Source organism: Metabacillus indicus LMG 22858, from assembly GCF_000708755.2.
GTDB lineage: Bacteria > Bacillota > Bacilli > Bacillales > Bacillaceae > Bacillus_P > Bacillus_P indicus.
Window position 1 is genome coordinate 519,043 of record NZ_JGVU02000006.1, and the last position, 85,607, is coordinate 604,649.

Sequence of the window (85,607 nt, forward strand, 5' to 3'; positions counted from 1 at the left end):
GAACTGCGGACCGCTCGCAAGAATGGCAAGCTGGCCTGCCTGATACATATCAATCGCTTTTCCATGGCCTTCTGTCAGCACTTCACGCGGGATTAAGTCCGCTTTGTACAAATCAACATAGTATTGGAATGCTGCTTTTCCATCAGGTGTATTGAATGCAGCCTTTGTCATCTCTTCATTTGTCAGGTCGACGCCCTTCATCACCATCGTTTCAAGAAGGTGGCTTCCGTCAAACGGAGGGAAGAATGCATATTTACCCGTCTTTTCTTTAATCGTTTTAGACACTTCTGCAAGCTCTTCGAACGTTGCAGGCGGCTTATTCGGATCAAGCCCTGCCTCTTCAAAAATCTTCGTATTGTACATCGTTACCTGTGAAGAAAGGTACCACGGAATGCCGAACGTTTTTCCGTCAAACGTGTTGGACTTCCATACACCTTCAAAATACTGGCTCTTCACATCATCCGCGACCGCCTCATCCATATCGACGAGCGCGTCAAGCTCAGCAAGCTTTGCCGCGAACTGCGGGTTCAGGTTTGCCACATCAGGAGCCGTTTTAGAGGCTACAGATGCAAGAATCTTTTTCTCCATGTCTCCCCACGGAACATCCACCCACTTGACCTTAATGTTTTCATTCTCTTTTTCAAAATCAGCAATGACGCCGTTAATATAGTCATCAAATGTCGGAGACAGCTGCATCGTCCAGAATTCAATCTCAATAGGTCCATCTGATTTTTTATCATCTGAGCTTGTTTTCTCTGTGCCGCCGCTGCAGGCTGCTGCAAACATCAGCATAAATACGGTCAATCCAAGAATAAGTAAACGCAAGCTTTTCTTCACCTTTTCATCCCCCTTGATTGGCAAAAAATAATAACGCTTCTTCTAAGTGATCCTTCCAGAAAGTCCATACGTGATCTTCGTCTTTTTCTATGTACGACAACTGAGCCTCTTTTTCAGTCCATGCCTTTCGCATAAGGCGATTGCGCGTCAGAATCCATAAGCGCTGATGGCTGATCGGAGAGACAAAGTCATCCTCCTTCAAACCAACAAGCTGATGAACATGGAGATTGCTCTGCTTGCCAAGCGCGTGTACCTCCTCCAAATGAACAGGAGAAAATGCGGCAGACTGCAGCAGCAAATGCGTCCAGATCTTAGAATCCCTAAGGAAAATGGAAACACTGACCGCTCCACCAAGAGAATCACCAAGCATCCCATGCTTCACCGCACGCTTACCGCTAAGCACTTGCTCAGCAACAAACGGCATCAGCTCCTCCAGAAAAAACGACACATATTGTTCGTGTGTCTCTCCATTCGGATGATAGCAAGCGTACCTCTGCATGGAATCACCCGGCGGAACAAGCACAATCAGCAGCGGCTTCCCCATGAGCCCGCCAAGCTTCTGCTCGAGCTCCCCAATCTCCAGATAATCCAGCCCATCCTGCACATACAGAACGTAAACGCTCTCATTTCGCTCAAAGGCCTGATTCGCAAGCAAATAAAACGGCAGCTCCCTTTGCAGACATCGACTGAAAAAATCAATTTCTCGAAGTTTAAAAGACACATCGAACTTCCTCTCACCCCTGAATCATAGACAACCGCCTATTGATAAGAAGTATAACACCAATTCTGAATTGTGTGAATATTTTCTTCAAAAATTTTTTAGTTGGTGGAGAATTGCTCCAGAAAAGATTCTGCCGCGCTCCGGTAAAAAGGGGTCAGTCCCGCTTCGCATTAACGTGTTAATGCAACGCGGGACTGACCCCCTTTTTATTAAAACCCTTCACCGCCCGGGACTTCTTCAGCTCCTTCTGATTCAGAATCTGCCGGCTCAGCAGGTTCCGGATTTTCTTCGGAAGGTTCTTCTTCAAAAGGTACTTCTTCTACCGGCGGCTCTTCATAGTATCCATCCGGATATTCGGGATCTTCTTCTATATATTCGTCTTCGGCTGCAGGCATGTCTTCAGCCGGTTCATCCCACATATCTTCACTGTATTCATCTGCGGGGACATCTTCATATTCTTCAATGTACTCATCATCCGAATAATCCTCATCATAGTATGGATCTTCAGGTGTTTCGGATTCATATTCATCGTAGTATTCATCTTCAGGAGTTCCGGAATCCTCAAACTCCTCGCTGTATTCTCCGCCATCAAAATAGTACTCGTTATCATATAGATCCTGATAAAAATACAGTCCGTCCACTGTATAGAACAGCGCGGCAACTTCCTCTGCCGTCATCGGCTGATTGACCCAGTCTGTGATTTGGTTCATTACTTTATAGATTGGAATACTGAAGCCGATATTGACCTCCTGGTTATCGCGTGCAGAGTTAATCGCGATGGCCTTTTCAGTATTTTTATCAAGGAGAGGCCCTCCGCTGCTGCCTGGAGCAATAGGAGCTGAAATCTGATAAATCCCCTCGTATTCATGAGGAGGAATGTAGAATGTCCGGCCCACCCCGCTGATATTACCCAGGGTCGCGGTGTTTTCATAGCCTTTTGGACTTCCAAGCGCAATCACTTCGTCCCCTAACTTAGAAGGTTCTCCAAGCTCCAGTTCCAGCGGCTCCTGACCGGAAAGCCCAGCCACTCTAATTACCGCAATATCCACTTCATTGCTGTAGCCAATGACCGAACCCGTCAGTTCCTCCCCCTGGCTGCTTCGGACTGTGACATCCAGACTGCCTTCAACAACATGCGCATTTGTCAAAATGTCACCTGATCCATTAATCAAAAAGCCGGATCCCTGGCTGTAATCACTGAAAATCGTGAACACCTTTGGCTGTGCATCCTGGATGATCTCCGATACTTCTTTCGGGGCTTTTTCCACTTCCGCTGCTGCCGGCACCGCCTCCGGTTTCTTAACCGGATCCTTTTTCACTTGGGATTCAGGCGGCTGCTCCCTGATCGTTTTTTCTGCCGCCGCCATTTTCTCCACCGGCTTTTGTTCCGTTAATTCCAGCCCTAAATATCCGATGACCCCAACACAAATGAGCAGCATCGTGATGGTTAAAGCCCACAATCCCCTGCCTGCCTTCTGCTTCCTTTTGTTTCCGCATCCTGTACAATACGCAGACCGCTCAGATACCGGACTGCCACATTTCGGACAATACAATACGCCACCCCCGAAAAAGGACTATTTTACTAGTTTTATTGTATAAGAGCATCGTTTATTTTACAACTTTTACCTTTACACAGTATGCGTTTATAATGAACAATGACAGATTCAACGAATCTGTGGTTTGACCAAAAGATTGACATGCATACTAATATCAGTAATATCCTATTCACCCTTTTTTCTTAACCAGCTCCAGGACACGTTTATTAAATTCATCACCAGTCATTTCGTTCCTGATAACCTTCTCCACCAATTCTTTTTGTTCGGCAGTAACGTTATTCCCTTCGAGCTCGATGCTGGTCTTTGCCTGTTCCAATGCTTTCTTTATAAACATATACCGGTTACACATCCTTTACTTATCCATCTATTTATTATATAAAATTTGTTAAAAAGGTGGGGTCTAAATGATTAACAGTAAGATAATGATAAGCATTTTTCTTTCGGTGTTCATGATCAGCGGGTGCAGCAAGGAGGGTGGAATGGAAAAGAAAGAGATTGAAAAAATGGCATCCAATGTAGCAATAGAATTTATGCTGATCAAAGAGGATATCGACCTTGTCGTTACAGATGTCCAAATAACGAACGATGATGTTGGAGTGGCTTTTGTAAACGGTTATGAAAAAAAGGACAAAACAAAAGAGTATTCAGTGATGGTCGATTATCTAAACGATTTTGAAGTTGATGGAGTTGGTTCTTCACAATAAAACAATGCGTCTTCACTTTATTTGCGAAGTGAAGTATGTCGAATTAAAGTTAATAACATATCACCTCTAAAAAGCATCACAAAAAAGAGCCAGCCTCACATTCTTTAGTGCAGTGAGGGACTGACCCTGATATTCCTTATATTCTCACTTCAAAATCATTATCAGTACTGGATGGAGTAGCCTCTTCTGTGTTTAAGCCACCTGTCCTTTAACCCCCGTTCAAATTATTCCACTTCACCCCATCAGGATTGGACCTTATGTATCCGCCGCCTGATTCGCCTGTCAGATTGACGGCGGTATTGCCGTCACCATCTCTAAAGTAGCCTTCCACGTAGGTTCCATCCTGTCTGAAGTACCCCTTTACCAGATGAGGCTCTACGGTATGGAAGTGAAAAGGATCGTAAGACATTTTAAAAGCCTGTTTTAGTGGATCTTCGTGCTGAAAGAAATCCTGAATGTTAACTAGATCTGAAACAGTGTGTCCAACAAAAGCAGGTCCTTCACTCCCTACCAGCAAAGAAGTGTTTTGAGAGTGTGAAAAATCAGCATCAAACAGGTCGGATAGAGGTGCCGGATCACCGGTTAGAAATTCGTTCATGGTATCCTCCTACGGTTTCTTTTGAGTTAGTCAGCATTTTAGAAAGATCATCGATTGCCTGAATCTCAGCATCTGTATGTTCTTTACTTTGCGTGCGGTCGTTCAGTTTCTTTTCCATCATGTACGTCATGGCATAGATTTCTTTCTGAAAAGCAACAAGGGACTGGGCCACGCATTGATCAATGGCTTCCACAACTTTTTCGGAAAGGTATGTGTATAAGTCCTGTACAAGAGCAGAGAGGTAGGCATCCATCTGCAGCTTCAGTTCGGGTTTCAGCTGCTGAAGTTTATTATCGTTAAGAGTCTTCTGCAGAAACGGAAGCCCGGCCATTCCGATCACGGGAATGAGAAAACCTCCTCCAAGAGCAAGTGCAAAGGCACTGGCTCCGCCAATCATCAGTCCTGCTTTTACATTTGCATTTCCGGCCTCAGGCACAGTCAGGTCATTCATTTGGCGGTATGTAAAGCGGCTGGCCTGATAGGATTCAATTTTGACAGACTTTGAAAAGGAACGGCTCAATCCTGCTGCCACTTCAGCTTCAAGCTTATGAAGAAGGTGGTGGATGTATTCCCCGTATTCTTCAAGCCACCTGTTCACTTGTGATTTGATATGAATCAAGAGCTGCGAATGGACAAAAGTATGAAGGTCTCCCCCTTGAAAATAATGAATACGGTCCTCCGCATCTTCTTTTAGACGGGTCTCGAAATAGGCAAGCGATTTTCGGATGAGAAAGAGAATTTCTCCCTCCCGCTCGTGAATGTATGACGTCAGGTGCGAATCCCTGTTCTCAGCCTGATTCAGCCACTGCTGTACAGCGAAAAGCTGTTCCTGAGCCTCATCCGCTGTTTTGGACGCGATTTCCCGTTCCATATCCAGCCTGTTCTGAAGAACGTTCAGTTCAAATTCAAAACGGGCCTTGTATCTGAGATTCTTTTCCTCTTCCCTGCCAGGAGACGCAAGAATGGCATGTATCGTCTCATCCACTTCTTTCATGCCGGAAGATTCATATAGCTCCTCATCCTGGCGGAGCTTTGCATCTAGACCCTCCAGAGAAGAGATAGGAATAATGACCGGAGAGTCATCGCCTGTGACCGATGTCAGCCTTCTGGAAAGGTAGGTCATGGTTTCTTCCAGCTCTTCTTCCTCCAGGCGGTCAATAAAGTTGGCAAGATAGACCACTTTTCCACTGCCGTACTTCATCACATGCTCTTTTATAAAAATCTGCTCCGTCTTCTTTAACGGATCGGTTGCAGAAAACATAAAAAAGATAATATCCGCCTTGGGAATAAACTGGTGCGTAATTTCAGCCCGGTGTTCATTCAGGTCATTCACACCGGGAGTATCAATCAGCACCACCCTGTTTTTAAGGATGTTTACCGGGATTTCTGCCTTAAGATAGCTAATATCATCTTCATGAGAATGAGATCCTGCAGAAAATGGCTGCAGCGCTGAAACGTCCAGAGTACCTGTTTCTGTCTCTCCGTTTCTTTTCACAACATGGAGCTTCCGGTCTTCTCCCCACATTAAAACATGCAGGGCCGCAGTTGTAGGGGTCACGTCGACCGGAAGCAAATTTTCACCGAGCAAAGCGTTAATAAACGTGGATTTCCCGTTCTTAAACTCTCCTACAACTACAATTGAATTATATGCTTCCAGAATATCTTTTCTTAATGTTTGAAGACCCGTCAAAGCATGCTTCCAGCGGTCTTCACCCGGATTAAAAGCATCAAGTATGTTCTGGATTTCCTGAAGAATCTTTTCCTTGGCCGTCATCTGAGAGCACCAGCCTTTTCTTTTGATGAGAAGCCTTCTCTATGATGCTGCAGATCAGTCATTATGGACTGCAGCCTTGTTTCCATCTCATTTATCTTCTGTAACCGCTCCAGAATGTCGTCTTCCTTCATATCCGAATTTTTAATCACCGTTTCAAGATGAGCCTGTTTTTTGGCAATCTCAGAAGCGATGGTCTGCTTATAAGTTTTGATGACGGCTGAAGCAGTATCTTTCCACTCCGCCTTGCATCTTGCCGTTTTTTCAGCCTGACTCACCGTGAACCGCTGATCAATCTGCCGTTTCAATTTTCCTTTTCGATCATCAAAGGCTCCAAACAGCCAGGCAACCCCGGCAGCCAGACCTGTAGCAATAAGACCAACTCCCGCAAGAATCGATCCTGCAAGGCTTTTACTGGTAAAAACAGCATCTCCCAATTCCTCCGCCGCCTCTGCCAAAAATCCTGAAAACGACTGCTGAAGGAAAAATCCTTCACTTTGTTCTTCCACCTGTATGAGGTCAGTGAATCCTTTGTTCATATCCATCCACTCTTTTTCAAGCTCAAGGCTGATGATAGCTGAAGCAGAAGCTATGGCTTCTTTCATTCTCTTTTGTCTGCCAAGGTGGATGGCTTTTTCCATTGGGGCAATGGTTCCTTCAATAAGTCCTGACAGCTGAGACACAGACAAGTGGCTATTTTCATCAAACGTGTGATGCGCAGTACGTGACAGACTTTTTAACTGGCCTCGGTACCAGTCCATCAACCCTGCTTCCTGTTTTTGAAGCTCAATCTCAAGCTTTGCCAAAGCACCTTTTGTTTTTTTGCCAAGTGACTGAATTTGCAGCTCAAGCTGATGCCCGCGTTCTTTCAGTTCATCAATATTCTGGTAAAAACTTATCTTGTCCACCTGCAGCTTTGCAAGCTGCTCTTTAATGATGCGTTCTGCCCTTGCAACCGGCTTCGAAAGCTTCACCGCACCCCGTTCATATTGAAGAAAATATGATAAATGAGTCTCGAAATCCGGTACACCAGTCTCTTCAAGAGGCCAGACCCTGACCGGTCTTCCTCTTGCAGTCAGTACTTCTCCGCCTGCCTGCCTTCTTGCATTTAAAGCCTGTTTGGCAGCAATCAGATGGATTTTCGGATGACCAAGAACTTCTCTCAAATGCTCTTGTGCGTACTTTACAACTTTCAAGCGGTCTTCCTCGGTCCGCAGCTCGTCTTTAAAATTTATCACGATAAAGACTTTTTGAATGTCACTCGCGAGCAGTCGGTCCTTTAAAAAACTCATCTCAGAAGAGGAAAGAATTTTCGTTGCAGACAGGATAAAAACAGCCGCATCCGACTGCGGAATAATCCGGTTTGTTACTTCCTCCCGTGCCGCATCAAGATCATTTGTCCCCGGCGTATCAATGATCTCCACACCATCTTTGCAAAAAGGGACCGGGTAGCCGATCTCCGCGTAGGCAATAGCCTGAATTTGCTCCGCCTGTTCTTTAAATTCCTTTTCTGACCTTTCATCCCCAAAGATAGGTTCCAAAGGGGCTGTGAGCTGTTTAAACCGTTCTTCTGATATGGTTTCCGTTTTCTTTTTCCCGTGGTAGTTCAGCTTAATCTCAGGTTCTTCACTGTAAGCGACCTTATTTAAAATCGCAGTTGTCGGCTTAACACTTGACGGAAGAATGATTTTCCCAAGAAGCGCATTGATAAACGTCGACTTCCCTCTCGAGAATTCACCTACTACGACAATCTGGAACTTATCGTCTGCTGTCTGGCGTGCAAGTTCATCTATTTTAAGAGATAAACCCTGCTGCCGGTCTTCCATAAGGACTCTTTTTAACTCTATAAGAGTTGCAAGAACATCTTTTTTCATTTTGGTGTAGTGGCTGATTTCAAACATGATTTACATCTCTCCATCTTCTATCACTTCGTCCTGGATTACTTCAGATGATAGAATATCATACAGAAGAATTTCCCTGTCCGGTGTCACTTTCATCAAATAGGATGATTCAAACTCAACGAAGCGGACAATTCCGTCGATTTGTATGTAGTTCAGCTGCCTTGTTACATCTACTCTGTAAAAATCTTGATCTACCGGAGTGACAGTATGAGGAACATAGGTGACAAGCTCCATCGTTTCTACACTCTCTTTCAGCGTCTGCATCCTTGTTTCTGCCTCTGTCACGGCTTCCCCTTCCTCGTCATACAGCGGACGGACATAAGAAAAGTCATTCACGTTATATGCATCAATGTAGGATTTCTGAAATTTGGTTATGGCCGACTTCACATTCTCCGGATTAACGAGAAGGTTATACGCTGCTTCTTTCGTGACAGTATGAGTGGTGTCCGTTTGCGAGGCATGATCAATTCGCAGGTCTAATGGACTGCCTGAGAACCCCACAGTGTACTCGCGTTCGTCTGTCACACTGATTTCTTCTTCATTCTGAGAATTCACAAGAATAAACTCTTCAGATGTGTTCACTTTGAACTGATTATCCGTTACTTTTTCAAAACTCACGATGTCTGCTGTTACGAACGAAAGAATATATCCGTCAAGCCCGTCAGCAAAAGAATGGCTGGCTATGGAGGCATCCATGCTCAAGTACTTAGAAGTGGAATCAGCATTTGTGTTGTATTCCATTTCCGCATCTTCCAAGTAGTTGCTGAAAAACGACTTTAATTCAGATTGTGTGACATTAATCAATGACTCTTCCTCTGTGTCCACAATCTCATACGAGAAAGAAACAATGGAAAGTTGTCCGTAATCATCCAGGTTCATGCTGTATGTGGCTTCTGTTTCATAAACCGTTTTCGTGTAAGCATTGCTGAATGTTTGATTCTCCTGAATGACTGCCACAAGAGCGCCAGGGTCTGACCTGTCTACAGAAAGCAGTTCGTAATCAAGGCCTTCGAGACTTTTTTCATCATCTGAAATATATTCCAAGTACGAATCCAAAGCGGTCTCAGTGCCGAAGTGCTCAGAATCAAGTCCGGAGGATCCGTTGGAGAGAACCGTTTCGTTAAGACTTCCGATAAATTCTGCAATTTGCCAGTCTTCTATTTGCTGCAGTTCTGAAACTTCTTCTTCCACTGGCTCTTCAGCAGCAAGCATCTCTTCTGTCTCTATTTCTTCTTCAAAATCATCCACACTATATTCCTCATAAACTTCGGCTTTCTCTTGTCCATATGCATCCATTACGGCCCCTGTAATAGGAATGAGAAGCAGAGCCCCAACAATAAGCATTTCTTTACGGGAACGGCGGTGCGCTTTATATTCCTTTGCAATGTCAAAAGAAAGATTTTCCGGTTCAGGGCTTTTGCCGAATATAGGATCGCCCAGTAATCCAAAGGGGGTCAACCTTTTCTCTGCCAAGGCCATGTTTGAATCAGCATTTATTGTTTTTGCATAGGCATAGGCTTGTTCAAAGTGTTCGAAATGAAAGGAAGTGCCGCTTAAAAGATGTTCATCCCGCTTTAAAACAAACCAGCCGGCATCTTCTCCAATTTCATATGCAATATCCAGAACCTCTTTGAGGAAATCAGTTACAATACATAGCTGATACACGTGTTCGTAACGTATGTCTTTTGTAACAGCTTTCATTTTGAGATAGAGCTGATTTCTTTTTTCCAGATAACGATTAATCTGCTCAGCCTGATCAGCCCTGAGAGTCCGTACACGATGCTGGAGCGACTGCAGAAAAGACGAGTTCTCCTGCTTTAAGTCAGCCCTGCCCTTCTCAACCTTCAGCTTCATCTGCAAAAGATCAGCTGCCTTCTGTTCGTAGTCCTGCGTTTTCTCCTGCAGGATAGCCATCTTTTTCCCTTTAAAGAACCTGGACTGCTTAACGAGGTTCCAGTGATTTGTTAATTCTGCTTTCATGCCGGAAACATCCTCGTATACACGGTTATACTGTTCTGCAGCCTCCCTTTGGGAAATAATAGCCGACTTTAATGATTCCCAGTTTCCCATCACATGCTTTATGACAGAGTCTGATCCTTTCATCTCCCGATATACAGATGCAAAACGCTCCATCTCTCTATCCATCTGGTCAATCCGGACGATCTTTTCTTTTTTGTCAAAAAGACCGTTTGCCGCTGACAATTGCTCTATCCAGATGGAGAGATTGGCTTGCTCTTTATCGAGCTTTCTTAAATCATTTGCACTCTTTATTATTTCAATTACAGACCGCTCAAGGCCGGCAGACTGATATTTTTTCAGTTTCGCCGTGAGATCTTTAGCCATTTCGTCAAATGCTTCGGTAATCTGGCTCAGAAGCTTGGCTTTCTTTACATCTTCTTTCCCTTTCAGCTGACTGAGGACAGATTGCAACTCGCCCCAATTACTAAGCTCAAGCAGATCCGGGTCTCCGTTCACCTGACCTTCAAGCGCTTCCAATGCGGATATACCGATTACTCGATTAAGTACTCCCTGCAGCCGTCTCGTTTTTAAGTACTCAAGATATTGATCAAGATCGTCTTGTTCTTCATCTAGCTGATCAATACCGTTTACAACTCCAACAGGTTTAATGCCTATAGAAATCAGCTGCTGAATTGATTCCATTTCACTCGACAGTCCTACATTCTTGTACCAAAATACCCAAAAAGCCTCTTCAGCCATATCCATGAACATCTCTGTTGCAGCCGTGTGGTGGTCGTGTCCGGAGTTCAGCCCCGGAGAATCAACTAAACTCATCTTTTTTAACATAGGATGGTTCAATTTCAGTTCCAGATAGTGCAGGGACTCCCTGAGCTTCCGCTGCTCCTTTTTCTCAGAAGACAGCTCCTCAAGCTGGGAAGACTGCATCACCTTCTTTGAGCCGTCTTTAAAATGTCCGACCAGTTCCTTCCGTTTTCCATACCTCAGCTTTGTTACAACCGCTGTCGCCGGTATAACGTCCGAAGTCAATATCTTTTCCCCCAGCAATGCATTAATAAAGGTGGACTTGCCTGCATTAAACTCCCCGAAGATCATGACAACCGGGGGCTCCTGCAAGTTATCCATAATTCTCTCTATTTTTACCGTAGTCTTATGTAAATCTTCTCTACCCTCTAGTAATTTATGCAGTTTATTCAGTGATGCAAGAACAGGTTTCTTCCAATCTTCATATGTCATCATTTAGTAAACCTTCCTGGTATTGTAATAGTTCTATTTTAATCAATTTGTTAGGAATAAGGAACTATTAAAAATAAAAAATAGTCGCGTAGATACATAGACCTAATACTCCATTACTCATTAGGAGGAAACTAGTAGTAAGCCTAACAGTTTAACATAATGAACACTAGATTCGTTTAAAAATGTTAGTAATATTAACCTAATGTAAAGATAATATAAAATGTTTAGTTTTATTCAAAAAAATAGTTGACGAGTTAAATATTACCAATATATGATTAAACTGGTAAATAAAGCTTAGTAGAACAGGAGGCGTAAACACCTAAAATATTTATTCGCAGAGCTCATATTCCTATTTCTTGTGATTAATCAAAATGAGGGAGGAAAAGTTTATGAAATTGACGAAAAAGTTGAATGGATTTATATTAGCAGCCGCAGTTGGCGTGTTTTCATTAGGGGGAGTTAACGCAAACGAGGTGGAGGCCTCAGAGCTTCCAATCGCGTTTCAGATTCAAGCTAAGTTAATCCAGTTCATAAAGTTGGATCCGGAATTGGATATGCTGCAACTAAAAAACGATACGATTGAGTACCTTAGAGACAACCGCATTGCTTATAGTGATGAAGTATTATTAAATCAGTTAAATGCTAGTTATGAAGAATATAGATTAGCACTTGAAGAGGCAGATGAAGGTTACGCTGCATCTGGAGGAGCACCGAAAGTATGGGTAACACTTCCTCCGGCTCATGCAGGGAAGATATTCCATTCAAAGAGTTCAACAGTAGGTGTTCAGCACGGACACGTTGGAATCTATGGAACTGAAAATAGTTTGACCCAGGCGAATCCCGGAAGAGGAGTTACATGGGATCACGCGAAGTCAACAAAGGTTCAAAAGGGCTCTGTCATCTTAGGTGTTAATGTGGGGAAAGCAACAGCTGACACAGCAGTTGCCAGATCAAAAGAGTTTTGGGGGCAAGGCTATAATTACAATTTTATATCTAACAAATCAACAAAAGTAAAAGCAGCAAACTGCTCTCAGCTGGTTTGGGCTGCATACAAGCATGCCGGAGTTGATCTTGATGCAAATGGCGGATCTGGGGTTTATCCAAATGATATTTTAAAAGATAACAACACATGGGTGTATCAGACCGTTAATTAAATGAATAAATCAATATTCACACTTATAATGTTTTCTTTACTACTATCTGCTTGTTCAAAAGCAGTCAGCTCAGAGCATACCGATACAAGTTTCTTTTTCAACATCGGCAGAAATCCGTCTACCATTCCACAAATTGCTGGAATGACAAGTGCTATGGACAAAGGAAACGTTTTTCTGCAAAAAGAGAATGGCGAAGTTACTGTCTTTCCTACCACTAACACTACTTGGGAACATCCTATTCATTATAAGAAAGATCTTTTTATTAATGAAAAAGAAGGTGCAAAAAGAATTGGGGACGACAGCGTTGTAAAATCAGCTAATCCAGCTGCCTACTACAATGCTTATCCCATCTACGGAAAGATGGCAGATGATGACTTTTTCTCCTTTTTTAATGAGGGATTTGTTGAAGACAAGAAGACAAATACGAGCATTTATTCAACAAGATTCCGAATTTTGGATGTGAAAAATAAGACTCTTGCAGAAGACAATATTTTATATAATATTTTTCTTCTAGCCGGAGATGTAACTGAGAACGGAATTTATGTGGCGGGAATAGACAGAACCGAGGAAACACAAAAGATCCTATTAGCCAGAGCAGATCTAAAGGAGAAAAAATTTATACCATTAATGGAATCAGATAATCCGGATTTCGTTAATTCCGATGTGTCTTTCTTAAGAGTTTACGATGAAAAAATCTTTCTGCTGAACCCAAACGGCACATTGCTTGAATACTCGCTGAATGGAAAACTCAATCGGGAAACCAAATTAAAGGGTGACTATACGAGCAGCTATTCATTCAACAGTCCCTATCTGGAAACAGAAACAGATTTCTTATTTATCGGTCTTACCGGTGACAGTTTGCTGGTGAATAAAAAAACCGGAGCCGTAACGGAGAAGAAAATCCCTGATCTGAAAACAGATTACAGCAAAAGTTTTCATTCGATATGTATGGAAGGAACGTTTTTATACATAATGAACGAAGAGAAAACCCACATCAGCCAATATGACATGTCTAAAGATTTCAAGAAAACCAAACAAACGTTTAAAATCGATAAAGAAATACAGGAGCATCTGCAAAACAGTGAACTTGACCTTTATAGTTTTGGCGTTATGGATTAAAAGAAAATATGAAAAGCCCGCAGCTTTATATAAACAGCTGCGGGCTTTTCAACTTCTATCTATAATCACTTACTATTCGTCTAAATTACTTAAACCCGAACCTCATCCTTCACAGCATACCCATCCGGATTCTTCTCCTGCCATCTCCATGAATCGAGGCACATCTCGTCCAGATTTTTTTCGGCTTTCCATCCAAGCTCTTTCTCGGCTTTTGTTGGATCAGCGAAGCATTCGGCGATGTCCCCTGGTCTGCGGGAGACAATGGAATAAGGGATTTTTTGGCCGGATGCTTTTTCAAAGGCGGTTACAAGCTCAAGTACGCTGTATCCTTTGCCAGTGCCGAGGTTATAAGCTTCCACACCTGTAGCTGACTGTATCTTTTCAAGTGCTTTGATATGCCCTTTTGCAAGGTCGACGACGTGAATGTAGTCTCTCACACCGGTGCCGTCCGTTGTAGGATAGTCATTGCCGAAAACCTTCAGCTCAGGCAGTTTTCCTGTGGCAACCTGCGTAATGTACGGCATCAGGTTATTCGGAATACCCTTCGGATCTTCACCGATCAGACCGCTTTTGTCCGCTCCAATTGGATTAAAGTAACGAAGGCAGGCAATGCTCCACTCGTTATTGGACACATATAGATCTCCCAGGATCTCTTCAATCATCAGCTTTGTGCGGCCGTATGGATTTGTGGCGGATAAAGGAAATCCTTCTGAAATCGGAACTTCTTCAGGAACACCGTAAACCGTTGCAGATGAACTGAAGACAAGATTATGGACACCGTGTTTTTGCATGATTTCTGTCAGAATCAGTGTTCCAGTAATGTTGTTATAGTAATAATATATAGGCTTTTCGACCGATTCCCCAACAGCTTTTAAGCCCGCAAAATGCACTACGGCTTCAATATCATTTTCTTCAAAAACGTTATCTACGCCTTCTCTGTCTAGCAAGTCAATGTCATAGACTTTAAATGTTTTGCCCGTTAGCTCTTTCACACGGTTTAACGATTCCATACTGCTGTTTGAAAAATTGTCCAAAATAATAATTTCATAGTTTGCATTAAGCAATTCAATACATGTATGGCTGCCGATATATCCGGCTCCGCCTGTTACTAGAATAGACATTAAATCATAACATCCTTTCGAAACATTCATTTTAAAAAGCAAATTCATATGAATAATAGATATAGCTCTATAAGTTTTTAAATCCAGATAAGAAAACAGTTACAAGATTTCTTAATTAATTTACCATATTCCTGCTAATATGACAAAATGCTTTAAGATTTTGTCGAACAGTTTTTGCTGGAAAGCCAGGTTGGGTGAATTTGAAAGATTCAATATATTTCCTATTAAGCTAGTAAATCATGCCTATTTTCCTGCTATAATGGTAGAGTATTCCATAATAGGAGGAAATTCATGAAACGATTAAAAACTGGATCATGTGCGATCATTTTAGGCTTGTCATTATCCATGTTCACCCACTCAACGGAAGCTGCAGGAAGTTACCCATGTTCTGTTGATCATAAAAATTTACTGGAAGTAAACGAGTTACTGACGGAAAAGGCGAAAAAATACGATATTCCCCCTGAAGTTGTGAAAGCCATCGCACTTAGAGAAAACAAAGACTGGGATCAGTCCTATACCCATGATGATAATAACGACGGAAAGCCAGATGGTTTAGGGCTCATGCAGGTAACCGATAACACGGTTAACGGGAGGACGCTGGACCGGAATCTTCTCCAAACCAATGTCTGCTACAACGTCGATGCAGGTCTGCAAATTCTGGAGAGCAAATGGCTTCAAAGCAGCTTACCTCAAATCAACACGATGGACAGAGATATTATTGAGAACTGGTACTTTGCTGTTATGGCGTACAACGGTGTAGTTTCAAAAAACAGCCCGATAGATAAAAGTGGTGCTATCAATAAAGCAGCTTATCAATATATCGTATTTGATTATATAAAAGAATTCAGTTACAACAGAGAAAAATCACTCAGCGAGCTTTCATTCAAACCCGAGTATTTCGATTACGGGGCTCATACGGGTGAAATTATCAAATTCAAGAAGCTGCAATACACCGACTACAGCAAACCTTTCACTCATTCCGGCTTGAATTTGACGCAAGATTCTCTTGCCGTTCTTTTGAAAGAAGCAAATTTTTATTCCGGAGCGGCAGGAGAGTTTTCTACTAAGATTGCTGCAAACACGCTTGTCGAAATCACAGATGGGACACATTATGTAAACGAGAAAGACTTCGGTCCTAAAAGACACTGGGTCCGCTTTAAAGTAAAGGTCCTCGATGGTCCGTTAAAAGGAAAAACCGGCTTCATCGGTTCCCCTTACCTTAAACCAATTACAGATAAACTGGCTGGAGAAACCCGCTCTTTGACTGCTGTTGCCATCTCTCAGGACGGCTGGAGGGAAGGTGCGGACACTGTCATTTTGGCTAGAGGTGATCAATTTCCAGATGCATTAGCAGGTGTGCCGTTATCCGGCAAGTATGATGCACCCATTTTATTAACATCCGCCACAAAAACAGAGCTAAATCCAGATACGAAAGCCGAAATCAAAAGATTGGGCGCAAAAAAAGTCATCATCCTGGGAAGCAACAGTGCTGTCCCAGCTCAAGCAGAGGATGAACTGAAAGACCTAGGCCTGAAAACAACAAGGATAGAAGGAAAGGACCGATACCAAACAGCAGCAAACATAGCTGACTATTTAGCTTCTGACAAGAAAACAGCGATTCTGACTACGGGAAAAGAATTCGCAGATGCATTAGCTGCAGCTCCTTACGCATCTAAGCAAGGAATACCAATCTATCTTACGAATCCCACGGAAATCTCTGCTTTAACATTAAGTCATCTTAATAAAATGGAAAAGGTCATTATCCTGGGAAGTGATGATGCTGTTGCTGACAAAATTGAGAGCTCCATTAAAGCGGATACCGTACGCATAAAAGGGGAAACCCGCTATGAAACGGCAGAACAATTTATAAAAACCTTTAACATGGGTCACCACGACGTATTTGTAGCAACAGGAAAAGACTTTCCTGACGCATTAGCAGGTGCTGCGCTTGCAGGGAAGCGAGACAGCGTTATTCTATTTACTAAAAAAGATGAGATTCCAGTTGCAACGGAGAGATTGATTCGGAACAGAGGATTCTCGCATTTTACATTTTTAGGCGATGAAGGAGTATTGAATACCGCAGAAGAAGTTGCGGGGATTGCTAAGTAAAGAGGAAAGATTCGGGCACGACCATATTTGAAGAGATAACAGCCGGTGAGTTTTTTACCGGCTTTTTTTTATAAGGAAAATAAAAATACATAGTGGTAAGAAGAATTAATGAGTTTATTTCTTCCTTGTCCTTAAAGGCTATTTAACTTAAAAAGAAGCACGAGAACCGTCCCGGTGCTTCCAATGCTTGCACTAAGAAACCTTTTTTGTATATCTACATTTCGGAAAAGTACTACACCCATAAAAAGCCCCGTACTTCCCTTTCTTCATAGACAACTCACCACCACATTTTGGACAGAGATTGTGTTGACTGACTTCTTTTTCTTTTCGCACCTTTTCTTTACGGTTACTTTTTATATCTGCTACATGCTTTTTCTTAACCTGCTTCTTCTGTCTATTATCTGTAATGATTAGACCTTCAAGAGCTCTATTGATTTCTTTTAACTCAGAAGAATTGACCCTTTGAACATTCCACTCCTTGATAACTTTTATTAATTGCGGAAATTGGATAACCCTAGCTGATGTAAAATCTTCTTTAAATTTTAAAGTAGAGGATTGAGAGAAGGCAATAATAGAATATATAAACTCAAAGTCTTCTTTAGCTATGTATTTTTTGATTGCTTGTACATGACCATAATTTTGCCAGATTGGATTGAACAATTTTTCTTTTCGTTTATAGATTGTCTGTGTCCAATATCTCTGATTTTCTTTACCAAATATCCATCCTTGATAATGCTTCGTTTCAATTACAAAGATTCCGTATGGTGAAGTAACTATATGGTCCACCTGAGTAGTTCCACCTTCCCCGTTAGGGACATAAAGATCATGGTAAATTTTATAATTCGTGCCTAGTTTACTTAATGTTTTATTAACATACCATTCACCTAAGGCACCTTTAATTACTGGATACCGAAGTTTCAACATAACAATTCCAGCTACAAGTAAGAGAGCAAATACAGCGGGTTCTAAGAAAAAGACTATAGGTAAGAGAATGATGATGGCTAGTATTATAGTTATCTCTTTTTTCATGCTAAACACTCCTTCCTGATTTTTATTTTTGACCATTCACCTTCATAATTTTACCATTAAGTTTAGTAGGTTTTGTATTTAAGCAATTAATTTTGTAGAAATGTTTCCATAGAAAAGAGCCCACCACCATCGAGGTAACGGTGCACACGCTAGAATAAACTTAACAGTTTTTGCTTAATTTGATTTTACACTGTTTTTTTACATCCTATTAACATAAAAATAAGCACGAGAACCGTCTCGGTGCTTCCCTCCCCTCTTCCTTTCAAAACAAAAAAAATGACCCACCTCCTTGAATTGAGATGAGCCTAATTAGTCGTTTTTCTTCTATTATTCAATTTACGATAAACAATTTTTGGGAGCATTAGAACCGTCCCGGTGCTTCCGAATCCTCTAAACGAGGCTATTAGTATTTCTACCTGAGCATAAAGAAGGTGCAATCTGTTTGGCGGATTGTGTTAATCCTCTAAACGAGGCTATTAGTATTTCTACTAAAAAACCTCGTGTGACAATGGTACTGGATAGAGTGGATGTGTTAATCCTCTAAACGAGGCTATTAGTATTTCTACTGCACCCCTATCTTACCCCTTGTGCCACAAGGGTTTCAAGACCTATTTTTGCACACCTATTTAATCAGAGAAAGTCAAACAGTGACGAAATTAAATTCCGAATATTCACAACTTTAATTTACCCCAATATCCTTCACATTACTTACATTATCATTTTTTCGACCTTATGCACGGTCCCCCCTTTTTTCGGATCAATTTAGACCGTGCAAGTTTTGCAGCTGCTTCATCTTCTCTAGGTCGGTAGTTAAATTCTGTACCTACAACTATTTTATTTGATTAGTAACTTTCAGAAGCTCATAAATCCTCAATGAATCATTGAGTGTTACCCACTTTCTTGGCACCAAAATTTATTTATGAACAGCTTTCTTAATTAAGTATGCCTCAAACACGCTTCTCACACAAATACTAAGTGCATCAGATTTTAGACAATAAATTAGTCAAATTTGGGACAAATAACACCGTCGATCTCCGGACAGTTTAGACTTGTATTAACAGTAATCCTTCTAGAAAATTTCCTTTTTAACAAGTCCATCAGATGTAAAAAGAAGCATGAGAACCGTCCCGGCGCTTCCTGTAACTATTTCCCTTTAATTAATCATTAAATAGCGGGCCAAGCATATATTGGTTAGTGAAAATTTCCTAATAAGAAGGAGGTAATTTGAATTTGGAAAATTTCTATCGCTTTAGAAACATGAGTTTTGACAAACAATTATTTGCAGTAATTTTAGGGTTATTCATCATAGTTGTATTACTCTCACAACAGTTTTCTTCCTTAAACGTACTATCTGAACCATTTTTAATCATACTTGGTTGTCTATTCGTTTGGATAAATGTTAGTCATGAGAACTCAATCAGAAGGTTAATCGGTATATGCATAATTACTTTTTTAGTATCATTAACTTTATTAAAATGGGTTCCTTTTTCACATGCTATAGCTGAATTTATTATTTATCCTATGGGAGCTTTGTTTCTCTTGGAATTTACACGTGTTGCAAAAAAGGATAAAAAGGCCTCATTCCTGTGGCTACTAATCGTTCCCTTGATTCTCGGATCAGCTGCTGAGCAATTTCTGAGTAATACAGAGTGGTGGATTCCATTTCTCTCATTTCCTATCGCCTGGCTATATATGGCTCTTTACGCTAATGCCACGACTTTTAAAAGTACAATGAAATACGTAGGAGCATTTTTGACTGTATTACTTGTGGGTATATATATATCAGTCGATATATTAGCTTTAGATTTTGTTACTCAAATGTTTGAAAATGAGGAGATTACACAAGTATTTGCACATAAAGATACTGTACCTTTTGTCCATTTAGCTGTTACAGCCTTCTTCATTCCATTTCTAGTCACTTGCTTAATATGTTACCTGATTGCAAATAATCGAGAGAAGAAATTAATTGATGCCTAGGAAAATTTATGAATTTCCTAATTGAAAACTCCCACATTAAGCAGCGGGACGCTTCTCCCGCTCCCTTCCCCCTAAAGCCTTAAACACCAAATTAGGCGAAATCCCCAATATCCTTGCAGCCTGTCTCTGGGACAACCCGCTGATTGTTTTAACTTTTCGCAGAATTTCATTTCTTTGTTCTCTTTGCAGACTTTTCACATGCGGGATCTCCATGTTCCCGAGACATTTTATGATTTCCGCTCTTGCCTCGTCATCCGGCAGCCTTTTTCTGCTGGCGTCTTCATCTTCCAGGCACTGATCGTTATTTTTCTGTTCGTTGAATTCTTTAAATCGTATCCGGGCTGTAGACAGATCTTTAGAAAACATGTTTAGTACGAAGTAAGAATCAAGGAGCTCCTACGGGTATGCAGGCAAGCCATCATAGCCGGAACAGCTGCTCCATTTCCACTCTGAGGGGAAACGGACTATTCCTGCCTTAACAGGGTTTTGGTGGATGTATCTTGTGGCAGTAAGGAGGTAGTGACTGTTTTCAATGTTTTCGCTCTTAAAACGGTCCTGGAAGAGGTGCCCGCTCGTTCTGTATTTCCAGTTGTAGTATTTAGCGTAGCTGATGCCTAAACGTTTCATCACGAGCGAAACGCTTTCACTTCCTTCTTGGAGAATAATTCCTTTTTGTTGCTTAGTTGTTTTAAAATAGAAATGTAGGGAGTGTGACCAAATGAATCTTATTATTATCAATACTAACAAATCTACGAATAAGCGCTATGAATTGGAAATGCTAGAAGAACAAAAGTGTTCAGCTTATCGCGCCACTAAAAATGAAATCACGCAAATACGAAAAGGAGATATCGTCCTATTGTATAGTAATGATCGAGGGATCATTGCAAGTGGAAAGGCCGATGGAAACTTAAAGATGAAGCCGGACAACGGAGAAGAGAACGCTGAGTACTATATGGGACTAAATGAATTTTATGAGTACATTAGCGATATTTCTTATGGAAAAATCCTTTCTATTATTAAGAAAGCGGATCCCTCCTTTGCCAGACCATTTAACCAAACGTTATTAAAATTCCCATTGCCAAACTCCGCAGAAATTTGGCATGAAGTGAACAAGTATGTTTAGAAATACATAAAGGCAGGAGGAATTCCTGCCTTTCTTCAATGCATTACTTAATCTAATAAAAAAGCGAGCTCTTTTAATTCCCCCAGAACCATCACCCGGATATAAATCCGCCGATTTTATGTCTACTAGCGGAAGATCAACTGCTACAGATCTCTTTATTCCCAGGAAGCAGCGGGTGCAGCAAGGAGGGGGGATTGGAAAAGAAAGAGATTGAAAACTGGCATCCAATTTGGCAAAGAATATATTCTGTTCGAAGAGGATATCAACCTAGTCGTTACGGACGTCCAAATAACTAACGATGATGTTGGTGTGGCTTTTGTAAACGGGTATGAAAAAAATGATAAAACAGAAGAGTATTCTGTCATGATTAATTATCACAATGACTTTGAAGTTGAGGGTTATGGAAATGCAAAAGGAAACTAACCCTCCCAAAACAGGCTGAGCCTGTTTTTTTCTTGCTGAAAACAGAATTCTCCTTTAATTCGTCGAGAAGTTTATGAATATCAGAAAAGCGAAACTTTCATTATCTCCTTTATAACCATTTTATTGAATGTTAACGGAACATGAAAATCTTCCAAACGCATCAAAAAAAGCGCCCCAAAAGTTCAGTTTACTTTTGGAGCGCCTTTATCATTTATCACTGATAATTAATCGTTTTGCTCTTCACTGTGCTTTGCTTTACCTTCCGTTATCGGAGATGGCATATTATTACCATCTGCTGACCCTTGAACACCGTTGTTTACAGCCCCATTTCCATTAGACGTATCTACATTTACACCATCCCATTGAGTTACAAAAGGTTGCTTCTCCTTCAACTTTGAGCAGTAAACTCGTCAATTTTTTTAGGACGGATTTCACCGGTAAATTTCGGACAGTTTAGACTGGTATTAACAGATAATGCAAAAAGAAACACGAGAACCGTCCCGGCGCTTCCCAATCCTCTAAGCGAGGTTTTAATATTTCTACGAGGAAGCAAAAGAGATTCAAGCTGTACAAAACGTACATGTGTTAATCCTCTATGCGAGGCTATTAGTATTTCTACAACCACAACGCGTTCCACATTGTGCAAGAACTCGGTATGTGTTAATCCTCTAAACGAGGCTATTAGTGTTTCTACGGTATACCGGAGCTGCTTAGCAAGGTTAACTTTAAATTGTGTTAATCCTCTACACGAGGCTATTAGTATTTCTACTGCACCCCTATCTTACCCCTTGTGCCACAAGGGTTTCAAGACCTATTTTTACACGCCTATTTAATCAGAGAAGGTCAAATACCGACAAAATTTAATTCTGAATATTCACAACTTTGTTTTACTTCAATATACTTCTTATTACTTTCAATATCTTTTTTCAGCCTCATACACGCTCCCCCCCTTTTTTCAGACCGATTTGGACCGTGCAAGGTTTGCAGCTGCTTTAGAAACTTTTTGAAAGCTCATAAATCCTCAATGAATCATTGAGTGCTACACACTCCTTGGCACCAGAGATCGTTTCTTGAACATCTTCCTTAAATAAGTATCCCTCAAACACGCTTCTCACACAAACACCACGCATTTCAGATTTCAGACAGTAAACTCGTCAAATTTAGGACGAATAACACCGTCAATCTCCGGACAGTTTAGACTTGTATTCACAGTAATCCTTCTAAAGAATTTCCTCTTTAACAAGTCCATCAGATGTAAAAAGAAGCATGAGAACCGTCCCGGTGCTTCCCAAAGAATATGCTGTTCGAAGAGGATATCAACCTAGTCGTTACGGACGTCCAAATAACTAACGATGATGTTGGTGTGGCTTTTGTAAACGGATATGAAAAAAATGATAAAACAGAAGAGTATTCTGTGATGATCAATTATCTCAATGACTTTGAAGTTGAGGGTTATGGAGATGCAAAAGAAAACTAACCCTCCCAAAACAGGCTGAGCCTGTTTTTTTTCTTGCTGAAACCATAATTCTCCTTTAATTCGTCGTCGAGAAGTTTATGAATTATCATGAAAACGAAACTTTCATTATCTCCTTTATAACGATTTTATTGAATGTTAACGAAACATGAAAATCTTCCAAACGCATCAAAAAAAGCGCCCCAAAAGTTCAGTTTACTTTTGCAGCGCCTTTATCATTTATCACTGATAATTAATTGTTTCCTCTTCCCTGCGCTTTAACGTCCGCTGACCCTTCAACATCGTAGTTAACTGCCCCATTTCCATTAGACGTATCTACATTTACACCGTCCCATTGAGTTACAAAAGGCTGCTTCTCCTTCAACTTTGAGCAGTAAATTCGTCAATTTCCGGACAGATTATACCGTCAATTTCCGGATAGTTTAGACTGGTATTAACAGATATAATGCAAAAAGAAGCACGAGAACCGTCCAGGTGCTTCCGGTGAAGCAAAAGAAGCAATTAAATCTGCCACCATTTGTTAATCCTCTAAACGAGGCTATTGGTATTTCAACTACTAAAAAGGCGGGATTTAAGATGGAGGAAAAAAATGTGTTAATCCTCTAAACGAGGCTATTAGTATTTCTACTGCAACCCTATCTTACCCCTTGTGCCACAAGGGTTTCAAGACCTAATTTTGCACACCTATTTAATCAGAGAAGGTCAACCACCGAAAGAATTTAATTCTGGATATTCACAACTTTAATTTACCCGATATCCTTGACATTACTTACATTATCTTTTTTTCGGCCTTATGCACGGTCCCCCTTTTTTCGGATCAATTTAGACCGTGCAAGGTTTGCAGCTGCTTTAGGAACTTTTAGAAAGCTCATAAATCCTCAATGAGTAATTGAGTGCCACCCACTCCTTGGCACCAGAGATCGTTTCTTGAACATCACCCTATATTAAGTATGTCTAAACACGCTTCTCACACAAACACCACGCATTTCAGATTTCAGACAGTAAACTCGTCAAATTAGGGACAAATAACACTTATCTCCGGACAGTTTAGAGTTGTATTCACAGTAATCCTTCTAAAGAATTTCCTCTTTAACAAGTCCATCAGATGTAAAAAGAAGCATGAGAACCATCCCGATGCTTCAAGAGTGCGCCAATGCTGGTCAAACCAAACAGCCGGCATTAAGCCAGCTGCATTTTAAGATATTGGAAATTTCAGACCGCTAAAATCAGGGGAAAATAGACCGCTGTTGACAAATCATATTTTGAGATTCCGGGAAGCATTAGAACCGTCCCGGCGCTTCCAAAGAGTGCGCCAATGCTGGTCAAACAAAAAAGCCGGCTAAGCCAGCTGCATTTTAAGATATTGGAAATTTCAAACCATTAAAATCAAGGGAAAATAGACCAGGTTGACAAATCATGGAAAATATGTTAATCCTCTAAACGAGGCTATTGGTATTTCTACTTAGGGAGGTAACTGAGCAGGATATCAGTGATATGATGGTGTGTTAATCCTCTAAACGAGGCTATTGGTATTTCTACATTGTTCGATCGCACAGAAAAACCTGAAAAGTGGATGTGTTAATCCTCTAAACGAGGCTATTGGTATTTCTACTGCACCCCTATCTTACCCCTTGTGCCACAAGGGTTTCAAGACCTATTTTTGCACACCTATTTAATCAGAGAAGGTCAAACACTGACGAAATTAAATTCTTAATATTCACAACTTTAATTTACCCCAATATCCTTCACATTACTTACATTATCATTTTTTCAGCCTTATACACGGTCCCCCCTTTTTTCAGACCGATTTGGACCGCGCAAGGTTTGCAGCTGCTTTAGGAACTTTTAAAAAGCTCATAAATCCTCGATGAATCATTGAGTGCTACCCACTCCTTGGCACCAAAGATTATTCTTAAACATCATCCTTAATTAAGTATGTCTCAAACACGCTTCTCACACAAACACCACGCACTTCAGATTTCAGACAGTAAACTCGTCAAATTAGAGACAAATAACACCGTCGATCTCCGGACAGTTTAGACTTGTTCACAGTAATCCTTCTAGAGAATTTCCACTTTAAAAAGTCCATCAATGTAAAAAGAAGCATGAGAACCATCCCGATGCTTCAATAGTGCGCCAATGCTGGTCAAACCAAAAACGCCGGCATTAAGCCAGCTGCATTTTAAGATATTGGAAATTTCAGACCGCTAAAATCAGGGGAAAATAGACCGCTGTTTACAAATCATATTTTGAGATTCTGGGAAGCATTAGAACCTCCCCAGCGCTTCCGGTGCTTCAAGCCAGCTGCATTTAAAGCAATATGCTTCCTTAATCCTCTAAGCGAGATTTTTGGTATTTCTACAAGGAAGTTGATTAAGATGACAAGTTTTGATTCTGTGAAGTGTTAATCCTCTAAGCGAGGCTATTAGTATTTCTACATTGTATCTGTTAGGAATTATGGCAGGTACTACAAAAAGTGTTAATCCTCTAAACGAGGCTATTAGTATTTCTACCCTTCTGATTCCGAGGATATGCTTACAAAGTATAAAAGTGTTAATCCTCTAAGCGAGGCTATTAGTATTTCTACTGCACCCCTATCTTACCCCTTGTGCCACAAGGGTTTCAAGACCTATTTTTGCACGCCTATTTAATCAGAGAAGGTCAAACACTGACGGAATTTAATTCTGAATATTCACAACTTTAATTTACTTCAATATACTTCTTATTACTTTCAATATCTTTTTCTCAGCCTCATACACGGTCCCCCCTTTTTCAGACCAATTTGGACCGTGCAAGGTTTGCAGCTGCTTTAGGAATTTTTTGAAAGCTCATAAATCCTCAATGAATCATTGAATGCTACACACTCCTTGGCACCAGAGATTGTTTCTTGAACATCTTCCTTAATTAAGTATCCCTCAAACACGCTTCTACACAAACACCACCCACTTCAGATTTCAGACAGTGTTTGAAGAAGCACGAGAACCCTCCCGGTGCTTCCACGTCAGCTCTTCCGATACTTATCGTCAATGATCTTATACCTTTCATGGATAATCTTATCCCACTCAGTTTTCTTATAGTTAAGCCCTTTGAGTCTTTCGTTGATCCAAGCAGGATTATATTCCCTGAAATATAATGATTTAGCCCATTCCTTCATGTGCTTATGCTCTGGATGCTTCACATTTCCATAAGCTTCAAGAAATTCATAGAACCCATGCATCCCGCCTACATCTTCAGGGGGTGCTGTCTCTTCTCCATCTAGAAGTGTCGGAAAACCAAAATAGTAATCATCGACAATTTGCTCAAGCTTTACAATGAAATGCCAATCATCACCAAAATCATAGGCATATCGAATTTCCCTATACTTCTCCAGGTAATCATCGATTTTCAAACCAGTAGGTTTACGTACTTCAATCTTCAATCTTTCCTGATAGTTCTTTTCAAATTCCAGCATTTCAAGCTGTACCGATTTTAATCGTTCTTCATACATGGCTTTATTTTTCTTATAATGCTGATGCTCAAGGTAAGCTTCTTCATTATCTGTGACAATTTTATTATCCTCAGCCAGGTCAAATTCAAAGAGGTGATAACCTTCATTAGGGTAGCCACTCTGAAAATTGGTCACGTTCTGGATGATATCATGAAGCCTTTTATATGTCGCTCCTGCTGGCATGATGACTTTTCTCCATATTAAGGGATTGGACTCTTCTAATTCTATTCGGACAATGTATGATTTCAATTTGAATCAATCTCCTTTTATTAAAAGCAAAAGCGCTGGACGGTTCTGCTGCTTCTTCATTAGAAATATAGTAGCACGGATACTGTCCCGATGCTTCCTCATTTTAATATGAAAGTCTTTGCTTCTATAGTTCGCAAATTCTGCTCAAACCAAAAAGCCGGCATTAAGCCAGCTGCATTTTAAGATATAGGAAATTTCAGACCGCTAAAATCAAGGGAAAATAGGCCGCTGTTGACAAATCATGTTTTGTAATTTTGGGAAGCATCAAGACTGCCACGCGCTTCCCTTTTAATCCTCTATGCGAGGCTATTTTTTTTCGAGGCTATTGGTATTTCTACTAAAAACAACCAAGGAAATTCTAGTAACTAAATATGTGTTAATCCTCTAAACGAGGCTATTAGTATTTCTACTAAAACAAACCAAGAATAGGAGCGATCTTATGAATATTGTGTTAATCCTCTAAACGAGGCTATTAGTATTTCTACCGAAGCTCAACTGGAAGCCATCCAAAACTCGACATTTTGTGTTAATCCTCTAAACGAGGCTATTAGTATTTCTACACCTGCTTTACACAGCGATGCTATGGAATTCTCAATTGTGTTAATCCTCTAAACGAGGCTATTAGTATTTCTACTTTAATTGAGGCGTGATAAACGAAAAAATATATAAAGTGTTAATCCTCTAAACGAGGCTATTAGTATTTCTACTGCACTCCTATCTTACCCCTTATGCCACAAGGGTTTCAAAACCTATTTTTCCACGCCTATTTATTCAGAGAAGGTCAAACACTGAGTAAATTTGGTTCGGAATATTCACAACTTCATTTTACTTCAATATTCTCTTTAAAACTTACGTTATCATTTTTTCAGCCTTATGCACGGTCCCCCTTTTTCTTAGACCGATTTGGACCGTGCAAGGTTTGCAGCTGCTTTATATAATTACATCTTCTGTAGGTTGGCAGTTAAATACTGTACCGACAACTATTTTATTTGAGTGCTACCCACTCCTTGTCACCAGAAGTCATTTCTAGAACTTCTTTCTTAATTAAGTATCCCAAAGAGAACCCGGTCTTTTACACATGCTAAAACTTAGGCCCTTTCGATAGTTCTGCATTGAGTCTGTTGCGTATTTCTTTTTCGGCTTGTCCGATTTCCCGATAAGCAGACTCCAAGTGTAATACTTTCATTGAATATTGATAGTTATAGTCCTCTAATTCAGACAAGAACGCTTCTCTGCCCTCTCCTGACTTCCAGGAATAGACTTCCTCCAAAAGATTCTTGATGATTGACTGTTCTGCTTTTACGCTGTCCAAGAACGAGTTAAAGGACGACTTAAGTTCAATTAGATCACGATGTTCTTTTAATAGATTTTCAGCTGAGCTATTTATCATGTAATTTATCCGCCTCTACATATGCAATTGCAGATGTTTTCAAGTTATGCTTAATCTCTAAGGTTTTTTGGGAAAACCATACATTGAACTGCTGAGAAGCATTGATAACTTCTTCAACCACGTATTCGGTTTTCTTTATGTTATCCAACATATTAGCCGTTCTTTTCATATCCTGGCATAAGTCATCAACACGATTGATGTATGCATCCAATCGTTCCGAAGCATCTTCAAGGTCCCTAGGAGTTATCTCTATACTTGCAATTGAATCAGAATAAAATCTTGGAGATTTCCAGCTTGTTTCACCACTTACTACATTGGTAATAGTGGAATTGTTTATATTTCCGTATTCATCGAACGTGTAATGATCAAGTGCATGATAATTTTTTCCGGATATGGATTCTAAAAAGCGGGAAAAAGGATTTATCTCTGCATTTTCATATTCAAAAAGGGTGCCAATATAATACGTGGAACCAATATGTCTCTCATATTCTTTGAATGCGCCGGCACTAATTGAGTCCCTCGGGTTCACGTAATTTACGATTTGTTTATCGAATTTCCCTTTTTCAACCTCTTTTTGCAGTTCTTTTGATAGTAATCCAACTACACTGGGTGAATTAAACGTTACAGCTGATACATTACATACTGCAGCTGCATACGACGCAAGCGCACCTCCCAATGAATGTCCGGTTAATGAGATATTGGCATTTGGGTACTTCTCTTTTACAGCATTTACAAGGTTCTCCGCCTGTATGAATTGATTTTTTTTCTGAAAGTTAACATTCACTTTACTTCCCGCTGTATGAATATCTAGTCCAAACTTGTTGACTTTATCTTTAGCAACAACAAATTGAACATCTACGACAATATCTTTGAAGCCATCTCCAAACAGTTGATCCCCTTCTGTCCCGCGAAAGGAAATGACGATATCTTCATTGTTTTTATACACAACAGCATTAAAACCTGTATCTTCATCGTTAAGCAAAAACTCTTCTTCACCAGTTCTTGTCCAAGTCTGCTTACTGTCTTGAAACTTAATATTAAAATTTGGAAGCAGCTTGTCATTATATGCGTAGCGGCTCAAGCGATGGTACAGCTGATCGCGCACAGGGCTTAGAGCAGACATCTTTCTAATCACACCTCTATTTAACAGAATATGTTATAATTTCATTATATAAAATTTGCTATTAGGTTGGGGCTCAAATGATTAAAAAAAAGATTTTTATAAGCTTTTTGTTTATGGTGACTATTATCAGCGGCTGCGGCAAGGAGGGTGGAATGGAAAAGAAAGAGATCAAAAAAATGGCATCCAATGTGGCTAAAGAATATATGCTGGTCGAAGAGGATATCGACCTAGTCGTAACGGATGTCCAAATAACAAACGATGATGTTGGTGTGGCTTTTGTAAACGGGTATGAAAAAAATGATAAAACAGAAGAATATTCTGTGATGATTAATTATCTCAATGACTTTGAAGTTGAGGGTTATGGAGATGCAAAGGAAAACTAATCCTTCTTTATTTCATCTGGTTGTTTTGGAAGGTGCGTTTTGGTAGAGGTGATACAGGCGCCCTTTACTGCTCCATTTCATAAACAAAAAAATCACTGCCAAAGAGACAGTGATTTTTTGTTGTTTCATTTAAACTGCTCAGCAACCATCCCTGCCCCAACAACTCCAGCCTTCTGATCAAGCACAGCCAGCTTTATGTTTAAATGCGGTCTCAAACTCGGATAAAGCAGAGGCAGAACTTTTTCTTTTAACGGCTCCAACATCAGATCCTTTGATTTCATAACCCCTCCACCGAGGACGATTACTTCCGGATTAAGAGTATGGACAATATTGGCTATCCCCATTGCCAAATAGGTCAGAACCTCATCAATAATTGCTCCCGCTTCAGGATTGCCTTCTTTTGCGAGCCGGAAGACTTCTTTCGCTCCATGTCCCGGTCCAAAGACGGCTTCTGCTTTCTTTCCAATGGCTGTTCCACTTGCCAGAGCTTCCAATGCTCCCTTGTTTAGACCGGGTGCGCCGGCTGCTTGAGGGTCAATGATCATGTTGCCAATTTCCCCGCAGTTTCCCTGGGCACCGGAGATGACGCGACCGCCATACACGTACCCGCCGCCAACCCCTGTTGAAACGGTGATATAAAACACACTTTCTGCGTCTTTCCCCGCTCCAATCCGGGCTTCAGCAAGCGCTGCTGCATTGGCATCATTTTCAAGATAGACGGGCAGCTGCACTTCTGATTGGATCATATTTGTCAGCTCAATATTCTGCCAGCCTGGGAGATTGGGAGGTTCAATGATAACTCCCCTTTTTGCATCAAGCGGTCCGGGGGCACCGATTCCGACTGCTTTTACCGTATGCTTATCCTTTAACTCTTTTATCATACTGATCATATTTTCAATCGCATGCTGAGGTCCTTTTTCTGCCTTAGTGGGACAGCCTAGCTCTTCTAAAATAGCTCCCGCATCATTTACGACAGCTGCCCGTATATTTGTACCGCCTAAATCAACGCCAATATTCAATTCTCCCACCATCCCATCGTGTTTCTAATTTCATAATAGATGCTGAAATTTACTTTCTCAAGGTATTTTCAGCAAGACGAATTGAGAAAACGCACCTGCCAAGCAGCTGCGTTTTCTCAATTATTATCAACACTTTAACATGGCGCGGGACTGACCCCACTTCCATTAAAGCATCACCGTACAGCGGGACTGACCCCTCACACATGCGAAACAATCAAACTACATTCCCCTTCAATCACAAATTCCTTCACCCCCGCTGGAAGAATAAAATGATACCCCTTACGCAAAGGAGAGGAATCTTCTCCGTGGTGCAGTGTTCCTTCTCCATCAATCACACTGCACATCTGAAACGGGTGCTTTTGTGTGAAACTTGCTTTCCCTTGAATATCCCACTTATACACCGTGAAATACTTTTCTTTTACAAACGTAGTAATGGTCACGCCATCACGCTCTTCTACTTTCTGTTCGGCGAGTCCGTCCACGTGCGGGACCGTGCTCACCTCAATCGCCTTCTCCAAGTGCAGCTCCCGCTTCTCACCCTTGTCATCTGTCCGGTCATAGTCATAGACACGATATGTTGTATCAGAACTTTGCTGCGTTTCAAGCACAAGAGTACCTTCACAAAGCGCGTGAATGGTTCCACTTGGCACGTAGAAGAAGTCGCCAGGTTTTATCTTCACTCGGCGCAGCAGGGAATCCCACTCTCCGTTTTCCGCCATCTTTACAAGCTCTTCCTTTGAAGAAGCCGTGTGGCCATAAATCATGTCGGCTCCGTCTTTGCAGTCGATAATGTACCAGCATTCCGTTTTGCCGAGCTCACCGTTTTCGTTAGCGTGAGCATATTCGTCGTCGGGGTGAACCTGAACGGAGAGGTCGCTTTTGGCGTCGAGGATTTTAGTCAGCAAAGGAAACTTGCTTCCTTTTGCTCCCCCGAATAAGTCCCGGTGACCGTCCCACAGGTCGCCGAGTGTTTTTCCGGCATGTTCGCCGCCGGCAACGGTGCTTTGTCCGTTTGGATGGCCTGAGATTGCCCAGCATTCGCCGACGGTTTCTGATGCGATTTCGTAGTTAAATTGATCCCGTAAAGCCGTTCCGCCCCAGATGCGATCCTGGAAGTGCGGCTTTAAAAAAAGCGGTGAGTGACTCATTGACAGTACATCCCCTTATGAAGTCTGTGAATCTATGAGATTCGTTTTTTACCTGTTACGGATTCAAGCACCTCATCCAACTGCAATTCTGCGCATGCCATGGAAGTGTCCGCTACTCCGTAGTACATTTTGATTGTGTTTCCTTCTACAATTGCGCCGCAGGAAAATACCACATTCCCGAAAAAGCCTTCGACTTCATAGTCTGCTTCCGGTTCGAGAATCGGAAGCTCAGACCGGCCAATCACTTTAGACGGATCTTCCAAATCCAGCAAGGCCGCCCCCATGCAGTACCGGTCTTCTTTTGAAGCGCCATGATAAAGGATGAGCCAGCCCTCATCCGTCTTGATTGGAACCGCGCCGCCCCCAATCCGTCCGTTGTCCCACTTGCCTTCCCGCAGCCCGAACAGGTGCTGATGGTTTCCCCAGTAAAGCAGGTTATCCGACTCAGCCAGCCAGATTTCAGGTGATCCTGTCGCTTTTGGAACCGGCCGGTGTAGCGCATAATACTTCCCTCCGATTTTCTCTGGGAAGATGGCGACATCCTTGTTTTCCGGCGCAAAAATCATTCCATGCCTTGTAATAGATACAAAGTCTTCCGTTGATACCATGGATTCGCCTGCCCCAAGCGGAGAAACAGCTGTGAAATAAATATAGTATCTGCCGTCTAAATAAGTAATGCGCGCGTCCTCAAGTCCGAACGCTTCCAGCTTATCGCCAGGATACACAAACGCTCCTTCATCAACCGTAAAATGGCGGCCGTCTTTGCTGCGGGCAATCCTCAAATAAGACAAGGAGGTTAAGTAAACCCACTGGGCATCCCCTTTTAAGCGAATCACTCTTGAGTCTGAAAAATCATACGCAGGGTCACTCAAGGAAAACTCAAGAATATCAAGACTCCCGGTTTCATGATTATAAACAGGCGCTTTTACGCAATCGGCATCAGCGCTGATTGGCCGTTCCGCCACACGCAGAAGCATAATCGTTTCACCACGGTACGTCGTGACCCCTGCATTAAATGCGCCAATTACTTCAAACCCCTCGTGATACGGTTTCACATCTTCGGGCGCAATAAGGGGGTTTTGTTCATAGCGGTATACATTCATTTCTTTCTCTCCTGTCTGAATTCGTTATGCTTCATATGGTAAGAATGGATCGTCGATCGTAATTTTCTGCGCTTCAGCGTCACTGATTCCTGCATAAAGCTCCGCCGTGCCGTCTTCATTCCTGACAAGCCCTCCGCTGAATACTACATCTGCGAGGTCTGGCCGTTTTGCTTCGCCTGGGAGGAAATTATCTCTTACTGCAATCAGCTGAATGTCTGTGAACTCTTCTGTTTCAGGATCCAGCACAAACGTCATCGGATAATAATGACGATTCCCTTCTTCATCAAAGCTTGCAATATGGCCTAGCACCCCTAGCAACCCGTTGGATAGGAGGTGAACTTCGTTCGCGCCTCCCCATTCGTCATCTATGAATTGCCCGGAGAGAAGCGGCACATCATCAATCAGCCCCACTGTCAATTCTTCTAATCTATCAATCTTCGCAAAGCCGATCTTTCCGCGTCCTCCCTTCTCTCCCTGAGGACGGGTAAAGACTCCGATTCTATGATCTTTCAGTTCCACAAGGCGCAAGTCCTTCATGCCGTCGGGACCAACCGCAAATTTTTCAAGAGAGGAAATCGTTCTCCCTTTATAAAACACCGTTCTCCATCCCAGTGCATCTTTAATCTCAGGATGCGGAAAGATTTCTACTCCTCCAAGAACCAGGTTCCCTCCTATTCTTGTAAAAAAAGGAGCCTGAAGCTCATACACAGGCGAACCAGGACGCATCACCCATTCACCGCCTCGATTAACAAAAAAGTACACGTGCGAATGCTCGCTGTCCCTGCTTTCTACTCTGCCGGCAATTACAAGTTCTCCGTCATCTTCAAAAGGAGCGGTAATATTGTAAACGTCCTTGCTGCCTGTTCCAGCAAAATGAAGCTTTTCAGCGTGATATGCCTGTTTCCCCACTTGATAGTCCGAAAGAAGATCCCTGCATCTTTTCACTTGCCCTGTTTCTAAATGGTCACTCATTTTCAAAACCTCCACTTCCTGTAACGTTACAAAAACACCCTGTAACATTTCGTTAAGTTATTCCAAATATACAAGACACACAGCATTTTTACAAGCGCTTTCAATTCAGAAAATTCTAATTGACACAACTAAATAAACATGAAATAATCATGACAAATATAATTTGTAACGTTATATTTTATTTTTGTCACTTCAAATGACAGCGCTATCAATAAAAGGGGGATGAGGAAAAATGAAAAAGGGGTTATTTAAGAAGCTTACAGCCGTATCAGCTGCCGCTGCTCTATCAATCGGCTTGATCGGGTGCTCAAGTGAAGCAGGAACAGAAAAAACAGAAGACGGTAAAGTAGAGCTTAAGGTGGGGACCTGGGCAGGAGCTGCTGAGCTTCAGGAGTTTCAGGAGGTCGTTGACAAGGTCAACAAAGAATCTGACAGCTATAAACTGTCTATCCAGAGCATTCCCGCAGATTACTATAAAAAGATTCAAACGATGGCTTCGGCCAAACAGGCACCAGACTTGTTCTGGCTCTCTCAGGAATACATTCCGATGTACGCTGATTTAGGGGTCATCGCACCAATCGACGAAGCAGCAAAAGACGTAGATTTCGATGATTATTATGAAGGAGCCTTAAACATCGGAAAGTTTGATGACAAACTGTTCGGACTTCCTTGGATCAACCAGCCGGTTATGCTCTACTACAACAAAAAGATGTTTGAGGAAAACGGCGTCGCTCTTCCTGATGGAAGCTGGACGTGGGAAGACTTCGACAAAGCCGCTTCTGCCCTCACAAAGGATACAAACGGTGACGGCAAAGCTGATCAGTTTGGAACGGTCATCGACGGCTGGCCGAATGTGGCAAACTGGATCTGGTCATACGGCGGAGAAATCATCACAGCCGATGGAGAAGTGAAGATTGATTCTCCTGAATCCATCGAGGGCATCAAGATGATGGATCAGTTGATCAATGAAAGCAAGGTTACACCGAACAAAACACAGGCACAGAATACCGGCGGCCCTGAAATGTTCAAAACAGGAAAAGTCGCAATGTTCTTCGGCGGAGCTGGAGATGACCTTGAAAAGCAGGTTGGCGACCAGTTTGAAATCGGCATGACGCAAATGCCGGTCGGAACAGAAGAAGTTACGTCAAGCTGGATTGCACACACGGTGATGTCCAGTGCAACAAAGGACAAGGAGGCAGCGGCAGACGCACTCATTGACTTGACAAACGCTGTTCACGATTGGAAGATCCTCCCTCCAGTTAAATCAAAAATTGACAAGGTCGCGGAAATACGTCCTGAAAAAGAATATGCCCTGGAAGAAATGAAAAAGGGCTCTGAAATCTCAAGAGGCTTCAACAACCAGCCAAAGCAGAACGAAATCGACAATGCCATCTGGCTGCAGCTTTACGAACCGATTCTATTAAACAAAAAAGACCCTGAACAGGCAGCGAAGGATGCTGCTGAAGAAATCAGAAAGATCGTCGGACAATAAATTGGAAAGCCCTCAGGCGAACGTCCTGAGGGCTGACTTCTAAAGAGGTTGATACGATGAAACAACGACTTGGCAAATACGAAGGCTACCTGTTTATCTCCCCGTGGATACTGGGATTTTTCATCTTTACCGTTTTCCCGATCGGATTCGCTTTTTATATTGGCTTTACAGACTGGAATTCATTCACAGCGCCGACCTTCATCGGCTTTGACAACTATATTGCATTATTCAACGATCCAAGCTTCCTTAACTCATTGAAAGTAACGGCCGTTTTCGCTGCATTTGCCATCCCGCTTGGGATTATTTCTTCCCTTACGATTGCAGCTGTCGTCAATATAAAAGTAAAGGGCATCTACATTTTCAGAACCGCTCTGTACATGCCGGCCATCGTCTCTGGTGTTTCCATCGCCCTCCTTTGGCGCTGGATTCTTGATCCCGAGTACGGCTTAATTAATTTATTGTTATCTTATATCGGCATTTCCGGCCCGAACTGGCTCGGAGATCCAAGCTGGGTGCTTCCTTCCTACATTATGATGGCCATCTGGGGCGCAGGCGGCGGCATGCTGACGTATCTGGCCGGACTTCAGGACATCCCTGCAAGTCTCTATGAATCTGCCGACATCGACGGGGCCAACTGGATGCATAAATTCAGGCATATCACAATCCCGATGCTGAGCCCTGTCATCTTCTACAACCTGGTCATGGGCATCATCGGTTCCTTTAAAAAATTCAATGACGCCTACATTATCGGTGGCGCAGGCAACCAGGGTCAATTTTTCATGGTGTACCTGTACGAAAATGCGTTCAGCTACTACAAAATGGGCTATGCAACCGCTATGGCCTGGATGCTGTTCCTTATTATCCTGGTCCTGACGCTGCTCGTGTTCAGATCCTCATCTGTATGGGTGTTCTATCAGGGAGAAGGCCAGGACGCAGCAAAAAAGAAAAAGCGCAAACTCTTCAAAACGAAGCCAAAGCAATTGGACGCTTAAAAGCGCGGGCATTCCGCTGCCTGTCAGCCGGATTGGCTCCAGCCAGAACGCTTGCGCCTGTATAAGCCGCAACGATAAAGAAAGATGCAGGTGAAACAGATGAGCTTAACGATTCCTCAACGAAAACGAATACAGAATACCTTTGTTTATACCTTTTTAATCCTGACTTCCATCGCTACGATCCTCCCGCTGTTCTGGATGATTTCGACCTCGCTGAAATCAGGGGACGTTGTCTTCCAGATTCCGCCGCAGTGGTTTCCGGAAACGCTGCAGTGGGAGAATTACAAACGCGCGGTCACGGATATTCCGTTCTTCCTCTACTTGAAAAATACGGTTGTCATTACAGGCTTCCGAATGTTTGCCGAGGTCTTTGTCTCTGCCTTTGTGGCCTACGGCTTTGCCAGATTCAACTTTCCGGGCAAAAACATCTGGTTTTTCATCCTGCTGTCAACGATTATGCTGCCGGGTGAAATCACGATGATTCCGGTCTTTATCATGTTCAGCAAAATCGGCTGGATTGACACCTTCTATCCATTGATTGTTCCCGCGTTCTTTGGAGGCCAGGCAGTATTCATCTTCCTGCTGAGGCAGTTCTTCGCCTCGATCCCGAAAGAGCTGGAAGAATCAGCGTTAATTGACGGTGCGAGCCGCTTCCAGATTTTCTACCGGATTTTCCTGCCGCTTTCTAAGCCGGCGCTGATTACGATTGCCCTATTCTCTTTCCAGGGTTCGTGGAACGACCTGCTAGGGCCGCTTATGTATTTGAACAGCTCAGACAAATTCACCCTTCAGCTCGGACTTGCGATGTTTAACGGCATGACCAAAGTCGAATGGGGACCGCTGATGGCCGCATCTCTACTTGTCTTGATTCCGACCATCGCCATCTTTTTCTCCCTGCAGAAATACTTTGTTGAAGGCATTACCGTTACAGGTATAAAAGGATAAGGAGTTTTGCCATATGATTAAGCAGCTGAACCAACAGACACTCTCAGTGAAAATCCTCCAGTACGGCTACTGGTTTCTCGTCAGCAACCTCTTTTTTTCAATCGGTTTGCTACCGGCATCTGCCGTGATGATGATAGAATGGAACGAGAAAAACCTTCTCTTATGGGTCATGCTCTATGTCAGTCTTCTCCCTGCCGGACCGGCGGCCGCTGCCCTCTTCGGCACAATGGGGAAGCTCATGCGCGAAGGAAGCATCTCTGTCGGACCGGATTACATGAGAGCTTTAAAAGAAAACGGAAAGCACGCTATGATTCTATGGGGCGTTCAGCTGCTGATCAGCCTGATTTTGCTTGCAGATATCACATTAGTAGAAGGAATGAATGAAATCTTTCGTTCGGCCCTATATGTTCTATTGATCTTAAATGTGATCATTACCTTTTATCTTTATCCACTGCTGTCACGCTTCGACATCAGCAAGATGGAAGCTGTGCGGATTGCTGTCGGCCTTACTTTTCTAAGAATAAAAAACACTCTCTTAATTATGAGTGCCCTTGCAGCTTGGGGCATCTGTGTCTACTTTTTTCAGCTTTACGCAATCACCCTGCTGCTCAGCCCGCTCTTTTACGCCATCATGACTATTCATAAAGGACTATTTGCAAAAATCGAAGAAAATACAGAAACTCAACAAAAAATACAGGTGGTCAAATGAAGAAAATTACCATGCAGGACATTGCAGATAAACTGAACATATCCAAAAATACCGTGTCCCAGGCGCTCACCGGAAAACCCGGAGTGAGCGAAGAGACAAGGATGCTTGTCCAAAAAACAGCAGACGCACTCGGCTACTCGTATCCAAGCACCAGAAAGAACAACAGCAACGGACAAACAGGAACCATCGCTCTCATTGCCTCAATCAGAGCATTCTCCTTTAAAAGCTTCTTCGGAGAAATTTACCTGAGCATCGAAAAAGAGCTCAAATCGAGAGGCATGAACCTGCTCATTCACTCGATCGACGAAGAAGCCGCAGAAACCCTCAGGCTTCCGTCCATCATCGAAGAAAAATCCGTCGACGGCGTCCTGATCCTGTCCCATCTCACAACCGACTATATCAACAAGGTGCTGGAAACCGGCTTGCCAACTGTCATGATTGACCATCACGACCCGCTCAACCAAGCAGACGCCATCCTCACCAATAACCGCTTCGGCGGCTACGAAATGGTCCGGCACCTCATTGAACAGGGCCACAAGAGAATTGGCTTCATGGGAAACATCGATTACTCCCCGAGCTACCAGGAACGCTGGGAAGGCTACCAGCTCGCCCTAAGACGCCACGGACTCGAACAAAACAAACACTGGATGAACCTGCAGGCAGAAGAAAGCGAAGAAGACATCACCACCTTCCTCTCAAACCTGGAGGACGGGCACAAACCAACCGCCTGGTTCTGCGTCAACGATGGACTGGGCTTCCTGACCATAACAACCCTGCAGCGGCTTGGATACTCAGTACCTCTTGACGCAGCCGTAGCAAGCTTTGACAACGGTCAGCTATCACAGATTGCAAACCCAAAAATCTCAACAATGGATATCGATTTAAATCTATTCGGAAGAAAAGCTGTCGAACAGCTGTTTTGGAGAATGGAGAATAAAGAGGAACCGTTTCAGGAGACATTGCTGCCAGCTAGACTGATTGTACGAGGGTCAAGTGAACCCAATATATAGAGAAATTACAATTCAGATTCACTGAATTATATCTAATTATAGATAAGCAAGCAGGAAAAGTTTGTTTTTCCTGCTTGCTTCTTCTTTACATATTTATGTCGACTTAGAGTCCAAGAAAGAAAATATCAGAACTCTATTTATTACTCAATGATTTCAGCTTCTATATAAGGCAAGGTAATTTGGTGACCTGCTTGAGATTCATATGTATGTGATCCTAAAATCGTCCCATACACCGTAATAACATCTTCTTCTACAAATTCAGTTGTACCTTCATAGGTGATGTAAATAACATCATTAATATCATAACCATAAGAATCTTTTGTTACAGCTAGTCTAATGATTGAAGACGTTTCATCCTCCATTATTTGCACTATCTCACCCTGATATTTTATAAATTCCCCGCTTAGTTTCTCAGGATTTTTTTCCAACTCTGCAAAACGAATTTCTTTGGCATTTTCTTTTTTTGCTAATAATTCTTGTTTCTCCCTTTCTTCTTCTTTAGCATAATATTCTTCTAAGTATTTGTCAGACTCTTCAATAGTATAAGCATCTACTATTTCAAGACTGTCTAATACTCCAAAATGTATAACATAATGTTCATCGTAGTCCGTCACTTCACCATCGACAAGTGTACTAACATCAGAATATTCACCGTATTCTTGATAAAAATGAGTGTTATATTCATCTTCATTTACATACATCATCGCGTCGATTTGATAATCGCTATTTGCTACTAGCTCACCTTCATCGTCTCCAAAAACAGCAGTGAATTTACCATCTTGAATAATTGGATTATCTACATAATCTTTTGTTTCATCTGTGTTCATAATCGCAAACCTAACCTTAGTATCGTCAGGCAGATTTGTCTCACCACTAACGGTAAGTGTGTCAGATTCCTTATCATATGTATAATTATCCATTTTGATAATTAATTTATCTCTCTCATCTTGCACTTCAGAGCTTTCAGAAGCATCTCCTGTTGGCATTTCTAAGCAAATAACTAACACTATAATTGGTAAAATTGAAAATAATAGAAACTTTTTTCCTTTTCCGTTTCTCATTATAAAGCTAATAATTGAAACAACTACTAAAATAATAAATGCAAGTATACTGCCAAGGCCAATATACATAATTAAATCTTCCACGATGCTATCTCCTCATAATGTATCTTGATGATTAGGTCAAATCAATAAATAGAATCAAATAACTACTTTTTCAGTCTATTTTCCCCAACATAATGTCCACAATGTACAAGGGTAATAGTAAATAATGTAACAGTCTCTCACACGTGAGAAACAATCAAACTGCAATTTCCATCAATCTCAAACTCATCCACCCCTGCAGGAAGAATAAAATGAGCGCCTTTTGAAAGAGTGTGTGTTTCGCCCTGATGAACAAGTTTACCCTCTCCATCAATAACACTGCAGATCAGGAAAGGCTGTTCCTTCGAAAAAGATGCCTGTCCGTTCACTTCCCATTTGTAGACGGTAAAGTACTCTTCTTCTACAAAGGTCGTAATCGTCACATTATTCAATTGAGCAACCGCCGGCAGTGCTTCACGGTCCACATGGGGAACCGTACTTACCTCAATCGCCTTCTCCAAATGCAGCTCCCGCTTTTCGCCCTTGTCGTCTGTCCGGTCATAATCATAGACACGGTATGTGGTATCTGAGCTTTGCTGCGTTTCAAGCACAAGTGTGCCTTCACACAGCGCGTGGATCGTTCCGCTCGGCACATAGAAGAAGTCGCCAGGCTTAATCTTTACACGGCGGAGCAGAGAGTTCCACTCACCATTTTCCACCATCTTTACAAGCTCTTCCTTAGAAGTAGCCGTGTGACCGTAGATCATGTCGGCTCCCTCTTTGCAGTCGATGATGTACCAGCATTCGGTTTTGCCGAGCTCGCCGTTTTCGTTCGCGTGAGCATATTCATCGTCAGGGTGAACCTGAACGGAGAGGTCGTTATTAGCGTCTAGAATTTTAGTCAGCAAAGGAAATTTGCTTCCCTCTACGCCCCCAAAAATCTCACGGTTCTCGTCCCACAGCTGACCAAGCGTTTTGCCTGCATGCTCGCCAGATGCGATTATGCTCTGTCCGTTCGGATGAGCCGAGATTGCCCAGCATTCACCTGTCAAATCAGACGAAATTTCATAGTTGAATTGATCTCGCAAGGAGGTCCCGCCCCAGATGCGCTCCTGGAAGACGGGGGTTAAAAACAGGGGTGACTTTGTCACATTCGTTCCTTCTTTCTTTCCTTCTTTTTTAAAGTATTCTATACGGAAGCAGCAACGATGCTGTGCACTCTTTCCATAAGAGCATCCTGGATTGCTTTTAGTGACTCTTGGCTCTTCTCAAGTGAATCGCCCTTTACTCCAAAGTAGAATTTAGCCTTAGGCTCTGTACCGGAAGGACGCAGAGTAAACCAAGATTCATCCTCAAGGTAATACTTCAATACATCGGATTTCGGAAGATTGATTGTTTCCTTGATTCCGCTGACAGTATTAAGCTTTTCACTAGATTCATAATCCTCTATAACCGTCACCTGTAATCCCGCCAGTTGCACAGGAGCATTCTCCCGGAAGGAAGTCATAATGGATTGGATTTGCTCAGCGCCATCTTTCCCTTTCAAAGTCAGTGACTGAAGAGATTCCTGATAGAAGCCGTACTCTGCAAAAATCTCAAGCAAGCCTTCGTACATGGACATGCCCTTCGCTTTATAGTAGGCAGCAACTTCTGCTGCGAACAAAGCTGATTGAACGGCATCTTTATCACGGACAAAATCGCCAATTAAATAGCCGTAGCTTTCTTCATAGCCAAACTGATACACATACTCTCCAGACTTTTCGAATTCATTAATCTTCTCACCAATGAACTTAAAGCCTGTCAATGTATCAATCGTTGGAATGCCAAAGCTTTCAGCAATGGCCCGCCCGATTTCAGACGTAACAATTGTCTTCACAACGACACCGTTAGCAGGAAGCAAGCCCTTCGCTTTTTTCTGTGAAAGAAGATAATGGAGCATCAGCGCACCCATCTGGTTTCCTGTAAGAACGACATACTCTCCATCACTGTTTTTGACGGCAACACCAAGACGGTCGGCATCCGGATCTGTTCCCATAAGAATATCAGCATCCAGTTCTTTTCCGTACTGAATTGCCAGTTCAAACGCTTCATGCTCTTCCGGATTAGGTGACGTGACCGTTGAAAAGTCCGGATCAGGAAGCTCCTGCTCCTTCACAACAGTCACATGCTCAAAACCGAATGACTCCAGCCCTCTTCTCACAAGCTTGTTCGCTGTTCCGTGCAAAGGAGTAAATACAATCTTCAAGTCGCTTCCGGCCGTTTCGTTCAGCTGAATCGTTTTCAGCTGCTGAAGGTAGGCAGCATCTACCTTATCTCCGATGTAAACCAGCAATCCCTTATCAAGGAGCGTTTGCTCATCTGAAACAGGAATCAGAAGCTCATTTTCTATCGCATCTATGTACGCGCTAATCTGATCAACCGCTACTGGAGGAAGCTGCCCTCCATCCTCGCCGTAAACCTTGAATCCATTGTATTCAGGAGGATTGTGGCTTGCTGTAATGACAATTCCTGCAAAAGCATTCAGATAGCGAACAGCAAATGACAGTTCCGGAGTAGGACGCAGCTCATCAAAAACATACGTCGTGATACCGTGATGGCCGAGCGTTTTAGCAACTTCCAGCGCAAACTCTGGAGACTTGTGACGAGAGTCATATGCAACGACAACGCCTCTTGTTTTTGCAAGCTCACCTTGATCCTCAATGTACTTTGCGAGACCTTCGGTTGCTTTGCGAATGGTAAACGTGTTTAACCGATTCGTACCCGGTCCAAGCTCTCCGCGGATGCCGCCAGTTCCGAATTCTGCATTTTTATAAAAGGAATCTTCTGCTCGTTTAGGATCATGCTGGATTTGAAGGAGCGACGTTTTCAAGTCTTCCTCCAATTCATCAAAAGCCAGCCATTTTTCTAGTTGTTCGTTCCAGTTCATTGGTTTTTTGCCTCACATTTATCAATTTTGGACACAAGTAAATAAGGCTGCATCTTAAGGATGCAGCCTCTTCGAATTAACCAAAAGGAATATTTTTAATAGTAAATAAATTATTCTATTCCAAGAATGTCCACTACCGCTTCACTCAAAAGGTGAACTTCATTTTGCTTATTCTTATTCCGTTTATCAATGTAATCTTCTATCCTTAAATCAGCTAAATCTTCCCAAGTAATCAATGAGCACAAACGGTGATCCTGTAAATACGTAATCGTATTTTGATCTTCATCCATGCCCGGACGGTTAATGATAGCCAGGGAAGTACCATTCCCCACAACCTCACTGATTGTTCCCCAGCCCGCTTTTGAAATCACTAAGTCAGCCGCTGCCACATAGTTTTGAACCTCTGTATAGGATGAAGGGATTTTATGTACATTCGGATGGTCAATCTTCATATTGCTCGATACAACAAATATACAATTCTTTCGATTCCAAAAGGGCAGTTTCGTGATATCACCCAAATCAATCTTCATGCCAATCGGCAGAAAAACAAGGTGCTTGTCCCCTTGGGGATCTAGAGATTCACGTATCTTTCTTACTTCTGCCTTATTTACTCTCCTGCTAAAAAAGCCAAATGACTGATTGTCTATAGTGCCCCACTGAGGCTCCACACTTCCTGCCAATGAGAAAAAATAATCCATCTTATCATAACTGCCAGCAAAAGCCGCCAACAGTTCCTGATTGATGACATTCTTATAAGCCGTATGCCAGGTGAAATTGGATATCCCCAGTGACGGTACCTGCAAGCTTTCAGCCACTTCAAAAGCAAGCGGTGAAATATCAGAAATAATTAGGTCAACGTCATAGTCTTGTAAAAACGCGTCTTCTGCAGATACGACGTCCGGAAGAGTTTTTAAATAATGTCTACATGCTTCATTAAGAGCAGTTGCATCAATATCTAGTGACTGTTCCTTCAGGACATAGCCGACATCCGTCGAAACACGGTGATAAACAATCTTTTCTCCGTGCTCTTGCAGAGAATCCATTATAAATTCCATGGCAAAGGAGTTACAGATCACAACTCTTACATCACTATGATTCATCATCTCCCGAATCAAAGCTATGGAACGGGTGGCATGTCCATAGCCATATTCAGAGATATAGTAAGCAATGGTCTTCATGGTTTAGACAATAACCTGAGCCTGTGAGCTGTAGTAATGAAGAAGAATTTCTTCCCAATCTGCGTACAACCGGATAAAGTCTGTATCGACCACTTCTTTTCCTGTCTGCACTTCAATGAACTCAAGCTCTTTAATGGCACGAATCGCATGCTTTTTCCCAACAGGAATATGAATGATGTCACCTGCTTTAACACGGCGGATGCTGTCGTTTAGGACAAGTTCACCCTCACCGCGAACAATCGTCCAAACTTCGTTTCTAAGGTTGTGATAATGATAAGTAGAATTCTTGCCGGCATTGATGCAAATGCGTTTCGTCACCATTTCTTCGTTTTCATATTTTGCATAATCCAGAACCTTCGACCAGCCCCAAATTCGTTCTTCGTACATAGGAGGGTTGTTAAAACCGCCAATCAGATCTTTGATTTTCGGACTTGATGCCTTATCTGCAACCAGAATTCCGTCCGGACTGGCAGCCACCACAATATCAGATAATCCAACCACCGTAACTGGAATTTCCAGTTCATTAACTAGATGCGTGTTCTCTGAATCAGTTGAAATAATCCCTTTTCCAATTTGAGCAGTAGCCATTTCCTCCGTGAGGGTATTCCAGGTACCAAGATCCTTCCAGTACCCTTCATATGGAACAGCAACAATGTGCTTGGCCTTCTCTACAACCTCATAATCGAAGCTGATCTTCGGAAGATCGCTGTAGTGCGCAGAAAGAACATCATAAGTAATCGGCAGCTGTTTCGCCTCAAGAATATCAATCAGATAGCGCAGTTTAAATGCGAATACTCCACAGTTCCAGAGAGCCTGTTGCTCAATCAACGTAACAGCCTTTTCCTCACTCGGCTTTTCCGTAAAACGCTCAACATGATAGAAACCGTCCTCTTCTCTTTCAGGCACAATGTAACCATATTTAGAAGAAGGGTACGTAGGTTTTACTCCCATTAAAGCTATATCAGCATTAGAGCTTTGCAATACGCTATCCAGTACCTTCACTCGTTCAAAGAAGTTGTCATGCACATACGGATCGACTGGCAGCACAATCACCGTTTCATCCAAATTCGTATGCTTTTCAGAAAATAAAAAAGAACCGGCAAGAGCAATCGCAGGGAAAGTGTCTCTTCGTTCCGGTTCAATAATTAACGGTACATCCGTACCTAATTGAGTATAAATCATTTCAGTCTGTGTTTTTGACGTTGCGATCACAGCAGAATCAGACAACCCAACGGTCTCCAACTGATTCCATACACGCTGCACCATGGACTGGCGCGTGCCTTCCTGGTCCTCCAACACTTTTAAAAACTGTTTGGAGCGTGTGTCATTTGACAGGGGCCAGAGGCGTTTGCCTGAGCCGCCTGAGAGTAGTACTAGTTTCATCTACTTCACTCCCTCTATAAGTATTGATATATCAACGGTTTGAGCCGTAGGTGGGGTCTCTAAAAAAATTTTCGACATCTTTACTAATATAATTTTTAGTATATGTGATTCAATAACAGGTAGTGGGTACACTTGGCGGTCACTCCTGGATACTTATGATCGTAGTGATCATGAGATATGTGATGCACATTGGATCTCTGAGTAGCTTATGATGACATACCCTCCCATGTCTTTGTGAATCTAAGTGCCTACATTTCATCGACAGTCTAGTCATAAGCAGAGGCTGGCTAAGCTCCCAAAGGGACTCGTAGTCGAATGGTAAGGATAGTCCGGCTTCTCCGTGTCTTCCTGCTTCCCGCAAAACGGGTAATTATTCTGTGTTCTTACCCGTGAAGTACGGAAGCTGTGTAACGTTGAATATCGGGATTTAATTTCAGTCTATTTAAAGTTGCATATCTCATTTGAAGTATCTGTTTTGGGGCTTAAAAGCATTTCACTTATATAAAAGGAGAATTAATACACTCTTATGAATAGATAGGCTTTCCCAAATACAATATTAACAATTACAAAGTTTTGGTTTCGACTCTTTTTTTCGAACCTTTTCCTTCAAATTTATTTAAGACCCACTCTTTAGAGATAATAAATTGTTTGTTCTTCCTATACATGATGTAAAATATAATGTTTGGCAATATACAACATAATAATACTTTAACTAATAGAGTACCGACTAATAGACTTTTTACTTCACTATCTGGCAAAAAGCTAGATACTATATAAGTTAATAAACCGGCTATAATAACAACAACTGTATAATATAAGTCATCTAATATTATATCTTTCACATTTTCATTTACAAAATACTTCTTATAGAGTATATACGTATTAGATACATAGTTAACAAACACAACAGAGATAATGGTAGCAATGATGACTCCAAATACTCCCCAAAGATAGCCTAATGCTATATTAAGGATCAGATTTACCAATGCTTCTATTAAATAAGTATATCTACAATTCCACCAAATCCCTGTGCCCGCGATATATGCACCAGTAGTATCCGTCATTTTCATAGTCAAAAAATAGAATGCAAACAAAAACACAATATATGTAGGGAGCATTAAGTTTGATCCAACCCATATTTTCATAAATGTTTGCATCAAAACTAATAAACTGATTGAACACCAGCCTGCAATCCACATATACATAAAATTAATCATCCTGAAGTTAGAATAGTTTTTCTTTACAGATTCCTTCACGATTGAGTTGCCGATACCACCTTGCATAGAAGAAAAAATTAAAGATAGAATCGCCGTTAAAGCGTTAAGAATGTAGAAATAATTATTATATATGCCGACTATGGTTAATCCTAAAAAAGAGGAGATAATTATACTATCAAATGCATTTCTGGACGAAAAAGCCAATCTTTGTGAAAGAAGACCTACTACTTGTTTTTTAATTGCAGCTACTTCCGAGTTATCTATTTTCCCTTTACACTGATATTCAGGGAATAATTTACTAACAAATATTGAAGTAACTATATTATTTATTGCGCTGAATAATGGAATACATGCGACAAACAAATAGAAATTTTTAAATGAGCACAAGAATATTATTTGCAAACCATACATTGCAAGATTCGTCACAATTGATACTTTATGTAAAATATCATTTCTCTGATAAGCGGCCAGTAGACAGATCTTATATGAAAACAGCCAATATGTCAGCACAGAATTAAATAAATATAGCCCATATATAATGTAAACATTGATATCTGATGGGACAGTACCCTTAATAAAAACAGGAATAAATGGAATTAATATTATTCCAATAGCTAAAACTATCAATCCTATTACACGGTAGATTTTTCGATAAAAATTCATCAAGGCACATATTTTTTTATTATCGCCATTAGCAATAGGTCCATACATACTATAAACAATTGCTGTTCCGAACCCCAATTCAGCCAAACTTAGGACACTAAGAATTGATGTGAATAAACTGTTTAAGCCAACGTACTCAGTACCTAGTAAATAAATAATAAAGGTTCTAGTTATAAATGGGAAAATAAGTCCAACTACCCGATTTATCAATCCCCAAATACTGCTTCTTATCGTATTTTTTGTTTTATCTAGGATCATTTTCCCTTTACGCTTCCTTTTGCTCATTATCAATTTCTGTGTGTATTTTTTTCCATTCAGGAAGGTAAAAAGTCTCTTTCCACATATCTACAACAGGACAAATCACCTTTCCTCCTTGCTGGTTGGATAAAAAAGCCGCCCACCAGGAGAAAGAACTATTGGCAATAATAAAATATTTGCAGCAACTCATCAAAAACAATTCTTCCTCGTCTGTCAAATTTCCTGTTGTTCCATATTCTACGTTCCTCAAATATGCAAACTTTGATTTGCAGTAGTCTATATCATCAGAAAAAATTATGAAATGCATGTCTGGATTAATTTTTAACATTTCATCAATTCCAGCCTTATAGTAAGAAAACGGCAAACATTTTCCACCTTTAAAGAATGCATAATCTCCATGTCTTACATGAATTGCGCAACATTGATTTTCAATTATTTGATTTGCCTTGGCTTCAACTTCCTTTCTTACTTTTTTTAATGAAAATTCCGATATTAATTCATTTCGGAATTCATCGAAGTAATTATGTGCCTGCCAATATCCTCTTAAATAATAATTCTTATCCCTATTAATGATAATATCCTGGCAACAAAATTCTTGTTTTTCGTCTAGATTTACTGTATGATACTTTAGCTTTCTCAAAAGTCTATTTTTAATCTTATATATGACTTGTGAAATACTATTCGTCTTTGGTGCCTGGCGGATAAACAGTTCTGGATATGTTGTGTTATATTTTATAAGCTTGTACTCTCTTAATGTATACGTCGTAACATACCTATAATCGTCCAGCAACAGGTCGACATTATTCTTTTTTGCTAAAGCATATGCAAAAGCATAAGTAAAAAACTGATTCCCTAAACCACCTCTAATTTGCGCAATCAGCATATTTCATTCCTCCAATATAAGTCACTTTTTCAAAAATAACATCAAAAGACGAACACTGCATTTAAAATCCATCATATAGGCATGTTTTAAAAAATATACTAACATTTGTTTTCTGTATTTCTTCCTATACTTACTATCTTCTACTGCGGAAACTGCCAAAGTCGAACATAGATAGTTCCATCGCTTCAGAACGGATTTAATATGTTTGTCATATGAATTGTTATAAAGTTCTTCAGCATCCGTCATAACCTTAATTGCACAATCAATTCGCCACTCCGATATTTCCTTATGCATTATTGATCCTATGGCTATACGCCGTTCATGTAGCACTTCATCCAAATAGTATACATTATTTGCATTTAATAAAGAATGTATCGTATATATACAATCTTCATGAACAATAGGTAAAAATAAGACTCCAGAATTTTTCAGAAAATCATGTCTGTAGAAATATAACCAAACTGGAGTATAAAGTGACTGGTTTCTCAAAGAAGTATCCAAAAAGGTTAATGCATCATAAATTCCCCTATTAACCTTACTTTTCTTATATGGACTTTTTTGTTCTTCTATAAAATCATAGTCGTAATTAATGGAATTAAATGTTACAATGTCAGCATTACAACTTTCCGCAATTGAAATCATTTTCCCCAAAGCATCCGGCTTAATTCTGTCATCAACGTCTAGATAATATAAATATTTTCCTTTCGCATGCCTGAATCCTTCATTCCTTGCTTCTCCCTGACCTTTATTGCTTTGTGAAATGTATTTGATATTATCGAATCTTTTCAAATATCTATCAACAATTTCTCCACCATGGTCTGTGCTGCCATCATTCACTAAAATTAATTCAAATTCCTGATAGCTTTGTTCCTCAATATGCTCAATGAATTCTCCAATAAAATCTTCAGCGTTATAAAAGCAAGTGATAACTGAAATATTTGTCTCGTTCATATTCTCTTCCGACTTTCCATATTGTTTTTAAAGCCGCCCTTACAATTAATTACTACTAATATAATAAAGCTGAGCATCATACAAAAATCATATTTCTGTGCCAATATATTGGAAGAGTTTAAGTGTAGGAACAGCACAATATACCCAAGTAAAGCAAAATATGCCCGATTTTTAATCATTTTAACGCATGGGTATACTCCAAATATTAAATAAAAAATAAGTGTTGCAGAAAGCCCATAATCATACAAAAACATTAATAAAGGTAATTCAAAATTCTGCATTGCTGAACCAGTGGATGTTAATGCCCTTGAATAATTGTAGCCACCACCAGATAAAACGTGAATTTTCCCATATGATCCTTCAATAACATTCTGTAAAAGATAAAACCTACCATCTGAAAGCATATCATTGGAAAAACGAACTCCAATAGTCTTTTGAAAAAAAACAGAATTTACAGAAAGTACAAACACAGTTAACGCTGCTGCTATGATTAATATTTTTTTTATATTTCTTACGCTATTAAACATGCTAACAAATACAAAAATTGCTCCCAATAATAGTGCCGTTCTGCTGCCTGTTAAAATAATAGCTACCAACCCAAATATATTAAAAAATAATGTCAACCATTTTCTCTCTGAAATATAAACATTATATATATTATTCAATACGATTAACGTAAGCGCAAAAAAAGCGTTCATAAGAGGTGAGCCAATTATTGTAACCATCCGAAAACCGAACGTCAAATTTTCTGTTGTAATCATCTTCGCCCATTCTGGATTTGAAAAGCGAAGAGCTAACATAGTATTAATGACTCCACCAAGGAAATAATCTAGTATCCCCAGCGCCAAAATTAATGTTATAAATACGTTAAACACTTTGAGAAATCTAGTTAATACTAATTTACAATCTACGGATTCATTGAAATAAAAGGCAATAATTAGAATGCCCGGAAGTAACGTAAATAAAAGTACAGAATGACCTATAGTACTATTCCCGAATATATTACTAATCTCTACCAAGATTGAAAATACGACAGCTCCCGCAAATATAAAAAATGAGCTTTTCTTTATTTTGTTAATCCAAAATACTCTTAGCATTTCGTAAAAAATAACTAGTAAACAAATATAATTCACATCAGGAAAAGAGTGCCCACTATAAACCATTAGAGAGTTTCTTAATACTGAATTTAGTAAAAAAGCTGAGATTCCGTATAATACTAATAGATTTACCCTTATTGATACTCTATTATCCGTCATTGGTATTACCCTTACTCTTCAACAATCTGATTACTTTATTGTTTGCCAGTTTGGGCGATGATAAAAGTCTTAATTTGTAACGGTTAATTAATTTACTGATATATGGTTTATTGTAATAGAAAGAAATCATCGCTGTTTTTGCGCCGCCCAAAAAGTGTAGCGTGTTTGCTCTCACCTTTCCACCGTTTTTTAACACAAAAAATGGAATATCATCTTTGTAAATCACCTTTTTCATTCTTAATAAGTTGTCATATTGGAATTCGTTTTTGATAAATCCACTAGCGGTTTGAATATTATGATCAAAAGCAATCCCATTTTCTATGATGGCATTATTATGTATACGGTATTTCTTTTTTTCTTCACAATCTTTAATCCAAAGAAATAGAAGCGTCATGTCACATATTCCGCCCGGAATATTATTCTTTTTATGATATTCCTCTTTCTCCCTAAGTAGTGAAAGTCGTTCAGCCTGAGAGTATGTATCAATCATAAAGACTAAATAGTCTCTTAATGTATCAATAGTTGCCATAAACATACATGGGCATACTGACCATTTGTAATTGTTTTGATTTTCAAACCAACTTGCTGCAATAGCATATTCAGAAACAAATGGTAAATTTTTGTAATTAGTATAGGTTAATATGTCACTATCAAGCATTACAAATTTTTCCGCCCCAATTTGCTTTAAATATTCATATGCTAAAAAATAGCGTTTAAAACACATCAATTCGAACTCATAAGAATTAGTCGACATATGAACATAATTTTTTTTGAAATCCTCATATAATTCACTACTTAACGAATTGATATGACACCACTTCTTACTAAAGCCCCTATTGGCATCATCTCCTATGAGGTGAACATCATTTCCAAATTTGATTGCTGACTCAATAGCAACCTTTAAATAGTTTTGATTTCCAGTATGAATAAATATTATTGGTAAGTTCGTCAAGACCCCAAAACCCTCTCTTTTACAAGATTGGCCATATTACTCCAAATAAAATGCTTAATAACTCTATTATGTGCACTTTTCAGATTAATGCTTCCTTGCTGTAAAACTCGTTTGCAAAATTCTTCATTTGTTTTCACTAAAAATCCAGAAACACCATTCTCAATAATTGTATCTGGTCCCGGTGCTTGCCATGCAACCACTTTACATTCGTAATACATGGCCTCCAAAATTGACATGCCAAATATTTCCTTTTGATTTAAATTTGCAAAAGTGTCTGACAGGCTATATAACTCCCATATCTTCTGATTGGGTATCTGGTCAACTAAATTTACACTCTTCTCTAACTTTAATTCTTGTATTTTTTTCTCAACCGCTTCTTTTAGTTCACCTGATCCAATCATTAAAAGCTTATATCTACTGTCAGACGTACAAATACTCGCATACAGCTCCACCATTCGAATTGGCTGTTTTTCCTCAATTAGCCTTCCAACAAAAAGGATTATTTTGTCATTTTTATTGAATCCATATTTTTCTTTCAATTTATCAGTTGAACACTTTTTATATTGATGATGCAATAAATCAATATCCAATCCCACAGGAGCTACCTTAACTTCATCGATGTGCAGCTCTAATAATCTTCTCTTTACCTCCGGGGTTTTTGCAAAACAGATACACCTTTTGTATACTTTTACATTTCTCGAAAACATAAAATTTGTTATTATTTGTTTCAGTTTACTTATGCTATGGCTTTCAACTACTCCTATATATGGAATATAAATAATATGATTTTTTTCACACCATCTGTACACCTTCGGAACAGAAAACTGAGTATCCGAAAAATGAATAAGTGCTCCGAGATCGGAAGCGACATTATTCTTATCAAAAAAACCATTAATACCAATTTGTTTTGAAGGAATGTAATGAATATAAGCATTATCACAATTCACAATTTTTTCTGTTTTTCCTTCTTGATCTGCAGGAATCAATTTATATACATCTACTCCTTCAAATTGAGTTGATAACGCTTTTGCAAGTCCAATTTCTTGTGAATTATAAAACCCTTTTTTCCCAAAATTGCTGATGCTTGTAATTAATATGCCTATTTTCATATTAACTCCTTATTTATGGATATAACATTTTTTCATGTACTTTTATCTGATCCTCTGTAAATCTTTTTCCTATTACTTGTGCCGGATTACCTGCAACAATGGAATATGCCGGAACATCATGTGTTACAATACTTCCCGCTGCAATAATTGCTCCCTTATGAATGTGTATTCCAGTAAAAACCACAGCTCCATAACCAATCCATACATCGCTTTCAACTATAATCTTCTGATTTTTTCCTTTAAATTCGTAATTTGGATCTCCAATCCAGGGTGCATTCTTTATGCTAACACCTACTTCGCTAAAATCGTGATCATATTTTCCGATTAACCCCACATTATTTGCTATTTCAATATCATTTCCCATAATAATATCAGCCTGTAGAGTACAGTATTTGCCAATATAAACATTATCTCCTATCTTCATCTCATTTGGAGCCCATAAAACCGTCCCACGTCCAAAGGTTGAATTCTCGCCTATTCGTATGTTTTTTTTAGGAAATAACAACAATTTGCACCTTAATAGTTTCATTTTTTTTATAATACCCATACTCTATCGCCTCTTGTCCCATTCATCTTCTTTTAACAACCGCATTCCAGATAAACTTAGTATTTGTATGAAAGTACCTGCTAAACAATCTCTTAGGGTCCTGCATCAACCGATACACCCACTCCAAATTGTGCTTCTGCATCCACTGTGGAGCCCGCTTAATGTTGCCAGCGAAATAGTCAAAGCCAGCTCCTACGCCAAGCATCAAGCCAGCAATCTTCCCCTGATGGTCTGCCATCCACTTTTCCTGCTTCGGTGCGCCCAAACCGATCCACACAAAGTCCGGCTTAGTCTCATTGATTTGCTTAATAATTGCCGTATCTTCTTCTTCCGTCATTTGACGGAACGGAGGGCTATATTTGCCAGTAATCTGAATACCTGGATAACTTTCATTTAATTTTTCATATAGCAATTCAAGGGTCTCTTCTGTACTACCGTAGAAGTAGTGACGATACCCTTTTTCAACTGAGATTTTGAAAATCTCTTCCATAAGACTTGGTCCTGTGGTTCTATGCATGTCTTTATATCCGCGTCTATTTCCCACAGAGGAGAGAGGTCCGCCATCCGGAATAGCCATTAGACCACCATTTTGTATAGCACAATAAGAGCTATCTTCGTAGCTCATCACAGTGGTATGTACGTTCGACACACAAAGATAGTCTCCCTTTATATCGGAGAGATTCTTGTCCAAATAATCCAACAACCAGCCCATATTGATGGCAGCAATATTGACCCTCAGAATATTGCAGGTAGGTATGAGGGACTTATCTACTTTTCTCTGATATATTATTTTTTCTGAATCTGCCTTCATATCACCGTGTCCCCCAAAATCTTTTTCTACCATACCGAGATCCTTAATGTAACTTGTTTCTAATAATCAGTCACGCTGGATAATGTCGCGTGTATATACCTTTTTGTTATGTGAATAAAATTTTTCTAGCTGTCATAGTTCCTAGAGGCAGCAATGACAACCAGCAGTCAAATCCAGTTTCTTTTCTGCGAGATGTTTTTCGATAAAATCATCCTGAATAGGAAGGAACAACACAAATCACGGTAAAATCGAATGCATGAAGCCAGTTCTTTTAAGATTTGACCTGTGGAAGCCACATCTGGAGTATATTAATGAGTATAATTTAGAATTATTGCCTTATTATTATTCAACTTATCTACCACGTAATATCTCTTCCCTATTCGCTGGGTCTACATAAAATTGCATTGGTGCAAATTCAGACAGCAACCACCTCTATATAATTATCTTTGAGGTAACCCCCTCAAACGTTGATCTAATTCAAAAAAATTTAACAGAATGCAGTATATAACTATCATCAAAAAAGTATGCTCTGATGATAAAAATCATCTCAGAGCAATTATCTCTCATCGTAATAAATAAAAGACCGAATAATATTCATAAGAAAAGAAAAAGAGTAATGTTGAAGGTTACCTTCATAATCACTCTTTAATACAGTGTAATATATTTAATAACATTAAAAATTTAATAACATTAAAAATTTAATAACCAATGTTTACAATCAGGAATTTCTGTACCCTTTAACTAATTGAAACGATTGATATATTATAAAGTTATTAATGTTTTAAGGAAAATCTTGTGTTTACTATAATTTTTTTCAGTAAATATTAATCGAACATTTTCTTAATTTTATCTTCATTTTCAACCTTCTTCATATCTGCCTCAACCATAATACGTACTAGCTCTTCAAAAGAAGTTTTAGTAGGATTCCATTCTAATAAAGTCTTAGCTTTAGTTGGGTCTCCCAATAATTGCTCTACCTCAGCTGGACGGAAAAATTTAGGATCAACTTCCACTATGACTTCACCAGTTGCTTTGTTCATTCCCTTTTCATTAACACCCTCGCCTGTCCATTCAATCTCAATACCAGTATGTTTAAATGCTAATTGAACAAATTCACGTACAGAATGCATTGCACCTGTAGCTATAACGAAATCTTCTGGTTTATTATGTTGAAGAATTAACCACATACATTCAACATAATCTTTAGCATAACCCCAGTCACGTAGAGAATCTAAGTTTCCAAGCATCAATTTATCTTGTTTTCCTTGGGCAATACGTGAAGCTGCCAAAGTGATTTTTCTTGTTACAAACGTTTCTCCGCGGCGCTCTGACTCATGGTTAAACAGAATGCCGTTTACTGCGAACATATTGTAAGATTCACGGTAGTTCTTTGTGATCCAGAAGCCGTAGATTTTTGCTACCCCATATGGAGAACGCGGATAGAAAGGTGTTGTTTCTTTTTGCGGTACTTCCTGTACTTTACCGTATAGTTCAGATGTAGACGCTTGATAGACACGTGTTTTATCCGTTAATCCTAAAATACGAACGGCTTCAAGGATGTTAAGTGTACCTTTCGCATCAACATCTAGTGTGTATCCTGGCATGTCAAAGGAAACGCGTACGTGCGATTGTGCTGCAAGGTTGTAAATTTCGTCTGGTTTGATTTCACCGATGACACGGGTTACGTTTAATGCATCCGTAACATCACCGTAATGAAGGTGGAAATTTGAATGGTTTAAAAACGCGTTTGCTCCTTCTTCTGTTAAGAGATCTTCTAATCGCTCTTGGTTATATGAAGAGCTGCGGCGGATTAATCCGTGTACTTCGTAGCCTTTTTCAAGCAGAAATTCTGCCAAGTATGATCCGTCTTGTCCTGTTACGCCTGTGATTAGTGCCTTTTTCATGATTGCCTCCAAGTGTATGTTCTTTATTGTTTGATCAGTTCGTTTTGTAAAAACCATTTATACGCTTTTTGTAATCCTTCATCCAGGGATGTAGTTGCTTTCCAGCCTAGGCTGTTAATCCGGGATACATCTACCAGCTTTCGTGGTGTACCATCAGGTTTAGATGTATCGAAACGAATTTCGCCTTCAAATCCAACTACGTCTTTCACTTTTGCTGCAAGCTCACCTATCGGTAAATCATCTCCAACACCGATGTTTACAATGTCATTGCCTTCATAGTTGTTCATTAAGAAAAGACAAGCATCTGCAAGGTCATCTGAATACAAGAATTCTCTTTTTGGTGATCCCGTTCCCCATACTTCAACAAAATCCGCCTTGTTTTCTTTTGCTTCATGGAACTTTCTGATAAGAGCCGGAAGAACATGAGATGTATGTAAATCAAAGTTATCATTTTCACCATAAAGATTAGTAGGCATTGCAGAGATATACTTCGTATCATACTGACGATTATATGATTGGCACATTTTAATACCAGCAATTTTAGCAATCGCATATGGTTCATTTGTGGGCTCGAGCTCACCTGTTAAAAGATAGTCTTCTTTGAGTGGCTGTGGAGCTAATTTTGGGTAGATACATGTGCTTCCTAAGAAAAGAAGCTTTTCAACATTATTTTTATAAGCCGCATCAATCACGTTTGTCTGAATCATTAAGTTATCTCTAATGAAATCTGCCGGATATTCGTTGTTTGCTACAATGCCGCCAACTTTCGCTGCTGCGAGGAAAACATAATCGATTTTCTCCTGTTCAAAGAAAGCATACACTTGCTTTGGATCCCGCAGGTCAAGTTCACTGCTGGTTTTATAGACGAGGTTGGTATAACCTTCTGATTGCAATTTTCTTAAGATGGCTGATCCTACTAAGCCTCTGTGACCAGCCACATAAATTTTAGCGTGTTTTTCCATTTTCATTTCACCCTGTCCTAAAATGCATTTTTCGATCCAAATAGTACAATGACTGTTTTACAAAGGATTTTGATATCTGTCATAACCGACTGATGTTTAATGTAATACAGGTCCATCTCAACCATTTCCTGAAAACCTACACTGTTTCTGGCACTGACCTGCCATACTCCTGTGCAGCCAGGTGTAACCAGTAACCGCTGCTTATCATAATCCGTGTATTCCGCGACCTCTCTCGGAAGAGGAGGACGGGGTCCAACGAGACTCATGTCACCCTTTAGAACATTAAACAACTGCGGTAATTCATCTATACTTGTTTTCCTGATAAACCTTCCAACCTTTGTAATTCTCGGGTCGTTTTTCATCTTGAACATCGCACCGGTTACTTCATTTAAAGAAAGCAATTCTTTCAGTCTCTCTTCCGCATCGCTTACCATTGATCTGAATTTGAACATATTAAACTCTTCTCCATTTTTGCCTACTCGTTTTTGAGTGAAAAAAACAGGCCCTTTTGGATCTTCCAGCTTAATCGCTATCGCTACAACAAGAAATAAAAGACTTAAAAGTATAATTCCCAGAAGTGCTCCTGTAATGTCCATGGAGCGCTTTATAAGTTTGTATGTAGACGTTGTTGTACCGAAATCAATGGTTGACTGATGATGCGGGGACTGTGCCGTACTTTCCTTTGCCCACTCTGACATTTCCGCGCCACTTCCTTATTTCGATAATTTTAGAGTTTCCTGTTCAACCAGTACTTGCATGAGTTTTACCAGATCTGTTTTAAGGTCTTCATGCTGCAGGGCAAATTCAATGGTCGTCTGGATGAAACCAAATTTTTCACCCACATCATATCGCTTTCCAGCAAAGTCATAAGCATAGACATGCTGCTGCTCGTTTAGTTTCTGAATTGCATCTGTGAGCTGAATTTCGCCACCTGCACCAGTCTCTTGGTTTTCCAGAAGTTCAAAAATCTCAGGGGTTAACACATAACGTCCCATAATTGCCAGGTTTGAAGGGGCTGTACCCTGCTTTGGCTTTTCTACAAACCGGTTTACTTGATATAGCTTGCCTTCTTTAGTCAAAGGATCAATAATACCATAACGGTGTGTTTGATCATCGCCAACCGTCTGAACACCGATGACAGACGAACCAGTATTGTCATATTCGTTAATTAATTGCTTTAAGCATGGAGTTTCTGCTTGTACAATATCGTCCCCTAGTAATACTGCAAACGGTTCATTCCCGATAAATTTACGCGCGCACCATACGGCATGCCCAAGACCTTTCGGTTCTTTTTGACGAATGTAATGAAGGTTAATTCCTGATGAATGTCTGACTTTTTCAAGCAAGTCATACTTTTCTTTTTCTATAAGGTTTTGTTCAAGTTCAAAGTTGTGATCAAAATGATCTTCTATTGCCCTTTTCCCTTTGCCTGTTACGATAATAAGGTCTTCAATACCAGATTCGATGGCTTCTTCGATAATATATTGGATGGTAGGTTTATCAACAATTGGGAGCATTTCTTTTGGCATTGCCTTTGTGGCAGGTAAGAAACGAGTCCCTAACCCCGCAGCTGGAATGATAGCTTTTTTTACTTTTTTCAATTAAAACGCCCCTTTTATTTAATTTAAAGCAGTTAGTTTCAACGTATTTATCGTTTTTCTTCCCATTGAGTGATACTCAAGGCTGTGGTTTTTAACAACCTCTAGGTCATAGCAATTACGGCCATCGAAGATAATTGGTGATTTCATTTGCTCTTCGAATACGTTCAAATCTAAGTCTTTAAATTCGTTCCATTCTGTTAGAATCAGAGCAGCATCTGCATTCTTTAAAACTTCAGCTGCATTTGTTGCATAATTCACTTTTGTATCCAGAATTTTCTTTGCGTTTGACATCGAAACCGGATCATATGCGAAAACATTAGCGCCTTTTGCAATTAAATGATTTGTGATGACAATTGAAGCTGCTTCTCTCATATCATCAGTATTTGGTTTAAACGCCAAACCCAGAATCGCTATCTTTTTATCTTTTAAGCTTTCAAATCTGTCTTCAAGCTTATTCAGAAGGATTTCCTGCTGTTTTTGATTAACCCGCACAACGCCTTTTAACAAATCAAAGTCGTATTCTACATTCCCTGCGATTTGGATAAGAGCCTTCGTATCCTTAGGGAAACATGATCCGCCGTATCCAATACCAGCACTCAGAAACTGAGAACCAATTCTACTGTCCTGACCCATGCCATTAGCTACGTCTTCAACGTTAGCACTTAATTTTTCACAGATGTTTGATATCTCATTAATAAAACTGATTTTTGTTGCTAGGAAGGCATTGGCAGCATACTTAATCATTTCTGCACTTCGGATGTCCGTTTTGAAGATAGGAAGTCCAAATGGTTTGTTAATTTCTTCTAAGATTGCTGCCGCTTTTTTTGAACTTGAGCCAATGACAATGCGATCGCCATTGAAAGAATCATAAATAGCAGATCCTTCACGCAAAAATTCCGGATTTGATACAATCTCAACTTTCACATCGTGAACCAAATGATTTTGAATCACTTCTTTAATCAAGTCATTTGTTCCAACAGGGACCGTACTTTTTGTAACAACAACAACATTCTGATTTACATGTGCAGCAATATCCTTTGCCACCAGTTCAACAAATGTCAGGTTGGCAGAACCATCTTCTTTTTCAGGTGTGCCAACTGCGATGTAAATGACATCTGCTCCTTCAAAACCTACTGAATGGTCCGTTGTGAAAAACAATCTTTTTTCATTGATGTTTTTCAGCATGAGTTCATCCAGACCCGGTTCATAGATTGGGGATAAACCTGCCTGCATTTTATCAACCTTGTTTTGGTCGATATCAATACACGTAACAGTGTGGCCAATTTCAGACAGGCAGGTTCCAGTGACCAGACCGACATAGCCCGTTCCTACAACTGCAATTTTCATGTTCATTCACCTTTTTCCTAACAATTATCTTTAAAATAGTTAACGGAAAAGCATTCTCTCAGTAACAATCTTTCGTTAACTATCTTTAAATTTAATAAAGTTGGGCATCGAACCCACCCTCACACCACACCTTTGACGACAGGCGTCTAAGGTCTCTCACCCACAATGCAGCCGAGTGCCTCCTTTGATAATGGTGGAGGAGGCATCACCAGGTCTTTTTTAAAAGATCCCTAAGAACTTCTTTTTCTTTATTTTCATTGGATCCATTCTGTAAGCTGTTAAGTTTTGAACGAGGAGTTCAGCATTTTCTTTAAACAGGTACTCTGCCTGCGACCCTAATTCTTTATTAAGAACAACATATCCATCAGCTAATCTGAAGGGACGATTTTTTAAACTATGCACATCCGATGCGAGAAAATGGGTTAATTGTGCTTCTACAAGCTGAAGGCTGAATTTCTTGATGTTTTTTCCGAAATGCCCCGTAATGCTCGATGATGTAATCTGAGTGAGTGCTCCCTTGCTGACAAGCTTGTATAGAAGATCAGGATTTTCTATAAATTCTGCGTTTCGTTCTGGATGAACGATGATTGGTGTAAGTCCTTTTAGCTGGAGATCAAACAGCATCTGCTCTGTATATCTCGGCACGTGGCCGGATGGAAGCTCGATAAAAACATAGTTTGTGTGGTTAAGCGGCAGAATGACGTCGGTATCTAATTCATCCATCAAGTCTCCATGAATCCGTGTTTCCTGCCCAGGCAATATAGTTAGGGGAATGTTTTCATTTTGAAGTAGTGTGTTTAGTGTTTCAACGTTTTCCAGAATGCTTTGTTTGCTGTTTATGTATTTGCCGTTTTGATGATGGGGGGTGGCGATGATCGTAGTGATGCCCTCTTCTACTGCCGCCCTGGCAATTTGGAGTGCTTCTTCAGGAGTTGCAGCCCCGTCATCTATTCCGGGTAAGATATGTGAGTGAATATCAATCATTAGAAACACCGCCGAGTGAAGTAGGAATAGGCATTTAGTTCGGAAACGCCCACTCCCCCTAAGGTATTTTGACCTATTAAGACTTTACAGTAAGGTTACTTTGATGCGTAGTAATAATACTGATTGTCCTGATGCTTTTTGTTATTTAATACCGTTCCAAGGATTTTGGCTTTTGACTGAAGCAGTGCTTCTTTCGCCTTTATTGCCCCTTCAAGCTCTGTTTTACCGCTGCTTACGACAAGGACTACACCGTCAACCGCATTGGAAAGGATTTGTGCGTCTGTTACGACTAATACAGGCGGTGTATCGAAGATGATCATGTCATACTCCATTTTTGCATCTTCAATCAGCTGCTTCATTCCCTTAGATGCCAGAAGTTCAGACGGGTTGGGAGGGATCGGACCGCTGGTTAAGATATAAAGGTTTTCCTGCTCCGTGTATTTTACCGCCTGATTCAAGGAGGTTTGTCTTGTCAGAACATTTGTCAGTCCTGCATGATTGTCGACTTTGAATGTATAGTGTGATGTCGGCTTTCTTAGATCTGCATCAACTAAAAGTACTTTTTTGCCTTGCTGGGCGAACACAACGGCGGTGTTTGCCGCGGTCGTCGATTTCCCTTCAGCCGGGCCTGCAGAGGTTACAATGAGAGAGAAAATGTCTTCATCCACTGTTGAGAACTGGATATTTGTACGGATTGTCCGGTACTGTTCAGCTATCGGAGATCTTGGAGCCGTCATGGAAACAAGACTTCTGTTCTGCAAATGAAATAAGTTTTTCCGGTCTTTACGAGCCAACTGTCTCACCTCTTGTTCTGGAGATTTGTGTTTCAACGTTCTTCTGGTTTTTTTGCTCCTGTTCGATGTCTATGCGGGTTATTGCACCAAGTACTGGGAGGCCGAGATGCTTTTCGATGTCTTCTTCTGTCTTGATTGTGTTGTCCAGGTATTCAAGAAGGAACGCAAGGCCGACACCTGCCATTAGACCTACAACCATTGCGATTGCAATGTTCATTAATGGCTTTGGCGCGATTGGAGAAGCTGTATCTCCTACCTCTGCTTTTGAAAGAATGCTTACATTATTTACGCTCATAATTTTAGCAATATCGCTTTGAAAGACCGTTGCAATCGTGTTGGCGATCTGTGCTGCCTGCTTAGGATCTTCGTCCTGAACGGAAATGTTCACGACTTGAGAGTCCTGTTCGCTTCCGACCGTTACATTTGCGTTTAACTGTCCGCTTGTCATGTCCAAATCCAGCTGCTGGATGACTTTATCCAAGATTGCAGGACTTTTGATGATTACGTTGTACGTGTTGATTAATTGAAGGTTTGTCTGCACTTCGCCCGGGTTGAATGATTGCTGATCACTTTTTGCCTGATTGACTAGAATTTGAGTAGAAGATTGGTAGATGGGAGTAAGAACGAAAAAACTGATAAGTCCGCTGGTGACTGCGGCGATCGCCGTGATAATGATGATGAGAGAAAGGCGTTTCTTTAATGTTTGAAACAGCTCTTTCAAGCTGATGGTTTCTTCCATGTTGACCTCCGTTTTGGTATGTAATAGAAAAAGCACAAAGAGTATTATAATAAAAGACCTAGGTTCTTGCTACAGATTTTTACAGTAAAAGTGATATTTTTCTCATTTTTTATCATTTATTGGTTTTTCATGAACAATAATGACAATTATAACAAGGATTTGTAAATTGTGTATTAATTTTTTTGAAATGCAAAAAGGAGACCCGCATAAACGCGAATCTCCTGACGAATTATAGGCCATTTAGTAAAACGGTTACAAGTGCTGTGAGTGCGATTGTCAAAACCGGGATGGTTACCGTCATGACGCGTTTTTTCAGCTCTCTCTTCCGTTCCATTTCTTCTGGTGTGATCCATTGTCCCATTGTAAAAAACCCCCTCGAATCGTGTCGATAAATGTCTAAATGTTTATATCTTCATTATCGGTGAGGTCTTCTACTATTTTAATAGAACTTTCGGAATAAATAGACGAAAAAAGTCCGCAGACTTAGACTTGCGGACTCCTTGCGGTGTTCATTTATTAGGAGGCATAGACTTTTCTGAATTGGAGGATCAGCTCATCTAGCAATTCTTTGGTGGTGATTTCATTTGAATGCTCGCCTTTTTGATAGGCGGTCATTAAAATTTGCAGAAGTTCTTCTTGTTTCAAAGTGTTCTCTTTCATTCTACAAATTTCCTTTCTCTTATTTTACAAAAATATACAACAAGCAGATTATACTGCGTTTTGTGTCGGCTGGCAACTATTAATAGCATTCGTGTCGAACTATTGTTTATGTCCCCGAATTTTCTTGCCGCTAAACCTGAAATTGAAATGTTGTGGAAGGTTTTCTCCTTTTGGCAATTTCAGTTATAATATAGAGATGCACTTATGATGAAGATCACACCATTTTTATTTTACATAAAACAAAAAGGAGCGGTACGCCATGCTTCAGCACGAACTGGATAAAGAACTGATTCTGCATGCGGGTGAGCAGCTGCAGGATATGCTTTCGCCGAATTCGGAGGATGATCGGCAGCTGATGAAAAAGGGTTTGATGCTGTACCGGCAGGGCAGTGTTTATAATGCGAAGATTGACGGGCACACGGTGAAGGCGAATGTGCAGGATGTGACGCCTGTGCGGGTGGTGCTTGAGCTGGATTTTTTCACGATGAGTTCGTGCACGTGCCCAGCGGCTTTTCCATGCCGTCATGCTGCGGCTGCCTTTCTTTATTTATATGCAAGTACGGAAGCAGTCGGAACGTATATGGACGCCTGGAATACCAAGGCCCAGAGGGCGATTCTGGCTCAGCTGAAGCCTGCGAGCAAGCTGGTGCCTTCCGTGAGCTGGAAGGAGGATTCTCTTGAGAGCTGGCTGGCCTATTTTGAGTTTGAATATGAGCGCTGGGCGGAGAAACGTCCGCGCACCGTTCAGCAGCTTCAGAGCCTGTACAATCACTACTATCCTGCACTTAAGAAGAAGGCTCCGAAAGATGCGGATCTCAGGCGTTTTTATTTGATTCACGCGAACCTTGCCGTTCTGTTCCAAATGCTTCGTCTGCTTAATGAGACGAAGCCCGGGGAGCATTTGTTGCATAATGTGTATCATTCTTATCTGGAAGAGTGTATCGATACGATTACGTATGAACTTCGTGAGATGCGGAAGTTTGCGCTGCCGTTTTCGATTGACGGTCTGCTGAAGGATAGCATAGACGTTTTTAGAGGACTTCTGGATGTGAGCGCCTATATGCAGTATGAACGGCTGAGTGTGTACCGCTCGCTTTGGACCGGCCTTTTGAATCAGAAGAAGTGGGTAGCCAAAGAGGCGGAGTGGCTGCAAGAGAAGCAAAGCGCGGCGATGAATCCTGAATACGGGCTTGCCCTTTTGCATATGGAGTATTTGCTTGGGAATGACGATGTTCTTTTTGAGAAGATGGAGATGTTTTCGGATGCGGGCTTTGTCGTTTTGTATGATTGGGTGGAGGATATTATTTCCCGGAAAAACTGGAAACGTGCCGGAAAATGGTTTTCTCATATGCATGGAAAGATTGATGCGTATATTAACAGCGAGCTTCCATATGAAGAAAAGCGGAGAGCGATCCGGTATTTTCTTGATCTGCTTGCAGAGTATTCAATACAGTCAAAGGATGAGCGATTGTACGAAAATGCGTGCCGCACTTCCCTGCCTTTCAGCTATGCGGAGTATCATCATTTCCTGGTTAACCGAAAGCAGTTTAAGACTTGGGCGGAGCTGCAGCTGCTGCTTGGGTTTGAGCTGTATGAAATTGACCGCGATTTGCTGAAGGTTGTTGAGAAGGAGAGTCCGGAATCGCTGCTGACGGTGTATCACCATGCGATACGCCATGAGATTGGCCAGAAAACGCGTAGCAATTATAAATTTGCCGTGCGGTATTTGAAAAAAGCGCGCACATTATATAAGAAGCTGAAGAAGGAAAGTCAATTTGAGACCTATCTTGGAAAGCTTGCGCATGAGCACCGGCGCCTGCGGGCTTTTCAGGAGGAGCTGAAGAGAGGAAAGTTGATTCATGCTGAATGATTTGAAGATCTCCGTTCACACCGAACAAATCGAGAATTTTCACTTTTACATCTGGTGTACGACAAAGGATGAGAAAGTGCTCGGCACCAATCATATGAGGCGCTATCTTTTCGCCTGGCATGAATCGTCTTTCTACGGATCAATGCTTGAGGACGTGAGCTATATCGGGGTCCCTTCTGTCCTGCTGTCGCCGTGGATGATGGTCGAGCTGATTGGAAAGGACACGACGAACTCGCTTGCGGATGTTGAATACAGCGGGGATGCCATATCGCTTATTGATTCGGCGGAAGCGATATACGACTGTATCGTATTGGGCGATTTCATGCCGGATTATGAGCGCTGGAAAAGCGGTGCGTTCGGATGGCGCGATACGGCCGGTGAGCTAGAAGGGTTTACGGCTGACTGGCTGTCGGCTGCTGTGAATGATTTGATTGAGCAGAACCCCGATCTTGGCGTAGCGTGGGGCGATATAGTGAATGCTTACGGAGCTGCGGAGACGTTTGAAGGTCATTTTCTGGATGAACGCGACTGGCTTGAGAAAATCGGCTATCTTGTTGATGATGCGCCGTTTACGATTGGCCTGAGGCTGAATGAACCGGATTATGACGGGGATGACTGGAAGCTTGAGCTGTTCCTGCGTGACAGGAAGAACCCGGATTCGTTTCATCTTTTCCAGGGGCTGAAGGATCTTCCGGCTCCGTGGCGCAGCTATATGGACCGAATTGAACGGGAGCAGCAGCGCTTTGAGGAGATTGTGCCGTGGCTGTCGTTTAAGAATGGAAACACTCATATATCAGAAGATGAGGCGTGGCTCTTCCTGACGAGCGCGAGTGAGACGTTTGTGAATACAGGAGTTGAGATCCTCTTGCCGTCGTGGTGGCAGGTTGTCCGCGATTCTAAGGTGATGCTGAAAGCGAAGATGTCTTCCTCCCCCCGCGGCCAGTCCTTTGTAGGCATGAGCTCGCTTATTGACTTTAACTGGCGGTTTTCGACCAATGGCGTTGAGCTGAGCGAAGATGAGTTCATGCAGATGGTGAACGCAAACCGCCGGCTTGTGAATTTTAAAGGACAATGGATAAAGCTTGACCCCGCTTTTATCAAGCATGTGCAGTCGATTTTGAAAAAGGCGGAAAAAGAAGGGCTTCACTTTTCCGATATCCTGCAGCAGGAGCTTGCGGATACGCGCGATGATGAGGATGAAGTTATGGATGCGCGCGCGTTTGCGAATATCCATATTGAGCTGAACAAGCAGATGAAGTCGATGCTGCGCCAGCTGACGCAGACAACGGATATTCCGAAGCACGATGTTCCTGCTTCCTTTATCGGCGAGCTGCGTCCGTATCAGCAGCAGGGCGTTGACTGGCTGCTGTTTCTTCGGAAGTTCAAGTTTGGCGGATGTCTGGCTGATGACATGGGTCTCGGGAAAACGATTCAGATGATCGCATACTTCGCCTATGTACTTGAGCACGAGAACATGAAGGCGCCGTTTTTGATCATTGCTCCTACCTCTGTTCTCGGCAACTGGCAGAAGGAAATTGAGAAGTTTGGGCCGGATATGAAGGTGCATCTCCACTATGGTCCGAACCGGGCTAAAGGTGAGAATTTCGCGGCTTCGATTGCCGGTGCCGATATTGTGCTGACGTCGTACGGCCTGTCTCATGCGGATCATGAAGAGATTGCTGCTGTTTCCTGGTCAACGATTTGCCTGGATGAGGCGCAGAACATTAAAAATGCCCATACGAAGCAGTCACGGGCTATCCGAAAGCTGAAGGGCCATCACCATATCGCCCTGACTGGAACGCCGATGGAGAACCGCCTGACGGAGCTGTGGTCGATTTTTGATTTTATCAATACTGGGTTCCTGGGCAGTCTGCACAGCTTTCATAAGAAGTTTGTGCTGCCGATTGAGAAGGACCGCGATCCGAAAATCATCGGCAACCTGCAGCAGCTGATCAAGCCGTTCCTGCTTCGCCGCACGAAGCGCGATGAGCAGGTGGCGCTGAATCTGCCTGAAAAGCAGGAGCAAAAGGAGTATATCCCGCTTACTGTTGAGCAGGCGTCGCTCTATGAGCAGCTTGTGAAGGATACGTTTGCGCAGGTTTCGCAGCTTGCAGGCATGCAGCGGAAGGCGCTGATCCTGAAGATGCTTGGGAAGCTGAAGCAGATTTGTAACCATCCGGCACTTTATTTGAAGGAAGAGCGTGCCGCGTCTGTGACGACGCGTTCTCATAAAATCGAGAAGCTGCTGGAACTTGTCGGAGCGATCCGCGAACAGGATGAGAGTCTGCTGATTTTCACCCAGTATATCGGGATGGGCGAAATGATGCAGTCGCTGCTCGAGCGCGAATTTGGCGAAAAGGTGCTGTTCTTGAACGGCAGTGTGCCAAAGGCTGCGCGCGATAAGATGGTCGAGCAGTTCCAGAACCGGGAGTATACGATTCTGATTCTGTCCTTGAAAGCCGGCGGAACCGGACTGAATCTGACAGCTGCCAATCACGTCGTCCACTACGACCGCTGGTGGAATCCCGCTGTCGAGAACCAGGCAACCGACCGCGCATACCGGATCGGCCAGAGCCGCTTCGTGCACGTGCACAAGCTGATCACAACCGGCACCATCGAAGAGAAAATCGACGTCATGCTGGACAAAAAACAGTCCCTGAATGATGAGATCATCCAAAGCGAAAGCTGGATCACCGAGCTTACTACCGACGAACTCGAAGAGCTCTTCACCCTATCCATAAGCTAGGAGGCGCGCGACATGGCCAAGAAGAAAGAACAGGAAAAGCCAAAAGAAAAAGACACCATGAGTCCCGAATGGCGAAAGCTGTATGAGCTTATTGGGAAGAAGGTTGGGAAATAGATTTGTGGCCAGTTCCTTTGGGGGAGCTGGTTTTTTTAGTCCGTCGGCTACGGGAGCTGTAGTATACTAGTGGTATGTAATTGAAGATTGACGGAGGTTGGCAATGGATTTATATAAGCGTTCTGATCGGAAGTTCAGGTCTGAAATAGAAGGATTGCGGGCAGTGGCCGCTTTTTTGGTTGCTGTCTATCATATATGGCTCGGGAACGTTTCCGGCGGTGTGGATGTGTTTTTTGTCGTGTCCGGTTTTCTGATTACGACTTCATTGCTTCATAAATATGAGCGCAGCGGCAAGGTTGACGCTGCCGGATTTTTATTAAATTTATCAAACCGATTATTCCCGGCTGCTTTTACTGTTCTCTTTGCGGTTGTGATTGCCAGTTATTTTCTGACACCCGAGCTCCAGTGGGTTCAGACCATAAGCGAGGTTGTGGCAGCTGCGCTGTATTTTGAAAACTGGCAACTGGCTTTTAACTCTGTCGATTATCTGGCTCAGAACAATGAAGCCAGTCCGGTTCAGCATTTTTGGGCGATGTCCATACAGGGGCAATTCTATGTGATTTGGCCGGTTCTGCTGTTCAGTTCCGTTATCTTGGCCAAGTATGTTTTTAAAAAGTCGGTACGGGCACTCTTTTTAGCTTTGCTCACGGCTGTTTTCGTTTTGTCTTTTTCCTACTCGGTTTATTTAACGGACGTGAACCAACCGTGGGCATACTTTGATACGTTTACACGAGTATGGGAATTCAGTATGGGCGGGATTTTGGCCTTAGTCATTTCAAATGTGAAGGTTAAAAAACAGACGGGATTGGTAATGGGATGGGCAGGATTGGCCGGTCTGGTCAGCTGCGGAATTGTGCTGCAGGTATCGTCTGTCTTTCCCGGCTACGCTGCGCTGTGGCCCACTCTGTGTGCGGTGTTTATCTTGCTTGCAGGAAACCGCGGCGGGGATTTCGGTGTTCACCGTTTACTCAGCTCAAAGCCCCTTGTGAAATTCGGGGGGATTTCGTATGGGTTTTATTTATGGCACTGGCCGCTGCTGATCTTTTATTTTCAGGCAACAGGCCATGAGACGGCCTCTTTCCTGGATGGTGCGATCATCATCTTACTGGCTGCCTGTCTTGCTTATTTAACGATTCGCTTTGTTGAGAAACCTTTACGAAATAAGGAATGGCTGAATACGAAACCGAAATTGGCTGCCGCCTCCCTCTCTTTGGCCGTTCCGGTGCTGGCTGCTGCAGGGGTTTGGCTTTTTGCTGTTCAACAATTGCAGCCGTCTGCCGGGGCGGACAGGGATTATCCCGGACCCGCTGCACTGGCAAGCAGCGCAGAGCTGAATGATGTTCCGGTCAAACCGGCTCTTGTGGAGGCCAGAGAGGATTTACCGACAAGTTACAGCGAAGGATGTCATCAAGGACAGTATGACTCTGAAGTCATAGAGTGTGAGTATGGTGATACAGAAGACTTCAAGTATACTGTTGCGCTGGTCGGCGGTTCGCACAGCGCCCACTGGCTGCCGGCACTTGTGGCCTTCGCAGAGGAAGAACAGATCAGAATCTTAAACTACACAAAGAGCGGCTGCAGATTCTCCACCGGTCCCTACAATTCCATCAATGACAAAGTAGAAGCCAGCTGCTCAGAATGGAACGATAAGCTTGTCGATGTGCTGACCAGGCAGAAGCCTGACCTTGTTTTCACTACTGCCAATGCAACGGAATGGGAAGGCATACCGGAGGGGTACATCGAAAAATGGTCCGAGCTCAAAGAGGAAAAAATAGAAATATTCGCCATTCGCGATAACCCCAGATTCCAATTTGATGTTCCATCATGCGTAGAAGCGAACGGAGCGGATTCTGCCGATTGCATGGTCGAGCGTGAGAACATCCTTCCTCATGATCTGTGGGACGAATCAATGGTTCCTGATAATGTTCATTATGCCGACTTAAATGATTATTTCTGTGACGATGATTTCTGCAGGCCTGTTGTCGGGAATATCCTGGTTTACAGGGATAAACACCATATAACCGCAACGTATTCGAGGCTGCTTGGACCGATGCTGCAGAAAGAACTTCTTCCTGTATTGGACGAGTGATGCAGAAGCTGCTCCGGTTAGAGCAGCTTCTTTTTATATGCAGTCAAAAAGCCAGCCGGATCGACCGGCCGGCCATAGTGTGGGTAAACGGGGCATTCCTTGATTCTCTGTCTGTGAGGGAGGATGCAGCCTGTTTTTACTGCGGCTGGGTTTGCTGCAGCGGCTGCGGTTTTTCGGTTACGGCCAGTTCTCGGGTTTGTCCGCCCATGAAGCGGACGGAATCGGCTACGACTTCGGTGACGTAGACGCGCTTGCCTTCTGAGTTTTCGTAGTTGCGGGTTTGGATGCGGCCGGAGACGCCGACGATGGATCCTTTGCGGCAGTAGTTTGCCGTGTTTTCTGCGGTTTTTCTCCAGAGGGTGCAGTTGACGAAGTCTGCTTCCATGACACCTGATGCGTTCTTGAAGGTGCGGTTGACTGCAAGTGTGATGTTGGCGACGGGGGCGCCGTCTGCTGTGTAGCGCATTTCCGGATCTTTCGTTAAGCGTCCGACGAGCACAACTGAATTGATCACGTAATTCCTCCTTTCCTTAGCTTGCATGACCATTGTAACGGGTTTTTGAGCCAAGGAAAAATCTTGAAAATCAGATTTTGCCGGGAGATAATGAAGTTTTTACTTTAGGAAAATATCGTTTTGAATTGAATTAAAGCGTCATTCATTTCGCATATAGCTATTTTTTATGAAGCTGAAAAAGATAGGATTGCTGATCACTGCCTGAAAATGTGATGCTTTGGAGAATGGTTTGAAAGGCTTTTGATGTCATGAGCTGTTCTTCTATGGCTGTTTGTTCATAGCGGTTTGTTTCATGTGTCCACATGAAGGAGTGGATGGACAGATTATTTTTCAGCAAATCAAGCAGGATTCGGACGAATTGCTGCTTTTCCCGTATTTCATAAATTATCTCTACAGAAGATTGCCTGCTGACCTGAAAGTGATGGTGCTTTACTTTTCCGCATATGATTTCCCCTACTTTAAGTGTCATCGGCATATCAGCCGGTCCCTCCCTCACAAATCCTCCTGACGCCTGAAGGTCTTTCACTGAAATGGTTTTAAGTTTGAAGGTTTCCACTGATCATCCTCTTTTCTTAAATGTTTACTATTCCAAAATAGCAAATGATGAGTGGTTTGAAAATCTTAAATAATGGGTATATTTACTTATTTTTTGTCAAAATGTGTAATGCAACTCTTTCATACTCGGTTATCCGTCTCTAGAAATGATTTTTCTCCCTTTTTCTGTATATACGGCCTGATGTTCATTCTTCGCACATTCATTAGTTTGTCCGCAAACTGAACAGTGGCGCCGGACCAGCTACTTTACGATATGAGTAAAGTGCTTGAAACACGGAAATGAAGGTGCTCCTGATGAAAGAACTGGAAACACTGAAGAAGAACATGAAATTCTACAGGCAGGAATACGGCTGGTCGCAGGAGGATCTGGCTGCGCGGATGAACGTGTCCCGCTCGGTCGTGTCACGTCTTGAGACAGGGGAACAGGCACCTGAGCTCAATTACCTGATTTCCCTAAGCAACGCGTTTGAAGTCAGCATTGATCAGCTGCTTGGCCGTGAGGAGATAGAAAATACGATCCTGCATGAGGTTTATGAACGGTATGAAACAAAGCACCAGCTTTCTGAGATTGTGGAATATTTAGTGAAAACGCCTCAGATGCTCGAACAGCTGGAACGGCTGATGATGATGAAATCCAAGAACCGGAAGCATGCGGAGAACGTCATTGTGCATGCGATTCAGGAGATACAGAAGATAATTGAATAATTCGGCTCATCCCTTCCTTTGGTGCCCCGCTCCCCTCGTATGGTATAATGTAACAATAACCATATGAGGACGATAAACTGGACCAAGGAGGGTGTTTATGAAAACGTTTAGACTTGTGGGACTGACAATTGAACTTGAGGGAGAAAACGGTGTAAGCTTTGACGAGATCTCCCTATCGGACGGACTGATCATCAATAAAGAAGACGGCGAAAATCACTGGATGATTGAAGCGCTGCTGCCAAAAGACCAGAATGAGTACTTCGAACTGCTGTCAAAGCAGCAGGATGAACTCCGACTCTATGTCACCATATCCAAAAAAACGAACAAGCCCGCGGAAATTATGGCAAACATCAAATCCATTATGGTCCTTGAAGAGCATATATCTGTTTTATTTGAAGGCCGCATGCTCGCCCGGAAATCAAAAAGCGAGCCCGAAAAAGTCCTCGGCGACCTGCTCACCAAAGGCCTCCAGGGCGACGAACTCGTCCACGCCTTCAGACAAAAACTCAACGAACAGCGAGAAATCAACACTAAAAAGTCCCCTCAACCGTGAAGGGACTTTTTGTTTTGCCTATTTCATGTCGTTCTTCATATCTTCTTCCATGTGCTTCTCATCTTTTTGCATCTCATCTTCCATCTTGCCTTCATCTTCCTGCATATCCTCTTCCATATCCTGCTCCATGTCGTCTTCCGTCTCTTCCTCAGCAGGAGGCGTCTCATCGTTCGGCACTTCTTCCTCCATATTGTTATCCTCTGGAGGCGCCGGATCCTGATCATCCTGACATCCCGCTGCAAGCATCATTGCAAGCAGGGATCCTGCCGCTAACAGGTACCATTTCTTTTTCATGTTGGGTTGCTCCTTTCGTGGTGGTTTGTTCGGGGTTAGGGTGTGTTATTGTGGAGGATTTTATGTAGGTGCGGGCAGAAGATAGGCTCTGTTTCGGTAGGTGCCTGTGTGAGGGAGATTGAGGGAAGCAAGAAGCTTGGAGGCTGAAAAGGTAGAGGATACTTGTAGAAACTCCCTGACTTGTCTGTTTGTAATTGATGTGCCAAGTAAAAGAACATAATCGTCCAGCGTATTAAGATGCGCTGTTTTCGTAAGACAGCCGCACTTTCTGCATGACCAGGCACCGCTGATTTTCCGCATCGGAATGGAACTGCAGGATGGGCAATGCACGCCTGTTAATAGCTCATTTCTACGGATTTGAAACATTGAGAGCAGATCGGGATTGTCGGGAACATGAAGATTTTTCAGCTTTTTTGAGAGCTTGAAGAGTTCTTTTGGGGACATGAGCGGTTCTCTGTACCGTGTTCTAAGGGAAGTAATCTTCTCTTCAACAGCGGCAGCGTGGATAACCGTCTTGACGACAATATCGGAGTAAGCGGGGATAGATTTAATGATTGTGGTTGGGTTGCTGATGACAACATATGAGTGAACGGGAATACGGTATACACTCGCCCAGTTTTCCAAATAATTTGCCTGCCGCTTCACCTGCACAATCGGACATGCAAATGCCTCTTCCTTCCCGTTTATGGTGCGGATCAGCTGGCTGAACGGCTGATCAAAACATAGTGTGCCGCTCATGTTCTTTACTTCCAGGACGACGAAAAAAGCTGGAGTCAGGATTTGAATATCCATTTGGTAAAATGAACTTTTCTTTTGCATCCTTAAGTCATAAAGTACTAAAAATTCCTTGCTCAGCAACGGGATCAGGTGATACCCCACCGACTGCTCTCCTCGGTAGCCTGCCATCCTTCTGGCATATTCGTCCTCCACTCTGCGCCTTTCCCTGTGATGACTGGGCAGCCTTCTTAACAATGCCTCCAGCTTTCTGAGCCTTATTGACGGCTGCAATTCTTTTACGATCAGAAACAATCACTCCTTAGATTCATATTCACTTGTAGCAGTTCTCTGTTACGTTTTGATATTCCTGTCTTCAGGTGAAACTTTTTTGAACGGTTTATGGGTTGTACTCCGCCTATTACTTGCCACTCAGTGCTGGTTACTTGCATGAATGCCTCTTTTTCTTGAAAAAGCTGATCCTTTACTTGCCGTGAACAGCAATTTACTTGAAAATTTCCAGCTGACTCCTAAATTAAGTGTTCAAACTACGTACTTGATCCCTGGCTCGAAGACGCTTTTGGGCATTCTGATCTTCAAAATTGGTTCGCGGCCAACACTTCGTCCTTTACTTGCCACTCAGCGCGGAATACTTGCCTAAATACCTCTTTTTCTTGAAAAACTGACCCTTTACTTGCTGCAAACAGCTGTTTACTTGAGAACTTCCAGACTCCTCCTAAATTCCAGTGTTATAACTACGTATTCGTTCACTGCTCGAAGACGGTTTTGGGCATTCCAGTCTTTGAAATTAGTGCGTGAAGCAATACTTCGTCCTTACTTTATACTCGGCGCAGAATACTTGCCTAAATGCCTCTTTTTCTTGAAAAAGCTGACCCTTTTCTTGTCGCAAACAGTTGTTTACTTGAAAACTTCCAGACGCCTCCTAAATTCCAGTGTGATAACTACGTATTCGCTCACTGCTCGAAGAAGCTTTTGGGCATTCTGATCTTCAAAATTGGTTCGCAGGCAAAACTTCGTCCTTTACTTGCCAATCAGCGCGGAATACTTGCCTAAATACCTCTTTTTCTTGAAAAAGCAGACCCTTTACTTGCCGCAATCGGTTGTTTACTTGAAATATCCCAGCTGCCTCCTAATTTAGGCGAACAAAAAAAACGACCCCACCCAGGATCGTCCTTCAAACCACTATTCTTTTTTCTCACCCAATGCAAACATAAGCTCAGTTTCACATACGACTTCACCGTTCACAGTAGCAACGCCTTTTCCTTTGCCGAGGGAGCCGCGGAGGCGGATGATTTCGACTTCGAGGCGGAGCTGGTCGCCTGGTGTGACTTGCTTTTTGAAGCGGCAGTTGTCGATGCCTGCGAAGAAGGCGAGGCGGCCGCGGTTTTCTTCTTTGATGAGCATGGCGACGGCGCCGACCTGAGCCAGTGCTTCTACAATCAGGACGCCCGGCATGACAGGGTATTCTGGGAAGTGTCCGTTGAAGAATTCTTCGTTCGCAGTTACGTTTTTAAGTCCGATGGCGCGCTTGCCCTCATCGACTTCGAGGACTTTGTCCACGAGCAGGAATGGGTAGCGGTGCGGAATAATTTCTTTGATTTGATTGATGTCGAGCATTTTTAGGACCTCCTCCTAGTACAACCTAATAGTTCTATTATACACAAAAAGGAGGGGTTCGCCCTCCTTATTTTTCGGAATCTTTTTCGACCAGGTCGATGACGTGCTGCCACGTCTGTTTGTCGAAGATATCTGTTGGTTTTCCGTCGCCGAGTACACCGTATCCAATCATCGCGCCGCTGGTGACGGCAATGGCCATGAAAAGAAGCAAAAGAAGGATCCGCTGCCAGATCGGAATCAGCCTGATTCTGATTTTCGGGCTTTTTTGGATCTTCTCTTCGCTTTTCTTTTTCTGTTTCACATGTTCACGAGACTGTTCGTTTGCACTCACTGTAAAAACCCCTTATCTGACGCTATTGATTAACCCGAGCATTTGATCGCCCATGGTGATTGATTTTGAGTTCAGTTGATAAGACCGCTGCGCAATCATGAGGTCGGTCATTTCTTTTGATAGATCGACGTTGGACATTTCAAGGGCACCCTGTTTGATGCCGACTTGTTCAGGCTCTATAAAGGCAACCGTTCCATTTGGAGCGTTCTCTTTTAAAGCGTACCGATTTCCGCCCTGTTTTTCAAGCATTGTTTGCTGGGTAATTCCTACAATTCCAAGCTGGACCGTCTCACCGGATGGATTTGCCGTCAATCTTCCGCCAGCTGATACCGTACTGTTTTTAAAAGAAGCATCCAGAAAAATCGGATTCTGATTCGCATCTAAAACAGCGTGCCCCTCAGACGTGACAAGCTGAAGACGTCCGTCCTGAGCCGGATTCAAATACAGTGCGCCATCCCGTGTATACTGAATTTCCCCGCCTGCTTCCACCTGCAGAAATTGTCCAGGCTTAGTAAGCGCAAAATCAAGCTCACGTTCCGTTGTCTTGATGCCTCCTTGCGAAAAGGAAGTCTGAGCCGTCAGCACCGCACCAGATCCTGATCGTACCCCAAGAGGAGTCGATCTGCCATCAGGGCTGTCATGCGGATCACCGTTGTTCATTTGCTGATGAAGAAGGTCAGAAAAGCCGGTCTGGGTCCGTTTATAGCCCTGAGTGTCGATGTTGGCCATGTTGTTTCCAATCAGGTCAAGCTGCTGCTGAAGCTGGCCGAGTGTGTTCGATGCGGTAATCATAGATCGCAGCATACTTTTCCTCCTATCTGACTCTGCCGATTTCGTTGACGGCTTTGTCCATGCTTCTGTCGTAGGCCTGAAGCACCTTCTGGTTCGCTTCAAAGGCGCGGTAGGCGGTCATCATTTCTGTATAAGATCTTGATACATCCACATTGGATCCTTCAAGGAAACCCTGCTTAAGCTGATAGGCAACGTCCGGGTTGCCGGCAGCCGCATCAAGCTCAGTGCCATCCTCTGTCCGGTACAGACCGTTGCCTTCTTTCACGAGACCTGCTGTATTGTTTGAAAAGAAGATGCCGATCTGTGACCCCGCCTCACCATTTACTCTGACCGTACCGTCCGGCAATATCTCAAACTCGTCAGATGCAAGGGCAATCGGCTGTCCGTCCGTTCCAAGCACCGGATTGCCTGCAAGGGAAAGTTGTCCGTTCTCATTTCTCGTAAACTGCCCGTTACGCGTGTAGCGGATCTCGCCGTCCGGAAGCTGCACGCCGAACATCAGCGTGCCGTTTTCAGGCACAGCCGTTTGAAGCAAAGCTATATCTGTATTTAACCCAGTTTCGCGCAGGTCGCCCTGAGCAAACAGGGGAATCATTTCCTGAAGATAGACACCTGTGTTGATTGAGCCGACTTCTTGAGGCAGCTTGTTATCCTGCACTCTTTTCAAAAGCATTTCAGGAAACGCTTTGAGAGCAGCCTGATCTGTTTTATAGCCCGGGGTATTGGCGTTTGCAATATTATTGGAGAGCATTTCTGTTCTCCGCTGCTGGGCGAGCATTCCCGCCGATGCAGTATAAAAGCCTCTTAGCATCGTTCCACCTCTTAAGAGTATTTAGGCAATTTTCTCTATTTTTCATTATAGCGGAGTTCAAGACTCCGCACAGTATAATTTTGTAAATATTATAAAGTTAAGCTGCTACACTCTTAAAATCGGCTGGGAGGGCGAAAGGTTTAGGAGAAGAAAGAAAAAAACACCAGCCCAGAGACTGATGTTTCTCACACATTATACAATTTTGCGTCTAGTCAGACGGTCAACATTATCAAGCATAATGCCTGTGCCGATTGCTACACAGTCCATTGGGTTTTCTGCTATTAAGACAGGAACCTTTAATTCTTCTGCCATTAACTGATCAAGGCCGTTCAGGAGGGCTCCGCCGCCTGTTAAGATAATGCCCCGGTCAATGATGTCCGCAGAAAGTTCAGGCGGAGTGCGCTCAAGTACGCTTTTTGCCGTTTGAACGATGAGGGCTACTGATTCGCGCAGTGCGCCTTCAACCTCTTCAGAGTTGACTGTAATGGTTCTAGGCAGACCTGACACCATGTCACGTCCGCGAATAGCGATTTCTTCGTTGCGTGCGCCTGGGAATACTGTCGCGACTTGCGTTTTGATATCCTCAGCCGTACGTTCACCAATCAAGAGCTTGTACTCTTTTTTGATGTAGTTCAAAATTTCCATGTCGAACTTGTCCCCAGCCATCTTAATAGAAGAGGCGGTGACAATATCGCCCATTGAAAGAACTGCGACATCCGTCGTTCCACCGCCAATATCTACAACCATATTCCCGCTAGGCTGAAAAATATCCATACCGGCGCCGATTGCGGCAACCTTTGGCTCTTCTTCAAGAAATACGTCTTTTCCGCCGCTTTTTTCAGCAGCTTCCTTGATGGCTTTCTGTTCAACAGAGGTAATGTTCGTCGGACAGCAAATAAGCATCCGGGGTTTCGTAAATAAACCCTTTACATTTAATTTGTTGATGAAATGCTTGAGCATCGCTTCCGTTACTTCAAAATCCGCGATGACCCCGTCTTTCAATGGACGGATCGCAACAATATTCCCAGGAGTACGTCCAACCATTCTTCTGGCTTCCTCGCCTACAGCAAGAACCTTGCCAGTATTCTTATCCAGTGCAACTACAGACGGCTCGTTCAGAACGATGCCTTTTCCTTTTACATGAATTAGTACATTTGCAGTACCAAGGTCAATTCCAATATCCCTTGCAAACATTCTTTCCATATCCTCCTTGCAATCTGATCCCAGCATTTCCTACTTTGTGCCCTAATTTCATATTGTATCACAATTTACTAAAAAAAGGTTGAAATTGTAAAAGGTTTTGTAGGGATTTGTCGAAATTGCAAGAAAGACAGGCAGAATTCTTATTTCACAGGCTCTTCTTGTAAAATATCCTCTTTCCGGTACTTCAGCTTCGTCGCTTCCCCGCCCCTTAAATGACGGATGGATTTATGATAATCAAGAATTTCTTTTACTTCATTCGCAAGCTCTGGATTGATTTCAGGCAGCCTTTCGGTTAAATCCTTATGGACAGTACTTTTAGAAACGCCAAATTCCTTCGCAATCACGCGAACAGTTTTCTTCGTCTCCACGATATACTTTCCAATCTTGATAGTACGTTCTTTGATGTAATCGTGCACACCACTCGACCTCCCTAAAATGGATGTGAGAAGTGTGAAATGAGACTCGCACCAAGACGCAGCTGCGCCTATGTATAAAACTTACGATCCCTCACCTCAGACACTCTCTTTGTTAGGTTTGTAACATTTTATTAGCTTGGTTGAAGATATATGCTAAAAAGTCAAGAGGGACAAGGGATTTGTGCGAATTTTTTTATAATTTGTGTTTTGAGGGACTTCGAAAGTGGATTTTTGCGTTTTGGCGGAGTGGGTATTTCTTGAAAGATTTGTCGAATCTGTACAGCCCTTTTCAAAAAAACCAAAAAAAATAGTCTATCCCTAAGCGGATAGACAATCTATAGAGTGATGCGTATTATGCGTTTTTTGTGCTGATTGAAGCTTCGGACTGCTCGTCAGAGTTGCCTTTTTCTTTGCCCTCTTTACCAGCGTCTTCTTTTTCTTTGCCTTCTTCAGAACCTTTTTCATCTTCGGTTCCTTTTTCAGCATCTTCAGTGCCCTTTTCTTCTTCAGCACCTTTTTCTTCTTCAGCGCCCTTTTCTTCCTCAGCGCCTTTTTCTGCGTCTTCAGTACCTTCTTCTTCTTTAGCAGGTGCTTCTTTTTCAGCGTTGATTTCGTTCAATGCTGAAACTGGCTTATCCATGTAGTCAACTGGATTTACTGCTGTACCGTCTTTGCGGATTTCAAAGTGAACGTGTACGCCATCTTCTTCGTGGATCAGGCTTTTTCCAGCTTGTCCGAGGATTTCGTTTTGCTCGACTTCGTCACCGGCTGCGACAGTCATGCTTGATAATGATTGGTAAACTGTAGTTACGCCGTCTTTGTGCTCGATTTCAATGACATTTCCGAGTAATGGATCTTTTTCAGCTTTAGTAACTGTACCGCTTAGAGCAGCTGCGACATCGAATTCCTTGCCGTCTTCTCTTGCCAGGTCAATTCCTTTGCTAGGCTCGTACGTATTATTATAGGAAACGAGTGCTGCTTCTTGCTCTTCTGCTGTTGCATCTGCTTCATAGAAGCTGCGGATGACAGATACTGAATCTGCATCGGCTACCGGCATTGCGAAGTTTTCTACTGCTGAGTTCACTTCACGTGTCGGCTCATCCTGATACGATGTTCCATAATCACTTGGATCGTTTGCTGAGTTACCATTACCGATTGACTGGTACCATAACACGGCTGTCAAAATCAATGCTGCACTGACTAAGTAGATTGCTGGGAATACCCAACGCTTTCTGAAAATTTGTTGCATTTTTGAGTTTTGAGAAGTACGTTTAGTTTCTTCCTCTCTCATTTTATCATCACCTCAGCAATCATTCTGAACAGAATTCTGAAAATATATACATCCGCAGCTAAAAATTTCAAATAGTTATTTTTTGCTGAGGATTATAAAATTATGTATGGATTCTAAAATTTTTCCGGCACACGTGGTATACTATGTTCCATCAGCAAGCTAAAGGAGCACGTTAATGAAGAAGCCGATTTTCAAATGGGCGCTCACAATTGCCCCCATTCTCTATATGATATTCATTTGGATACTCTCAAGTCTGCCTGCGGATGCCATCATTAAGACGCCGTTTTCGTTTGACCGATTAATGAAGGAATCCCTTCATTTGATTGAATTCGGGATTCTCTACTGGCTCATCGCGCTGGCGTTTGCCGCAAACGGACGATGGACCGCAAAGGCGAGTATCCTTGCAGCCGTGATTTCCATTCTGTACGGGGCTACTGATGAAATTCACCAGTACTTTGTTCCGTACCGGTCCGCTACAGTGATTGATCTGGTGAAGGATGCCATCGGTGTACTTGTGTCTTTCTACATCATGAAGGTGACGTATTTTGCAGAGCGCCCTTCGTTTATCACCTCTCTTTTTAAAAAGTTAAATGATTCGGAGTGATCATCTATGAGTTTTCCTGTTCGAAAAGCTGTCCACAGCGACCTGCCTGCCATCGTTGAGATCTACAACTCGACAATCGAAAGCAGAGCGGTGACAGCAGACCTGACTCCGGTTACCGTTGCCGACCGTGAAGCCTGGTTCAACAACCACACGGACATGCGCCCGATATGGGTGATGACGGATGAAGACAAAGTGGTGGCCTGGCTCAGCTTTGAATCCTTCCACGGACGCGCCGCCTACCAATATACCGCTGAAGTCAGCATCTATATTGATCAAAACGTGCGCGGAAAGGGCATCGGCACAACGTTTTTGCAGGCTGCACTCGATGCATGCCCTGAGCTCGGCATCAAAACACTGCTGGGACTTGTATTCGGGCACAACGAAGCAAGCCTGCGCCTGTTCAAGCGCTTCGGCTTTGAACAATGGGCGAACATGCCGCGTGTTGCGGAGCTCGATGGAGTGGAGCGCGATTTATTGATTGTAGGGAAACGAGTGGTTTAATAGAGAAACGCGCCTGTGGAGGGCGCGTTTTTTTGTCTGTTTCTAGATAAAAATCCATGCAAAAAACCCGCAGGACACATCCCGCGGGCAATCAATCAGTTTCTGGCTGTGTACTGGGCGATAAACGGTTCGGCGCTGCCGACTTTGGCGCCCTGGTAGTAGTAGCTGACGATGTCTTTGTATTTTTTGCCGTCCTGGGCCATGAAGTTGGCGCCGTATTGGCTCATGCCGACGCCGTGGCCAAAGCCTTTTGTGGTTATGACGACCTGGTCGCCTTTGAGCTGCCAGGCGAAGTCGCTTGAGCGGAGGCCGAGTTTTTCGCGGATTTCGCGGCCGCTGAGCTTTTTACCGTTGAAGTCGACTTGTGCGACTCGTTTGCCGGACGTGCGCTCAATCACTTTGCCGACTTCTCCTCCCGAACCGAGCTTCACGCCGAGCTTATTCTCGAAGTCACGTACGCTGATGACCGTTTGATCATGATATTTAGGGGATTTTTCATCCCACGGACTTTCTACACTTTTTAAATAAGGCAGGGATGCTGTCCAGTATTCGTCCGAGTTTTCGGTGTAGCCGTTGCTGGTCGAGAAAAAGGAGGCATCGATCGGTTTGTTGTCATAGGTCAGAACCTGGCCCTGAGTGGATGCCACCGCATTGTAGATCTTTGTCATTTTCCAGTTGTAATCCTTGCCCCACTGCTTTTTCAGCTGGTCGTTTGTTTTATATACCTGATGATCCGTCGTATCACTCACAACCGCACCCGCAGGAAGTTTCGGCAACTGCTTATCAAACATCATCTGCTTCACCACATACGTCCTCGCTGCAAGCGCCTGCGCCTTCAGCGCTTCTTCTTCAAAATCAGCCGGCATTTCTGAGGCGACTACGCCAATGACATATTCTTCGAGCGGGATGTTTTCGATTTTCTCCGAGCTGCTTCGGTACACTGGTACATCGATCATGGATTTTCCAAGCATAAGCTGTTCACCCTTTTTGGTTTGAAGGTCTTCTGATAGTTCTCCGCTTGATGGATCGTTCATAAAGGGGGCTACGAGGAGTGTTGGGATCATTAATATGATGAGAAATAATCCGGCGAGTACTAAAACGATTGGTTTCAAAGATTTCATCTGGGCCTCCATATCCGATATGTCGTTTACCGTCTCTGTTCAATTCTATGGAGGTGGACAACCGTTTATGACTCCAAACATTGGAAAGTTCACGCACTTCTCTTATTCATTTCGGCATGCTGCTGCGATTTCCTTCGACAATCTCAGCGCTCTTTTTCACGATGAAAAGAACGAGTATGGCAGCAAGCGTCCCGGTAAGATCATAGAGCATATCGACGATTCTTCCGCTGCGGTTTGTGTACAGCTGAATAATTTCGGATGAAACCGCAAGAAAGAGAGCCCAAAGAAGAGCCGTGCGCATACGATACAGAAACGCCATGATCAGTGTGAAAAAGAAGAAGTACAGCGCGTGTCCCGTTTTAGAAATTACATAAAATGTGCTTTGCCACTGGATATCCGCGGTCATCAGCAAATCTGAAAAATTAGGATCGCTCCTGAAGATAAATCCGATATAGTTCCCGGTCAGCAGCGACTGCAGATCGCTCGTAAATGAAAACAATGAAAATGCGGTAATCAGGCAGCTTGCAATGATAACTTTCATTCCTTTCCCTCCTCCGCATCATCGTGGTCATTTACGGTATTTTTTATAAGCATCTATGTATAAATCATAAGGAAAACACCCAAACTAATAAAGTCTTTCTTTTTAGGAAAAACAAAAAGAAACCGGAGTAGATCTACCCCGGCTTCCTGAAAAAATACGTATGAATTTATGCGTTCATGTCACTGACAGCTTTTTCTGAGTTCACAGTGCTTTCTTCCGTGATGCGTTCGATGTCGGCACCGATGGAAGCAAGTTTTCCGTGGAAGTCTACGTAGCCGCGGTCAACGTGCTTAAGCTCCGTTACACGCGTGTAGCCTTCAGATACTAAGCCTGCAAGAACAAGTGCTGCACCAGCGCGCAGGTCTGTTGCTGCAACTTCAGCGCCTTGCATGTTGGCTGGACCATTAATGATGACAGAACGGCCCTCAATTTTAATTTCTCCATTCATGCGGCGGAATTCTTCCACGTGCATGAAGCGGTTTTCAAAAACCGTCTCCGTAATCATAGAAGTGCCTTCAGCTTTCAGCAGCAATGCCATCATTTGTGATTGCATGTCTGTCGGGAAGCCTGGATGCGGCATCGTCTTGATGTCAATGGCTTTTAGTTTTTCAGGGCCAATGACACGAAGTCCGTCTTCCTCTTCAGTGATCTGGATGCCCATTTCTTCCATTTTCGCAATTAAAGATGCTAAATGTTCAGGCACGGCGCCACGAACAAGCACATTTCCGCCTGTGATTGCTGCTGCTACCATGAATGTACCAGCTTCAATGCGGTCAGGAATGATGTGATGCTTAACGCCTGTCAGTTTTTCCACACCTTCAATGCGGATTGTTCCAGTTCCGGCTCCGCGCACTTTGCCGCCCATCGCGTTGATGTAGTTGGCAAGGTCAACGATTTCCGGTTCTTTTGCTACGTTCTCAAGGATGGTAGTTCCTTCAGCTAGAGCCGCAGCCATGATGATGTTTTCAGTTGCTCCAACACTTGGGAAATCAAGGTAGATTTTGGCGCCGCGAAGTCTTCCTTTGACTTCAGCGTCGATGAATCCGTTACCTACTTTAATTGTTGCTCCCATTGCTTCAAAGCCTTTTAAATGCTGGTCAATTGGACGTGATCCGATCGCACATCCGCCTGGCAGAGCCACGCGTGCACGGCCGTTTCTTGCTAGTAATGGCCCCATGACCAATACAGAAGCGCGCATTTTGCGCACATATTCAAAAGGAGCTTCCATATTTAGCTCGTTTGATGCATCTACAAACACTTGGTTATTTTCAAAGTGAACTTCTGCACCAAGATGGCGCAGCACTTCATTGATTGTATACACATCGGAGAGCGTAGGCACATCACAGATTATGCTTTTTTGTTCACTGGCTAATAAAGATGCAGCGATTACTGGTAAAACGGCATTTTTAGCACCTTCTACTTTTACAGTACCGTTTAACTTACGACCGCCGCGGACGATGATTTTTTCCAAGGTCTTCCCCTCCGCGTCCCAATTTCTATATATTAATATTCAGACGTTATGATTGGGGTTCCTACTGTAACGCTAGTATTACCGCCCAATCCTGCGCTTCTGAGCGCAATTTGAATGTTCATGCTGCCTGAGTCTGCCGGAATCACATGATTCCAATCCGTCGTGAGTGCGGATACTGATATGAACGACTTCTCTTTAAGCTGTTCCACCGGCACCGCGTTAAATTGTTTAAGCAAAGCTTCCACTTTAGGTTGCAAAACACTACTCATCTTATCATCAAGCTGTCCATTGACACAAGTGAAAATTGTAGGATTTTCATGGAAAATGTCGAAGCTTCTGGCCTGCGCATGCCCATAGATCTCCGCCCATTTTTTTCCGGAACCCTCTCCGCTCAGCTCATACAAGATATACGATTGCTGAAATCCATTTGTGTCGGTAGTTTGAATCTGGAGCTTTTCGGTAAATCCCGAATCCTTGTCGAAAAAGGTCCCTGTCATCTTATGTAGTTTGCCGTCCGCACGGTCCTCGGACCACTTAAACTGACGAAATTGATTTTGGAAAAGTTTCACTGTATCTTCGAAAGAAAGAGTCTCGTCTGAAACCATCTTCTTAGAATACATTGACCATTTTTTTACATCAATTCCCTGTGCTTCCATGCCCTCTACAATGGTTTCAAGCTCCGTTTCCTTCTTTGCTCCGAATGTCTGGTGTGCAGCAAATGCACCTGTAAAAAAAATAAGAAACATCATAATTGCAAGACTGACTTTTTTCATTATATCCCCACGTCCTCTCCCTAGTAACAGTGTTACCGTTTGAGACCGCGGCATACGTGGAAAAAGTCGTCATTGTTAGACAAGCTCGTGCTGTTCACTTCCTAATCTGTAGGACATATTCCCCTGTTGTCAGCTGCCTAAACGTAAGAAAACAAAGAAAAGATGAATTCAGCAAGCTTGCCTGATCTATTGGCTAAGTGAATTGGCTGTGTCAGTGTTGCAATAAACCGGTAAAAAAGGCCCTAAAATAAAAAAGGAAGCTGGCGGGACCATATTAAATAATCAAGAAAAAAATTGCTGACTGCGCCTGAGATGGCGATCGTGAGCAGGATCAGCAGCGCACGCGCTTGCATGACCTTCCCTTTTTTCATGGCTTTTTCAATATGAAGCGCCTGCAGCGCCCACCAGGTAACCGGAATGAACACGAGGTGAGACATAAGGCCAAGCAATGCCTGCTGATTAAAATCAAGCATAGGTTAAACAACTCCTATATGTAGCTATTTTTCGAAAAGAAGGCTTTTGCTTATCTTCTTTTTTAAGCAAAAAAAAGAAGAGGCTTTTACACCTCCTCTATTATATAAAATTCTGCGCGTGCGTTGATGTTTTTTTTGTGAAGATTCGTGGCAAATTTATGAAATGTTTTCGTTTAGTTGGTTCGAACTGTGTCCGTTCCATTTCGCTGCAGTCACTTGCTTTCCGCGGGGAGTGCCTGGAGCCTCCTCGCTGCGCTTGCGGGATCTTCAGTGCCCTCTTCATCCCCTAGAAAAGCGGAAGCGCCCGTTTTGCTCCGGCAGTCAGATAAGAAATCACCCGAAAAGTCCGGGTTTGACTTTTTGGGGGATTTTGTTCTGACAGAGGAGTTGGGCGCTGCAGCTGGACAAGGAGTCAAGTGCCTTCCGCT

78 protein-coding genes and 1 CRISPR repeat array (1 of these 79 running past the window's edge) are annotated in these 85,607 nt (G+C 42.3%); of the genes, 21 read left to right on the forward strand and 57 right to left on the reverse strand.

The window, feature by feature from the left end:
* The 4 genes from AZ46_RS17030 to AZ46_RS22010 form a co-directional block, all read right to left on the reverse strand.
* Nucleotides 1-837: the 5' portion of an ABC transporter substrate-binding protein gene (locus AZ46_RS17030; RefSeq protein ID WP_235728232.1), read on the reverse strand. 465 nt of this gene lie to the left of the window's left edge; the window shows 837 of its 1,302 coding nt (coding positions 1-837); the start codon lies at nt 835-837; the stop codon falls past the left edge of the window.
* Nucleotides 838-841: 4 nt separating this feature from the next.
* Nucleotides 842-1,558, reverse strand: coding sequence for an alpha/beta hydrolase (locus AZ46_RS17035; protein ID WP_029284836.1), 717 nt, complete (start codon nt 1,556-1,558; stop codon nt 842-844).
* Nucleotides 1,559-1,767: 209 nt separating this feature from the next.
* The gene (locus AZ46_RS17040; RefSeq protein WP_235728233.1) at nt 1,768-3,018 is read right to left on the reverse strand and encodes a S1C family serine protease; all 1,251 of its coding nucleotides are present in this window, start codon (nt 3,016-3,018) and stop codon (nt 1,768-1,770) included.
* 265 nt (nt 3,019-3,283) lie between these two features.
* Nucleotides 3,284-3,448 carry an antitoxin VbhA family protein gene (locus AZ46_RS22010; RefSeq protein WP_161781220.1) on the reverse strand — a complete coding sequence of 55 codons (165 nt, stop codon included), beginning with the start codon at nt 3,446-3,448 and terminating at the stop codon, nt 3,284-3,286.
* Nucleotides 3,449-3,518: 70 nt separating this feature from the next.
* Here AZ46_RS22010 and AZ46_RS17045 point away from each other — a divergent pair, with 70 nt between their 5' ends.
* The gene (locus AZ46_RS17045; protein ID WP_029284840.1) at nt 3,519-3,818 is read left to right on the forward strand and encodes a hypothetical protein; all 300 of its coding nucleotides are present in this window, start codon (nt 3,519-3,521) and stop codon (nt 3,816-3,818) included.
* Nucleotides 3,819-4,026: 208 nt separating this feature from the next.
* Here AZ46_RS17045 and AZ46_RS21075 read toward each other — a convergent pair whose 3' ends face one another.
* From AZ46_RS21075 to AZ46_RS17065, 4 genes are read right to left on the reverse strand one after another with little or no spacing between them, the layout of a single operon-like run.
* A complete protein-coding gene (locus tag AZ46_RS21075; protein ID WP_051865657.1) occupies nt 4,027-4,416 on the reverse strand; it encodes a DUF3892 domain-containing protein in 390 nt (129 codons plus the stop codon).
* Nucleotides 4,394-6,190, reverse strand: a complete 1,797-nt coding sequence (locus AZ46_RS17055) for a dynamin family protein (RefSeq protein WP_029284843.1) — start codon at nt 6,188-6,190, stop codon at nt 4,394-4,396. The genes AZ46_RS21075 and AZ46_RS17055 overlap by 23 nt, the downstream gene beginning before the upstream one ends.
* Nucleotides 6,187-8,088, reverse strand: a complete 1,902-nt coding sequence (locus tag AZ46_RS17060; RefSeq protein WP_029284845.1) for a dynamin family protein — start codon at nt 8,086-8,088, stop codon at nt 6,187-6,189. The genes AZ46_RS17055 and AZ46_RS17060 overlap by 4 nt, the downstream gene beginning before the upstream one ends.
* 3 nt (nt 8,089-8,091) lie before the next feature.
* A complete protein-coding gene (locus AZ46_RS17065; protein ID WP_029284847.1) occupies nt 8,092-11,304 on the reverse strand; it encodes a dynamin family protein in 3,213 nt (1,070 codons plus the stop codon).
* Nucleotides 11,305-11,690: 386 nt separating this feature from the next.
* Between AZ46_RS17065 and AZ46_RS17070 the strand changes: the two genes are divergently transcribed.
* Complete coding sequence (locus AZ46_RS17070) at nt 11,691-12,455, forward strand: hypothetical protein (protein ID WP_029284849.1); 765 nt, start codon at nt 11,691-11,693, stop codon at nt 12,453-12,455.
* Complete coding sequence (locus AZ46_RS17075; protein ID WP_161781221.1) at nt 12,456-13,574, forward strand: hypothetical protein; 1,119 nt, start codon at nt 12,456-12,458, stop codon at nt 13,572-13,574.
* 89 nt (nt 13,575-13,663) lie between these two features.
* On the opposite strand, the gene galE is transcribed toward AZ46_RS17075, so the two are convergent.
* Nucleotides 13,664-14,695, reverse strand: coding sequence for a UDP-glucose 4-epimerase GalE (gene galE, locus AZ46_RS17080; protein ID WP_029284851.1), 1,032 nt, complete (start codon nt 14,693-14,695; stop codon nt 13,664-13,666).
* 291 nt (nt 14,696-14,986) lie between these two features.
* Between galE and AZ46_RS21080 the strand changes: the two genes are divergently transcribed.
* Nucleotides 14,987-16,804 (forward strand): cell wall-binding repeat-containing protein, encoded by a 1,818-nt coding sequence (locus AZ46_RS21080; protein WP_051865660.1) that lies wholly within the window; start codon nt 14,987-14,989, stop codon nt 16,802-16,804.
* 192 nt (nt 16,805-16,996) lie between these two features.
* On the opposite strand, the gene AZ46_RS17090 is transcribed toward AZ46_RS21080, so the two are convergent.
* A complete protein-coding gene (locus tag AZ46_RS17090; RefSeq protein ID WP_029284854.1) occupies nt 16,997-17,833 on the reverse strand; it encodes an NERD domain-containing protein in 837 nt (278 codons plus the stop codon).
* Between the two features lie 1,230 nt (nt 17,834-19,063).
* On the opposite strand from AZ46_RS17090, the gene AZ46_RS17095 reads away from it, so the two are divergent.
* Nucleotides 19,064-19,810, forward strand: a complete 747-nt coding sequence (locus tag AZ46_RS17095) for a hypothetical protein (protein WP_029284856.1) — start codon at nt 19,064-19,066, stop codon at nt 19,808-19,810.
* A gap of 396 nt (nt 19,811-20,206) precedes the next feature.
* On the opposite strand, the gene AZ46_RS21090 is transcribed toward AZ46_RS17095, so the two are convergent.
* Nucleotides 20,207-20,440: a hypothetical protein gene (locus tag AZ46_RS21090; RefSeq protein WP_152554768.1), complete on the reverse strand. Its 234-nt coding sequence runs from the start codon at nt 20,438-20,440 to the stop codon at nt 20,207-20,209.
* Between the two features lie 88 nt (nt 20,441-20,528).
* On the opposite strand from AZ46_RS21090, the gene AZ46_RS17105 reads away from it, so the two are divergent.
* The 3 genes from AZ46_RS17105 to AZ46_RS17115 all read left to right on the forward strand — a co-directional run bounded on the left by AZ46_RS17105 (nt 20,529) and on the right by AZ46_RS17115 (nt 22,833).
* A complete protein-coding gene (locus AZ46_RS17105) occupies nt 20,529-20,933 on the forward strand; it encodes a hypothetical protein (protein WP_029284858.1) in 405 nt (134 codons plus the stop codon).
* A 210-nt stretch (nt 20,934-21,143) separates the two neighbouring features.
* On the forward strand, nt 21,144-21,356 hold the full coding sequence (locus tag AZ46_RS17110; protein WP_029284860.1) for a hypothetical protein: 213 nt from the start codon (nt 21,144-21,146) through the stop codon (nt 21,354-21,356).
* Between the two features lie 1,297 nt (nt 21,357-22,653).
* Entirely contained in the window at nt 22,654-22,833 is a 180-nt protein-coding gene (locus AZ46_RS17115; RefSeq protein ID WP_029284862.1) for a hypothetical protein, read from the forward strand.
* Between the two features lie 2,998 nt (nt 22,834-25,831).
* Here the strand turns inward: AZ46_RS17115 and AZ46_RS17120 are convergent.
* From AZ46_RS17120 to AZ46_RS17130, 3 genes are all read right to left on the reverse strand, one after another.
* The gene (locus AZ46_RS17120; protein WP_029284864.1) at nt 25,832-26,566 is read right to left on the reverse strand and encodes a plasmid pRiA4b ORF-3 family protein; all 735 of its coding nucleotides are present in this window, start codon (nt 26,564-26,566) and stop codon (nt 25,832-25,834) included.
* A 371-nt stretch (nt 26,567-26,937) separates the two neighbouring features.
* A CRISPR array of direct repeats spans nt 26,938-27,273; the repeat unit is 39 nt; unit sequence TTGTGTTAATCCTCTAAACGAGGCTATTAGTATTTCTAC.
* A gap of 374 nt (nt 27,274-27,647) precedes the next feature.
* Complete coding sequence (locus tag AZ46_RS17125; RefSeq protein WP_029284865.1) at nt 27,648-27,956, reverse strand: hypothetical protein; 309 nt, start codon at nt 27,954-27,956, stop codon at nt 27,648-27,650.
* A complete protein-coding gene (locus AZ46_RS17130) occupies nt 27,946-29,079 on the reverse strand; it encodes a lipase family protein (RefSeq protein WP_029284867.1) in 1,134 nt (377 codons plus the stop codon). Before AZ46_RS17130 ends, AZ46_RS17125 begins: the two co-directional genes overlap by 11 nt.
* Before the next feature lie 77 nt (nt 29,080-29,156).
* Between AZ46_RS17130 and AZ46_RS17135 the strand changes: the two genes are divergently transcribed.
* On the forward strand, nt 29,157-29,462 hold the full coding sequence (locus AZ46_RS17135) for a hypothetical protein (protein WP_051865667.1): 306 nt from the start codon (nt 29,157-29,159) through the stop codon (nt 29,460-29,462).
* Between the two features lie 125 nt (nt 29,463-29,587).
* Here AZ46_RS17135 and AZ46_RS17140 read toward each other — a convergent pair whose 3' ends face one another.
* The 4 genes from AZ46_RS17140 to AZ46_RS17155 all read right to left on the reverse strand — a co-directional run bounded on the left by AZ46_RS17140 (nt 29,588) and on the right by AZ46_RS17155 (nt 33,704).
* Nucleotides 29,588-30,481, reverse strand: coding sequence for an ROK family protein (locus AZ46_RS17140; RefSeq protein WP_412768603.1), 894 nt, complete (start codon nt 30,479-30,481; stop codon nt 29,588-29,590).
* A gap of 197 nt (nt 30,482-30,678) precedes the next feature.
* Complete coding sequence (gene manA / locus AZ46_RS17145; protein WP_029284873.1) at nt 30,679-31,629, reverse strand: mannose-6-phosphate isomerase, class I; 951 nt, start codon at nt 31,627-31,629, stop codon at nt 30,679-30,681.
* Between the two features lie 32 nt (nt 31,630-31,661).
* Nucleotides 31,662-32,732, reverse strand: a complete 1,071-nt coding sequence (locus tag AZ46_RS17150; RefSeq protein ID WP_029284875.1) for a BtaManbiosPhlase — start codon at nt 32,730-32,732, stop codon at nt 31,662-31,664.
* Nucleotides 32,733-32,756: 24 nt separating this feature from the next.
* Nucleotides 32,757-33,704: an MTP-1 family protein gene (locus AZ46_RS17155; protein WP_029284877.1), complete on the reverse strand. Its 948-nt coding sequence runs from the start codon at nt 33,702-33,704 to the stop codon at nt 32,757-32,759.
* Between the two features lie 232 nt (nt 33,705-33,936).
* Between AZ46_RS17155 and AZ46_RS17160 the strand changes: the two genes are divergently transcribed.
* From AZ46_RS17160 to AZ46_RS17180, 5 genes are all read left to right on the forward strand, one after another.
* Nucleotides 33,937-35,196, forward strand: coding sequence for an ABC transporter substrate-binding protein (locus AZ46_RS17160; protein WP_051865669.1), 1,260 nt, complete (start codon nt 33,937-33,939; stop codon nt 35,194-35,196).
* 56 nt (nt 35,197-35,252) lie between these two features.
* The gene (locus tag AZ46_RS17165; protein WP_051865672.1) at nt 35,253-36,188 is read left to right on the forward strand and encodes a carbohydrate ABC transporter permease; all 936 of its coding nucleotides are present in this window, start codon (nt 35,253-35,255) and stop codon (nt 36,186-36,188) included.
* A 99-nt stretch (nt 36,189-36,287) separates the two neighbouring features.
* Nucleotides 36,288-37,133 carry a carbohydrate ABC transporter permease gene (locus AZ46_RS17170; RefSeq protein WP_029284882.1) on the forward strand — a complete coding sequence of 282 codons (846 nt, stop codon included), beginning with the start codon at nt 36,288-36,290 and terminating at the stop codon, nt 37,131-37,133.
* Nucleotides 37,134-37,146: 13 nt separating this feature from the next.
* On the forward strand, nt 37,147-37,842 hold the full coding sequence (locus AZ46_RS17175) for a DUF624 domain-containing protein (RefSeq protein ID WP_029284884.1): 696 nt from the start codon (nt 37,147-37,149) through the stop codon (nt 37,840-37,842).
* The gene (locus AZ46_RS17180) at nt 37,839-38,852 is read left to right on the forward strand and encodes a LacI family DNA-binding transcriptional regulator (RefSeq protein ID WP_029284886.1); all 1,014 of its coding nucleotides are present in this window, start codon (nt 37,839-37,841) and stop codon (nt 38,850-38,852) included. The genes AZ46_RS17175 and AZ46_RS17180 overlap by 4 nt, the downstream gene beginning before the upstream one ends.
* Before the next feature lie 140 nt (nt 38,853-38,992).
* Here the strand turns inward: AZ46_RS17180 and AZ46_RS17185 are convergent, their stop codons facing one another.
* The 23 genes from AZ46_RS17185 to AZ46_RS22215 all read right to left on the reverse strand — a co-directional run bounded on the left by AZ46_RS17185 (nt 38,993) and on the right by AZ46_RS22215 (nt 63,059).
* Nucleotides 38,993-39,997 carry a hypothetical protein gene (locus AZ46_RS17185; protein WP_029284887.1) on the reverse strand — a complete coding sequence of 335 codons (1,005 nt, stop codon included), beginning with the start codon at nt 39,995-39,997 and terminating at the stop codon, nt 38,993-38,995.
* 137 nt (nt 39,998-40,134) lie between these two features.
* A complete protein-coding gene (gene manA, locus AZ46_RS17190; RefSeq protein ID WP_029284889.1) occupies nt 40,135-41,085 on the reverse strand; it encodes a mannose-6-phosphate isomerase, class I in 951 nt (316 codons plus the stop codon).
* A gap of 38 nt (nt 41,086-41,123) precedes the next feature.
* Nucleotides 41,124-42,860, reverse strand: coding sequence for a phospho-sugar mutase (locus tag AZ46_RS17195; RefSeq protein ID WP_029284892.1), 1,737 nt, complete (start codon nt 42,858-42,860; stop codon nt 41,124-41,126).
* Nucleotides 42,861-42,970: 110 nt separating this feature from the next.
* The gene (locus tag AZ46_RS17200) at nt 42,971-44,038 is read right to left on the reverse strand and encodes a glycosyltransferase (RefSeq protein WP_029284894.1); all 1,068 of its coding nucleotides are present in this window, start codon (nt 44,036-44,038) and stop codon (nt 42,971-42,973) included.
* Between the two features lie 3 nt (nt 44,039-44,041).
* Nucleotides 44,042-45,421 carry a sugar phosphate nucleotidyltransferase gene (locus AZ46_RS17205; RefSeq protein WP_029284896.1) on the reverse strand — a complete coding sequence of 460 codons (1,380 nt, stop codon included), beginning with the start codon at nt 45,419-45,421 and terminating at the stop codon, nt 44,042-44,044.
* Nucleotides 45,422-45,984: 563 nt separating this feature from the next.
* Nucleotides 45,985-47,559 carry a lipopolysaccharide biosynthesis protein gene (locus AZ46_RS17210; protein WP_051865675.1) on the reverse strand — a complete coding sequence of 525 codons (1,575 nt, stop codon included), beginning with the start codon at nt 47,557-47,559 and terminating at the stop codon, nt 45,985-45,987.
* A gap of 7 nt (nt 47,560-47,566) precedes the next feature.
* The gene (locus AZ46_RS17215) at nt 47,567-48,442 is read right to left on the reverse strand and encodes an alpha-1,2-fucosyltransferase (RefSeq protein ID WP_029284900.1); all 876 of its coding nucleotides are present in this window, start codon (nt 48,440-48,442) and stop codon (nt 47,567-47,569) included.
* A 21-nt stretch (nt 48,443-48,463) separates the two neighbouring features.
* Nucleotides 48,464-49,393: a glycosyltransferase gene (locus AZ46_RS17220; RefSeq protein WP_029284902.1), complete on the reverse strand. Its 930-nt coding sequence runs from the start codon at nt 49,391-49,393 to the stop codon at nt 48,464-48,466.
* On the reverse strand, nt 49,390-50,649 hold the full coding sequence (locus tag AZ46_RS17225) for a hypothetical protein (RefSeq protein WP_029284904.1): 1,260 nt from the start codon (nt 50,647-50,649) through the stop codon (nt 49,390-49,392). The genes AZ46_RS17220 and AZ46_RS17225 overlap by 4 nt, the downstream gene beginning before the upstream one ends.
* Nucleotides 50,639-51,601 (reverse strand): hypothetical protein, encoded by a 963-nt coding sequence (locus AZ46_RS17230; RefSeq protein WP_029284905.1) that lies wholly within the window; start codon nt 51,599-51,601, stop codon nt 50,639-50,641. Before AZ46_RS17230 ends, AZ46_RS17225 begins: the two co-directional genes overlap by 11 nt.
* A complete protein-coding gene (locus tag AZ46_RS17235) occupies nt 51,598-52,710 on the reverse strand; it encodes a glycosyltransferase (protein ID WP_051865677.1) in 1,113 nt (370 codons plus the stop codon). The genes AZ46_RS17230 and AZ46_RS17235 overlap by 4 nt, the downstream gene beginning before the upstream one ends.
* 13 nt (nt 52,711-52,723) lie before the next feature.
* Entirely contained in the window at nt 52,724-53,257 is a 534-nt protein-coding gene (locus tag AZ46_RS17240; protein ID WP_051865680.1) for an acyltransferase, read from the reverse strand.
* Nucleotides 53,258-53,279: 22 nt separating this feature from the next.
* Entirely contained in the window at nt 53,280-54,101 is an 822-nt protein-coding gene (locus AZ46_RS17245) for a WecB/TagA/CpsF family glycosyltransferase (protein ID WP_206539103.1), read from the reverse strand.
* A 791-nt stretch (nt 54,102-54,892) separates the two neighbouring features.
* Nucleotides 54,893-55,972, reverse strand: coding sequence for a GDP-mannose 4,6-dehydratase (gmd, locus tag AZ46_RS17250; RefSeq protein WP_029284913.1), 1,080 nt, complete (start codon nt 55,970-55,972; stop codon nt 54,893-54,895).
* A 23-nt stretch (nt 55,973-55,995) separates the two neighbouring features.
* Nucleotides 55,996-56,934 carry a GDP-L-fucose synthase gene (gene fcl / locus AZ46_RS17255; RefSeq protein WP_029284915.1) on the reverse strand — a complete coding sequence of 313 codons (939 nt, stop codon included), beginning with the start codon at nt 56,932-56,934 and terminating at the stop codon, nt 55,996-55,998.
* Nucleotides 56,935-56,951: 17 nt separating this feature from the next.
* Nucleotides 56,952-57,632, reverse strand: coding sequence for a sugar transferase (locus AZ46_RS17260; RefSeq protein WP_029284916.1), 681 nt, complete (start codon nt 57,630-57,632; stop codon nt 56,952-56,954).
* A gap of 15 nt (nt 57,633-57,647) precedes the next feature.
* Nucleotides 57,648-58,535 (reverse strand): UTP--glucose-1-phosphate uridylyltransferase GalU, encoded by an 888-nt coding sequence (galU, locus tag AZ46_RS17265; RefSeq protein ID WP_029284918.1) that lies wholly within the window; start codon nt 58,533-58,535, stop codon nt 57,648-57,650.
* Nucleotides 58,536-58,553: 18 nt separating this feature from the next.
* Nucleotides 58,554-59,882 (reverse strand): UDP-glucose dehydrogenase family protein, encoded by a 1,329-nt coding sequence (locus tag AZ46_RS17270; protein WP_029284920.1) that lies wholly within the window; start codon nt 59,880-59,882, stop codon nt 58,554-58,556.
* Nucleotides 59,883-60,101: 219 nt separating this feature from the next.
* Nucleotides 60,102-60,866 (reverse strand): tyrosine-protein phosphatase, encoded by a 765-nt coding sequence (locus AZ46_RS17275; RefSeq protein WP_029284922.1) that lies wholly within the window; start codon nt 60,864-60,866, stop codon nt 60,102-60,104.
* A gap of 95 nt (nt 60,867-60,961) precedes the next feature.
* Nucleotides 60,962-61,660, reverse strand: coding sequence for a CpsD/CapB family tyrosine-protein kinase (locus tag AZ46_RS17280; RefSeq protein WP_029284924.1), 699 nt, complete (start codon nt 61,658-61,660; stop codon nt 60,962-60,964).
* The gene (locus AZ46_RS17285) at nt 61,650-62,399 is read right to left on the reverse strand and encodes a YveK family protein (RefSeq protein ID WP_029284926.1); all 750 of its coding nucleotides are present in this window, start codon (nt 62,397-62,399) and stop codon (nt 61,650-61,652) included. Before AZ46_RS17285 ends, AZ46_RS17280 begins: the two co-directional genes overlap by 11 nt.
* 229 nt (nt 62,400-62,628) lie before the next feature.
* Nucleotides 62,629-62,760 carry a hypothetical protein gene (locus AZ46_RS22465; protein ID WP_268870739.1) on the reverse strand — a complete coding sequence of 44 codons (132 nt, stop codon included), beginning with the start codon at nt 62,758-62,760 and terminating at the stop codon, nt 62,629-62,631.
* Nucleotides 62,761-62,915: 155 nt separating this feature from the next.
* Nucleotides 62,916-63,059, reverse strand: coding sequence for a hypothetical protein (locus AZ46_RS22215; RefSeq protein WP_168713775.1), 144 nt, complete (start codon nt 63,057-63,059; stop codon nt 62,916-62,918).
* A 259-nt stretch (nt 63,060-63,318) separates the two neighbouring features.
* Between AZ46_RS22215 and AZ46_RS17290 the strand changes: the two genes are divergently transcribed.
* From AZ46_RS17290 to AZ46_RS17300, 3 genes are all read left to right on the forward strand, one after another.
* Nucleotides 63,319-64,929 (forward strand): SWIM zinc finger family protein, encoded by a 1,611-nt coding sequence (locus AZ46_RS17290; protein ID WP_029284928.1) that lies wholly within the window; start codon nt 63,319-63,321, stop codon nt 64,927-64,929.
* Nucleotides 64,919-67,675, forward strand: coding sequence for a DEAD/DEAH box helicase (locus tag AZ46_RS17295; RefSeq protein ID WP_029284930.1), 2,757 nt, complete (start codon nt 64,919-64,921; stop codon nt 67,673-67,675). The genes AZ46_RS17290 and AZ46_RS17295 overlap by 11 nt, the downstream gene beginning before the upstream one ends.
* A gap of 217 nt (nt 67,676-67,892) precedes the next feature.
* A complete protein-coding gene (locus AZ46_RS17300; protein WP_029284932.1) occupies nt 67,893-69,878 on the forward strand; it encodes an acyltransferase family protein in 1,986 nt (661 codons plus the stop codon).
* A gap of 136 nt (nt 69,879-70,014) precedes the next feature.
* On the opposite strand, the gene ssb is transcribed toward AZ46_RS17300, so the two are convergent.
* Nucleotides 70,015-70,392 carry a single-stranded DNA-binding protein gene (ssb, locus tag AZ46_RS17305; protein WP_051865684.1) on the reverse strand — a complete coding sequence of 126 codons (378 nt, stop codon included), beginning with the start codon at nt 70,390-70,392 and terminating at the stop codon, nt 70,015-70,017.
* A gap of 157 nt (nt 70,393-70,549) precedes the next feature.
* Nucleotides 70,550-70,948: a hypothetical protein gene (locus AZ46_RS17310; protein WP_029284935.1), complete on the reverse strand. Its 399-nt coding sequence runs from the start codon at nt 70,946-70,948 to the stop codon at nt 70,550-70,552.
* A 293-nt stretch (nt 70,949-71,241) separates the two neighbouring features.
* Here AZ46_RS17310 and AZ46_RS17315 point away from each other — a divergent pair, with 293 nt between their 5' ends.
* Both AZ46_RS17315 and AZ46_RS17320 read left to right on the forward strand, forming a co-directional pair.
* Nucleotides 71,242-71,652 (forward strand): helix-turn-helix domain-containing protein, encoded by a 411-nt coding sequence (locus AZ46_RS17315; RefSeq protein WP_029284937.1) that lies wholly within the window; start codon nt 71,242-71,244, stop codon nt 71,650-71,652.
* A gap of 97 nt (nt 71,653-71,749) precedes the next feature.
* Nucleotides 71,750-72,205, forward strand: a complete 456-nt coding sequence (locus tag AZ46_RS17320) for a YwpF family protein (RefSeq protein WP_051865686.1) — start codon at nt 71,750-71,752, stop codon at nt 72,203-72,205.
* Nucleotides 72,206-72,223: 18 nt separating this feature from the next.
* Here AZ46_RS17320 and AZ46_RS17325 read toward each other — a convergent pair whose 3' ends face one another.
* The 9 genes from AZ46_RS17325 to AZ46_RS17370 form a co-directional block, all read right to left on the reverse strand.
* Entirely contained in the window at nt 72,224-72,499 is a 276-nt protein-coding gene (locus AZ46_RS17325) for a hypothetical protein (protein WP_029284941.1), read from the reverse strand.
* Between the two features lie 60 nt (nt 72,500-72,559).
* Nucleotides 72,560-73,429 carry a nuclease-related domain-containing protein gene (locus AZ46_RS17330; protein WP_152554770.1) on the reverse strand — a complete coding sequence of 290 codons (870 nt, stop codon included), beginning with the start codon at nt 73,427-73,429 and terminating at the stop codon, nt 72,560-72,562.
* Nucleotides 73,430-74,416: 987 nt separating this feature from the next.
* Complete coding sequence (fabZ, locus tag AZ46_RS17340; protein ID WP_029284947.1) at nt 74,417-74,851, reverse strand: 3-hydroxyacyl-ACP dehydratase FabZ; 435 nt, start codon at nt 74,849-74,851, stop codon at nt 74,417-74,419.
* A 67-nt stretch (nt 74,852-74,918) separates the two neighbouring features.
* Nucleotides 74,919-75,182 (reverse strand): DNA-directed RNA polymerase subunit beta, encoded by a 264-nt coding sequence (locus tag AZ46_RS17345; protein WP_029284949.1) that lies wholly within the window; start codon nt 75,180-75,182, stop codon nt 74,919-74,921.
* 12 nt (nt 75,183-75,194) lie between these two features.
* A complete protein-coding gene (locus AZ46_RS17350) occupies nt 75,195-75,986 on the reverse strand; it encodes a flagellar hook-basal body protein (protein ID WP_029284951.1) in 792 nt (263 codons plus the stop codon).
* Nucleotides 75,987-75,996: 10 nt separating this feature from the next.
* Nucleotides 75,997-76,785 (reverse strand): flagellar hook-basal body protein, encoded by a 789-nt coding sequence (locus AZ46_RS17355; RefSeq protein WP_029284952.1) that lies wholly within the window; start codon nt 76,783-76,785, stop codon nt 75,997-75,999.
* Between the two features lie 192 nt (nt 76,786-76,977).
* A complete protein-coding gene (gene mreB / locus AZ46_RS17360) occupies nt 76,978-77,979 on the reverse strand; it encodes a rod shape-determining protein (protein WP_029284955.1) in 1,002 nt (333 codons plus the stop codon).
* 149 nt (nt 77,980-78,128) lie between these two features.
* Nucleotides 78,129-78,404: a sporulation transcriptional regulator SpoIIID gene (gene spoIIID, locus AZ46_RS17365; RefSeq protein ID WP_029284957.1), complete on the reverse strand. Its 276-nt coding sequence runs from the start codon at nt 78,402-78,404 to the stop codon at nt 78,129-78,131.
* Nucleotides 78,405-78,756: 352 nt separating this feature from the next.
* Nucleotides 78,757-79,695 (reverse strand): M23 family metallopeptidase, encoded by a 939-nt coding sequence (locus AZ46_RS17370; protein ID WP_029284959.1) that lies wholly within the window; start codon nt 79,693-79,695, stop codon nt 78,757-78,759.
* Nucleotides 79,696-79,870: 175 nt separating this feature from the next.
* On the opposite strand from AZ46_RS17370, the gene AZ46_RS17375 reads away from it, so the two are divergent.
* On the forward strand, nt 79,871-80,299 hold the full coding sequence (locus AZ46_RS17375; RefSeq protein ID WP_029284961.1) for a VanZ family protein: 429 nt from the start codon (nt 79,871-79,873) through the stop codon (nt 80,297-80,299).
* 6 nt (nt 80,300-80,305) lie between these two features.
* The gene (locus tag AZ46_RS17380; protein ID WP_029284962.1) at nt 80,306-80,800 is read left to right on the forward strand and encodes a GNAT family N-acetyltransferase; all 495 of its coding nucleotides are present in this window, start codon (nt 80,306-80,308) and stop codon (nt 80,798-80,800) included.
* A gap of 95 nt (nt 80,801-80,895) precedes the next feature.
* On the opposite strand, the gene spoIID is transcribed toward AZ46_RS17380, so the two are convergent.
* The 5 genes from spoIID to AZ46_RS17405 form a co-directional block, all read right to left on the reverse strand.
* Nucleotides 80,896-81,921 (reverse strand): stage II sporulation protein D, encoded by a 1,026-nt coding sequence (gene spoIID / locus AZ46_RS17385; RefSeq protein WP_029284964.1) that lies wholly within the window; start codon nt 81,919-81,921, stop codon nt 80,896-80,898.
* 106 nt (nt 81,922-82,027) lie between these two features.
* Nucleotides 82,028-82,462 carry a VanZ family protein gene (locus tag AZ46_RS17390; RefSeq protein WP_051865692.1) on the reverse strand — a complete coding sequence of 145 codons (435 nt, stop codon included), beginning with the start codon at nt 82,460-82,462 and terminating at the stop codon, nt 82,028-82,030.
* 166 nt (nt 82,463-82,628) lie between these two features.
* Nucleotides 82,629-83,933, reverse strand: coding sequence for a UDP-N-acetylglucosamine 1-carboxyvinyltransferase (murA, locus tag AZ46_RS17395; RefSeq protein WP_029284968.1), 1,305 nt, complete (start codon nt 83,931-83,933; stop codon nt 82,629-82,631).
* A 32-nt stretch (nt 83,934-83,965) separates the two neighbouring features.
* A complete protein-coding gene (locus AZ46_RS17400; RefSeq protein WP_051865694.1) occupies nt 83,966-84,706 on the reverse strand; it encodes a YwmB family TATA-box binding protein in 741 nt (246 codons plus the stop codon).
* A gap of 242 nt (nt 84,707-84,948) precedes the next feature.
* The gene (locus tag AZ46_RS17405; RefSeq protein ID WP_029284972.1) at nt 84,949-85,179 is read right to left on the reverse strand and encodes a DUF1146 family protein; all 231 of its coding nucleotides are present in this window, start codon (nt 85,177-85,179) and stop codon (nt 84,949-84,951) included.
* Nucleotides 85,180-85,607 lie beyond the last annotated feature (428 nt).

Bases quoted from the DNA above. Each gene is read 5' to 3' on its own strand.
- AZ46_RS17105 (WP_029284858.1), top strand. From the start codon at position 20,529: ATGAATCTTATTATTATCAATACTAACAAATCTACGAATAAGCGCTAT.
- spoIID (WP_029284964.1), bottom strand. From the start codon at position 81,921: ATGAAATCTTTGAAACCAATCGTTTTAGTACTCGCCGGATTATTTCTC.
- AZ46_RS17210 (WP_051865675.1), bottom strand. From the start codon at position 47,559: ATGATCCTAGATAAAACAAAAAATACGATAAGAAGCAGTATTTGGGGA.
- AZ46_RS17245 (WP_206539103.1), bottom strand. From the start codon at position 54,101: ATGGTAGAAAAAGATTTTGGGGGACACGGTGATATGAAGGCAGATTCA.
- AZ46_RS22215 (WP_168713775.1), bottom strand. From the start codon at position 63,059: ATGAAAGAGAACACTTTGAAACAAGAAGAACTTCTGCAAATTTTAATG.
- AZ46_RS17195 (WP_029284892.1), bottom strand. From the start codon at position 42,860: ATGAACTGGAACGAACAACTAGAAAAATGGCTGGCTTTTGATGAATTG.
- fabZ (WP_029284947.1), bottom strand. From the start codon at position 74,851: ATGCTCGACATCAATCAAATCAAAGAAATTATTCCGCACCGCTACCCA.
- AZ46_RS17315 (WP_029284937.1), top strand. From the start codon at position 71,242: ATGAAAGAACTGGAAACACTGAAGAAGAACATGAAATTCTACAGGCAG.
- AZ46_RS17405 (WP_029284972.1), bottom strand. From the start codon at position 85,179: ATGCTTGATTTTAATCAGCAGGCATTGCTTGGCCTTATGTCTCACCTC.
- AZ46_RS17400 (WP_051865694.1), bottom strand. From the start codon at position 84,706: ATGAAAAAAGTCAGTCTTGCAATTATGATGTTTCTTATTTTTTTTACA.
- AZ46_RS17175 (WP_029284884.1), top strand. From the start codon at position 37,147: ATGATTAAGCAGCTGAACCAACAGACACTCTCAGTGAAAATCCTCCAG.
- AZ46_RS17130 (WP_029284867.1), bottom strand. From the start codon at position 29,079: ATGTCTGCTCTAAGCCCTGTGCGCGATCAGCTGTACCATCGCTTGAGC.
- fcl (WP_029284915.1), bottom strand. From the start codon at position 56,934: ATGGAAAAACACGCTAAAATTTATGTGGCTGGTCACAGAGGCTTAGTA.
- AZ46_RS17170 (WP_029284882.1), top strand. From the start codon at position 36,288: ATGAGCTTAACGATTCCTCAACGAAAACGAATACAGAATACCTTTGTT.
- AZ46_RS17350 (WP_029284951.1), bottom strand. From the start codon at position 75,986: ATGCTGCGATCTATGATTACCGCATCGAACACACTCGGCCAGCTTCAG.
- AZ46_RS17235 (WP_051865677.1), bottom strand. From the start codon at position 52,710: ATGAAAATAGGCATATTAATTACAAGCATCAGCAATTTTGGGAAAAAA.
- AZ46_RS17045 (WP_029284840.1), top strand. From the start codon at position 3,519: ATGATTAACAGTAAGATAATGATAAGCATTTTTCTTTCGGTGTTCATG.
- AZ46_RS17275 (WP_029284922.1), bottom strand. From the start codon at position 60,866: ATGATTGATATTCACTCACATATCTTACCCGGAATAGATGACGGGGCT.
- AZ46_RS17240 (WP_051865680.1), bottom strand. From the start codon at position 53,257: ATGGGTATTATAAAAAAAATGAAACTATTAAGGTGCAAATTGTTGTTA.
- AZ46_RS17055 (WP_029284843.1), bottom strand. From the start codon at position 6,190: ATGACGGCCAAGGAAAAGATTCTTCAGGAAATCCAGAACATACTTGAT.
- AZ46_RS17200 (WP_029284894.1), bottom strand. From the start codon at position 44,038: ATGAAGACCATTGCTTACTATATCTCTGAATATGGCTATGGACATGCC.
- AZ46_RS17060 (WP_029284845.1), bottom strand. From the start codon at position 8,088: ATGTTTGAAATCAGCCACTACACCAAAATGAAAAAAGATGTTCTTGCA.
- manA (WP_029284873.1), bottom strand. From the start codon at position 31,629: ATGAGTCACTCACCGCTTTTTTTAAAGCCGCACTTCCAGGATCGCATC.
- AZ46_RS21080 (WP_051865660.1), top strand. From the start codon at position 14,987: ATGAAACGATTAAAAACTGGATCATGTGCGATCATTTTAGGCTTGTCA.
- AZ46_RS17390 (WP_051865692.1), bottom strand. From the start codon at position 82,462: ATGAAAGTTATCATTGCAAGCTGCCTGATTACCGCATTTTCATTGTTT.
- AZ46_RS17150 (WP_029284875.1), bottom strand. From the start codon at position 32,732: ATGAATGTATACCGCTATGAACAAAACCCCCTTATTGCGCCCGAAGAT.
- AZ46_RS22465 (WP_268870739.1), bottom strand. From the start codon at position 62,760: ATGGGACAATGGATCACACCAGAAGAAATGGAACGGAAGAGAGAGCTG.
- AZ46_RS17380 (WP_029284962.1), top strand. From the start codon at position 80,306: ATGAGTTTTCCTGTTCGAAAAGCTGTCCACAGCGACCTGCCTGCCATC.
- galE (WP_029284851.1), bottom strand. From the start codon at position 14,695: ATGTCTATTCTAGTAACAGGCGGAGCCGGATATATCGGCAGCCATACA.
- AZ46_RS17165 (WP_051865672.1), top strand. From the start codon at position 35,253: ATGAAACAACGACTTGGCAAATACGAAGGCTACCTGTTTATCTCCCCG.
- AZ46_RS17270 (WP_029284920.1), bottom strand. From the start codon at position 59,882: ATGAAAATTGCAGTTGTAGGAACGGGCTATGTCGGTCTGGTCACTGGA.
- AZ46_RS17070 (WP_029284849.1), top strand. From the start codon at position 11,691: ATGAAATTGACGAAAAAGTTGAATGGATTTATATTAGCAGCCGCAGTT.
- AZ46_RS17225 (WP_029284904.1), bottom strand. From the start codon at position 50,649: ATGACGGATAATAGAGTATCAATAAGGGTAAATCTATTAGTATTATAC.
- AZ46_RS17300 (WP_029284932.1), top strand. From the start codon at position 67,893: ATGGATTTATATAAGCGTTCTGATCGGAAGTTCAGGTCTGAAATAGAA.
- AZ46_RS17370 (WP_029284959.1), bottom strand. From the start codon at position 79,695: ATGAGAGAGGAAGAAACTAAACGTACTTCTCAAAACTCAAAAATGCAA.
- gmd (WP_029284913.1), bottom strand. From the start codon at position 55,972: ATGAAAAAGGCACTAATCACAGGCGTAACAGGACAAGACGGATCATAC.
- AZ46_RS17075 (WP_161781221.1), top strand. From the start codon at position 12,456: ATGAATAAATCAATATTCACACTTATAATGTTTTCTTTACTACTATCT.
- AZ46_RS17155 (WP_029284877.1), bottom strand. From the start codon at position 33,704: ATGAGTGACCATTTAGAAACAGGGCAAGTGAAAAGATGCAGGGATCTT.
- AZ46_RS17160 (WP_051865669.1), top strand. From the start codon at position 33,937: ATGAAAAAGGGGTTATTTAAGAAGCTTACAGCCGTATCAGCTGCCGCT.
- AZ46_RS17290 (WP_029284928.1), top strand. From the start codon at position 63,319: ATGCTTCAGCACGAACTGGATAAAGAACTGATTCTGCATGCGGGTGAG.
- AZ46_RS21075 (WP_051865657.1), bottom strand. From the start codon at position 4,416: ATGAACGAATTTCTAACCGGTGATCCGGCACCTCTATCCGACCTGTTT.
- AZ46_RS17285 (WP_029284926.1), bottom strand. From the start codon at position 62,399: ATGGAAGAAACCATCAGCTTGAAAGAGCTGTTTCAAACATTAAAGAAA.
- AZ46_RS17320 (WP_051865686.1), top strand. From the start codon at position 71,750: ATGAAAACGTTTAGACTTGTGGGACTGACAATTGAACTTGAGGGAGAA.
- AZ46_RS22010 (WP_161781220.1), bottom strand. From the start codon at position 3,448: ATGTTTATAAAGAAAGCATTGGAACAGGCAAAGACCAGCATCGAGCTC.
- mreB (WP_029284955.1), bottom strand. From the start codon at position 77,979: ATGTTTGCAAGGGATATTGGAATTGACCTTGGTACTGCAAATGTACTA.
- AZ46_RS17260 (WP_029284916.1), bottom strand. From the start codon at position 57,632: ATGTCAGAGTGGGCAAAGGAAAGTACGGCACAGTCCCCGCATCATCAG.
- AZ46_RS17375 (WP_029284961.1), top strand. From the start codon at position 79,871: ATGAAGAAGCCGATTTTCAAATGGGCGCTCACAATTGCCCCCATTCTC.
- AZ46_RS17135 (WP_051865667.1), top strand. From the start codon at position 29,157: ATGATTAAAAAAAAGATTTTTATAAGCTTTTTGTTTATGGTGACTATT.
- AZ46_RS17205 (WP_029284896.1), bottom strand. From the start codon at position 45,421: ATGAAACTAGTACTACTCTCAGGCGGCTCAGGCAAACGCCTCTGGCCC.
- AZ46_RS17125 (WP_029284865.1), bottom strand. From the start codon at position 27,956: ATGATAAATAGCTCAGCTGAAAATCTATTAAAAGAACATCGTGATCTA.
- AZ46_RS17180 (WP_029284886.1), top strand. From the start codon at position 37,839: ATGAAGAAAATTACCATGCAGGACATTGCAGATAAACTGAACATATCC.
- AZ46_RS17065 (WP_029284847.1), bottom strand. From the start codon at position 11,304: ATGATGACATATGAAGATTGGAAGAAACCTGTTCTTGCATCACTGAAT.
- AZ46_RS17325 (WP_029284941.1), bottom strand. From the start codon at position 72,499: ATGAAAAAGAAATGGTACCTGTTAGCGGCAGGATCCCTGCTTGCAATG.
- AZ46_RS17090 (WP_029284854.1), bottom strand. From the start codon at position 17,833: ATGAAAAAAGAGATAACTATAATACTAGCCATCATCATTCTCTTACCT.
- AZ46_RS17220 (WP_029284902.1), bottom strand. From the start codon at position 49,393: ATGAACGAGACAAATATTTCAGTTATCACTTGCTTTTATAACGCTGAA.
- AZ46_RS17355 (WP_029284952.1), bottom strand. From the start codon at position 76,785: ATGCTAAGAGGCTTTTATACTGCATCGGCGGGAATGCTCGCCCAGCAG.
- AZ46_RS17295 (WP_029284930.1), top strand. From the start codon at position 64,919: ATGCTGAATGATTTGAAGATCTCCGTTCACACCGAACAAATCGAGAAT.
- AZ46_RS17115 (WP_029284862.1), top strand. From the start codon at position 22,654: ATGCTGTTCGAAGAGGATATCAACCTAGTCGTTACGGACGTCCAAATA.
- AZ46_RS17215 (WP_029284900.1), bottom strand. From the start codon at position 48,442: ATGCTGATTGCGCAAATTAGAGGTGGTTTAGGGAATCAGTTTTTTACT.